Origin of the sequence: Micromonospora sp. NPDC005203 (genome assembly GCF_042872705.1) — a bacterium.
In the GTDB taxonomy this organism is placed as follows: Bacteria; Actinomycetota; Actinomycetes; order Mycobacteriales; family Micromonosporaceae; genus Micromonospora.
Genome location: NZ_JBIAKV010000012.1, coordinates 1 through 110,857 on the forward strand (window position 1 = coordinate 1; position 110,857 = coordinate 110,857).

Annotated in this window: 111 protein-coding genes, 1 tRNA gene, 1 other RNA gene, 6 pseudogenes and 1 riboswitch (1 of these 120 cut by a window edge); of the genes and pseudogenes, 55 read left to right on the forward strand and 64 right to left on the reverse strand. The window is 71.7% G+C overall.

Annotated elements, in window-relative coordinates; translation table 11 throughout:
• Positions 1–169: 169 nt before the first annotated feature.
• From npdG to ACFYPM_RS23770, 4 genes are all read right to left on the reverse strand, one after another.
• Positions 170–868: an NADPH-dependent F420 reductase gene (gene npdG, locus ACFYPM_RS23755; RefSeq protein WP_387200778.1), complete on the reverse strand. Its 699-nt coding sequence runs from the start codon at positions 866–868 to the stop codon at positions 170–172.
• Positions 869–955: 87 nt separating this feature from the next.
• Positions 956–2,386 carry an RNB domain-containing ribonuclease gene (locus ACFYPM_RS23760; protein ID WP_387200781.1) on the reverse strand — a complete coding sequence of 477 codons (1,431 nt, stop codon included), beginning with the start codon at positions 2,384–2,386 and terminating at the stop codon, positions 956–958.
• A gap of 83 nt (positions 2,387–2,469) precedes the next feature.
• Positions 2,470–3,336 (reverse strand): histone, encoded by an 867-nt coding sequence (locus ACFYPM_RS23765; protein WP_387200784.1) that lies wholly within the window; start codon positions 3,334–3,336, stop codon positions 2,470–2,472.
• Positions 3,337–3,418: 82 nt separating this feature from the next.
• The gene (locus ACFYPM_RS23770) at positions 3,419–3,622 is read right to left on the reverse strand and encodes a hypothetical protein (RefSeq protein WP_357244995.1); all 204 of its coding nucleotides are present in this window, start codon (positions 3,620–3,622) and stop codon (positions 3,419–3,421) included.
• 176 nt (positions 3,623–3,798) lie between these two features.
• On the opposite strand from ACFYPM_RS23770, the gene ACFYPM_RS23775 reads away from it, so the two are divergent.
• The gene (locus ACFYPM_RS23775) at positions 3,799–4,296 is read left to right on the forward strand and encodes an NUDIX domain-containing protein (RefSeq protein ID WP_387200786.1); all 498 of its coding nucleotides are present in this window, start codon (positions 3,799–3,801) and stop codon (positions 4,294–4,296) included.
• Between the two features lie 3 nt (positions 4,297–4,299).
• Here ACFYPM_RS23775 and ACFYPM_RS23780 read toward each other — a convergent pair whose 3' ends face one another.
• Together ACFYPM_RS23780 and ACFYPM_RS23785 are read right to left on the reverse strand one after the other, a co-directional pair.
• Positions 4,300–5,250: a hypothetical protein gene (locus ACFYPM_RS23780; RefSeq protein ID WP_387200789.1), complete on the reverse strand. Its 951-nt coding sequence runs from the start codon at positions 5,248–5,250 to the stop codon at positions 4,300–4,302.
• Positions 5,244–5,576 (reverse strand): PadR family transcriptional regulator, encoded by a 333-nt coding sequence (locus ACFYPM_RS23785; protein WP_387200792.1) that lies wholly within the window; start codon positions 5,574–5,576, stop codon positions 5,244–5,246. Before ACFYPM_RS23785 ends, ACFYPM_RS23780 begins: the two co-directional genes overlap by 7 nt.
• 74 nt (positions 5,577–5,650) lie before the next feature.
• Here ACFYPM_RS23785 and ACFYPM_RS23790 point away from each other — a divergent pair, with 74 nt between their 5' ends.
• On the forward strand, positions 5,651–6,295 hold the full coding sequence (locus ACFYPM_RS23790; RefSeq protein WP_387200795.1) for a GrpB family protein: 645 nt from the start codon (positions 5,651–5,653) through the stop codon (positions 6,293–6,295).
• A 392-nt stretch (positions 6,296–6,687) separates the two neighbouring features.
• Positions 6,688–6,900 (forward strand): hypothetical protein, encoded by a 213-nt coding sequence (locus tag ACFYPM_RS23795; RefSeq protein WP_387200798.1) that lies wholly within the window; start codon positions 6,688–6,690, stop codon positions 6,898–6,900.
• On the opposite strand, the gene ACFYPM_RS23800 is transcribed toward ACFYPM_RS23795, so the two are convergent.
• The 3 genes from ACFYPM_RS23800 to ACFYPM_RS23810 form a co-directional block, all read right to left on the reverse strand.
• The gene (locus ACFYPM_RS23800; RefSeq protein WP_387200800.1) at positions 6,887–7,828 is read right to left on the reverse strand and encodes a redoxin family protein; all 942 of its coding nucleotides are present in this window, start codon (positions 7,826–7,828) and stop codon (positions 6,887–6,889) included. The genes ACFYPM_RS23795 and ACFYPM_RS23800 overlap by 14 nt on opposite strands.
• Positions 7,829–9,055, reverse strand: a complete 1,227-nt coding sequence (locus ACFYPM_RS23805) for an epoxide hydrolase family protein (protein WP_387200803.1) — start codon at positions 9,053–9,055, stop codon at positions 7,829–7,831.
• A gap of 155 nt (positions 9,056–9,210) precedes the next feature.
• Positions 9,211–10,047: an SDR family oxidoreductase gene (locus ACFYPM_RS23810; protein WP_387200806.1), complete on the reverse strand. Its 837-nt coding sequence runs from the start codon at positions 10,045–10,047 to the stop codon at positions 9,211–9,213.
• A gap of 120 nt (positions 10,048–10,167) precedes the next feature.
• On the opposite strand from ACFYPM_RS23810, the gene ACFYPM_RS23815 reads away from it, so the two are divergent.
• The gene (locus ACFYPM_RS23815; RefSeq protein ID WP_387200811.1) at positions 10,168–10,761 is read left to right on the forward strand and encodes a TetR/AcrR family transcriptional regulator; all 594 of its coding nucleotides are present in this window, start codon (positions 10,168–10,170) and stop codon (positions 10,759–10,761) included.
• A 186-nt stretch (positions 10,762–10,947) separates the two neighbouring features.
• On the forward strand, positions 10,948–11,874 hold the full coding sequence (locus ACFYPM_RS23820; protein ID WP_387200814.1) for an expansin EXLX1 family cellulose-binding protein: 927 nt from the start codon (positions 10,948–10,950) through the stop codon (positions 11,872–11,874).
• A 444-nt stretch (positions 11,875–12,318) separates the two neighbouring features.
• Here ACFYPM_RS23820 and ACFYPM_RS23825 read toward each other — a convergent pair whose 3' ends face one another.
• Genes ACFYPM_RS23825 through ACFYPM_RS23840 form a run of 4 tightly spaced genes read right to left on the reverse strand, consistent with a single transcriptional unit; the run spans position 12,319 to position 13,695 of the window.
• A complete protein-coding gene (locus ACFYPM_RS23825; RefSeq protein WP_387200817.1) occupies positions 12,319–12,726 on the reverse strand; it encodes a MerR family transcriptional regulator in 408 nt (135 codons plus the stop codon).
• The gene (locus ACFYPM_RS23830) at positions 12,723–13,079 is read right to left on the reverse strand and encodes a hypothetical protein (RefSeq protein WP_387200820.1); all 357 of its coding nucleotides are present in this window, start codon (positions 13,077–13,079) and stop codon (positions 12,723–12,725) included. Before ACFYPM_RS23830 ends, ACFYPM_RS23825 begins: the two co-directional genes overlap by 4 nt.
• Before the next feature lie 56 nt (positions 13,080–13,135).
• Complete coding sequence (locus tag ACFYPM_RS23835; RefSeq protein WP_387200823.1) at positions 13,136–13,411, reverse strand: hypothetical protein; 276 nt, start codon at positions 13,409–13,411, stop codon at positions 13,136–13,138.
• Entirely contained in the window at positions 13,408–13,695 is a 288-nt protein-coding gene (locus ACFYPM_RS23840; protein ID WP_387200826.1) for a hypothetical protein, read from the reverse strand. Before ACFYPM_RS23840 ends, ACFYPM_RS23835 begins: the two co-directional genes overlap by 4 nt.
• A 387-nt stretch (positions 13,696–14,082) precedes the next feature.
• On the opposite strand from ACFYPM_RS23840, the gene ACFYPM_RS23845 reads away from it, so the two are divergent.
• The 4 genes from ACFYPM_RS23845 (at position 14,083) to ACFYPM_RS23860 (ending at position 15,953) form a co-directional block, all read left to right on the forward strand.
• Complete coding sequence (locus tag ACFYPM_RS23845; protein ID WP_387200829.1) at positions 14,083–14,889, forward strand: helix-turn-helix transcriptional regulator; 807 nt, start codon at positions 14,083–14,085, stop codon at positions 14,887–14,889.
• Positions 14,876–15,067, forward strand: coding sequence for a DUF397 domain-containing protein (locus ACFYPM_RS23850; protein WP_387200832.1), 192 nt, complete (start codon positions 14,876–14,878; stop codon positions 15,065–15,067). Before ACFYPM_RS23845 ends, ACFYPM_RS23850 begins: the two co-directional genes overlap by 14 nt.
• Before the next feature lie 40 nt (positions 15,068–15,107).
• Positions 15,108–15,548: a glyoxalase superfamily protein gene (locus tag ACFYPM_RS23855; RefSeq protein ID WP_387200835.1), complete on the forward strand. Its 441-nt coding sequence runs from the start codon at positions 15,108–15,110 to the stop codon at positions 15,546–15,548.
• Positions 15,549–15,641: 93 nt separating this feature from the next.
• Positions 15,642–15,953, forward strand: coding sequence for a hypothetical protein (locus ACFYPM_RS23860; RefSeq protein ID WP_387200838.1), 312 nt, complete (start codon positions 15,642–15,644; stop codon positions 15,951–15,953).
• Positions 15,954–15,977: 24 nt separating this feature from the next.
• On the opposite strand, the gene ACFYPM_RS23865 is transcribed toward ACFYPM_RS23860, so the two are convergent.
• Entirely contained in the window at positions 15,978–16,616 is a 639-nt protein-coding gene (locus ACFYPM_RS23865) for a class I SAM-dependent methyltransferase family protein (RefSeq protein ID WP_387200840.1), read from the reverse strand.
• A gap of 134 nt (positions 16,617–16,750) precedes the next feature.
• On the opposite strand from ACFYPM_RS23865, the gene ACFYPM_RS23870 reads away from it, so the two are divergent.
• Positions 16,751–17,185 carry a hypothetical protein gene (locus ACFYPM_RS23870; protein WP_387200843.1) on the forward strand — a complete coding sequence of 145 codons (435 nt, stop codon included), beginning with the start codon at positions 16,751–16,753 and terminating at the stop codon, positions 17,183–17,185.
• A 30-nt stretch (positions 17,186–17,215) separates the two neighbouring features.
• Here the strand turns inward: ACFYPM_RS23870 and ACFYPM_RS23875 are convergent, their stop codons facing one another.
• The 4 genes and pseudogenes from ACFYPM_RS23875 to ACFYPM_RS23890 all read right to left on the reverse strand — a co-directional run bounded on the left by ACFYPM_RS23875 (position 17,216) and on the right by ACFYPM_RS23890 (position 21,042).
• Entirely contained in the window at positions 17,216–18,172 is a 957-nt protein-coding gene (locus tag ACFYPM_RS23875; protein ID WP_387200846.1) for a threonine/serine dehydratase, read from the reverse strand.
• Positions 18,173–18,240: 68 nt separating this feature from the next.
• Positions 18,241–18,774: a hypothetical protein gene (locus tag ACFYPM_RS23880; protein ID WP_387200849.1), complete on the reverse strand. Its 534-nt coding sequence runs from the start codon at positions 18,772–18,774 to the stop codon at positions 18,241–18,243.
• A 282-nt stretch (positions 18,775–19,056) separates the two neighbouring features.
• Positions 19,057–20,061, reverse strand: a pseudogene (locus ACFYPM_RS23885) (IS256 family transposase); the annotation flags it as partial.
• Between the two features lie 357 nt (positions 20,062–20,418).
• Positions 20,419–21,042 (reverse strand): hypothetical protein, encoded by a 624-nt coding sequence (locus ACFYPM_RS23890; protein WP_387200852.1) that lies wholly within the window; start codon positions 21,040–21,042, stop codon positions 20,419–20,421.
• Between the two features lie 254 nt (positions 21,043–21,296).
• Between ACFYPM_RS23890 and ACFYPM_RS23895 the strand changes: the two genes are divergently transcribed.
• The gene (locus tag ACFYPM_RS23895) at positions 21,297–22,661 is read left to right on the forward strand and encodes a DNA sulfur modification protein DndB (protein WP_387200855.1); all 1,365 of its coding nucleotides are present in this window, start codon (positions 21,297–21,299) and stop codon (positions 22,659–22,661) included.
• Positions 22,662–23,393: 732 nt separating this feature from the next.
• Here the strand turns inward: ACFYPM_RS23895 and rnpB are convergent.
• Positions 23,394–23,808: RNase P RNA component class A (rnpB, locus tag ACFYPM_RS23900), an RNA gene on the reverse strand.
• A 129-nt stretch (positions 23,809–23,937) separates the two neighbouring features.
• Here rnpB and ACFYPM_RS23905 point away from each other — a divergent pair.
• The gene (locus ACFYPM_RS23905) at positions 23,938–24,699 is read left to right on the forward strand and encodes a sulfite exporter TauE/SafE family protein (RefSeq protein ID WP_387200858.1); all 762 of its coding nucleotides are present in this window, start codon (positions 23,938–23,940) and stop codon (positions 24,697–24,699) included.
• A 29-nt stretch (positions 24,700–24,728) separates the two neighbouring features.
• Here ACFYPM_RS23905 and ACFYPM_RS23910 read toward each other — a convergent pair whose 3' ends face one another.
• On the reverse strand, positions 24,729–25,961 hold the full coding sequence (locus ACFYPM_RS23910; RefSeq protein WP_387200861.1) for an MFS transporter: 1,233 nt from the start codon (positions 25,959–25,961) through the stop codon (positions 24,729–24,731).
• A gap of 54 nt (positions 25,962–26,015) precedes the next feature.
• On the opposite strand from ACFYPM_RS23910, the gene ACFYPM_RS23915 reads away from it, so the two are divergent.
• Positions 26,016–26,483 (forward strand): MarR family winged helix-turn-helix transcriptional regulator, encoded by a 468-nt coding sequence (locus ACFYPM_RS23915; RefSeq protein WP_387200864.1) that lies wholly within the window; start codon positions 26,016–26,018, stop codon positions 26,481–26,483.
• Positions 26,484–26,735: 252 nt separating this feature from the next.
• On the opposite strand, the gene mctP is transcribed toward ACFYPM_RS23915, so the two are convergent.
• From mctP to ACFYPM_RS23950, 7 genes are all read right to left on the reverse strand, one after another.
• Positions 26,736–28,385: a monocarboxylate uptake permease MctP gene (gene mctP, locus ACFYPM_RS23920; protein ID WP_387200867.1), complete on the reverse strand. Its 1,650-nt coding sequence runs from the start codon at positions 28,383–28,385 to the stop codon at positions 26,736–26,738.
• Entirely contained in the window at positions 28,385–28,627 is a 243-nt protein-coding gene (locus tag ACFYPM_RS23925; RefSeq protein ID WP_387200870.1) for a DUF3311 domain-containing protein, read from the reverse strand. Before ACFYPM_RS23925 ends, mctP begins: the two co-directional genes overlap by 1 nt.
• A 171-nt stretch (positions 28,628–28,798) precedes the next feature.
• Positions 28,799–29,941, reverse strand: a complete 1,143-nt coding sequence (locus ACFYPM_RS23930; RefSeq protein ID WP_387200873.1) for a bifunctional RNase H/acid phosphatase — start codon at positions 29,939–29,941, stop codon at positions 28,799–28,801.
• Between the two features lie 3 nt (positions 29,942–29,944).
• Positions 29,945–30,682 carry a zinc ribbon domain-containing protein gene (locus ACFYPM_RS23935; protein ID WP_387200875.1) on the reverse strand — a complete coding sequence of 246 codons (738 nt, stop codon included), beginning with the start codon at positions 30,680–30,682 and terminating at the stop codon, positions 29,945–29,947.
• The gene (locus tag ACFYPM_RS23940) at positions 30,672–31,508 is read right to left on the reverse strand and encodes a Nif3-like dinuclear metal center hexameric protein (protein WP_387201307.1); all 837 of its coding nucleotides are present in this window, start codon (positions 31,506–31,508) and stop codon (positions 30,672–30,674) included. The genes ACFYPM_RS23935 and ACFYPM_RS23940 overlap by 11 nt, the downstream gene beginning before the upstream one ends.
• 119 nt (positions 31,509–31,627) lie before the next feature.
• Positions 31,628–32,200: a flavoprotein gene (locus ACFYPM_RS23945; RefSeq protein WP_387200878.1), complete on the reverse strand. Its 573-nt coding sequence runs from the start codon at positions 32,198–32,200 to the stop codon at positions 31,628–31,630.
• A 16-nt stretch (positions 32,201–32,216) separates the two neighbouring features.
• Positions 32,217–33,446, reverse strand: a complete 1,230-nt coding sequence (locus ACFYPM_RS23950) for a helix-turn-helix domain-containing protein (protein ID WP_387200881.1) — start codon at positions 33,444–33,446, stop codon at positions 32,217–32,219.
• A gap of 248 nt (positions 33,447–33,694) precedes the next feature.
• On the opposite strand from ACFYPM_RS23950, the gene ACFYPM_RS23955 reads away from it, so the two are divergent.
• Positions 33,695–34,366, forward strand: a complete 672-nt coding sequence (locus ACFYPM_RS23955) for a bifunctional DNA primase/polymerase (RefSeq protein ID WP_365068688.1) — start codon at positions 33,695–33,697, stop codon at positions 34,364–34,366.
• 503 nt (positions 34,367–34,869) lie between these two features.
• Here the strand turns inward: ACFYPM_RS23955 and ACFYPM_RS23960 are convergent.
• From ACFYPM_RS23960 to ACFYPM_RS23980, 5 genes are all read right to left on the reverse strand, one after another.
• Positions 34,870–35,592 (reverse strand): FAD:protein FMN transferase, encoded by a 723-nt coding sequence (locus tag ACFYPM_RS23960; RefSeq protein ID WP_387201310.1) that lies wholly within the window; start codon positions 35,590–35,592, stop codon positions 34,870–34,872.
• A 49-nt stretch (positions 35,593–35,641) separates the two neighbouring features.
• Positions 35,642–36,103 (reverse strand): FMN-binding protein, encoded by a 462-nt coding sequence (locus ACFYPM_RS23965; RefSeq protein WP_387200884.1) that lies wholly within the window; start codon positions 36,101–36,103, stop codon positions 35,642–35,644.
• 157 nt (positions 36,104–36,260) lie between these two features.
• The gene (locus tag ACFYPM_RS23970) at positions 36,261–37,679 is read right to left on the reverse strand and encodes a ferric reductase-like transmembrane domain-containing protein (RefSeq protein WP_387200887.1); all 1,419 of its coding nucleotides are present in this window, start codon (positions 37,677–37,679) and stop codon (positions 36,261–36,263) included.
• Positions 37,676–39,058, reverse strand: a complete 1,383-nt coding sequence (locus ACFYPM_RS23975; RefSeq protein ID WP_387200890.1) for a DUF1501 domain-containing protein — start codon at positions 39,056–39,058, stop codon at positions 37,676–37,678. Before ACFYPM_RS23975 ends, ACFYPM_RS23970 begins: the two co-directional genes overlap by 4 nt.
• Before the next feature lie 8 nt (positions 39,059–39,066).
• A complete protein-coding gene (locus ACFYPM_RS23980) occupies positions 39,067–41,178 on the reverse strand; it encodes a DUF1800 family protein (RefSeq protein ID WP_387200893.1) in 2,112 nt (703 codons plus the stop codon).
• 431 nt (positions 41,179–41,609) lie between these two features.
• Between ACFYPM_RS23980 and ACFYPM_RS23985 the strand changes: the two genes are divergently transcribed.
• Complete coding sequence (locus tag ACFYPM_RS23985) at positions 41,610–41,867, forward strand: DUF3040 domain-containing protein (protein WP_091409372.1); 258 nt, start codon at positions 41,610–41,612, stop codon at positions 41,865–41,867.
• A gap of 4 nt (positions 41,868–41,871) precedes the next feature.
• Here ACFYPM_RS23985 and ACFYPM_RS23990 read toward each other — a convergent pair whose 3' ends face one another.
• The 4 genes and pseudogenes from ACFYPM_RS23990 to ACFYPM_RS24005 all read right to left on the reverse strand — a co-directional run bounded on the left by ACFYPM_RS23990 (position 41,872) and on the right by ACFYPM_RS24005 (position 46,803).
• A complete protein-coding gene (locus ACFYPM_RS23990) occupies positions 41,872–42,789 on the reverse strand; it encodes an SWIM zinc finger family protein (protein ID WP_387200896.1) in 918 nt (305 codons plus the stop codon).
• A 73-nt stretch (positions 42,790–42,862) separates the two neighbouring features.
• Positions 42,863–45,028 (reverse strand): annotated as a pseudogene (locus tag ACFYPM_RS23995) (DEAD/DEAH box helicase); the annotation flags it as partial.
• A 71-nt stretch (positions 45,029–45,099) separates the two neighbouring features.
• Positions 45,100–46,057 (reverse strand): annotated as a pseudogene (locus ACFYPM_RS24000) (ATP-dependent helicase); the annotation flags it as partial.
• A 227-nt stretch (positions 46,058–46,284) separates the two neighbouring features.
• Entirely contained in the window at positions 46,285–46,803 is a 519-nt protein-coding gene (locus ACFYPM_RS24005; protein WP_387200899.1) for a DinB family protein, read from the reverse strand.
• An 82-nt stretch (positions 46,804–46,885) separates the two neighbouring features.
• Between ACFYPM_RS24005 and ACFYPM_RS24010 the strand changes: the two genes are divergently transcribed.
• Positions 46,886–47,092, forward strand: coding sequence for a hypothetical protein (locus tag ACFYPM_RS24010; RefSeq protein WP_387200902.1), 207 nt, complete (start codon positions 46,886–46,888; stop codon positions 47,090–47,092).
• 8 nt (positions 47,093–47,100) lie between these two features.
• On the opposite strand, the gene ACFYPM_RS24015 is transcribed toward ACFYPM_RS24010, so the two are convergent.
• A complete protein-coding gene (locus ACFYPM_RS24015) occupies positions 47,101–48,243 on the reverse strand; it encodes a polysaccharide pyruvyl transferase family protein (protein WP_387200904.1) in 1,143 nt (380 codons plus the stop codon).
• Positions 48,244–48,346: 103 nt separating this feature from the next.
• Positions 48,347–49,552, reverse strand: coding sequence for an HAD-IA family hydrolase (locus tag ACFYPM_RS24020; RefSeq protein WP_387200907.1), 1,206 nt, complete (start codon positions 49,550–49,552; stop codon positions 48,347–48,349).
• A 191-nt stretch (positions 49,553–49,743) separates the two neighbouring features.
• On the opposite strand from ACFYPM_RS24020, the gene ACFYPM_RS24025 reads away from it, so the two are divergent.
• A complete protein-coding gene (locus ACFYPM_RS24025; protein ID WP_387200910.1) occupies positions 49,744–50,484 on the forward strand; it encodes an SDR family NAD(P)-dependent oxidoreductase in 741 nt (246 codons plus the stop codon).
• A gap of 98 nt (positions 50,485–50,582) precedes the next feature.
• A complete protein-coding gene (locus ACFYPM_RS24030) occupies positions 50,583–51,335 on the forward strand; it encodes a hypothetical protein (protein WP_387200913.1) in 753 nt (250 codons plus the stop codon).
• 4 nt (positions 51,336–51,339) lie between these two features.
• Here the strand turns inward: ACFYPM_RS24030 and ACFYPM_RS24035 are convergent, their stop codons facing one another.
• Positions 51,340–51,891: a DinB family protein gene (locus tag ACFYPM_RS24035; protein WP_387200916.1), complete on the reverse strand. Its 552-nt coding sequence runs from the start codon at positions 51,889–51,891 to the stop codon at positions 51,340–51,342.
• A gap of 135 nt (positions 51,892–52,026) precedes the next feature.
• Here ACFYPM_RS24035 and ACFYPM_RS24040 point away from each other — a divergent pair, with 135 nt between their 5' ends.
• On the forward strand, positions 52,027–52,440 hold the full coding sequence (locus tag ACFYPM_RS24040; protein ID WP_387200919.1) for a hypothetical protein: 414 nt from the start codon (positions 52,027–52,029) through the stop codon (positions 52,438–52,440).
• Between the two features lie 29 nt (positions 52,441–52,469).
• Here the strand turns inward: ACFYPM_RS24040 and ACFYPM_RS24045 are convergent, their stop codons facing one another.
• Positions 52,470–52,673 (reverse strand): heavy-metal-associated domain-containing protein, encoded by a 204-nt coding sequence (locus ACFYPM_RS24045; protein WP_387200922.1) that lies wholly within the window; start codon positions 52,671–52,673, stop codon positions 52,470–52,472.
• Complete coding sequence (locus tag ACFYPM_RS24050; RefSeq protein ID WP_387200924.1) at positions 52,670–53,086, reverse strand: nuclear transport factor 2 family protein; 417 nt, start codon at positions 53,084–53,086, stop codon at positions 52,670–52,672. Before ACFYPM_RS24050 ends, ACFYPM_RS24045 begins: the two co-directional genes overlap by 4 nt.
• An 81-nt stretch (positions 53,087–53,167) precedes the next feature.
• Here ACFYPM_RS24050 and ACFYPM_RS24055 point away from each other — a divergent pair, with 81 nt between their 5' ends.
• On the forward strand, positions 53,168–53,755 hold the full coding sequence (locus tag ACFYPM_RS24055) for a TetR/AcrR family transcriptional regulator (RefSeq protein WP_387200927.1): 588 nt from the start codon (positions 53,168–53,170) through the stop codon (positions 53,753–53,755).
• 382 nt (positions 53,756–54,137) lie between these two features.
• Here ACFYPM_RS24055 and ACFYPM_RS24060 read toward each other — a convergent pair.
• The 8 genes and pseudogenes from ACFYPM_RS24060 to ACFYPM_RS24095 form a co-directional block, all read right to left on the reverse strand.
• Positions 54,138–54,209 (reverse strand) — tRNA-Val (locus tag ACFYPM_RS24060).
• A gap of 76 nt (positions 54,210–54,285) precedes the next feature.
• A complete protein-coding gene (locus tag ACFYPM_RS24065; protein ID WP_357244880.1) occupies positions 54,286–54,750 on the reverse strand; it encodes a peroxiredoxin in 465 nt (154 codons plus the stop codon).
• An 86-nt stretch (positions 54,751–54,836) separates the two neighbouring features.
• Positions 54,837–55,274: a DUF3052 domain-containing protein gene (locus ACFYPM_RS24070; protein ID WP_387200930.1), complete on the reverse strand. Its 438-nt coding sequence runs from the start codon at positions 55,272–55,274 to the stop codon at positions 54,837–54,839.
• A 113-nt stretch (positions 55,275–55,387) separates the two neighbouring features.
• A pseudogene (locus ACFYPM_RS24075) lies at positions 55,388–57,349 on the reverse strand (thiamine pyrophosphate-dependent enzyme); the annotation flags it as partial.
• A 317-nt stretch (positions 57,350–57,666) separates the two neighbouring features.
• A pseudogene (locus ACFYPM_RS24080) lies at positions 57,667–58,015 on the reverse strand (transketolase); the annotation flags it as partial.
• A gap of 51 nt (positions 58,016–58,066) precedes the next feature.
• Positions 58,067–58,471, reverse strand: a complete 405-nt coding sequence (locus ACFYPM_RS24085) for a MarR family winged helix-turn-helix transcriptional regulator (RefSeq protein ID WP_357378832.1) — start codon at positions 58,469–58,471, stop codon at positions 58,067–58,069.
• A gap of 874 nt (positions 58,472–59,345) precedes the next feature.
• Positions 59,346–59,750 (reverse strand): YjbQ family protein, encoded by a 405-nt coding sequence (locus tag ACFYPM_RS24090; protein WP_387200933.1) that lies wholly within the window; start codon positions 59,748–59,750, stop codon positions 59,346–59,348.
• A gap of 26 nt (positions 59,751–59,776) precedes the next feature.
• Positions 59,777–60,331, reverse strand: a complete 555-nt coding sequence (locus tag ACFYPM_RS24095) for a hypothetical protein (RefSeq protein ID WP_387200936.1) — start codon at positions 60,329–60,331, stop codon at positions 59,777–59,779.
• Positions 60,332–60,503: 172 nt separating this feature from the next.
• On the opposite strand from ACFYPM_RS24095, the gene aceE reads away from it, so the two are divergent.
• A complete protein-coding gene (aceE, locus tag ACFYPM_RS24100; protein WP_387200939.1) occupies positions 60,504–63,242 on the forward strand; it encodes a pyruvate dehydrogenase (acetyl-transferring), homodimeric type in 2,739 nt (912 codons plus the stop codon).
• Between the two features lie 196 nt (positions 63,243–63,438).
• On the opposite strand, the gene ACFYPM_RS24105 is transcribed toward aceE, so the two are convergent.
• Entirely contained in the window at positions 63,439–63,885 is a 447-nt protein-coding gene (locus ACFYPM_RS24105) for an SRPBCC domain-containing protein (protein ID WP_088988232.1), read from the reverse strand.
• 188 nt (positions 63,886–64,073) lie between these two features.
• Between ACFYPM_RS24105 and ACFYPM_RS24110 the strand changes: the two genes are divergently transcribed.
• From ACFYPM_RS24110 to gltX, 3 genes are read left to right on the forward strand one after another with little or no spacing between them, the layout of a single operon-like run.
• Positions 64,074–65,423, forward strand: a complete 1,350-nt coding sequence (locus ACFYPM_RS24110; RefSeq protein ID WP_387200942.1) for a GH1 family beta-glucosidase — start codon at positions 64,074–64,076, stop codon at positions 65,421–65,423.
• Entirely contained in the window at positions 65,420–66,697 is a 1,278-nt protein-coding gene (locus tag ACFYPM_RS24115) for an MFS transporter (RefSeq protein WP_387200945.1), read from the forward strand. Before ACFYPM_RS24110 ends, ACFYPM_RS24115 begins: the two co-directional genes overlap by 4 nt.
• A 50-nt stretch (positions 66,698–66,747) precedes the next feature.
• Positions 66,748–68,157 (forward strand): glutamate--tRNA ligase, encoded by a 1,410-nt coding sequence (gene gltX / locus ACFYPM_RS24120; protein WP_387200948.1) that lies wholly within the window; start codon positions 66,748–66,750, stop codon positions 68,155–68,157.
• A 167-nt stretch (positions 68,158–68,324) separates the two neighbouring features.
• Here the strand turns inward: gltX and ACFYPM_RS24125 are convergent, their stop codons facing one another.
• Complete coding sequence (locus tag ACFYPM_RS24125; RefSeq protein WP_387200951.1) at positions 68,325–68,939, reverse strand: copper resistance protein CopC; 615 nt, start codon at positions 68,937–68,939, stop codon at positions 68,325–68,327.
• Positions 68,940–69,179: 240 nt separating this feature from the next.
• On the opposite strand from ACFYPM_RS24125, the gene ACFYPM_RS24130 reads away from it, so the two are divergent.
• Positions 69,180–69,830: a hypothetical protein gene (locus ACFYPM_RS24130; protein WP_387200954.1), complete on the forward strand. Its 651-nt coding sequence runs from the start codon at positions 69,180–69,182 to the stop codon at positions 69,828–69,830.
• A 32-nt stretch (positions 69,831–69,862) separates the two neighbouring features.
• On the opposite strand, the gene ACFYPM_RS24135 is transcribed toward ACFYPM_RS24130, so the two are convergent.
• Together ACFYPM_RS24135 and ACFYPM_RS24140 are read right to left on the reverse strand one after the other, a co-directional pair.
• Positions 69,863–70,183: a hypothetical protein gene (locus ACFYPM_RS24135; protein WP_387200957.1), complete on the reverse strand. Its 321-nt coding sequence runs from the start codon at positions 70,181–70,183 to the stop codon at positions 69,863–69,865.
• Between the two features lie 156 nt (positions 70,184–70,339).
• Positions 70,340–70,486, reverse strand: coding sequence for a hypothetical protein (locus ACFYPM_RS24140; protein WP_387200960.1), 147 nt, complete (start codon positions 70,484–70,486; stop codon positions 70,340–70,342).
• Between ACFYPM_RS24140 and ACFYPM_RS24145 the strand changes: the two genes are divergently transcribed.
• The 7 genes and pseudogenes from ACFYPM_RS24145 to fabF all read left to right on the forward strand — a co-directional run bounded on the left by ACFYPM_RS24145 (position 70,485) and on the right by fabF (position 77,196).
• A complete protein-coding gene (locus ACFYPM_RS24145; RefSeq protein ID WP_387200963.1) occupies positions 70,485–71,690 on the forward strand; it encodes a sensor histidine kinase in 1,206 nt (401 codons plus the stop codon). The genes ACFYPM_RS24140 and ACFYPM_RS24145 overlap by 2 nt on opposite strands.
• Positions 71,687–72,361, forward strand: a complete 675-nt coding sequence (locus ACFYPM_RS24150; RefSeq protein ID WP_387200966.1) for a response regulator — start codon at positions 71,687–71,689, stop codon at positions 72,359–72,361. The genes ACFYPM_RS24145 and ACFYPM_RS24150 overlap by 4 nt, the downstream gene beginning before the upstream one ends.
• A gap of 18 nt (positions 72,362–72,379) precedes the next feature.
• A complete protein-coding gene (locus tag ACFYPM_RS24155; protein WP_387201314.1) occupies positions 72,380–73,696 on the forward strand; it encodes a PucR family transcriptional regulator in 1,317 nt (438 codons plus the stop codon).
• 78 nt (positions 73,697–73,774) lie between these two features.
• Positions 73,775–74,692 (forward strand): annotated as a pseudogene (locus tag ACFYPM_RS24160) (ACP S-malonyltransferase); the annotation flags it as partial.
• Positions 74,693–74,697: 5 nt separating this feature from the next.
• Positions 74,698–75,642: a beta-ketoacyl-ACP synthase III gene (locus ACFYPM_RS24165; protein WP_357244847.1), complete on the forward strand. Its 945-nt coding sequence runs from the start codon at positions 74,698–74,700 to the stop codon at positions 75,640–75,642.
• Positions 75,643–75,727: 85 nt separating this feature from the next.
• Positions 75,728–75,967: an acyl carrier protein gene (locus ACFYPM_RS24170; RefSeq protein WP_030330276.1), complete on the forward strand. Its 240-nt coding sequence runs from the start codon at positions 75,728–75,730 to the stop codon at positions 75,965–75,967.
• A gap of 2 nt (positions 75,968–75,969) precedes the next feature.
• Positions 75,970–77,196, forward strand: coding sequence for a beta-ketoacyl-ACP synthase II (gene fabF / locus ACFYPM_RS24175; RefSeq protein WP_387200971.1), 1,227 nt, complete (start codon positions 75,970–75,972; stop codon positions 77,194–77,196).
• Positions 77,197–77,244: 48 nt separating this feature from the next.
• On the opposite strand, the gene ACFYPM_RS24180 is transcribed toward fabF, so the two are convergent.
• Positions 77,245–77,463, reverse strand: a complete 219-nt coding sequence (locus ACFYPM_RS24180; RefSeq protein ID WP_357244843.1) for a hypothetical protein — start codon at positions 77,461–77,463, stop codon at positions 77,245–77,247.
• A 135-nt stretch (positions 77,464–77,598) separates the two neighbouring features.
• Between ACFYPM_RS24180 and ACFYPM_RS24185 the strand changes: the two genes are divergently transcribed.
• The gene (locus tag ACFYPM_RS24185) at positions 77,599–78,264 is read left to right on the forward strand and encodes a lipoprotein (protein ID WP_387200975.1); all 666 of its coding nucleotides are present in this window, start codon (positions 77,599–77,601) and stop codon (positions 78,262–78,264) included.
• Between the two features lie 16 nt (positions 78,265–78,280).
• Here the strand turns inward: ACFYPM_RS24185 and ACFYPM_RS24190 are convergent, their stop codons facing one another.
• A complete protein-coding gene (locus ACFYPM_RS24190) occupies positions 78,281–80,014 on the reverse strand; it encodes a glycoside hydrolase family 3 protein (RefSeq protein ID WP_387200978.1) in 1,734 nt (577 codons plus the stop codon).
• Between the two features lie 86 nt (positions 80,015–80,100).
• Positions 80,101–80,592 (reverse strand): DUF3145 domain-containing protein, encoded by a 492-nt coding sequence (locus ACFYPM_RS24195; RefSeq protein ID WP_357244838.1) that lies wholly within the window; start codon positions 80,590–80,592, stop codon positions 80,101–80,103.
• Positions 80,593–80,901: 309 nt separating this feature from the next.
• Here ACFYPM_RS24195 and ACFYPM_RS24200 point away from each other — a divergent pair, with 309 nt between their 5' ends.
• Complete coding sequence (locus ACFYPM_RS24200) at positions 80,902–81,231, forward strand: hypothetical protein (RefSeq protein ID WP_387200981.1); 330 nt, start codon at positions 80,902–80,904, stop codon at positions 81,229–81,231.
• Between the two features lie 190 nt (positions 81,232–81,421).
• Here the strand turns inward: ACFYPM_RS24200 and ACFYPM_RS24205 are convergent, their stop codons facing one another.
• Positions 81,422–82,048 (reverse strand): carbonic anhydrase, encoded by a 627-nt coding sequence (locus ACFYPM_RS24205; protein ID WP_387200984.1) that lies wholly within the window; start codon positions 82,046–82,048, stop codon positions 81,422–81,424.
• 159 nt (positions 82,049–82,207) lie between these two features.
• On the opposite strand from ACFYPM_RS24205, the gene ACFYPM_RS24210 reads away from it, so the two are divergent.
• The 9 genes from ACFYPM_RS24210 (at position 82,208) to ACFYPM_RS24250 (ending at position 92,674) form a co-directional block, all read left to right on the forward strand.
• Positions 82,208–83,155: an alpha/beta fold hydrolase gene (locus tag ACFYPM_RS24210; RefSeq protein ID WP_387200988.1), complete on the forward strand. Its 948-nt coding sequence runs from the start codon at positions 82,208–82,210 to the stop codon at positions 83,153–83,155.
• A gap of 108 nt (positions 83,156–83,263) precedes the next feature.
• On the forward strand, positions 83,264–85,378 hold the full coding sequence (locus ACFYPM_RS24215) for a HelD family protein (protein ID WP_387200991.1): 2,115 nt from the start codon (positions 83,264–83,266) through the stop codon (positions 85,376–85,378).
• Between the two features lie 107 nt (positions 85,379–85,485).
• Positions 85,486–86,403 (forward strand): cation diffusion facilitator family transporter, encoded by a 918-nt coding sequence (locus ACFYPM_RS24220; protein ID WP_387200995.1) that lies wholly within the window; start codon positions 85,486–85,488, stop codon positions 86,401–86,403.
• Between the two features lie 111 nt (positions 86,404–86,514).
• A riboswitch (cyclic di-AMP (ydaO/yuaA leader) is annotated at positions 86,515–86,646 on the forward strand.
• A gap of 5 nt (positions 86,647–86,651) precedes the next feature.
• Positions 86,652–87,719 carry a coiled-coil domain-containing protein gene (locus ACFYPM_RS24225; protein WP_387200998.1) on the forward strand — a complete coding sequence of 356 codons (1,068 nt, stop codon included), beginning with the start codon at positions 86,652–86,654 and terminating at the stop codon, positions 87,717–87,719.
• A 309-nt stretch (positions 87,720–88,028) separates the two neighbouring features.
• Positions 88,029–88,865, forward strand: coding sequence for an alpha/beta fold hydrolase (locus tag ACFYPM_RS24230; RefSeq protein ID WP_387201001.1), 837 nt, complete (start codon positions 88,029–88,031; stop codon positions 88,863–88,865).
• Entirely contained in the window at positions 88,858–89,448 is a 591-nt protein-coding gene (locus ACFYPM_RS24235) for a TetR/AcrR family transcriptional regulator (RefSeq protein ID WP_387201004.1), read from the forward strand. Before ACFYPM_RS24230 ends, ACFYPM_RS24235 begins: the two co-directional genes overlap by 8 nt.
• 103 nt (positions 89,449–89,551) lie before the next feature.
• Positions 89,552–90,820 (forward strand): low temperature requirement protein A, encoded by a 1,269-nt coding sequence (locus ACFYPM_RS24240; protein WP_387201007.1) that lies wholly within the window; start codon positions 89,552–89,554, stop codon positions 90,818–90,820.
• A gap of 205 nt (positions 90,821–91,025) precedes the next feature.
• A complete protein-coding gene (locus tag ACFYPM_RS24245) occupies positions 91,026–91,715 on the forward strand; it encodes a DUF998 domain-containing protein (RefSeq protein WP_387201010.1) in 690 nt (229 codons plus the stop codon).
• A 458-nt stretch (positions 91,716–92,173) separates the two neighbouring features.
• A complete protein-coding gene (locus ACFYPM_RS24250; RefSeq protein ID WP_387201012.1) occupies positions 92,174–92,674 on the forward strand; it encodes a hypothetical protein in 501 nt (166 codons plus the stop codon).
• A 131-nt stretch (positions 92,675–92,805) separates the two neighbouring features.
• Here ACFYPM_RS24250 and ACFYPM_RS24255 read toward each other — a convergent pair whose 3' ends face one another.
• Complete coding sequence (locus ACFYPM_RS24255) at positions 92,806–93,273, reverse strand: SRPBCC family protein (protein WP_387201015.1); 468 nt, start codon at positions 93,271–93,273, stop codon at positions 92,806–92,808.
• Positions 93,274–93,460: 187 nt separating this feature from the next.
• On the opposite strand from ACFYPM_RS24255, the gene ACFYPM_RS24260 reads away from it, so the two are divergent.
• A complete protein-coding gene (locus ACFYPM_RS24260; RefSeq protein ID WP_387201018.1) occupies positions 93,461–94,438 on the forward strand; it encodes a 1-phosphofructokinase family hexose kinase in 978 nt (325 codons plus the stop codon).
• Positions 94,435–95,262, forward strand: coding sequence for a 5'/3'-nucleotidase SurE (gene surE, locus ACFYPM_RS24265; RefSeq protein WP_387201021.1), 828 nt, complete (start codon positions 94,435–94,437; stop codon positions 95,260–95,262). The genes ACFYPM_RS24260 and surE overlap by 4 nt, the downstream gene beginning before the upstream one ends.
• 19 nt (positions 95,263–95,281) lie before the next feature.
• Here surE and ACFYPM_RS24270 read toward each other — a convergent pair whose 3' ends face one another.
• On the reverse strand, positions 95,282–95,644 hold the full coding sequence (locus ACFYPM_RS24270) for an STAS domain-containing protein (protein WP_387201024.1): 363 nt from the start codon (positions 95,642–95,644) through the stop codon (positions 95,282–95,284).
• Between the two features lie 385 nt (positions 95,645–96,029).
• Here ACFYPM_RS24270 and ACFYPM_RS24275 point away from each other — a divergent pair, with 385 nt between their 5' ends.
• The 5 genes from ACFYPM_RS24275 (at position 96,030) to ACFYPM_RS24295 (ending at position 99,181) form a co-directional block, all read left to right on the forward strand.
• A complete protein-coding gene (locus ACFYPM_RS24275) occupies positions 96,030–96,170 on the forward strand; it encodes a hypothetical protein (protein WP_387201027.1) in 141 nt (46 codons plus the stop codon).
• A gap of 140 nt (positions 96,171–96,310) precedes the next feature.
• Complete coding sequence (locus tag ACFYPM_RS24280; protein WP_387201030.1) at positions 96,311–96,709, forward strand: hypothetical protein; 399 nt, start codon at positions 96,311–96,313, stop codon at positions 96,707–96,709.
• A gap of 582 nt (positions 96,710–97,291) precedes the next feature.
• A complete protein-coding gene (locus tag ACFYPM_RS24285) occupies positions 97,292–97,978 on the forward strand; it encodes a BON domain-containing protein (protein WP_387201033.1) in 687 nt (228 codons plus the stop codon).
• A 160-nt stretch (positions 97,979–98,138) separates the two neighbouring features.
• The gene (locus ACFYPM_RS24290; protein WP_387201036.1) at positions 98,139–98,636 is read left to right on the forward strand and encodes a redoxin domain-containing protein; all 498 of its coding nucleotides are present in this window, start codon (positions 98,139–98,141) and stop codon (positions 98,634–98,636) included.
• Positions 98,633–99,181: a DsbA family protein gene (locus tag ACFYPM_RS24295; RefSeq protein WP_387201039.1), complete on the forward strand. Its 549-nt coding sequence runs from the start codon at positions 98,633–98,635 to the stop codon at positions 99,179–99,181. The genes ACFYPM_RS24290 and ACFYPM_RS24295 overlap by 4 nt, the downstream gene beginning before the upstream one ends.
• Before the next feature lie 13 nt (positions 99,182–99,194).
• Here ACFYPM_RS24295 and ACFYPM_RS24300 read toward each other — a convergent pair whose 3' ends face one another.
• Positions 99,195–102,191, reverse strand: a complete 2,997-nt coding sequence (locus tag ACFYPM_RS24300; RefSeq protein ID WP_387201042.1) for a LuxR C-terminal-related transcriptional regulator — start codon at positions 102,189–102,191, stop codon at positions 99,195–99,197.
• A gap of 151 nt (positions 102,192–102,342) precedes the next feature.
• Between ACFYPM_RS24300 and ACFYPM_RS24305 the strand changes: the two genes are divergently transcribed.
• From ACFYPM_RS24305 to serS, 5 genes are all read left to right on the forward strand, one after another.
• Positions 102,343–102,765 (forward strand): hypothetical protein, encoded by a 423-nt coding sequence (locus tag ACFYPM_RS24305; protein WP_387201317.1) that lies wholly within the window; start codon positions 102,343–102,345, stop codon positions 102,763–102,765.
• The gene (locus tag ACFYPM_RS24310) at positions 102,762–103,895 is read left to right on the forward strand and encodes an alcohol dehydrogenase catalytic domain-containing protein (protein ID WP_387201045.1); all 1,134 of its coding nucleotides are present in this window, start codon (positions 102,762–102,764) and stop codon (positions 103,893–103,895) included. Before ACFYPM_RS24305 ends, ACFYPM_RS24310 begins: the two co-directional genes overlap by 4 nt.
• 50 nt (positions 103,896–103,945) lie before the next feature.
• Entirely contained in the window at positions 103,946–105,127 is a 1,182-nt protein-coding gene (locus ACFYPM_RS24315; protein ID WP_387201048.1) for a saccharopine dehydrogenase family protein, read from the forward strand.
• A 43-nt stretch (positions 105,128–105,170) separates the two neighbouring features.
• Positions 105,171–106,235 (forward strand): MerR family transcriptional regulator, encoded by a 1,065-nt coding sequence (locus tag ACFYPM_RS24320; RefSeq protein WP_387201320.1) that lies wholly within the window; start codon positions 105,171–105,173, stop codon positions 106,233–106,235.
• Positions 106,236–106,332: 97 nt separating this feature from the next.
• Positions 106,333–107,616 (forward strand): serine--tRNA ligase, encoded by a 1,284-nt coding sequence (serS, locus tag ACFYPM_RS24325; protein ID WP_387201051.1) that lies wholly within the window; start codon positions 106,333–106,335, stop codon positions 107,614–107,616.
• A gap of 30 nt (positions 107,617–107,646) precedes the next feature.
• Here serS and ACFYPM_RS24330 read toward each other — a convergent pair whose 3' ends face one another.
• The 4 genes in view from ACFYPM_RS24330 to ACFYPM_RS24345 are tightly spaced (at most 40 nt apart) and all read right to left on the reverse strand, a layout consistent with a single transcriptional unit that may run on beyond the window.
• Positions 107,647–108,591 (reverse strand): cytochrome c biogenesis CcdA family protein, encoded by a 945-nt coding sequence (locus ACFYPM_RS24330; RefSeq protein ID WP_387201054.1) that lies wholly within the window; start codon positions 108,589–108,591, stop codon positions 107,647–107,649.
• Positions 108,588–109,244 carry a redoxin domain-containing protein gene (locus tag ACFYPM_RS24335; protein ID WP_387201057.1) on the reverse strand — a complete coding sequence of 219 codons (657 nt, stop codon included), beginning with the start codon at positions 109,242–109,244 and terminating at the stop codon, positions 108,588–108,590. Before ACFYPM_RS24335 ends, ACFYPM_RS24330 begins: the two co-directional genes overlap by 4 nt.
• Positions 109,245–109,284: 40 nt before the next feature.
• A complete protein-coding gene (locus tag ACFYPM_RS24340; RefSeq protein ID WP_387201060.1) occupies positions 109,285–110,748 on the reverse strand; it encodes an NADH-ubiquinone oxidoreductase-F iron-sulfur binding region domain-containing protein in 1,464 nt (487 codons plus the stop codon).
• On the reverse strand, positions 110,748–110,857 hold the end of the coding sequence (locus tag ACFYPM_RS24345) for a hypothetical protein (protein ID WP_387201063.1). The gene runs 1,540 nt beyond the window's last position; 110 of the gene's 1,650 nt are visible here — the last part of the coding sequence; its start codon lies off the right edge, out of view — the gene reads right to left on this strand; it ends in the stop codon at positions 110,748–110,750. The genes ACFYPM_RS24340 and ACFYPM_RS24345 overlap by 1 nt, the downstream gene beginning before the upstream one ends.

Genomic DNA, 110,857 nt, shown 5'->3' on the forward strand with positions numbered 1-110,857 from the left:
CGGCCCCCCGGGCGCGGCCCCGCGGGCGGGGCCCCCCCCGGGGCGCCCGCCGGCGGGGCCCCCCCGGGCGGGGTTTAACCCCCGGGTTTTTTTGGGGGGGGGGGGGCCGGGGCCCCCCCCCCCCCCCCACTTCCCGGAAGCCGAGTGGATCACGCCGCGCTGAAGCCGATCAGAGGTCGGTGACGCGGATGCCGGCGTGTGCCTTGTAGCGCTTGTTGATCGCGATCAGGTTGGCGGTGAACGCCTCGATCTGGTGGGCGTTACGCAACCGGCCGGCGTAGATGCCCCGCATCCCCGGGATCCGGGCGGCGAGCGCGCCGACCACGTCGACCAACTCGCGGTCCTCGGTGCAGATCAGCACGTCCAGGTCGATCCGGTCGATCTCCGGATCGGCCAACAGCGGGGCACTGACGTGATTGAACGCCGCGCAGACCCGGGAGTCGGGCAGCAACGCGGCGGCCTGCTGCACGGCGCTGCCCTCGGCCACGGTCAGCGCGTACGGACCCTGCTTGTCGAAGCCGAGCGGGTTGACGCAGTCGACGACGATCCGGCCGGCGAGTGGCTCGGCGAGGGCGGCGACGGTGGCGGCGTGCCCATCCCACGGCACCGCGATGATCACCACGTCACTGCGGCGGGCCACCTCGTCGTTGGCCGCGCCCGTGACACTGCCGGTGGCCGCCACACCGGGCAGGGCGGCGATCTCGGCTGCGGACTCTGCGGCCCGCTCAGCGTTGCGGGAGCCGATCAGCACCGTCTGCCCGCCCCGCGCGAACCGGTAGGCGAGCCCTCGCCCCTGGTCGCCGGTCCCACCGATGATGCCGACCGTCAGCCCGGACACGTCGGGCAGCGTGCTCGCGTCGTATGCCATGGGTTCATCCTCGCAAACCGGCCGAGCCGGCAGCGGCGCGGAGCACTGTGACGATCCCCGCTGAGCCGGGCCGCCGCGCCGGCGGGGTCAGGCCAGCTCGAACATCACCGTGCGGGCCGTCGGGTCGGCGGTGACCAGTCGGACGCGGACCCGTTCGCCGAGCGGCAGTTGGCCGAGGCAGCGGGCGCGTACCGGCGGGGCGTCCAGCGCGACGGTGCCGCCCGGTGGTCGCGGGCGGGACTTGCCGTTGGGCGGGGCGTCCACGTCCAACACGGCCGCGTCGAAGGTCTCGCCCACCCGGTGCTCCAGCACCGCCGCCTCGGCCAAGTCGACGGCTCCCCGGGCTGCCGCCGAGGCGACCCGGTCGGTGCTGGCCATCACCTCGGGCAGCCGGGGCAGCGCGGCGCGGGCCCAGTCGGGCACCGGAAGGCCCGCGTGCAGGGCCAGGCAGACCTCGGTGGCGTACCGGTCGGCCAGACGCCGCAACGGCGCCGTGACGTGGGCGTACGTGGCTGCCACGCCACCGTGTTCCGGGTGCTCCGGCAACTCCCCGTCGAAGGCGGTGTACGCGGCCCCACGCATCAACTCGGCCGCCTGGTCGATGAACGCGGCGGCGCGCGGCTGGGAGGCGTCCAGACCGGCGATCACCTGACCCGGGGCCACGCCGTCCGGCCACTGCACACCCAGCGGCGCGGCGGCGGCCCGCAGCCGCTGCACCGCCTCTGGTTTCGGCGCCGGCATCGTCCGCAGCAACCCAACCCGGCCGGCCAGCATGATGTCGGCGGCGGCCATCCCGGTCAGCAGGGAGATCTGCGCGTTGTGCTCCTCCATCGGCACCGTCGGACGCAGCACCAGCCGCCAGCCGTCGCCGTCGGGTTCCAGATCCTGCTCGGGCAGCGGCAGGTTGATGGCGCCCCGGCGCAGCCCTCGGGCCGTCAGCCGGTCGCCGATCTCGGGCAGCAGTGCGATCGGCTCGGGCAGCCGCCCTGCGTCGGCCGCCGCCTGCACCCCGGTGTAGTCGAGTTTGGCCCGGCTGCGGACCAGGGCACGTTCCAGCTCGACGGCCACGGTGCCGCCGTCGGCGTCCAGGTCGATGGTCCAGACCACCGCGGCCCGGTCGTCGTCGGGAAGCAGGCTGGCCGCGCCCTCGCTGAGCGTGCGGGGGTGCAGCGGCACGTTGCCGTCGGGCAGGTAGATGGTCTGCCCGCGCCGCCACGTCTCCGCCTCCAGCGCGCCGCCCGGGGCGACGTGGGCAGCGACGTCGGCGATCGCGTACCGCACCCGGTAGCCACCACCTGTCCGCCGGGCGAGGTGCATCGCCTGGTCCAGGTCGCGGGAGGTGGCCGGATCGACCGTGACGAACGGTATGTCGGTGCGGTCGACGGGCGGCCGAGGCGGCGCTCCGGCCGCCTCGTCGGCCTCCCGTTGGGCGTCGGCCGGGAACTCCTCCGACAGGCCGAGTTCGCGGCGCAGCGCGCCGAAGTCGATGCGGGGCGCGAGTACGCGTCGAATGACCACGGGTCAATCCTGACAGCGCCGCCGGTGATCCGCTTCCCGTGACCGGCCGAGATGTGTCCCCGGCGAGCCGGGGCGACAGGTGCTCAGCCGGTTGCCTTCCGGGCGGTGCTGCGCGTACTCCGGGGGGCGGTGGCGCGGGCGGCGGCAGGGCGGGCCGGTGACGTGCGGGCGGTGACCTTGCGGGCCGGGGCCTTGGCCGCGACGGTCTTCTTCGCCGGGGCCTTCTTCGCCGCCGCCTTGCGCGCGGTGGCCGACGACGTGCCCGTCGCCTTCGCGGCCGGGGCCTTCTTCGCCGGGGCCTTGCGGGCGCCGCCGCTGGGACCGGTCGACGCGGTCTTCTTCGCGGGCGCCCTCTTGGCGGCCGTCTTCGTCGCCGCCGTCCTCTTCGCCGCTGTCTTCTTCGCGGCGGAGGCCTTGGTCGCGGTCTTCCGCGCCGGCGCCTTGGCCGCGGCGGTGGTCCTCTTCGCCGCCGCGGCGGTGGTCTTCTTCGCGGCGCTGGTGGTCTTCTTCGCGGCGCTGGTGGTCTTCTTCGCCGCCGCGGCGGTGGTCTTCTTCGCGGCGCTGGTGGTCTTCTTCGCCGTGCCCGTGGTCTTGTTGGCGGCGACGGTGGTCTTACGCGTCGCCGACGCCGGTGCCCGCTTCGCCGCAACGGTCGTCGCGCGGGTGGTGGTCTTCTTCGCGGGGGCCTTCTTCGCCGCCGTACTCGTGGCCTTGGTCGTGGCCTTCTTCGCCGGGGCCTTCTTCGCCGCCGTGGTGGTCTTCTTCGCCGGGGCGCGCCCCGCGCCGCTGGCGGCCTTCCGGGCCGGAGCCTTCGCCGCCGCCGCACCCGCGGTGGACTTGCGTACGGGGGTGGTCCGGCTCGCCGCCGTGTTCCGCTCGGCCGCGGCGGTCTTCTTCGCGGTGGTGCGTCGGACGGTCGGGCGGGTGGTGGCCTGCTGTGCTTCGGCCATCGTGGTTCCCTCCTTGGGGACGTGCTCTCGCGTGCGTCCTCGCGGAGCACGAAATACCTCGGCGCGGGACGTCCCGCACCGTCTACTTGTCCTCCCCGGCCCAACGAGCGTCCTCGGCATCCCACGCCTCGTTGCGCTCCTGCACTCGTTGCAGGGCGTTCTCCGCGTCGGCCGCCGAGTTGTACGGGCCGAGAACGTGCTTCGCCGGACACACGTTGGCGTCCGTCTCGACCCGGTGATGCCGGGTGCACCAGTAGAACTGCCCACCACGTTCGCTGTCGCTCATGGGAATCACTGTGCACCGCGAACCGGCAGGCCGCCACCGGATCGCACAAGTCGCCGACCCTCTCCACAGTAGATATGCATGGCGTTCGTCGGGCCGAAACGACGAAACGCGTGGGACTGAAACACCAGAAGATGCGCAGGTGAGCCCCGCTGTGGGCGCACATCTATGATCGTCGGATGGCGACACCGGACTACATCGTGGGGTTGCGCAAGCACGTCGGTCACGACCTGCTCTGGCTGCCGAGCGTCAGCGCCGTCATCCGCAACGACGCCGGTGAGCTGCTGCTCGGCCAGCGCGCCGACGACGGGCACTGGTCGGTGATCAGTGGCTTCGTCGAGCCGGGCGAGCAGCCGGCCACCGCGCTGGTCCGCGAGGTACGCGAGGAGACGGGCCTGGACGTCGCCCCGGTGCGGATGTCGAGCGCCGTGTCACACCCGCACACGTATCCGAACGGGGACCGCTGCGAATACCTCAACCTGGGGTTCCTGTGCCGGCTGGTCGCCGGCACCGCCCGGGTCAACGACGACGAGTCGCTGGCCGTGCGGTGGTTTCCGCTGGACCGGCTGCCCGAGCTGGACAAGCACGCCCTGCTGGTCATCGCGTACGCGCTGCGCGAGAACCAGCTGGCCGGTTACCTGGAGCCGGGTACGACGTGGGACGACGTACCCGACTGAGGTTCACACCGGGGTCGGCGCGAGGGCGACCGGCGCGACGGGCGCCGACCGGGCCGCCCGGATGGTGTACGCCAGCGCGTACGGCGTGCAGGCCAGGTAGAGCATGGGCTCCACCAGCACCCGGTTGGTGATCAGGAAGATCTCCCAGTCGATGGGCCGGGGCAGGCCGAAGTTCCAGTCCGTCCAACAGGCGAAGAGCCACAGCGGCGCGGAGATCGGGTCGATGTGCTCCCGCGCGTGGATCGTCGGCCCCGCGCCGATCGCGGTGGGGTACGTGTCGAGGACGACGAGGATCACCGCGAGGTCCGCGGCGACGAGTGCGCCGAGGACGCCCACCCACCAGGCGGCGCGGAGGCGACCCCGGGCGGCGAGGCTCGCCGCGGCCCAGAGCGCGAGGGTCAGGCCGGCCAACCAGAGCAGCAGACCGGGTACGGCGGCCAGGTCCTCGGGGCCAATGGCGTGCATGAGCAGGATGACGGTCGCACCGACCGGGAGCACCACGCCGAGCGCGATGCGCAGCGGGCCGTCGAGTGCGGTGTGCCGGGCCCAGCGCGCGGCGAACACCGCCAGCAGGACCGCCAGCCCGACGGTCAACGCCGCCCAGAGCGGTTTCTGCGCCCGCTCCAACCAGTCCGGCCCCGTCAGCCAGATCTGGGCCCGGTACATGACGGTCCCGCCGCCGAGCACGATCGCGACGCAGGCGAGCGGGGACAGCAGTAGTGCGGCGGCGCTGCGGCCGGCCCGACCACGCAGCAGACTGCGGTCGACGAGTGGGGCACCGGCACGGCTGACGGCCAGGCTCGCCGCGAAGCCGAGCATCGTCGTCCAGCGGCCGCTCTCGGCGAGGACCTGCAGCTCGGCGACCCACTCGCGCCGCAGGTCGTCGCGAACGTCGGCCGGCCAGCGGCGCGCGGCCAACGCCAGCAGCAGCTCGGCGGCCCGTCGGGTCACCACGCCGGTGCCCCGGTGGGCTCGGTGCCGCCCCAGGAGCGGCGACCGTCGGGGATCGCGGCACGCAGGTCGGCAAGCGCCTGGCGGGCCTGCGCCACCCCTTCGGCGGTGAGGCGGTAGTAGCGGCGGGCCGGTCGGCCCGCCGCGACGGGGTCGATGGCCTCCCAGTCGGCGGCCAGCCAGCCGGCCCCCTGCAACCGGTGCAGCACCGGATAGAGGGTGCCGCTGGGCAGGCCGGTCAGTCGCATCAGGTCCAGCCCGTAGCGCTGTTCGTCGGGCTCGGCGAGCAGCGCCGCGAGCACCTTCGCGACCGGAATGGTGATCCGCATCCGACCACTGTATCGGGACTCTACATAGGGTGGAAGTCGTATCCTGGCGGACTTTACGTCGTCGGGAGGTTGGCGTGGCCGAGCATCCGCAGGACGTCGTGCACCGCTTCCACGGCACCCCCGAACAGGTCGACGCCGGCCTGGTGGGCGAGCTGCCACGGACGTGGGAGTCCATCGTCGTCGAGGAGTACGACCCGGCCTGGGCGCAGCGGTTCCTCGCCGTCCGGTCGTCGCTCACCGAGGCGCTGGGTGGGCTGATCATCAGCCTGGAACACGTCGGGTCCACGGCGGTGCCGCGGCTCGCCGCCAAGCCCGTTGTCGACGTCGACCTCGTCATCGAGGACACCGGCGAGGAGTCCGGCTACCTTCCCGCCCTGGAACGGCTCGGCTACCGGCTCGTCCTGCGGGAGCCCTGGTGGCACGGGCACCGGATGCTGCTCAGCCCCGCCGAGGACGTCAACCTGCACGTCTGGCCGCAGGGTGCGCCGGAACCGGTCCGGCACCGGCTCTTCCGCAACTGGCTGCGCGCGCACCCACACGACCGGGAGTGGTACGCCGCGACCAAGCGCCGCATCGCACGGGACACCGCGCACCGGCCCCGCGACTACAGCCTGGCGAAGAACGACGTCATCGACGAGATCTACGCGCGCATCTTCGCCGCCTCGGACGCAGCAGCCGAGGTCGGGCAGCGGGGCGGAACGACCCGGGCCGACGGTTGATAATCCTGGCGGTCGCTCTGCCAGAAAGAGGGGCCTTCGATGCACAGCACCACAACGGCGGCGGCGAGGTGTGCAACCTCATGGGCTCGCCGCGTACCGCGGCCCTCAATTTGGCCGAACTGCTGGGCAAGCGGGTGGTCCTCGACGTACGCCAAGGGCAACCGGTCCCGCTCACCCTCAGGTGAGCGCATCGGCTGATCATCCTGGAGTCATCAGGAACAGTCGAAGCGGTAGTCGAACGGCCTGGTGGGGCAGGCGGTGCAGACGAAGAGGTAGATCCCGCCGACGTCGCCCAGCATGAGCCGCTCGGGTTCTGCATCTACGACTACGGTCCTGCACGAGCTGGCCCATCGACAGAAGGACGAGTTGCTGCTGTGGGACAGCTCGGTGCGATGACCGACGACCTCACGCTCGCCGACCTCACGCTCGCCGACGAGATCGCCGCCCTGCTGCTCGAAGCCGACGGCGGCGACGAGGCCGCGGAGAAGGCGCTTGTCGACCGGTACGCGACCGACAACCGACTAGGTCCCGGCGCTCGGATAAGCACCCCCTCACCGGTCTTCGGCGCGGTGGGCGCTGTCGATCTGCCCGTCAGCCGAAGGTGAAGGCGTACGCCTCGGCGCCGGGCTCGTCGAACGTGATCTCCAGGGTCCGCTCCCGGACCGCGCCGTTCTGGCGGATGAGCTGGTGGAGCCGGCCGTCCGTCAGCACGCCGTTGCCGGCCTCGTCAACGTCGACGCCGTGGGACGCGCCGGGAGGCGTCCCGTCGAGCAGCACCCGGAACGGGATCGGCTGTCCCGCCCCGGGGGCCAGCACGAGATGCGCGTCGCGGGCGTGGAACCGGAAGGCGATGCCGCCGCCGGCCCGGTCGAGCACGACGTTGTCCGACCCGATCGTCCACTCCCCCGCCAGTGCCCACTGGTTGAGGCCGAGGCTCTCCGGCACCTGGTAGGCGCGGCGCTCGTCGAGCGCCGGACCGTTGGGCGACGCGAAGTGTTCGCCGCGACTGAAACCGAGGTACGTCTCGGGCGTGCGCAGACTGCCCCAGTCGGCCTCCGCCTCCGGGCCGAGACCCGTCACGGGTACGGGCTCGCGCTCGATGCCGAGCAGTTGCTGGAGCACCCGTTCGGACTGCTCGTAACGCCCCTCGCCGAAGTGCTCGTCGCGGATCACCCCGTCGGTGTCGACGAAGTACAGCGCCGGCCAGTACTGGTTGGCGAAGGCGCGCCAGATCGCGTAGTCGTTGTCGACCGCGACCGGGTAGTCGATCGATCGGGCCGTCACCGCCCGCCGCACCCAGTCGATCTCGTGCTCGAAGCCGAACTCGGGGGTGTGCACCCCGATGACGACCAGTCCGTCGTCGCGGTAGGCCTGCGACCAGGCCCGCACGTACGGCTCCTGGCGCAGCCAGTTGATGCAGGTAAGCGTCCAGAAGTTGACCAGGACGACGCGCCCTGCCAGGTCGGCGGGGCCGAGTGGCTCGGAGTTGAGCCACTCGGCCGCCCCGTTCAGCGGGGGCAGGTGCACGGCCATCTAGCGCAGTGACCGGAAGGCGGTGCGAAGCTCCTCGGAGAAGATTTTCGGCTGTTCCCAGGCCGCGAAGTGCCCGCCCTTGTCGAGCTTGTTGAAGTAGATGAGGTTGGGGTAAGCCTGCTCCGCCCAGCTCTGCGGCGCCTCGTACAGCTCGTCGGGAAAGACACTCACGGCGACCGGGATGGTCACACCCTTGGCGGCGAAGAACGAGAGCTTGTTCTCCGCGTACAGCCGTGCTGCGGAGACCGCGGTGTTCGTCAACCAGTAGAGCGAGATGTTGTCCAGGATGTCGTCGCGGGTGAGACCCGCCGTGGCCCCGTCGAAGACCTGCGCGATCAGGGCCAGGCTCTTCGCGTCGTGGTCGAGCAGGAAGGACGCCAGACCGACCGGGGAGTCCGCCAACCCGGTCAGCGTCTGCGGACGCGTCGCCATCATGAGGGCGTACGCGACGTGCTTCCAGACGTAGTTGACCTCCTCGGCAGCGCGCATCTCGTCGGCGGACAGGCCGGACGGCAGCGAGCCCATGGCGTTGTTCGCGCCGGTGGTGTCGCCCTGGAACAACAGGTCGATCTCGGGTGGGACCGCACCGGGCATGTTGGTGTGGATGCCGAGCAGTTCCGGCGGCGCCTGCTTACCCATCTGGTCCACGATGACCGCGCCCCAGTCGCCGCCCTGGGCGACGAACCGCGAGTAGCCGAGACGCTTCATCAGCTCGGTCCAGGCGGTCGCGATCTTCTCCGGGTTCCAGCCCGACTCGGTCGGCTTGCCGGAGAAACCGTGGCCCGGCAACGACGGGATCACCAGGTGGAAGGCGTCCGACGCACTGCCACCGTGGGCGGTGGGGTCGGTCAGCGGTTCGATGATCTTCATCTGCTCGATCACCGATCCGGGCCACCCGTGGCTGACGATGAGCGGCAGCGCGTCCTCGTGCTTCGAGCGCACGTGGATGAAGTGAATGTCGACGCCGTCGATGGTGGTCATGAACTGCGGTACGGCGTTCATTCGCGCTTCGACCTTGCGCCAGTCGTACTCCTTCTCCCAATAGCGGGCGACGGCCTGAATGGTGGCTAGTGGCACACCCTGCGACTGGTCGTTCACTGTTTCCTTGTCCGGCCAGCGGGTGGCCGCGATGCGCCGTTTCAGGTCGTCCAGGTCCGCCTGGGGAATGTCGACCGAGAACGGCCGAATCTCCGTGGTGCCGGGGCGAGTCTTGGTCTTGACAGCCATGCGCGTTCCTCTCCGTATAGGTTTGCGCCTCGTGAGGGGAATCATGGGGTGAAGGCACTGCCCGGACCTGTGTGCCAATTCGAGATGGGCACGCCGGCGCCATACCTCGGAGCCTAGAACGCCGCGCCCCGGGCTCGTGGCGATACGAGAGTCCCTCAGTTGTCGGGTCCGGGGGCGGGCACCGCGTGCTCGGCGGCCCGGCTGACCTGTTCCCAGCCCGCCCAGGTGTCCATCCGCCGGCGGGCGATGTCGAACGCCAGGTCGTACACCATGCTCCCGAGCAGGAGCCGCAGCGGCGGGTCGTCGCTGTCGACCAGGCGCAGCAACGCCTCGGCAGCCAGCCGGGGCTCGCTGTCGATCGATCCCTCCGCCCACTGTCGTTCCAGTTCGGCGCGCAGCGGCGCGTAGTCCTCCATCGGAGTGGTGGCGTTCAAACTGGTGTAGAGGTCGGTCCAGTAACCGCCCGGCTGCACGATGCTGAGTGTGATGTCGAAGGCGGCCGCCTCCATTGCCAACGCCTCGCTCATGCCCTCCAGGGCGAATTTGCTCGCGCTGTACATGCCGGTGCTCGGAAAACCGCCGAGCGCGGCGATGCTGGACACCTGCACGATGTGGCCGGACCGTTGGGCGCGCAGGTGCGGCAGCACTGCCTGACTGACCCACAGCGCCCCGAAGAGGTTGACCTCGAACTGGGCTCGCGCCTGCGCCTCGGTGAACTCTTCGACCATTCCCATGGACAGGGTCCCGGCGTTGTTGACGACGATGTCGAGCCGTCCGAAGTGCTCGACGGCGGCGGTCACGGCGGCGAAGACCGCCGCCCGGTCGGTCACGTCGAGGGTCAGGGCCAGCAGTCGGTCGCCGTACCGCTCGTCGAAGTCGTCCCGGGCGATGGTCCGAGCGGCGGCGACCACCCGGTCCCCACGGTCGAGCGCCGCGTCGGCGAAGGCGCGGCCCAGGCCGCGGCTGGCACCGGTGATGAACCAGGTACGCATGCGTGTCTCCACTTCTCAAGCGAGACGAGACGGTCCGTCTCGTTCTGAAGGAGATTAGGCCGCACTGCTCCGGCCGTCAAGACGAGACGGTTCGTCTCGTCGCTGATATCGTGGTGTCCCATGACGCCCAACACGGCCCGCCGGAGAGAGACCTCCCGACGCGCCATCCTCACCGCGGCCTTCGACCTGCTCCAGGAGATCGGGTACGCGAAGGTCAGCATCGAGGGCATCGCCGCGCGCGCCGGCGTCGGCAAACAGACCATCTACCGCTGGTGGCCGTCCAAGGGCGCGGTCGTCTTCGACGCCTTCCTCATGCTCAGCGAGGCCACCGATGGTGGGCCGCCGACGTTGCCGGACACCGGCGACCTGACCGCCGACCTGACCCTGGTGCTCCGCGCCACGGTCGAGGAGATGAACGATCCCCGCTACGAGCAACCAATGCGCGCCCTGGCCACCGAGATCGCGCTCGACCCCGAGCTGGCGTCCGCCTACGCCGAACGCCTGGACGGGCCGTTGAAACAGGCCAAACGGCAGCGCCTGCGCAGCGCCCAACAGGCCGGTGAACTCGCCGAGGACATCGACCTGGACGTGGCGGTCGACCTGATCTGGGGACCGTTGTTCAGCCGATGGCTGCACCGCAGCGGCCCGCTCACCGCCGAGTACGCCGACCTCGTCGTCACCACCGCCCTGAGCGGACTGCGACCCCGCCCATGACAATCGCTTGATCCACTCGGCTTCCTTGAAACCGGCCCATCCCAGGCCGCAGGAGACCCCGCGTTCCTTGAAACCGAGTGGACCAAGGCAGGGGCGTACGCGGATTGCGACCCCGCCGGCGCGACGAGTGACGGATCGCCCGACAGTTTTGCGCTGCCCCGCCATGCTGCGGCAACATCAGGCGCCGTGACGGCACCAGACGCGGTTCCCGAGAACAACCCCCCGGTCGGCACCAACGGCACGCCCCGGTCGCGTCGGCGGGTCAGACACCTGTTGGCCGGTGCCGGGGTCACCGCCCTGGCCGCCGTCCTCGGCATCACCCTCGCCGTCCGCGGCGGCGCCACCCCGGCCTGCGCCGCGCCACCGACGGGAAACACCGTCCACAAGGCAAAGGCCAGCTTCTACGACGCCGGCCGCTCGGGCGGCAACTGCTCCTTCCCGGGTCCACCGGCAGACCGGCTCTACGTGGCCGTCGGCTCGTCGGCGTACTCCGGGTCCGCGGCCTGCGGCAGCTACCTGGACGTCACCGGCCCGAAGGGGACCGTCCGGGTCATGGTCATGGACCAGTGCGGCGGGTGCGGGACCGGCAAGATCGACCTCTCCGACGAGGCGTTCGCCAAGATTGCCGACCGGGCGCAGGGCATCGCGCAGGTGACGTACCGGGCGGTGGTGAACCCACCGCTCGACGGCGGCCTCACCTTTCGGATGAAGGGCGGCACCTCGCGGTACTGGTTCGCGGTGCAGGTCGGCAACCACGGCAACCCGCTCCGGTCGGTGGAGGCGAAGGGAGCCGGCGGCGGCTTCCGCAAGGCGGCCCGCCAGAGTGACAACTACTGGGCCGTCGAGGGCGGCCTCGGCCCCGGGCCGTACCGCATCAGGGTCACCGACGTGTACGGGCGCCAGGCGACCGCCACCACCATCCGGATGGTCACGAAGCAGGTCCAACGCAGCACGGCCACGCTCGCCGCCCCCACGCCCACGCCCAGCAGTTCGCCCGCTGCCCCACCGTCCCCCAGCGTCGCGCCCTCGCCGACCCCGTCCGAATCGGTCGCGCCAACGGCCTCCGTCGAAGCGCTCGCCGGTGCCGCCCCGCTCAACGCCCCCCGCTGCTGACCCACCCACCCTTACCTGCCTCGGTCACGGCATCGGGGCGAGCCGGGGTCTGCGGACCGGTACGTGCCTCTTCCCCGCCACGCTGTTTCGCCAGGGCAAGGGCCAGGGCTGTGTCCACGACGGTGAGTGACGCCATGGCAATCGCGCCCGACCGGGCCCGACGGTTACCGTCCGGGCGGTTGGCCTCCACTGCGTAGCAGCCGGTCAGCACAAGATTCAAGGCGGCCCACGCCGCCATCCACGGCCAGCGAGGACGCCCGAGCAAAACACCAGAACCAACAACGAGATCAGTCAGACCGACCGCTGTGGCCAGCACGGGGCGGTCGGCCAACCCGAGGGCTGCGGGGCTGCGTCGTGGCATGGCCGTCAGCACCACACCGAAGCCAAGGGTCACTACACCTACTGCGTTGCCTCGGCTTCCCGTCCCGACGTTGATCCATCCGATCACCGCACAGGCAGGGGGCAGCAGGAGCTTTCGGCGCAGGCGACCAGGTCGTCACAACCGGCCGAGATGGCGTCCCGAAGGGTGTCGCGGATGACGGTCAGGTCCGCCAGCCGCTGCTCGACCTCGATGAGCTTCTCCCTGGCACGCGCCTGAAGGCCGGTGTCGGACCGGCCCCGGTGCCGGCTGGCGTCGAGCAGGTCGGCAACCTCGTTCAGGGTGAAGCCCAGGCGTTGCGCGGTCTTGATGACCCGCAGCAGGGTGACCGTCTCGGCCGGGTACAGCCGGTGCCCGCCCGGCGACCGCTGCGGCGAGTCGAGCAGGCCCCGGCGCTCGTAGTAGCGCAACGTCTGCTGGTTGACCCCTGCCGCCTCGGCCAGTTGACCGCTGCGCAGGCTCGACCCGGTCACCGCTGATTCCGCAGAGACACGGCCCGTGCGGCGAGGGCGTCGAGCACGTCGACGTGGGCCGCCGGCACCCGGACGTCCAACGAGAGCGAGTCGGGACCCGACCGGGAGAGGCCGAACGTGAAGAACGAGCAGCAGGACGACTCACGGGCCGTCAGGTCCCGCGCCATCTCCTCGACCCGCGCACCACCGTCGAGCCACAACCGCAGATGCCGCGCCGTCAGCCGGTCGAGGCCCCGCAGCGCATCGGTGCAGAACTGATCGAACTCGGCGAGCCGCAGCGGCCGTTCAGCCGTCGGGAGGGTGCAGGCCTCCGGCAACCAGGCGTCGTCAGTCGTGAGGTGGCGATCACTCATACCGTCGACGGTAAGCCTGTACCCAGGTATCAGATGCAAGCCCGAAGCGTCGGACCTCAGCCTCGACCGGACCGGCGAGGCCGTCGGGCCAGGGACAACCATCCGAGGAACCGGGCGTGCATCGCCGGCAGGTTCGGGCGCAGACCCAGACCGTGTACGTCGTCGATCGCCTCGTGCATCGACGCGGCCAGGTAGAACGCCAGGGCGATCGAATGACCGTAGAACTCGGCCGCGAGATCCAGTTGAGCCGGGCCACACGGCCAGGGTGCGGCGCAGTTGCGGCACAGCCACGCCGGGCGCATCGGCAGATGTGGGCGAGGGCGGGCAGTCATCCGACCCGCACCGCACCTCGGCGGACCGGCCGATGCCTGGTGGGCTTGGCCGGTGCGGCGGGCTGGGCCTGGAACCGTACGCCCGCACGCAGCACGTACAACTCTCGCCGCGCCACCGCGTCGCCGGCGGCGTTCAGCTCGTACCCCTCGATCCACACCCAACCGTCGTACGTGTGCCGCTCGGGCAGTTCCCGGATCACGCGCACGAAGATCGGGCGCAGGAACTGCACGCTCGCCGCCGTGCTCAGGAGGACCACGTCGCCGGCCTTCATCGTCGCGATCACCACAACCCCCAGGGGTAGCGGCGCACGCCCGAACGCCGGACGTGGAGAGTCATCGACTCGGGCGACCAGGAGGCTTTTGGCGCGGCCGGGTTCGTGGGCTTGGGCATCTCGGGTTTGGGCTTGTCGGGTTTGGGCTTGTCGGGCACGGTCTCCCCCTGGTGTCTGCTGGGAAAGGGGCCGCTCCCGTGAGTGCTCGCCCGCCGGGAGCGGCCCCGCTACAAACGCGACCGCCGGACCTCGTGATCGCCCGGTCGCGCCGCCTGGTGACACTCTGCTGTGGAGGCGACTACGCTCGATAGGTGTCTCCGGCGTCCGGGTTGACCTGGCAGAACACGCTCGCCCGATGGGGAATCCCAGGAAGCCGATCTCCGATCTGAGGAGCGTTGCATGGCCGATGTGCCAAGTCCCCTAGCGGACTTCATCGTGAGTGAGATCCGCCGCGCTCGTGGAGCGTCCGGGATGACCCAAGAGGCGTTCGGCCGGGCAGCGGGCTTCAGCGCGTCGCATGTCAGCGCCGTGGAGAGCGGCACCCGGGCGCTGACGATCGACTTCATCCGAGGAGCGGACCGCGCCTTCAGTAACGGCGGACTGTTCGGACGATTGGTGGTGAAACTCGGCGCACCGTCGTGGTTCCTGCCGTGGCTGGACGCCGAGCGCGGCGCGCGACAACTTCGCCTCTTCGAGCCACTACTGATCCCGGGGCTGCTCCAGACCGAGAACTACGCCCGCGTGGTGATGCGCCTCAACGACCTCATGTCAGCGACCGAGGTAGACCAGCAGGTAAGCGCTCGGATGAGCCGACACAAGATCCTGACCGGTGACACGCCGCCGCAGGTGGTAGCCGTGCTGGACGAATCCACGCTTCGTCGCGCCGGCGAGGAGCACGCCGGCATCATGGCGGAGCAGGTCGCGCACCTCATCACCGTCGCCGAGCTGCCGCACGTTCACGTGCACGTGATCCCGGCGGGAGCCGGCCTCCACATCGGGCTGTCCGGCCCGTTCGCGCTGGCGCGGGCCAACGACGGAACCTGGGTCGGGCACCTCGAAAATCAGCTCGGCGGGATCGTGGTCGACAGCGAAGATGGGCTACATACTCTTCAGACGAGGTGGGAGAACGTGCGAAACGAAGCACTCCCGCGCCGACAGTCCAACGAGCTGATGAAGGAAGTGCACAGCGATCATGGACCTCACTAACGCCACCTGGCGCAAGTCCCGGCGCAGCGGATCGTCGGGGGGCAACTGCGTCGAAGTCGCCGACAACCTGCCCGGCGTCATCGGCGTTCGGGACAGCAAGGACCCTGCCGGCCCGGCACTGACCTTCGGTGCGGCGGCTTGGCGGGTGTTCGTCGCTCAGGTGGCCGAGCGGCGGTAACGGGCGCCCTCTCGTCGCACCTCGGTGCCAGACTGCCGGGATGACCGAACGCCTTGCGCCCGTCCTCCGCACCACGGACGCCATCGCCGCCGCGATGTGGTATTCCCGCCTTGGTTTCGTGCGGCGGTGGGAGCACCGGTTCGCCGCTGACCTACCGCTCTACGTGAGCATCGCCCGCGGCGGGGTGGAGATCCATCTGTCGGAGCACACCGGGGACGCGCGGCCAGACACCCTGTTGTACCTGTACGTCGACGACATCGATGCTGCGGCGGCTGCCTGCGGCGTGGGTGCCGTCGGACAGCAGGACTGGGGACGTGAGTTCGAGGTGGTCGACCCGTACGCGACCTGCTTGAGGTGGCCCTGGCCACGATCGAGGGCATCACCTACACCGACCAGGTCGCCGAGGGCCGTACCGTGGCGCTGTTCCACGAAGCCCGGATCGGCGACCGGCGCCTGTACGAAGCACAGCGCCTTCGCCTAGCCGCCGACGGCCTGATCAGCGAGATCACGCTCTTCATCCACCCTCTGCCGGCGCTGACCCGGCTGATGACCAGGCTCGGCCCCGAACTGGCTGATGCGGCAGTACGCCTCAGCCGAGGTGGTCGACGGGCTGTCGGCTCCGCCGCCCGGTGCGGGATGGCTGTACACGTGGGCGTGGCAGGACCGCACCGCCGGTCGGGTGCGTACCAGGGGATTTCCCCGCCGGGGCGACGGCATCATCGAAGATGGGGCCACCGGCGCGTCCGCGATCGTGCCCACCGCCGAACTGCGCCGCGCGCTGGACATCGGGCAGGGCAAGGGGTCGCAGATCCTGACCCGACCAGGCCCGAACGACCCCGTCGAGGTGGGCGGGCGAGTCGTCCCCGAGGAAATCCGTTCCCTCTAAATGAGCTACGCGGCTACGTAGGCCTCACCCGGCGAACGTGAAGATCCTGCCGCTCGGTGGCGCCTGCCGCGGTGCTCCGTGGAACCGATGGACGCCGACCGAGAACAGCACGTCGGACGGCGCGTGAAAGGCCTCCTCGGCGAAGCCTGCGGCGGCGAACCAGCCGCGGATGGCCGGGGTGAGATCGGGAGCGCGGCGGGTCCTGGTCCAGATCACCGTGGCGTCGGATGCGCACAACCGAGGCAGCGCGTCGACAGTTGCCCGCACGTCTTCGTCGCTGATATTGCCCAGCACCCCGGCGAGAACGACCAGGTCGGCAGGGACAGCCGTCCGGTACGCGGCGAAGTCGCCCGCATCGGCTTCGGTGACGGTGAATCCGGTGAGCTTGGCGGCGGCGACGCCCACCCGGGCGGCGGCCACGTTGCGAGGGTCGTACTCGATCAGCTCCGCGCCTACCCGATCAGCGTCCGACCGGGACGCGAGGGCGCCGATGAGGTCACGCCCCTGTCCCGCGCACACGCTGACCACCCGGAGCGAGGCGTCCGACCGTTGGTCAAGCCAGTCGTCGATGTGCTGCTGCACGAGCCGAAGCCTCCGCGACAACGGTGACGTGTCGTCGTCGTAGGGCAGGTGCCAGTCATGCCAGTCGATAGCGGCGGTCACCGACGCCATGCTGCCACCGCGTGCCTATCTGTTCCACTGCGACGACACCGGCGAGGAGGACCGACGGGATGAGCGGGGCGGCTACGCACGAGGTTGCTACGAGTAGCAGGATCCCCAGTGGGTAGGGGAATGTCGTGAATGGCGAGGATTCGACCGATGAACGGCACTCCCGGCCACCAGGGCTGGACGACACCACAGTCGAAGCGCTGGGTGAACTCAGCAAGGCGCTGGAGACGATCCATCGGGTACGCGGCCACCTGTATTCGGCGCACCAACTCGTGGGCGGGGCCGACCTCACCCTCGATCGGGTGGTGAAGCTGCTGCGCGACGCGGGTCACGACGACGTCGCCAACCGGGTGGAGAAAGAGCTACTGGGCCGGAACCTCCTGCCCGGCCGCTGGACCTTCCAGATCGTGGAGGAGTTCGATGACGGCTACTACGCCACGTTCCAGGAGATCGAGCGGGACGCGCGAGAGAAGCTGGCCGGCGGACGGCGGCACATCTACGAAGCGGAGATGAAGGAGCGGCGGCGTACCCACGGGATGCCGGGGCACGAGGCTACGCCGTAGGGACGTGCCGTAGGGATCACCCGAGGGCGCTCAGGCCCCCAGGCGCGCCGTCCACGACGCCACGTCGGCGACCGTGGAGTTGCCGCCACAGAGCACGAGGCCCAACCGGGCATCGTCACCCACCTGCTCACGTACCCGGCGGGCAGCCGGCAGCAGGCATCCGGCGGCCGGCTCGGCCCAGACCTTCGCATGCTCGGCCAACTCCACCGTCCCCCGCACCGCCTCGGCGTCGGAGACCACGAGCACGTCGCTGACCAGGGCAGTCACGTGGTCGTAGGTGAGCTGCGAGACGGTCGGCGCGCTGAGCGTGGTGACGATCGACGACAGCGGCACCTCGACCGGCCCACCCTTGGCCAGCGCCTGCGACATCGCCTGCGCGCCCTCGGTCTCCACGCCCCAGACCCGTACCCCCGGCCGGCGTGCTCGCAGCGCCGCGGCCACCCCGGAGATCAGCGCCCCGCCGCCGACGCTGACCAGCACGTCGGTCACCTCATCGGCGTCGTCGGCGAACTCCAATCCGACCGTGCCCTGCCCGGCGAGCACCACCGGGTCGTCGAACGGGTGCAGCAGGGTCAGGCCGTCCTCCCGCAACCGGGACATGAGCGCGAACGCGGCGGACATGCCGTCGGTCAGATGGACGTCGGCACCGGCCGCGCGGGCCACCTCGACGGCACGCGCCGGCGCCGTCCGGGGCATCACCACGGTCGCCGCCACGCCCAGGGCGCCGGCCATCACCGCGACCGCGATGCCGTGGTTGCCGCCACTGACCGCCACCACGCCCGCCGCCCGCTCGGCGTCGTCCAGGACGAGCAGCTTCGCTGCCGCGCCACGCGCCTTGAACGACCCGGTACGTTGCAGCAGCTCCAGCTTGGCGCTGACGGGCACGCCGAGCAGCTCGGACAGGCCAGGGCTGGGCACGGTGGGCGTGTGGACCACATGGCCGGCGATCCGGTCGGCGGCCGCCTCGATGTCCGCGAGCTCGATCATCACCGAAGCGTGCCACAGCAACGGCACGGGCCAGCCCGCGGCTCAGGAGCAGACGACGTGATGCCCCATCAGCGGTACCGGGTCAGCTGCTCCGCCCGAAGGTCGACGCCGGTGGTGGTGGACACCGCAGAGACGTCCCCGAGGCGCAGCGCGGGGAGGTCTTCCAGCTGGTATTCGGAGATCAACCAGAACATGACCTTGCCATCCGGTATCCAATAATGTTCGAGGGACGCCATATGCACCCGGCTGACGTGATAGATCTCCACGCCCGCGCTGACGAGCCGGTCGGCCACCTCCTCGAACGGCACCCGGGGTGGGAAGCTCCCGTACCGGCTGCCGATCGCCTCGGGGACCATGTCGTCGAACTTATGCAACTTCCATGGTTTGACGCCGATGGAATCACAGACCCACTCGCCCGACCCGTCATGGAAGTTGGCGTCGACGAACCCGAACTGCCGCACCAGATGACGGTCGTTCCACGATGTCTCAAAGAAGTCGGACCCCAGTACGCCCGGCCAGTCGTCCGGACGGGAGCCGAGACCGACACCAAGGACCATGCCGCTGATCGCGAAGTCAGCGAAGAAATCCAGATGCGAGGACATCCGCCTAGTCCACACCCCGCTACCGGAGCACGCCACCATAAAACCTGGCGCAGCCATCAAGGTCCACCGCTCCCCCGCGCAGGCCGTGGCCAAGCCGTCGAACGCAGCGACCACACCCCAATTCCACCCGGACGAGTCTGGCCGTCAGGTACAGCGCTGTCACGGGCGCGGTCCCGGCGCCCCAGTCGCAGGCCCGAACAGGCTATCGATCGCGTTGCGAGTGCGATCCTCGTGCGACATGTGCCAGGGAACAAGGCATCAGGCCGTCGGCGCCGCACGGATCTACCGATGGGCGGATGTCCGTTGGCGCGTCCACTGCGCCAAGCTGGGCGGATGAACATGAACATCCATGAGCTCGTTTGGTACCTCCGCCGTTGCACCGAAGCGGACAACCACGCGTATGCCCTTATCGCCCAGCGTTTCGGCGAGGACGCGCTGATGGACAGCCACCTGCCGCTGCTGGATCTGGTTGACAGGCTCGCGCGGGACTGGCAGGCCATGGACCCCGCCGACGATCGCTACGCCGGTCTCACGTACGCGCTGCGAACGATGGTGGAGGCCTACCTGCATCACCCCGACGACAACTGATTCAGCGGTCGTGAGCAGGTCGTCGCGGGTGGCGTCGAGGTGCTCGGCTGCGGCCGGGAACTTTGCCTCGATCGTGGCGACGACCCGGTCGAACTGGGCTCGGACAGCATCGGTGTCGGGCTGGTCAAAGATCGTCCGGACAAGGGTGGCGATCCATGGCTGGGCCGACTTCGGGACCTTCGTGAGCAGGTTGCGTAGGTGGTGGGTGCGGCAGCGTTGCCAGACGGCGCCGGGCAGGGCGGCGCCGAGCGCACCAACATGACCGCGGTGGGCATCGGAGATGACCAGCTGAACGCCGGACAGGCCGCGGGCGGTCAACGACCGTAGGAACGCCAACCAACCGGCGCCGTCCTCATCCGAGGCAACATCCACGCCGAGGACCTCGTGTTAGCCGTCGGCGTTGACCCCGACCACGACGAGCGCGTGGACATTGACCGTCCGCCCATGCTCGCGGACCTTCATCGTCAACGCGTCCATCCACACGAACGGGTAATGCGCGGCGTCCAGCGGCCGGTTACGAAACGCCTCGACCTGGGCGTCCAGGTCAGCGGCCATCTCCGACACCTGCGACTTCGACAACTGCCTGACGCCGAGTTGCTCCACCAACTTCTCCACCCGGCGGGTCGACACCCCGAGCAGGTAACTCGTGGCCACCACTGAGACCAAGGCCTGTTCGGCCCGACGACGGTGCGTCAGCATCACATGCCCGACGGAACGACCAGAGTAGGTGGCGCGGTGTCAGCTTCGGTGTCCTCCCGAACTGACAGTGCTTGGGCGGGCCTGCTGGGTGGCCCGTGAAAAGTGCTGGACGGTCCATGATTCCGGCTCGGACGACATGGCGGCAGTCTGCCAGGGTTCGGACGGCGGCTTGCTCCCGGCGGCGTAGGGCACAAACGGGGCACGAGACACCGTGCAATGCCGTCAACCACTGAGGATCCATGACAGCCTGAGATGCCGTATGAAAAGGCATCCGACGGAGTCCCCCTGGTGGCGGGACAGGGGCTATCAGTTCCGCTTCAACTGACCGTCATCGCCTCGGCACTGACGAGCCAAGAGTTAGTCCTCAACGACGTCGTCTTCGTAACCCTCTTCCATGCGCGCGTAGTCGAACTCAGTCGGCTCCCAGAGCAGGTCCTCACGCATCTCGTCAACCCACGTCAGCCTTCCGGCGCGCTCATCAAGCTTCTCGACTGAGATCAGCCCGAACACATGCTCCCCGTAACTTGGGGCCCAACCCAAGAGCAACCGCTCGCCCGGCAGGGCATCGATGGCTCTCTGTCGGGTGTCGCCACCCTTCTTCCGGGCAAACCCCCAGTCAAACTCTGCCTCGTCTAAATGCACCAATGTGTTACGGACAGTTCGCAAGGCTTGGCTCATCGCCAACTCCTTGCCCCGCAGGTCGCGATGCACCTTGTGCCACTTCTCCATGTGAAAACCCGAGGTGACGAGCCGATACCCGGCTACCCAAAGGGCTTCGTAGGCTCGACGCCAGCCCCGGTCATCGATACCGTAGCCACCCTTCTCGTGCGCCAAGTCGACCTCACGCATTTTCTGCGCGGTCTGGCGGTATGCGGCCGCGTCTTGCCGGGTCGTCCGCGCCCAGAGCCCCAGCATCTCGGTGACTGCACGGAGATGCTCGTCGGTCTCCTCAGTTAGCCCCTCCCAACCCTCCTCATCCATGCCGGCATCGTACGGAATCCTGCCGGCTCGGCCCGCCGCACTTAAGGGGGAAGCAGCGTACGGGTCTGGCTGCCTCAGACATCACGCCAACCGGGTGACGGCACCCACCGCTCAGCTCTCGCGCCGGCTACCGAATCCTGGGTGGAGAGCCGGGCGCCCGTCTGTCTTACGTGGACTTGCGCACGTAATACGTGGCGTGGCAGGATCTCCGCCGGATGAGACAGTCGTACATCGGAGCAAGGAGACCCAACACAATGACCATGACAAGCGCAGCCGAGAGCGCCACTCCTACTCCGGCGGAACCGGTGTACGAGTCGTTTACCTACAGTCCGATCGAGCACCCAGACCTGCCTACCGCCCGGGGGGCAGCGCGCGACGAGGCCGATAGCTCCTTCGGGCAGGTGTTCCCCGTCATCGTGTTCAAACAGGGCCGCCGTACGATGCTTTCGACCAGCTTCCCGATGCGACTGCTGGCGCGTTACATCACCCTCGACCCTGCCGTGAAGGGCGAGAGCCCGCGCGAAAAGTACAACCGGCCGCTGATGAGCGATCACGCCCGCTCGATCCGGGAGTACCTGATGGACAATCCGGATGACTACCTGCTGCCGTCGGTCACTCTCAACGTCACCAGCCGTCCGTCGCTGCACGTGCAGGCCGGGGGCGACGGTATTGCCCGACTCGGCTACCTAGTTGTTACCGAGGCGACCGAATTCCACGTGACCGATGGGCAGCACCGCATTGCCGGGTTGATCGGCTACGCGACCGGCCGTTCCAACGGTAGGGCACCTGGCGCCTTGGACGAGGTCGATTCGTTGCGCGGCGACGCCATCAGCGTACTCATCGTGCTGGAGCCCAATCGCTCCCGGACTCAGCAAGACTTTGCCGATGCCGCTCAGACTAAGCAGATCCCGGCCAGCCTCCTGGCCGTCTACAACACCCGCGAGCCGATCAATCAGGTGCTCGCCCGCATCACTGAGGGAAGCGACCTGCTGCGGGGCCGCATCGACGAGATGAGCAAGACGCTGCCCAAGATGAGCCAGCACGTCTTCCTGCTCAACCAGGTGCGTGGCATGGTCAAGGGCCTTCTCGTCGGCGACTATGCGATGAGCGAGGACTCACTGAGCCGCAACGCGGCCACCCGCCTGGGAACCCGTCAGCAGCGGGACGTGTTCGTAGAGGAGACCCTCACGCTGCTAAACGTCCTCACAGCAAGCATGGAGCCTTGGATTGCCGTCGCGGAAATGCCCAAGAGCGGCGGGCAGAACGGCCAGATTCCCGCGTTGCGCAACGAGTGGATCAACATGACCGCTACGGGTCTCAACGTCATTGGCCACGTGGCGTTTCAGATCAACAAGACCCCGGATCTCGCAGGTCGCGTCGCGCTGTACAAGCGCCTGGCAACCGACATCCCGTGGCGCCGCTCGGACGCTTTCTGGACCGGCAACATCATCACCCGAGAAGCCCGAACCAGCGCCAGCGTCGACAAGATCAACACTACTCGGGGTCCCGTGAATCTTGCCGTGAACAAGGTACTGGTGGTGCTTGGCCTAAGGGCACCAGAGCAGGATGAGAACGGACAACGCGCTGTCGCGGACACAGGCGACGGCATGATCGCCTAGATCACCTGAAGGCAACACCGCAACAGACACACCTGCTCGGTCGCCAGCCACACGACGCAAGTGGCCCCATCCGTTTGGATGGGGCCACTTGCTGCCCAAGCAGCCAGCCGCCGCTGGATAGCGGAAAAACGGCAACGAACCGAACCGCAGAAACCTCAGCGGTTTCGTAGGTTCAGTGAGCAGTGTTGTTACTGCTGAATCCCTCTGTTCTGGATCAAGGCACCGCGCTCCGCTCGGTGCGGGGCGGCAAGCCGGGCCGGCGGCAAGCCGGGCCGGTCGCCTTCGGCACCGGGGCGGTGAGCCACCGACAGCCGCCGGGACACCGCCCTGCCAATCGGAAGGGGACCAGCTCCAGCGAGCCTGTGACGGAAGCCGATGGGTCGGCCTGATCGCCTGGACGGGGCTTCCGGCTGCCGCGCCAGTCCAACCCCGGGACTGGCTTGCCACCGCGTCTCCGAGCCTCGCCAGGAGCACCACCGCCAAGGACGTGCCCGGCATTCACGACAGCCGGCGGCACCGCGCAGAAGCCCCGACAAGCCACCGAACGGCCCTCAGAACGAGACAATGCGCCGTGCCGATTTGAGGTCTACTGACCCAAGACTCAGGCGTCTCCAGGGCGTCAGGGCGTCGCCAGGGCGTCAAACGCCGACCAAAGTTGACCATGAAAGACCATCGACGCCCAAATACAGAACCAGCTCAGAGCCATGATCGAGGCTCTGAACTGGTGGGCGACGGACGAGTCGACCTGTACGCCGGATTCTGTGCGCGGCGCGTACCCCGAAGGGTCTGCGCCGGCGGCGGCCATCCATCTCGGCCTGCCGTTGCCGGCAGGCTCCAGCGGCCTACCCGCAGACATCGGGCGGGCAGCCCTCAAGCGTCTGCGCCGGGTCGTCATCTTGCGGTGACGGCCCTTGCTTGGCCTTGCTCCGGGTGGGGTTTACCGAGCCACCCCGGTCACCCGGGGTGCTGGTGGGCTCTTACCCCACCGTTTCACCCTTACCGTCCCCGAGGGGTCGGCGGTCTGTTTTCTGTGGCACTGTCCCGCGGGTCGCCCCGGGTTGCCGTTAACAACCACCCTGCCCTGTGGAGTCCGGACGTTCCTCGGCGGCGGGCCTGAGCCCGCCGACGCGACCGCCCGGTCGACTCGTCCGTCGCGCTCTCATCCTAACGATGGACGCTCTGCCGGTATTGCCGCCCCGCCTGCGCAAGATCGCGCAGCTCAAGGGCGTGGTCCGGCGGATCCGCGTCATCGCCCAGAGGCTAGCCTCGTGGGGCTATGGATCTCTCCCACGCCGCGCTGCTGCTCGCCGCCGGACTCGCTGCTGGCACGGTCAACGCGGTGGCCGGCGGTGGTTCGCTGATCACCTTTCCGGCGATGATCGCGGTCGGGTTGCCCCCGGTCGCGGCGAATGTCAGCAACTCCATCGCGGTGTTCCCCGGTTACCTGGCCAGCGTGGCCGGCAGCCGGATGGACCTGCCGCGCCCCCGCGCCCTGGCCACGCTGTTGCCCACCACGATCGTCGGCACGATTCTCGGCGCGCTGCTGCTTCTGGCCACCCCGGCCCGCGCGTTCGAGCTGGTCGTACCCTTTTTGGTCCTCGGCGCGACCGCGGTCCTGGCCTTCCAGGACCCGCTGCGCCGGCTGGTCGGTCACCCCCGGGATCTGTCGCCACGCCGGCGGACGGTCGCGGTGCAGACGATGGTCGCGCTGGGTGCGGTGTACGGCGGGTACTTCGGGGCGGCCCTCGGGGTGATGCTGGTCGCCGGGTTGGCCCTGGTGCTGGATGCGACCCTGGCGAGGGTCAGCGCGATCAAGAATCTGCTCTCCGCGCTTGTCGGGTTGACCACGCTCGTGGTGTTCGCCGTGTTCGGCCCGGTGAACTGGACGGCCGTCGCGGTGGTCGCGCCGGCCACGCTGATCGGGGGGTACGCGGGCGCCCGGCTGGTGCGCCGGCTGCCGCCGGTGCTGCTCAAGACGCTGATCGTGGTGTTCGGCACGACGATCGGCCTGTACCTGCTCTGGCGCGCCCTGAGCTGAGCCTCCCGCCGGGCGCGACGGATGCCCGCTCAGTACGCCTCGCCCACCGGCTCCTCGGCGGTGTTTTCGGTGCTCGCGGCGGCGCGGTTCCAGCGGGACCAGAGCACCCGTTCGCCGTAGCCGGCGGCCATCAGGTGCGCGAAGGCCAGGTAGACCAGCACGCCGACGGCGAGGACCCCGGAGCCGACCCAGAACGGCAACGACAGCGAGTGTTCGGCGAGCTTGCCGGAGATGATCGGTGCTGGCGCGGCGGCACCCCAGCGGACCAGGTTGAACGCTCCGGTGGCGACGCGCCGGTCGCTGGAGCCGAGGCCGAGGGCCAGGTCGGTGAGGTTGGCGTTGGCCAGGCCCATGCAGAGTCCGGCGAGCACCAGCACCACGAGCGCCTCGGCGGTGCTGCTGGAGGTGGCGAAGAGGACCATGCAGACGAGCAGCCCGACGATGGCCACGCCGACGGTCTGCACCGCGCCGATGCGGTGGGCCAGCCGGTGGCCGATCACCATGATGCCGGCGGCCAGGCCGAGCCCCCAGCCGGTGAAGGCGAGCCCCAGCGGGATGACGTCCAGGCCGAGGAAGAGCGGCGTGTAGCCGAGCACCACGAAGAACACGAAGTTGTACGCGGCGGTCACCACGCAGAGGGCGATGAACGCCGGCCGGCGGTAGGTGGCGAAGATCTGGCCGACGCGTACCGGGGCCTGCCGGTTGGTGGGCTCGCGCAGTTTGCGGGAGGCCACGCCGAGGGCGAGGACCATGAAGACACCGCAGACGAAGAACGGCAGCCGCCAGCTGACCTCGCCGAGCAGACCACCGATCAGCGGCCCGACGGCGAAGCCGAGACCCAGGGCGGTCTCGAAGAGGCCGACCACCCATTCCCGGTCGACGGCCAGGTTGACGAGCACCACCATGGCGGTGGCGAAGAACATCGCGTTGCCCAGGCCCCAGACACCGCGCAGCACGGAGAGCTGCACGATGTTGTCGCTGAACGAGGCGAGGATCGCGGCGAGGCCAACCACGGAGACGCCGGTGATGAGCACCGGCTTGAAGCCGAACCGGCCGCTGGCCAGCGTCGCCGGGATCATGCCAAGGGCCATGACCGCGATGTACGCGGTGAAGAGCAACTCGACCTGCCAGGCGCTGACTCCGATCGCGTCGCCGATGGCCGGCAGGATCGGGTCGACGACGGCGATGCCGGCGATGGCGAGGAAGGCCACCAGTGTGGTGGCGTAGATGGCACTGCGGTTCGGTTCGGTACGCCGATCCACTCCGACTCCCCAACTAGCTGTATCGTACAGGTACTTATTCTGTATCATACAGCTATGAGCGACGACCACGACGAGACCACCCTCGGCCAGATCGAGACCGAGGTGGCCCTGCTGATGCGCTTCGGCGAGGCCACCCGGCGGGCTACCGGCACCGCCGAGCACCGGGTGCTGGACCGCGCGGCGTACGTCATCCTGCGTCACCTGGCCGACGCCGGCCCGCAGAACGTCTCCGCGCTCGCCGCCCGCCTCAACCTGGACGGCTCCACCGTGACCCGGCAGGTCTCCGCGCTTCAGCGCGACGGCCTGATCACGCGCACCCCGGATCCGTCCGACGGCCGCGGCACGGTCATCTCCCCCACCCCGGCCGGCCTCCAGCGGATGGCCGCCGTGCAGGCCGCCCGCACCCGGCTCTACGGCGACATGCTGGCCGACTGGAGCACCGCGGACCGGGCCACCCTGGCGAGTCTGCTGAGCCGCCTCAACCAGGCGCTGATCAACCGCAACCGCCCCCGCCCCCGCTAACCCCCCGACCCGCCCCGGACCCGCCCCGGACCCGCCCCCAGACCCGCCCTCAGATTCGTCGATCTTGCAGTTACTGTCCGGATCTATGCCGCAAAACCTGACTTTTCGGCGACACAAAGTGCAAGATCGGCGGCGCGGGGGGCGCGGGGGGCGGGGCAGCGCGGGGGGCGTGCGGCAGCGCGGGGGGCGTGCGGCAGCGCGGGAGTGCCCGGGCACCGACCGAGGTCGGTGCCCGGGCGTACGTGCCTGGGGTCAGGCGACCGGCTCGCGGGCCGAGTCGGCGTCGCGATCGGTGCCGGGGGTGGTACGCGGGTCGCCCTCGTCGGCGAAGTAGTCGTCCGGCTCGGTGCCGTCGACCCCTTCCTCGACCTTCGCGGCCCGCAGCGCGAGCGTCACCAGTGCCGCCACGGCCAGGTTGACCGCCACCGCCACGATGCCGACGTAGATCGTCTTGTCGGTGACGAAACCGAACTCCGACAGCTTGAACGCCGAGCCACCGAAGTGCTTCCGGGTCGGGCTGGCCACCTGGTAGAGCATCCACATGCCCAGCCCCATGCCGGCAACCCAGCCGACGATCAGGCCGGTGCGGTGGAACCAGCGGGTGTAGAGACCCAGCGCCACCGCCGGCAGCGTCTGCAGGATGATCACGCCACCGATCAGCTGGAGGTCGATGGAGAACTGCGGGTCGAGGAAGACGATGCAGGCCACCGCACCGACCTTCACCACCAGTGAGGTGATCTTCGAGACGTTGGCCTCCTGGGCCGGGGAGGCGTCCCGCTTCAGGTACTCCTTGTAGATGTTGCGGGTGAACAGGTTCGCCGCCGCGATCGACATGATCGCCGCCGGCACCAGCGCGCCGATGCCGATGGCCGCGTACGCGACACCGGCGAACCAGTCCGGGAACTGCTGGTCGAACAGCAGCGGCACGACGGTGTTGTTGTCCACACTGCCGGCCGAAGCGCCGGGCAGCGGCTTCACGCCGGCCGCGATGGCCATGTAGCCGAGCAGCGCGATCAGCCCGAGCAACAGGCTGTACGCGGGCAGCGCCGACATGTTCCGCTTGATCACGTCGCGGTTCCTGCTGGCCAGCACACCGGTGATGCTGTGCGGGTAGAGGAAGAGCGCCAACGCCGAGCCGAGCGCCAACGTCACGTACTGAAGCTGGTTGTTGCCGTTGAGCAGGATGCCGTCGTTCGGGTTGGGCGAGGCGTCGAACTTCGCGTCGGCGGCGGCGAAGATGTCACCCCAACCGCCCAGCTTGTACGGCAGGTAGATGACCGCCACCAGGATCACGATGTAGATCAGGATGTCCTTGACGAACGCGATGAGCGCCGGCGCGCGCAGACCCGACTGGTAGGTGTACGCGGCCAGGATCGCGAACGCGATGATGATCGGCAGGTGCCGGGCCAGCGCGTTGTCGCCGGTGACCCCCATCGTCTTGAGCACGGCCTCGATGCCGATCAACTGCAACGCGATGTACGGCATGGTGGCCACGATGCCGGTGATCGCGATCAGCAGGGCCAGCACCGGCGAGTCGAACCGGTTGCGGACGAAGTCGGCCGGGGTGACGAACCCGTGCCGGTGCGACACCGACCAGAGCCGCACCAGCACCAGGAACACCAGCGGATAGATCACGATGGTGTACGGCACGGCGAAGAACCCGGCCGCTCCGGCACCGAACATCAAAGCCGGCACCGCCACGAAGGTGTACGCGGTGTAGAGGTCACCACCGACCAGGAACCAGGTGATCCAGCCGCCGAAGCTGCGCCCACCCAGCCCCCACTCGTCCAGGTGCGCCATGTCCTTCGGCGCCCGCCACCGGGCGGCCACGAAGCCCATCACGCTCACCAGCAGGAAGAGGAACGAGAAGACGATGATCTCGGTGAGATGGTCACGCCACATCAGGAACCACCCCGCTTCTTCGTCATCTGGTAGACCAGCGTCGTGGTGCCGACGCCAAGCAGGATGAACGCCAGTTGCAGCCAGTAGAAGCGCGGGAAGCCGAAGACCCGGGGCGAGTCGCCATTGAAGAAGACCGGGATCAGCGGCACCACGATGGGGATGAAGAGCAACCAGTTCCAGGGGCTGTGGTCCTTCGCCCTGGTTGGCGCCGGGGTCGGCGCCTCCGGTTCCGGTGCAGCCATCTGACACACCTCCGGGGAGTCGAGGCTCTCGATGTGACGGCCGGAGGCTACGACTCTGTGACGGCGGTCACGCGTCCCGGGAGGCGAATCGTGCGCCGAGCGGCGAGTGCGGTGCGCCGAATGACTGCCGCCCACCCGGGGCAGCGGGGGCCAGCCACCGCCAGCGCCGGCTCAGAGCGCGGCGAGGTGGGCGGTGTCGTTGACCGTGCGGACCGCGATGCCGCCGTCGGGCCACATGTCGAGCACCGAGATGCCGGCCGCGTCCAGGAAGAGCCGATGCAGGAACCCGTCGCCGGCGGCGAGGGCGTCGCGCAGCACCAGCTTGATCGGCGAGACGTGCGAGACGACCACCACGGTCTCCCCGGGGTACGCGGTGACCAGCCCGGTGACGACGCGCTGCGCGCGTTCGGCGACGTGGGTGAACGACTCCCCGTCCGGCGGGGCGATCCGGGGTGAGGCGAGCCAGGCGTCCATCTCCCCCGGCCACTGCTCGCGCACCTCGGTGAAGGTGCGACCCTCCCACTGGCCGAAATCGCACTCGATCAGGTCGTCCTCGGTGCGGACCGGCACGTCACCGTCGAGCGCTTCGGTGATCGCCGCCGCGGTGGCCGTACACCTGGACAACGGTGAGCTGAGCACGGCCGCGACGGACGGGGCCAGCGCGGCCACCCGGGCGCCGGTGGCCAGGGCCTGGGCCCGGCCCTTCGCGGAGAGTGGCACGTCGCCGCGGCCGGAGTAGCGCCGCTGCTCGGTGTACTCGGTCTCGCCGTGCCGGACCAGGATCAGCCGGGTGGCGGTGAACGACGGCCGCGGCTCCCACGAGGCCGGGGCGGTGGCCGGGTCGCTGCCCGTCGCGGGCGTCGCCGGGGGTTGGCCCGTCGTCGGGGTCCGCGCGGGTCGGCCGGCGGCGGCGTCCATGGCGGCGTTGGCGAGCGCGTCGGCGTGCCGGTTCTGCTCGCGGGGGATCCACGCGAACCGGACCGCCGTGAACCGGCCCACCAAACCGGCCGCCTCGGCGGCGAGGGGTCGCAGGCCGGGGTGCTTGATCTGCCACCGGCCGCACATCTGCTCGACCACCAGCTTGGAGTCCATCCGGACGTCGACCTCGGCGGCGCCCAGCTCGGCGGCGGCGGTCAGCCCGGCGATCAGTCCCTGGTACTCGGCGACGTTGTTCGTCGCCGTGCCGAGCGACTCGGAGCGCTCGGCGAGCACCTCGCCGGTCTCCGCGTCCCGCACCACCGCGCCGTAGCCGGCGGGGCCGGGGTTGCCCCGGGAACCGCCGTCGGCCTCGATGCTGACCACCCGCGGGGCCACGACCTACAGACCCGACTCGTTGGTGCGGACCATGATCCGCCGGCAGTCCTCGCAGCGGACCACGTCGTCCGGGGCGGCCTTGCGGATCCGGGCCAGGTCGGCGCCGGACAGGTCCAGCCGGCAGCCGCCGCAGCGGCTCATGGTGAGCAGCGCGGCTCCCAGCCCGGTGTCCGCGCGGATCTTGTCGTAGAGGGTGACCAGGTCGGCCGGGAGGTCGGCGGCGAGCGGCTGACGGGCCCCCCGCTTGAACTCCTCCTCCTTGGCGATCTCGGCCATCGCGTCGTCGCGGCGCTGCTCGGTCACGGCCCGCTTGTCCCGGGTCTCGGCCAGTCGCTGCTCCACGCCGTCCAGGACGCCCTGCGCGGTCTCGCGCTGCTCCATCAGCTCCAGCTCGGCGTCCTCCAGGTCGCCCTGGCGCCGGTTCAGCGAGACCAGCTCGTGCTGGAGCGCCTCCAACTCGCGGGCCGGGCCGGTGCCGGCGGCGAGCCGGTTCTCGTCCTTCTCCTTGCGGGCGCGGACCTGCTCGACGTCCTTTTCCAGCCGGGCGATGTCCCGGTCCAGGTCGTCGACCGCCACCTGGGCGCGGACCCGCTCATCCTCCAACGACGACAACTCCCGGGCCAGCGACTCCAGTTCGGCCCGCTCCGCAAGCGTTCGCCTCCGGTGCGCGAGCTGGGCGAGGTTGGTGTCGATCGCCTGGAGGTCGAGCAGGCGGCGCTGCACCTGAGGGTCAGCCTTCACGGTCGGGCTCCTTGTCGTCCACAGCGGGTGCGGCGGCGTGCACGGTCCACGGGTCGGTGTCCAGGTCGGACACCAGCGTCTCGACGCCCAGCGCCTCCCGCAGGAGGGCGGCCAGGTCGTCCAGCCACGGTCGTTCGGTCGCCCAGTGGGCGGCGTCGATCAGGGCGGGACCATCGGCAGCGAGGTGCTCGCCGGCCGGGTGGTGCCGCAGGTCGGCGGTGAGGAACGCGTCCACCCCGGCGGCGGTCGCGGCGCCGAGGAAGCTGTCCCCCGACCCGCCGCTGACGGCGAGGGTACGAACCATACGCCCGGGATCCCCCGCCGCGCGAACTCCCCAGGACGTGACGGGGAGCACCGCGGCCGCGTGCCGGGTCAGCTCGGCGAGAGTCATCGGCTGGGGCAGCTCCCCGATCCGGCCGAAGCCCCGGTCGTCGCCGTGGGCGGCCGAGCCGGGCGCGGGCCGTTGCAGCGGGCGCAGCCCGGTCAGCCCGAATCGGGCGGCGAGGGCGTCGGAGACGCCCGGGGCGGCCACGTCGGCGTTAGTGTGCGCCGCGTAGAGCGCCACCCCGGCCCGGATCAGCTGGTGGATGATCCGGCCCTTGAAGGTCGTCGGAGCCACCGAGGAGACCCCGCGCAGCAGCAGGGGGTGATGCGCGACGATCATGTCCACGTCGGCGGCGAGCGCCTCGGCGACCGTCTCGGGCACCACGTCGACGACGCAGAGCACCCGGCGGACCGGGGCGGCCGGCTCGCCGAGCACCAGGCCCACCCGGTCCCACTCCTCGGCCCAGGCCGGTGGATAGCGCCGTTCCAGCTCGGCCACCACCTCGGTCACCGTGGGGGCGGATCTGCTAGTGCTCACGGCGGGCCAGCTTACCGGCGCGGGGGCGGTCCAGCGGTGACACCCGGCCCGGCCGCGTCGCGGGCAGGCCGTACGGGTGAGCGTCAGGCAGCGCTCACGGAGACGGCGTCCAGGGCGGCGAGCGGCATCCTCCACGGGAAGGTGTGTAGGTACTGCTCCCCCGTGCCCGGCGGATGCAGGGCGATCACGTGGTCACCGAAGAGCACCGCGACGCCCCACTCGGCCAGCCGGGCCACCCCGGCGCGGAACGCGGGGTGGGCAGCCATCGCGGCGTTGGTGTACGGCACCGCGACGATGGGGACGCCCTTGCCCTGCGCCTCGACCAGCAGCCCGAGCGCCAGGGTGTCGGTGATCCCGGCCGCCCACTTGTTGACCGTGTTGACGGTGGCCGGGCAGACGATCATGGCGTCGGCGGGCGGCAACACGTCCGGGTCACCGGGATTCTTGTAGTGCGTCCGCACCGGGTGGCCGGTCTGCCGAGCCAGTGCGGCCTGGTCGACGAACTTCGCCCCGTCCGGGGTGACGACCACGCAGACGTCCCAACCATCCTGCTGCGCAAGGTCGACCAGGCGACCGATGTGCCGGGCCAGCGGTGAACCGCAGGCGATGACGTAGAGCACCTGGCGGTGCCCGCTGTGGCGTGCTGAACCGGCCATCAGACCGGCTCCGCGCTCATACCCCTACTCCCATGTGCTCAGCCAACTCCGCTACCGGAGAAGGCGGCGCACCACGTGTGCGACGAAGGATGTCCGACATCACCTCGTGGGCGATCGGCCGGCAGCGGACCTCCGACGGAGCGAGTCGGTCACCGAGCAGCAGCATCTCGCCGGCGTTCGCCACGTCGCCCAGTTGGGCGTACCCGCGGGCGATGTCGAGCAGGTGGTGGGCGCGACGTTCGGGCAGCAGCGCGTTGAAGGCGGGCTCCGCGATGCGCATCTGGTGCACCTCCACGGCCCGACCCCCGTCACCCAGCTCCACCGCGGCGGCGGCCCGGTGCAGTTCGACGTTCGTCGGGCCGAACGACGTCCAGTAGTGGTTGTGGTCGCCGCCGAGCAGCGTGGCGGCCTCCTGCGCGCAGTTGATGAGGTCGTCAACGCTCGCCGTGTCACCGATGCGCGACGCGGCCATCGCACCCTGGAGCAGCAGCATCCCGTAGACGGAGAGGCGGGCCGGGGTGACGTCGTTGCTCCCGCCCGGGGCCAGCCGGTTGGCGATCTGGACGTTCAGCTCCAGCGCGGGGCGGGCCCGGCCCATCGCGACGAGCGCGTTGCAGACCCGGGTGGTCGCGATGCCGGCCAGCAGAGGGTCGTCGGCCCGCTGGGCCACCGCCATCGACCGGTCGGCGGCCAACCAGGCGAGGTCGCACTCGCCGAGCTTGCGCAGCACCGACGAGGCGATCTGGTAGACCTGCCCGAGCAGGTGGGCCGCCTCGGGTGCCCGGTCACCGCCGTAGGCGGCGTCGGCGGCCTGCGCGTCGCGCAGCAGCTTGGGCAGCGCCCGGGTGAGCATGCCGTAGCGGCCGTACTGGTAGGTCAGCCAGGCGTGGTTGACGGCCTTGCGCAGGTCGTCCAGCGGCGGCGGACACGGCACCGCGTCGAAGTACGCGCTCATCGAGTCGTAGCGTTCCAGCGCCGCCCGGATCTCCTGCACCTCGACCTGGTCGATGCAGTTCAGCGCGTCGGTGCGGCGCTCCGGGTCCTTGCCCAGCAGGAGCTGCACGTCGACCTGGAGGATGTCGGCGATCTCGTAGAGGACGGAGAACTTGTCCAACCGGCGGACGCCGCGTTCGACCTTGTCCACCCAGCTCTTGGACTTTCCCAGCCGGTCGGCGAAGACCTGCTGCGACATCTTGCGGCGCCCCCGCCAGTACGCAACTCGCCGTCCTATGGGTAGCTCGTCCATCTGCCCATCCTCCCCTGCCGCCGCCGACCGATCGAGCCGGGGCGATGTCCGCGGGTGCGACGACTCTCGTTCGTCTTCAGGTTTTCGCTGGTCGCACACGATGTACGTCAGCCGTACAGCCAGTCCTCGTACTTTTCGTGCAAGTTGCACGAGCCGTTCGTCAACCTCAACGATCGTGGGTTACGGCAGTGACGGTGCTCGACATGCGACCTGGCGAACGCCGGGCCCGACGAGGGGAGATGGCACACATGTGGGGGAACGTCGGACCGCGCGTCGCCGAACTGTCGCCGCTGGAACGAGTCCGGCTGCGCCGGGTCGCCATGCGGTACGCCACACACGGGTGGGAGGTCACGCCGGGGGCCTGTCTGGCCCGCAGCCGTTTCGTCTGCGGCCGGGCCGGCTGTCCCACGGTGGGTTGCCATCCCGCCCTGGAGAACTGGGAGTTGGCCGCCAGCGCCGACCCGGCCCGGGTGGCCACCTGGTGGCGGAACCGTCCACACGGGGTGCTGCTGCCGACCGGCCGGGCCTTCGACGTGCTGGAGGTGCCCGCCCACCTGGGTCGGCACGTGCTCGACGCGGTGCAGATCCACCCGGCCGGCACCGGCGTACGCGGGCCGGTGCTGGTCACCCCCACCGGGCGGTGGATGTTCCTGGTCCGCCCCGGCGACCCGCTCCGGCCGGAGTTGGAGCACTGCTTCCACGTGGTCCGGCACGGGCCGGGCTCGTGGGTCCCCGCGCCGCCCACCCGGCTGCCGGAGGGCACGGTCCGCTGGGCGGTCGCCCCCGAGCAGGCCCGCTGGCAGCTGCCGGATTCGTACCTCGTGCAGAACACGTTGATCGGAGCGCTGCGCGCCGCCGGGGTGACGCTCGCCCCCGACCTGCTCCCCGGCCACCTGCCACTGCCCCGACGAGGCATGTGAGACGTGCCGGGCCGACGATTCCATCAGGTGCCCGACAGCGTCGCCGGGGCGCCGGTCCTCGTTGACAGGGAGACGGCGCGAACGCGCGCCACGAACGGGGGAACGATGTCCACGAACGACAGAGCGCCTCATCCCGGCGGCACCGAACCGCCCCGCCGCAGCCACCCACGCCACCGGTGGGCCGGCACCCGGCCGTCCGGCTCGCGTCCCGGCCGCCCACGCCCCACCGGCTCCCGACCGGCCGGCACCCACCGACCGGTCCGCTAAACCCACCCCCCACCCCTCAGCCCTCAGCCCTCAGCCCTCAGCCCTAGCCCCCGCGATCTTGCACTTACTGCCCCGACAATTCCCGCAAAACAGGACGAATGAAAGACAGGAACTGCAAGATCGCGGGGGCAGGGGCAGGGTAGGGCTGGGGCGGGGTAGGGGCGGGGTAGGGCAGGGGTGGGGCAGGGCGGGTAGGGGCGGGGTAGGGCTGGGCAGGGGCTGGGTAGGGGCGGGGGTTAGGCGGTCAGCGGCAGGCCGACGGAATGGTACTGGCGGGCATCGTCGGTCACCACCGCGTGGGTGTGGTCGTCGAGGCCGTTCAGCCAGCCGAGGCCGGGTGTCCCCATGGCGAGGGCTGCGGTGGCGTACGCGTCGGCCACACCGAGGTCCGTGCCGACCACTGTCACCGAGCGCAACCCGCTGGCCGGGGCGCCCCGGCGCGGGTCCAGCACGTGCCGGCCGCGCTCGTAGACGCCGGACGTGGCCACCGCCAGGTCGGTGCCGGTGAGCACCAGGCAGGTCGCCATGGCGTCCCAGGGGTGCCGGATGCCGACGCGCCACGGCGCCCCCGCCGGGGAGGAGCCGCGCACCCGCACGTCACCGCCGGCGTTCACGCAGTGGTTGGCGGCACCGGCGGCGAGCAGGCGGTCCGAGGCGACCTGAGCGGCCCACCCCTTGACGAAGCCGGACGGGTCGAGCCGCCCGGTCGCGTACGCGTCGAAGAACCCGTCGGTGGCACCCCACAGGTCGGCGCAGGCCTCCAGCACGAACCGCAGATCCGCGGACGCCTCGGAGAGCAGCACCTCGCCCCGGTCGAAGCGGCACACCTCGCTGTCCGGCCGGTACGTGCTGAACCGGGCGTCCACCTCGCGCATCCAGGCGAAGACCTCGTCGGCCAACTCGTGCAGGGCCGCCGGCGGCAGGTCGTCGGCCAGGTCCAGGGTGATCGCCGTACCCATGATCTGCTCGACCCGGCACAGCCCGGGTCGGATCATCGCGGCCGGCACGTCAGAACGCCTGCTCGATCGCGCCCCGCAGGGACTGCTTGTAGGAGTTGCTGGTCTCGGTGGCGCCGGAGACGGTGTTGACGTTGGCGCTCTGCTTCTGCACCACCTCGCCGCCGGTGCCGTCGTACCTGCTGCTGACGTCGTCGCTGTGGATGTCGGACTCGCCGCCGCTGGGCAGCGACAGCGAGACGGCCTCGACGATCCGGGTGCCGGAGACGACGATCTGCACCTGGACGAAGCCGTACTCGTTGTCCACGCCCGGCCCGGTGACCCGCCGCGTGGTCGACTGCGGTGCCTTGGTGGTGGTCCGCGGCGCGGTGGGAGCCTTCGTGGTGGTGCGAGGGCTGCTGCTGGGCGGCCGGGCGGTGCTCTTGCCGGGTTTGGGCGTCGACGGCGCGCTGGGCGCCACCGACGGCGTCGGTGCCCCGGCCACCCTGCTGGGGGCCGGTTCGACGGCCGGCACGCACGCCATCCTGCGGGGTGGGGTTGACCGGCTGGGCGGTCGGCAGGCTCTGGGCGACCTGGGTGGCGGCCGGCGAGCCCTTGAACACCACGAGCGCGGTGGTGCTGGCGGCCAGGCCGGTGATCGCGAGCAACGCGCGACGCATGGGGATGCCTTCCTACAACTCGAACGTGGCCAGGTGGATCTGCCGTCGGGGCACGCCGGCGCCGCGCAGCGCGCGGACCGACTGCTCCACCAGGCCGGGTGGCCCACACAGGTAGACGTCGCGCCGGGCCACGTCGGGCACCAGTTGCCGCAACCCGTCCGGGCTCATCAGCTGACGGGGACCGGGGTCGTCGCGGGAGCCGATGACGTACCAGACCGAGGTGTGCCGCTCCTGCGCCAGCCAGTCCAGCTCACGGCTGAGCAGCACGTCGGCGGGCGTACTGGCCCGGTAGATCAGGGCCGCGCCCGGCGGCAACTCCTCCAGCATCGCCCGGATCGGCGTGATGCCGCTGCCGCCCGCGATCAGCAGGGCCCGCTCGCGGACCCGGTGCGCGGCCGTGAAGGTGCCCGACGGGCCTTCCGCCCAGACCCGGCTGCCCGGGGTCAGGTCGCGCAGGTCCGCGGTGTGCGTGCCGACGACCTTGACGGTGAGCCGCAGCCAGCGGCCGTTGGCGGCGGCGGAGACGGAGAACGGGTGCGACTGCCACCAGCAGCCCCGGGTGAGGAAACGCCAGCGGAAGTACTGGCCGCCGAGCATCGTCAGTCGGCCGAGCCGCTCGCCGGTGAGATAGATGGAGATGGTGTCGGGGCTTTCGGCGACCACGTCGGCGACCCGCAGCCGGTAGCGCAAATTGAACGCCAGCGGCGCGAGCACCCGACCCCAGAGCAGGGCGGCGACCACCAGCACGTACAGCGCGATCCAACCGGTGCGCACCGGACCGGGCTTGTAGAGCTGCGCGCCGTGGGTGAACTGGTGGCCGAAGCCGAGCAGCAGGATCAGGTAGCTGGACAGGTGCAGCAGGTGCCACAGCTCGTAGGGCAGCGCCCGGCGGATCGCCCGGATGCTGCTGAACCCCACCAGCATCATGATGCCGGCGGCGACGAACGCCGAGACCATGTCCTCGTAGTCGCCGAGCAGCGTGCCGACCTCGGCGAGGATCGACTGGTTCCGCAGGTCCGAGTAGCCGACGAGGATCAGCGACAGGTGCGCCAGCACGGCGACCAGCAGGGTGGCGCCGACGTCGCGGTGCCAACGGGCCATCTGCTCACCGCCGATCCACCGCTCCAGCACCGGCAGCCGGCTCATCATCAGCACCTGCACCAGCAGCAGGTAACCGGCGATCAGGCCGCTGATCCGACCCGCCGCGGTGACGGTGGCCGCGGTGCTGCGCAGCGAACCGGCGGGGGTGCCCAGCCACCAGGGCAGCACGCTGGCGAGCAGGCCGACCAGGAGCAGCAGGCCCAGCAGCCGCCGGCCGCCGGGTCCGCGCCGGTCCGGGACCTGCGGGGGTACGGGAGCAGCCGACCGGCCGCCGTGCCGGGACGAGGTCCCGGTACGACGGCCGGCGGCGTGGGTGTGCGGGTACGTCACGCGTACAGCTTCATCGGGGCGTACTTCTGGCGGGGGAAGACCTTCTCGACCTCCGCGTTGGTGAGCCCGAACCGGCCCTGGGCCACCGCGCCGTACACGTTGAACATGTTGTTGTACTCCGGCACGTCACCGGAGTCCGGCTTGTCCAGACCGTTCCAGTCGCCGAGCAGCGAACCGGCCAGCTTCTTGCCGGAGAGGATCGTGACCACCCCACCGTGCCCGTGGTCGGTGCCGCCGGTGTTGGAGCGGATCCGACGACCGAACTCGCTGGACACCATGATCGTCACGTCGGCGGCCTGCGGACCGAGGTCGGTGAAGAAGGCCGCCATCGCGGTGGCCAGCTCGTTCAACTTGCGGTGCAGTTGGCCGCCCGCGGCGGTGCCCTGGTTCTCGTGGGTGTCGTAACCGCCCATCCCGACGGTGGCGACCCGGACGTTCGCGCCGCCCTTGATCAGCTGGGCGAGCTGCTTGAACGAGTTGCCGACGCCCTCGTACTTGACGCCCTCGGCGGGCTCGTACGGCTTGGCCGCCAACTGCTGGGCGGTGGCCAGCGCGCCCATGCCCTCCTGCACGGCCTCCTCCACCGGGTGGTTGATCCCGGTGAAGAGCCCCCGGATGGCCGCCTCGGTGGCGGCCCGGTACTTCTGGTCGCCGTTGAGCCGCAGCGATCCCACGTTGTTCAGCGACAGGGCGCCGTTGGTGCCCACCAGCGAGCGGGGCAGCGTGCTGCCGATGCCGACGCTGCGGAACGCGGTGCCCTTGCCCAGGTGGTCGACGAGGCCGTCGAGCCAGCCCCGGCCTCCGGTCTCGTTCGGCAGGCCACCCAGGTTGCAGGCGTCCGCGGCCTGGAAGTGGCTGCGCGACAGCCGCGGGTCCGAGGTCCCCGGGACGAAGCCCAGCTGACCGGCCGCCAGCCACTTCTCCAACGGCTTGAACGCGCTGGTCATCTTGAACCCGCGGGCCAGGGCCAGCGAGTCGTTGCCGAGCAGCAGGTCGGGACGGTCCTTGGCGAGCACGGGGTCGTTGTCCGGCGCGACCAGGCTCAGCCCGTCCAGGCCGCCGTAGAGGAAAACGTGGATCAGGGTGCCGGTCGGGGTCGCCGCGAACGACGCCGACGTGGTGACGAACTGGGCGGTGGCCAGGGCGGTGGCGGTGGCCGCGGCACCCACGACGAAGGTCCGGCGGGTGACGCCACGACCGTCCTGCTGGGCCTCCTCCAGATTCTCCAGGGTGCGGTAGCGGTCCCGCTCGGCGGCGCTCTCGGCGGCGACGATGTCCGCCTCCGCGCGCAGCAACGCCTCGGCCGGGTTGTCGGCCAGCCGTCGCACGTCGGGGCATTCGGGGTGCAGGGGGAAAGAGTTGTACACAGTCTTCTCCATCGGGTGCCTCACCGGAGGTGGTGCTGGGGGGAAGCGAGGATCGCCCGCGCGACGGCGGTGATGGCCCCGTTGAACGTGGCGTCGACCTTGGCAGTCGGCGGGACACCGGCCACATTGAGGATCAGGTCCTTCTCCCGCGTGCTCAGCTTCTGACCCACCAGCCGCTGGGAGAGCGCGTCCACGTACGCCCCGGCGGTGGCCGGCGGCGCGGCGACCAACTTCTCCGGGGCGGTATACGTGAAGGTGGTGCGGTAACCGCCGATGATCTCGCCCGCCTCGTTCCAGCCGTTGACCATGGTGCCGGCCGACGTCCAGGCGACGTAGACATCCGGGTAACCGTCCGGGGTGGGCTGACCCATCGGGAAGTGGCCCAGCTCGCGCAGCTTGTCGTGGATCTGCCGCAGGCCCCGGGCGTACGGGGTGCGCTTGTTGTCGCCGTTGTTGTGCTTCGGCGACGCCTCCGGCGAGACACCCAGGGTGCGGTACGTGGCGACCAGGTACTCCATCGGCCGGCGCACCTTCTGGCCCACACCGGCCCAGAACTCCGAGGAGGAGAACAGCGCCATCAACACCGGCTTGATCAGACCGTTGTTCGTGGTGTACGTCTTCGCGAGCCGGTCCACCAGGGACTTCGGCGGGGTGTCCGAGACGAACCGGGTCGCCAGGCTCTGCGCGACGTACTTCGCCGTCGACGGGTGCAGCGCGATGTAGGCGATGTACGCGTCGATCGCCGCGTCCGCCTTCTTCGGGTCCAGCGAGTCGTTGGCGTGGGTGAAACCGAGGATCTTCACCTTGCCGACGTAGTGCTGCTCGGGCTTGAAGACGTACTTGCCCTCGCGGTCGATGCCGCGGCCGGTCTGCAGCATCGCCGCCTGCCGGACGTCCTGCTCCTCGTAACCACCGTCGACGCCGACCGAGTAGAGCTCCAGGTTCTCCCGGGCGAGGTTCTCGTTGATCGCGTCCTTGCGGGAGTCCTTCTGGTTCAGGTAGATCAGCAGCGCGGGGTGCTTGTTCGCGGCGACAAGCATCTCCGGGTAGCTGCCCAGCGCGTGCTTGCGCACGACGTCCTGGTCGAACGAGTTGCGGTAGGCCTCGCCGCCGTCGAAGTCGGCGGCGACGTGCAGGAAGTCGTTCCAGAAGTCGACCATCACCTCGAACAGCTGGCGCTTGGACCAGATCTGCCGGGCGATCGTGGCGTCGACCGTCTCCCGCTCCGGCTGGGCGCCCTGGTCGTTGAGCTGGTCGCGCTGGGCGCGCAACTGCTGTGGGTCGAGCTTCAGGGTCGGCAACTCGGCGAGCTTCAGCTCGGCCTTGCTCGGCTCGATCTTGTCCGGCTCCAACTGGGCGCGGATCCAGGCGTCGATGCCCTTGCTCTTGATGTCGGCGATCACCTCGGGCGTCGGTCCGAAGGTGGCGCGCCGGGCCAGGTGCAGAATCGGGTCCTTGGCCAGCACCGTCTTGACGGTCACCTTGGTCGACGTGGCGGCGGCGGCCGGACCGGACAGGGTCCGCCCGGTCGTTGGCGCGTTCTTCTTCAACGCCTCGCCGGCCCGGGAGCCCATGTAGCTCTCGTTCTGCTCGGTGTACGTCCGCACCGTGCTGGGCTGCTGGCCGCTGGGCCGCGCCGCGGTGCCGTCGGTCACCGTGCTGCCGGTCGCGTCGCCAGCCTTCGCCGCCGCGGTCGTGTCGTCGCCGAAGAGGCCACGGATCTGCGGGGTCATGGCGAGTGCCGCGCCACCGGCGACGACGGCAGCGGTGCCGCCGAGGGCGAACACGGCCTTGCGCCGGCCGACCTTGCGACCCGAGTCGTCGTCATCGTCCAGAGCGGGCAGTCCGGCACCCGCCGGTCGCGCCGGCGCCGGCCGGCCGAGACCCTCCGGGCCGACCCACTGCGGTCCACGCGGGCCGGGGGCGGGGTGTCCGGCGTGGGCGTAACCGTCGCCGTACTGCTCGCGCGGGTCGGCCTGCGCGGGGTAGCCGCCCTGGTAGGGGTGGGGCGAGTCGTACCCGTAGGGCGCGGACGTGCTGGGGTCGCCGTAGCCGTCCGCGTTGTGGTGCTGGCGTCCGTCCCAACCGCGGTCGTCCCGCGGTCGGCGTGGTGGCACATTCTGGTCGGCCATGTACCAATCCCGATTTCTGATGAGCGCCGGAAGCTGCGACCGGGCAGGTGCGGCAGGTGCGGCGACTGTTGCCTGAGGGGGTTGCTACGGCAAGGTAACCAAGCACTCAGGTGCCTTCAAGGTGGGCTGGACACACTCGCGAGGGCACTTAAGACAGCGCTCAGTGCGGCATCGCGGTCAGGCGCCGGGCGCCGGGCGGGCGCGGAGCTTCCCAGCAGGGCGGACGCGCGGCAGCCGGGCACAGACCGGACCGCGCCGCCACACGCGACACGTTCCGCGTCGTTCACCACCACAGGCAAACTTAAGGTTTGGGTAAGCCGGACATGAGGTGACCTCACGTGGCGGAAAAGTAGCAGCAGCGGGTGAGCGTGAGCCGCCGCAGCAGCGGGTATGCCGCCGAACCGCTGAACGCGTGAGGGGAAGGCAGCGCCATGCTCAGCAAAGAGGATCAGCGCAGATTCGACCAGATCACCCGTCAGCTCCGGGAGAGTGACCCGGCCTTCTTCAACCGGCTGGACCACCGGGCCCGGGCCCGCAGGGGCCGCTACCTGATGTTGTTGACCATCGTGCTGTGGGCGTCGCTGCCGGCGATAGCCGTCTTCGCCGGTCGGTTGACCGGCGCGATCTGCGCGGTGGTGCTGGTGGCCAATGCCGCGATCATGTGGCGGTTCCGCCGCCGGTGGACGTGACGGATCACCGGTCGGCCGGGTTGAACGCCCGGTACGCGCGGCGCAACCGTTCGAGCAGTCCCGGCCCGCCGATGGCCGGCGCTGGCGCTCCGAGCTGGCGCAGCAGCAGGTCGGGGCCGGTCGCCAGCCGGGGTGGCCGATCGGGCAGCGGCACCGGCGGCATCCAGAACCGGTCCGCGGCATCGGCCAGCGGAGTTGCCGGCAGACCGGCCAGCGCACGGGCCGCACCGACGGGTGCCACGACGTCCACAGTCGAATCCTCGTCGTCCGCTTCGGACGGTGGATCGGCCGGGGCGGGTGGCAGAGCCGTTCCGGTGGCCTCGACCCGCCGGGCGCGCAACTCGTCGAGCAACTCGGCACGGGATCGACCGCGCCAGTGCAGCAGCTCGAACGGGTCCGCGTCGAACGCCTCGGCCAGCAGGTAGAACGTCGCCGCGAGGTGCTTGCACGGCACGGCGAAGTCGGGGCAGTCGCACCGCTGGGTCAGCTCGTCCACGCCGGTCGGGAAGAGCGGCGCGCCGGCGGCGACGAACAGCTCCTCCAGCTCGTCGGGGAGGTCCCCGGCAAGCAGCCGGGCGCTGAAGAACGCCTGGCCGGCCAGCTCCGCCTCGATCCGGGACCAGAGCGCGGACGGAAACGGCTTCAGCGCGATGGATGCCTGGTACGGCTGCGGCCGGGAGCCCTGCACCACCGCGCTGACCCGTCCGGGCGCGATGTCGAGCGTGAGCACCTGGCCGGCCCGCGCGTACGACCGGCCACGGGTCAGCCGGGTGCCGAGCGCGAACGACTCCAGCACCTCCAGGAACCGCCGCGACCACCAGGAGCGACCGATCGCCCCTCGGGCGCTGCGTGCCCGCAGTCCCCCGTCGACCCGGCGGGGGCGCCCGTAGTCGGCGAACCGGTCGGTACTCGGCTGGCTCACGCCAGCGCTCCGCTGCGCTCCGCGCCGGCGTGAGGCACCACGTTGCGCCTGATGGTGCGCGTGCTCCGCTCGCTCACTCCACCACCGCCCCGGCCTCCAGGGCGAACAGGTCCCGCAACTGACCGGTGGACAGCTCGGTGATCCACTGCTCGCCGGTGCCGACCACCCGCTCGGCGAGGCTGCGCTTGTCCGCGATCATCGCGGCCACCTTCTCCTCGACCGTGCCGGCGCAGACGAACTTGCGGACCTGCACCCGTCGACGCTGCCCGATCCGGAACGCCCGGTCGGTGGCCTGGTCCTCCACCGCCGGGTTCCACCAGCGGTCCACGTGCACCACGTGGTTGGCGGCGGTCAGGGTGAGCCCGGTGCCACCGGCCTTGAGGGAGAGGACGAACAGCGGCGGACCGTCCGCCGACTGGAAGCGCTGCACCATGGCGTCCCGTTCGGCCTTACCGAGGCCGCCGTGCAGGAACAGCACCTCCCGGCCGAACCGCGCCGACAGGTGACCCCGCAGCATCGCGCCGAACTCGGCGTACTGGGTGAACAGCAGTGCCCGCTCCCCCGCCGCCAGCACCTCCTCCATGATCTCGGTGAGCCGGGCCAGCTTGCCGGAGCGGCCCTCCAGCGGCGAGCCGTCACGCAGCAGTTGGGCCGGGTGGTTGCAGACCTGCTTGAGGCGGGTCATGGTGGCCAGCACCAGGCCGCGTCGCTCGATGCCGTCGCTTGTCTCGATCCGGGCGAGCATGTCGTCCACCACCACCCGGTACAGGGCGGCCTGCTCGGCGGTGAGGTTGCAGAGCACCTCCATCTCCAGCTTCTCCGGCAGATCCGAGATGATCGACGAGTCGGTCTTGAGCCGGCGCAACACGAACGGCCCGGTGATCCGGCGGAGCCGTTCGGCGGCCTCGGCGTCGCCGTGCCGTTCGATCGGCTCGGCGAACTGTTTGCGGAACGTCACCGCCGGACCCAACAACCCCGGATTCGCGAACTGCATGATCGACCACAGGTCGGCGAGCCGGTTCTCCACCGGCGTACCGGTCACCGCCACCCGCTGCCGGGCGGGCAGCGCGCGGACCGCCTCGGCCTGCCGGGTCGACGCGTTCTTGATCGCCTGCGCCTCGTCCACCACCACCCGGTGCCAGTCGATGCCGGCCAGGTCGGCGGCGTCGCGGGCGGCCACCGAGTAGGTGGTGACGACCAGGTCCGCGCCGTGCGCGGCCGCGGTGAACTCCGCCCCCCGCGCCCGCTCCGCCCCATGGTGTACGTGAACCCGCAGCTCCGGGGTGAACCGGGCCGCCTCCCGCTGCCAGTTGCCGACCAACGACATCGGACAGACGAGCAACGTCGGTCCGGCCTCCGGTGGGTCCCCGGCGAGCAGCGCGAGCAGTTGCACCGTCTTGCCCAGCCCCATGTCGTCGGCGAGCACACCGCCCAAGCCAAGTGAGCGCAGGAATGCCAGCCAGGCCAGCCCGCGCTGCTGGTACGGCCGCAACGTCCCCTGGAAGCCCGGTGGTGGGTCCAGCGGGGTGAGCCGACGCTCGACCGCACCGGCGAGCAGGTCGCCCAGCGCCCCGTCGGCGGTCACCTCCAGCACCGGCAGCGCCCCGGTGGCCTCGCCGTCGGCCAGCCCGAGGCGGAGCAGGTCGGCGACGGTCAGCTCGCCCGCCGAGCGGAGCAGCCGCAGACCGGCGGCGAGCCGCCCCGGGTCCAGCTCGACCCACCGGCCGCGCAGCCGTACCAGCGGGGTCTTCATCTCCGCCAACGCGGCCAGCTCCTCGGCGGACAGCGGCTGGTCACCGAGGGCGATCTCCCAGCGGTAGTCGACCAGGGCAGCCAGACCGACACCGGCCTCCATGCCACCGACCGTGCCGGGCGCGGTGCGGCTGCGGGCCCGCAGCCGGGCGCCGAGCCGCGCCGACGAGCGCTGCCACCAGGACGGCAGCAGCACCCCGAAACCGGCCGCGTGCAGCACCGGAGCGCCCTCGCTGAGGAACCGGTGCGCCCCCTCGACGTCGAGGTCCATCGCCTCGGGGGCGGCGGTGCGCAGCGCGGCGTCCAGGTCCGGCCAGAGCCGGCTGGCCCGGCCCAGCTCGGCGAGCAGCGTCTCCTGCGGGCTGGTCGTCCGGCCGGCCAGGCCGCCGAGCGTCTGCGGCGCCCGCCAGACCTGCCCGGCGTCGACGTGCAGACCGGGCTCGTCCGCGGCCTGCAACCCGAACTCCAGCCGCCAACGCCCACCGCCCACCGACTCGACCGGCACCGGCACGATGTCGTTCGGTGCCGGTCGGGTGGCCAGGATCGGTTCGGTGACCTCGTCCGGAGCCGGCTCCACCAGCCGGAAACTGGCCCGCACCGGGCCGCCGGCGGCGTCCCGCTGCCAGGCGTCCAGCTCCTCGCGCAGCGTGGTCAACGCCGTGGGATCGACGGTGAAGTCACGCTGCGGGCCGGCGAGCGCCGCCAACCAGGCCGGTGCCGGGCCACCCGGGCGCAGTCCCCGGGCCAGGGTGGTGGTCGCCAGGGCGGCCCGCGCGGCGGCGTCGGTGAGCGCGTCGAGCGCATCCGCGACGACCTCGGCCGCAGTCAACTCGCTCCCACCCGGACCACCGGCCAAGGCCGCGATGCCGGCCGGGTTGAGGCCGGCGGAGTCCACGGCGGCTCGGGCGGCTGGCGGCAGGGCCAGCGCCAGCGAGCGCGCCCAGGCGGCGTCGGTGCCGGTCAGCAGCGGACGCCAGACCGCCTGGGCCGGCACCTGCGCGGAACCGCCCGACGAAGCCCCTGCGGCCGTGCCACCGGCCGTCGCGGCGACGCCGGGCAGGACTCGGCCACGGGTCACCAGGTCGGCGGCGAAGTCGGCCAGTTCGGCGAGGTGGCGCAGGGTTGACCCGGGCACCGCCGGGAGGTCGTCCAGGGCGCGGAGCAGCGAGAGCGCGTCGTCTGGGGCGTACACCAGCACGGGGACGCGCCACCCGGCCAGGGTGAGCCGGCCGCGGGCCGGGGGTGCGACGGCGGTCCGGATCAGCTCGGGCGAGTCGACCGGCGCGCCCGCCCGGGTGGGCAGGGTGAGCAGCGCGGTGCCGGGGTGGGCCGGTTCGGCGGCCTCGGCGAGGACGGCGACCAGGTCGGCGTGCCCGGCGGCGAAAGGGTGCGGGCGTTCCCGGGGCGGCCGGCCGGACCGGGTCGGCGCCTGTGGCGCGGCGCTGTCCTCGGCCCAGACGACGAGGCCGCCGGTCGAGTCGTCGCCGGGCAGCCACAGCCCGTGGATGACCAGCACCTGCTCCTCCTCGTCGCCGCCCGCGCCCAGGATAGGCGGCCCCGGCGCGACCCTCGCGCACCCCGGCGCACTCCTCGCGCGATCTCGCACACTCCTCGCGCGATCTTGCAGTTTCTGTCGGCGATCCGTGCCGTATGCCCGTTATGCCGCGACAGAAAGTGCAAGATCGCGGGGTTCGGGGTTCGGGGTTCGGGGTTCGGGGTTCGGGGTTCGGGGTTCCCGGGTGATCAGAGCGCGCCGGACTCGCCGTCGGTCAGCTCGCGCAGGATGTCGGCGTGACCCGCGTGCCGGGCCGTCTCCTCGATCAGGTGCACCAGGATCCAGCGCAGCGACACCTCGCCGAGCTGTGGGTGCGGCACCACGTGGTCGAGGTCGAAGCGGGCGGCGACCGCCCGCGATCGGGCGCAGGCCCGCTCGTACGCCTCGGTGAGCTCGACAACGGTGTCCTGGTCACCGCGCGTGAAGCTCGCCACCGCATCCTCCTCCGAGGTCAGGTAGACGTCGCCCGGTTCGGGGGCCAGCAGGGTCGGGAACCAGTTCCGCTCGACCAGGGTCAGATGCTTGACCAGCCCGGCGAGCGTGGTCGCCGAGGGCACCAGCCGTCGGCCCGCGTCGGCGTCGGAGAGACCGCGCAGTTTGCGCAGCAGCACGGCCCGGTGGAAGTCGAGGAACGAGTCCAGTACGGCGCGCTCCTCGCCGGTACGGGCGAGCACCGGGCCGAGCGTCGGATCGATCGTCTGCTCCATCCGCCGACCCTAGCCACGGGTCGGGTCGCCCGCTGCCCCGCTATCCGCTGCGGGCGGGCGGCACGACGGGCAGGATGGGCGCATGGCTTCATCCGTGCGGATCCTTCTCGTCGGCGGCACGGCGGACGGGCAGACCATCACCGTCGAACTGGACAGCAACGGCCGTCCACCGCTGACCCACCACCACCTCGGCTCGGGTGGGCTGGCGCAGGCGCAGATCTACGAGCTGGAGACCGCCCAGGAGGAGGCCCGCGAGTGGCGCTACCGGTGGACGGGTCCCGCCGTGTGACCGCCCACTCAGACCCGGGTGAGGGCCTGGCTGCGCAGGCCCTCCAGCACCCCGCGGGTGACCTCCGAGGTGCCCCGCGCCTGCTCGCACACCTCGGCCACCCGTCGGGCGGTGGCCTCCGCGCGTTGCTCCCGCTCGTCCCACAGCCGGTCGACCTCGGCCAGCAGCGGCCCCTCGACCTCCCGCTCCACGCCGCGCAGCGCCGGCACGCCGAGCCGCTGGGCCAGGTCGAAGACCTTGCCGGCGTACGGCAGGGGCAGGAACGGTGTGCCGACCATCGCCGCGAAGATCAGGAAGTGCAGGCGCATGCCGACGGCCAGGTCGAAGTGGCGCATCAGTCCGAGCACCTGCTGCGGCGAGTAGGTGCCGTGCAGGATCCGACCGTGATCGGCGGCGACCATGTGGGAGAGCACCCCGTGGGCGTGCCGGATGTCGTCGCGTTCCATCGGCACGAACAGCACGTACGCGTCGATCCGGTGCACCAGGAAGTCACCGATCTGGGCCAGCAGCCGGTGGTAGCCGTCCACGTCGAGCCGCTCGGCGGCCCGCCCCGGCTCCCGCACGCTGATCCCGACCAGCCGCTTACCGACCGGCACGCCCTCCTCGGCGAGCAGGTGGGCCGGGAAGTCCTCGGGTTGCAGGAGGAACGCCGGGTCGGCGGTGACCGTGATCGGATTGAGCAGACCCGCCTCCTCCAGCACCATTCGGGACTCCTGGTCACGGACCGTCACCTGGGTCGCGCCGGAGAGCGTCTCCCGGACCATGCCGGTGTCCACCGCGTCGCTGAGCGGCCCGACCCCCACCGCGTACGTGATCAGGGGCAGGCCGCGTTCTTGGGCGACCCGGACCACCCGCAGGTAGCGGCGGGCCTCCCGGTCGTAGAGGATGCCGCCGCCACCCAGGATCAGCAGGTCGAGTTGGGCCAGAACGAGGGCGGAGTCGGTGCGGCTGACGCCTTCCCAGGGCACCGCCTCGACGTCCGGGTGGGCGGCCCGCGTGTGCTCCGGGTTACGGGAGAAGACGATGATCCGGGCGTTTGGTTCCTGCGTCCGCAGATCGGTGAGCAGGCCGGTGAGGATCGCCTCGTCGCCGAGGTTTCGCCCACCGTACGAGCCGAGCACACCGATCGTCAGTCCGGCACCGTGCGTCATCCGTCGCTCCTCCCCAGGTGCGGTCCGCGCCGGTTTCCCGCTGGGCAGGTGAACAGTCCTGCCGAGGGGACCAGCCTGGTTCGCCCCGGGCCGCGCCGGCGGCTCAGCCTGCCCCGGCGATCCGCTTCGACATCTGTTGCGAGGTGACCTCGAAGCCGAGACTGCGGTAGAGCCCGATCGCGACGGTGTTCGTACCGAAGACGTTCAGACCCAGCTCGGGCACCTCAAGCTGGGCGAGTTCGGCCTCGATGAGCTGGATCATCCGGCGTGCGTACCCGCGTCCCCGGTGCGCGGGATGCACCTCGATGTTGTCGATCCGGGCCTGGCTCGGGGCGGCCGACGTCGGCAGTCTCACCCAGATCCAACCGACCTCGGTGTCGCCGACCCGGCCCAACCGCAGCAGCGCCCCCTCGCTCGCCGCGCCCGCCGGCAGCGACTCCCGGATCTGGGTGACCGACCGCTCGTGAGCCGCCTCCGGCGTCAACCCCGAGTGCGCCACTAGGTCCTCGGCGTACCCCTGCTCCAGCGCCCCGAGCAACCGGACCAGGTCCTGCTCGGTCATCGGTGTCAGCGTCAACTCCACCGGATCCCCCTTCGTCGTCGCCGGGGAAGAGTGCAGCAGATCCGACCCGGGTACGCCAGCGGGTTCGCCGGTTGGCGACGGGTCCAGGTGGTGCGCCAACTGCGTCAGGTCGTCGAGGCGCAGGTCGCCGTCGAGCCCTTTCAGCGCGGCGGTCATCGCCCCGGCGGCCCGCCCGGCCCGCAGGCCCACCTCGGCGTCCTCGACGACCAGACACCGTGTCACGGGTACGCCCAACAGGGCGGCGGCATGCCGGTAACCCTCCGGATCCGGCTTGCCGACACGCACGTCCTCCACAGTGACGAGCACGGGAGCGCTGATGCCGGCGGCACCGAGCCGAGCCTCGGCCAGCCGCCGGTCGGCGCTTGTCACCACCGCCCAGGGCAGCTCCAGCCGGGCCAGCGCCCTCAGCAGGTCGCGCGTCCCGGGGGTGGCCACCACGTCGGCCAGGTCGTCGTACTGCAACGCGAGTTGCCGTGCCGCCGCCGCGACGACCGTGGTGTCGTCGAGCGCGGGCAGCAGGCGGCGGATGGTCCGGTCCGCGGGGCTGCCATGGGCGATCGTCAACGCGGCCGCCGGGTCGACCCCGTACTCGGCGGCCCAGCGCTCCCAGGCCCGCTCGACGGCGGCGTCGGAGTCGACGAGGGTGCCGTCCATGTCGAACAGCACCGCGCCAATGCCACCCAGCCCCACGATCACCTTCCCCGTCGCCCGGTCCCCCCAGACCACCCTCCCCCGCCCTCCACGATCTGCGCAACTTCGGTGATCCTGCTGTCTCGTCGGCCGTTGCGGCAGCAGGATCCCTGAAGTTGCGCAGCTCGGTGGGCTGGGTGCGGTCGCGGGTATCGGACCTGGGGGTCGGAACGAGGGGTCCGATCGCCGCCAGACGGGGAGGTCGGCACGGCCACATGATCGTTTGCATGACGACACTCAACGACAAGGTCGCCCTGGTGACCGGTGGCTCCCGCGGCATCGGGGCCGGCATCGCCCTGCGCCTGGCTCAGGACGGGGCCGACGTGGCGTTCACCTACCGACAGGACGCGGAGCGGGCCGCGACAGTGGTGCGGCAGATCGAGGCGCTCGGCCGGCGAGCGCTGGCCGTCCAGGCCGACGGCGCCGACCCGAGCGCCGTGCGGGACGCGGTCGACCGGACGGTCGCCGACCTGGGTCGGCTGGACATCCTGGTGAACAACGCGGCGGTCTTCCTGGTCGGCGCCGTGGACGAACTGGGCATGGCAGAGGTGGAGCGGACGATCGCGGTGAACATCCGGGCGCCGTACGTCGCCGTGCAGGCGGCGCTGCGGCACCTGGGCGAAGGCGGACGGATCATCAGCATCGGCAGCAACGTCGGAGAGCGGGCCGTCTTCCCCGGGCTGACGCTCTACTCGATGAGCAAGACCGCTCTGGTCGGCCTGACCCGGGGCCTGGCCCGCGAGCTGGGACCACGGGACATCACCGTCAACCTGGTCAACCCCGGGCCGACGGACACGGACGCCAACCCGGCGGACGGACCGAACGCGGCGGCCATCAGCGGATTCACCGCCGTCGGCCGCTACGCTCGCCCCGCCGACATCGCCGCCACCGTCGCGCACCTGGCCAGCCCCGAGGCCGGCTACGTGACCGGCGCGGTGGTCAATGTGGACGGCGGCTTCACCAGCTGAGGACCCGGGCGGCGTCGCCAGAGGGCGCGGCGACGCCGCCCGGGTCCTCAGGTTTCGACCCTCCGGACGGCTTGACCGGACGGCATAGGGTGCCGGCCATGCCCCTGCGCGCGGCACGCCTGCTGGTCTGGCCCTTCGCCGTGGCCGCGTTCGCCCTGCGGGTGTGCGCCGAACTGTGGTTCAAGCCGGTGACCTGGCGGATCGACCCGAGTGGCGTCGCCTTCCTGGCGTGGATGGCTGTCCTCTCCGGCACGCTCCTGGTGCCGTGGGTCGGCTACGCCCTCTTGACCAGACGCAACCGGCGGCCCGCGACCTGGCTGGTGGACCCGCAGCGGCACCGCTTCGTCGCGCCGGCGAGCCCCACGTGGATGGGCTCCTGGTCGATGGTTCTCGGCTGGATCGCGGCGGCCTTCGTGCAGACCGAACGGATCGCTGGCGGGGACCGCGCGCAACTCGTCCAGATACCGGGCGCGCTGGCGCTGGCCACCGCTGTCGCGGCCGTCGTCCTGGGCGGTATCGCGCTCACCCTGCTGCTGAACCGGCCACTGCTCACTCTGGACCGACATGGCATCACTGATCAGGGCCTCGTCAGGCGGACCTTCCTGTCCTGGGATCGCCTACTGCCGGGCGGTCCGCCTCCTCCGCCCCGCTGGGCCGCGAGCATCCCCCTGATGCGGTTGGCCCCGGCGCCGGAAAAGCCGCCCCACCCGTATCCGCTGCCGGCCGGACGGCTGCACGTCGACCCGGCGTTCCTCGCGAACACGGTTCGGCAGTACGTGGAGCACCCCGAGCACCGGACGGCCATCGGCACCCAACGCGAACTGGATCGGCTGCACGTGACCCTGACGTGAACCGTCAGCGGGGCGGGTCCTCGCCGGTGAGCCCGTCGACCGACTCCCGGATCAGGTCGGCGTGACCGACGTGCCGGGCGTACTCCTCGATGAGGTCGACGAGGACCCGGCGCAGGCTCGGCACCCGGCCGTCCGGCCACGCGCCGCGGGCCAACTGCTCCGGCCCGGCGTCGGCCAGCAGCTCGGCGACGGTGGCACGGGAACGGGCCACCGCCTCCCGCCAGAGCGTGTAGAGCTGCTCCGGGGTGTCCTCGGCGGCGGAGCGCCAGTCCCAGCCGGGGTTCGCGGCCCAGTCGACCGTCTCCCACGGTGCTCCCGGTGAGCGCCCGGCCAGCTTCAGCGAGAAATAGAGATCCTCGACGAAGGCCAGATGCTTGAGCAGCCCGCCCAGGGTGATCGACGACGGGCCGAGCGTCGCCCGCAGACCGTCGGCGTCGAGCCCACCGGTCTTCCACGCGAAAGTCGCGCGCTGGCGGTCCAGGGAACCCAACAGGGTGGCGGTCTCGTCGCCCGCGACGGGTGGCTCGGGGTGACCGTGCTCGTCCGCGTTGGTCATGGTGGACGAGGCTAACGGGCCGATCGGGGCCGGTCCATCCCGCGTGGACCGAATAGAATTCCGTGGGTGAAGCCACATGTCGTTCGAGGTGGTGGCGATGCACGCCCTACGGCTCAACCTGGGCAGCAACTCCTGATGCCTGACGAAATCCTCGTCGGGCTGTGGGACAGCGGCCCGTACGACTACGGGGCATTGGAGTCCAGTTGGGTGTGCCTTCGTAGTGACGGCACCGGCTGGAGCGCGTGGGCCAACGCCGCTGGTGGCGCTTCGGTGAGCCAGTTGAGCTGGAATTGCCCCGAGGACGGCGTGTTGGAGCTGCGGTACCACTGGACCGCCTCGGGCAGCGGTCGTCCGGGCACGCCGCCCGACCTGGTGGACATCGACGAGGAGGGCCCGGACGACTCGCTGGTGCGGACCCGCTTCGTGGTTCGCCGCGACACCCCACCGCTGCTGGATTCGCCCGTCACCGGCCTCCACCTCGACGCAGCCGTCGAGTTCTCGCATCGCTTCGCGATCGTCACCCGGGACCTGGCGGATCCCGCACACTGACGCGCATGGTCCGTCCCCGGGGGCAGACGTCAGGGCAGTTCGTAGCCGGCTTCCTCGACGGCGGCACGCACCTCGGCGATGTCGAGAGGTCGGTCGCTCGTCACCGTGGCGGTGTCGCCTTCGACGTCCACTGCCACGTCGGTGACACCGGGAATCTGTTCGATCTGCTCGGTGACAAAGCCCGCGCAGTGCCCGCAGGCCATACCGATCACGTGATAGCTGCTGACGGTCATGCCGACGGCTGTCCCTCGTCGGTGGCTCGGACGGGCACGGGACGGGTGAGCATGTGCGCCTGGCGCATCCGCCCGTCGGCGGCGAACTGCCCGAAGAAGTACACGTCCACGCTGCCCTCCCGTTTGGAGGTCTGGAAGTGCAGGGTGTAGCGGGCGGCGATCCGGCCCCCGTCGGCGATCGCCTCGTGCACCTCCCACCGCGCGCCGGTCTGGTGCCTGCGGGCCGGGCGGGTGTGCGCGACGAGCTTTGCGCGGTCCATCAGGTGGCCGTCGGCGACCTGCACAATGTCGGGCGTGTGATAGCGGTCCACGACCGTCGCCGGATCCTCGTCGCCACAGGCCAGATCGTGCATGAAAGAGGTGAAGAAGTTGGCGATGAACTCCTTCGGACTGATGCCATCGAGACCACCCATGTCACCACCATCGCTCGCGATCCGGCGAATCTTTACGGCTTGTAAAATATCGATCCTCAAAACTTTGGCAAGGTGTAAGAGATGAGTGGTTCAGCGGACCAGAAGCAACGTGCCGACGCCCGCCGCAACAGCAGTGCGATCCTCGACGCGGCGGTCCGACTGCTCGACGCGCAGCCCGACGCCAGCCTCGATGCCATCGCCGGCGCCGCCGGCGTCACCCGGCAGACCGTCTACGCCCACTTCCCGTCTCGCGAGCACCTGATGGTGGCCGTCGTCCGACGGGTCACCGACGAGGCCGTCGCCGCGATGGACGCCGCCGAGCCGGACCGCGGATCCGCCACGGACGCGCTACTCCGCGTCCTCGAAGCCGGCGCACAGACCGCCGGACGCTATCCGGTCCTGATCCAGCAGATGGCGTCACTGCCGGCCAGCCCGCAGGTCGACGAGGAACGCCACGCGCCGGTCGCCGATCGGATCAACCGGGTGATCCGGCGCGGACAGGCGAGCGGCGAGTTCGACAGTGGACTCCCGGCCGGGTGGCTCACCGCGATCACCATCAAGATCGGCCACGCCCTGGGCGAGGAGGTCGACGCCGGCCGGATGTCCCGGGCCGAGGCCGCCGACGCGCTGCGTACCGTCCTGATCAGGCTGCTACGACCCAGCGGGTGATCATCTGTGTGGGCGCGGATCTGGAACCTTCCGTGGCCAGTCCGCTGCCGAGCGTTGGTCGGCAACGATGGGCGACATGGCCCGGCTGAGGAAACCGAAGACGTGCGACGACCGCCCTGGGGAGGCGCGGTGACGCAGCGCTCGCGGCACCAGCGGGGCCGGTGCCCCGTCTGTAAACGCGTCGTACCCCTCACCGCTGAGGGGGACGTCGCCCGGCACAACGGCACCATTCGTGCCTACGCCCCGCCGCAGGAGTGCCCCGGGGGTGGACAGCGAGCGGGAGCCACGGGGCCATGAGCAGAGGCGCGCGTAGTGGGCCGGGTCATCAGACGACGAGGGCCACCGGCGATCCGGCGGCCCTCGTCACGTGCCTGTCGAAGTGTGGGCGCGGCAGGTTTCGAACCTGCGACCCCCCGCTTGTAAGGCGGGTGCTCTCCCACTGAGCTACGCGCCCGGATCGCCCGTGCGGCGGGCCGGTGGCTGGCAAGCTTACCTGCTCGCCGCCGGCCCCGGCGCACGGCGTACTCCGGTCAGCCGGTCACTTCGGCCAGGGCCTTGCGCCAGCCCTGCTGGTCGCGGGCCTCGCCCGGGCCGTTCATCTCCGCGAAGCGGACCACGCCGGCCTTGTCGATGACGAAGGTGCCCCGGTTGGCGATGCCGGCGACGTCGTTGAAGACCCCGTACGCCTGGGCGACGGCGCCGTGCGGCCAGAAGTCGGCAAGCATGGGGAACTGGTAGCCCTCACGGTCGGCCCAGATCTTGTGGCTGTAGACCGAGTCGACACTGACCGTCAACACCTGGACGTCGTCGTTCGCGTACGCGTCGAGGTTGTCCCGCACCTCGCACAACTCACCCTGGCAGGTGCCCGTGAAGGCGAGCGGGTAGAAGACCAGCAGGACCGAGCGCCTGCCCCGGAAGTCCGACAGTCGGACCTCCTGGTTGTTCTGGTCCTTCAGGACGAAGTCCGGCGCCTCGGCACCAACCTCGATGGGCATGCGTACTCTCCTCGGGGGTCGAGTCGGGTTATGGCGCCAGCCGGCCACCCGACGGTGTGGACCGCCGGGCTGCGAAGCGACGCGGGCTACTTCTTGGCCTTGGCCCCTCGGCGCAGCACGAGACGTGCGCCGCTCCAGTCCCGGCCGGCGTTGACGGTCGAGGTCTGCTGCAGGCCGGCGGTGGGCGCGGACTCCGCGACCTCGCTCGGCTCGACGTGCCCGTCACGCCCCGCCTTCGGGGTGAGGAGCCACACGACCCCGTTGTCGGCCAGCGGGCCGAGGGCGTCGACGAGAAGCTCGAAGAGGTCACCGTCACCGTCGCGGTACCACACCAGCACGGCGTCGACCACCTCGTCGGTGTCCTCGTCGACCAGATCTCCAGTGCGGTCGGTCAGGGCGTCTCGGAGATCCTGGTCGACGTCGTCGTCGTACCCCATCTCCATGACGACCATCCCCGGTTCGATTCCGAACCGGTCCGCCAGGCTGCGTACCCCGTCGGCGGCCTGACCAGCGGTCGCGCTCACTGTCGCGTGCCTCCTCATCTCGTCCCTGCTCGCGGCGTCGGTGCGACGGCCGTCAGGCAAAGTCCACACAGTTGTCGGTCCGCGCGCAAGTGGCGCACCGGGTGGAACGGAATTTACCGTGCCAGCAGCGTACGGGCACCGTCGGTAATGGCTTCCGCGGAGACCAGTACGTGACGCGCTGCCGGACCTAATGGTACAAACGAGTCAACTCCCGCCACTCGACGTGCGGCACCGACATATCCGGCGTCGACCAGGGCGGCGATGACCCCCTCGCCCACCCCGCCGGATCGGCGCGTCTCGTCCACCACCAGCACCCGGCCGGTCGCCGACGACTCCCGGATGATGTCGGCCACCGGCAGCGGCGCCAGCCAGCGCAGATCCACCACCCGGGTGCCCACCCCCTCCTCGGCGAGGACCGCCGCGGCCCGCAGCGACATCCGCACCCCGTTACCGAAGGTGATGATGGTCAGGTCGTCGGCCGAGCCGACCCGGTAGACCCGGGCCCGGCCGATCGGCACGTGCCCGGACACCCACGCGCCCGGCTCCGGATAGCCGGCCAGCCACTCCCCGTCGCCCTCGGCGTACAGATCGCGCGTGTGGTAGAGCGCGATCGGCTCCACGAACACGCAGACACTGCCGTCCACCGCCGCGCTGGCCAGGCAGGTCCGCAGCATCGGTGCCGCGTCGTCCGGCCGCGCCGGCACCGCGACCACCAGACCGGGCACATCCCGGAGTACGGCCACCGAATTGTCGTTGTGGAAGTGCCCGCCGAACCCCTCCTGGTACGCCAGCCCGGCCACCCGGACCACCATCGGGTTGCGGAACGCCCCCCGCGAGAAGAACTGCATGGTGGCCGCCTCGCCGCGCAGTTGGTCCTCCGCGTTGTGCAGGTACGCCAGGTACTGGATCTCCGGCACCGGCAGCATCCCGGCCAACCCGGCGCCGAGGCCCAACCCGAGGACCGACGTCTCGTCGAGCAACGTGTCGAAGACCCGGGCCGCCCCGAAACGGTCACGCAGCCCCTTCGTCACCCCGTACACGCCGCCCTTGGCGGCCACGTCCTCGCCGAAGATCGCCATCTGCGGGTGGTCGAGCATCCCGTCCGCGAGCGCCGCGTTGATGCTCTGCGCCAGGGTCATCGGGCCGGCCAGCTCCGGTGGCTTGCCCCCGAACGCCTCCGCCCGAGCGCCGGCGCCCGGCCCACTGGCCCGCGCCGCGGCGTCGCCCACCGTTCGCGCGACCCGCACCGGACGGCGGGGCGCCAACGCCGACACCACGTCGGCCGCGGAGGCCAGCTTCGGCTCGCCCAGCACCTCCTCGGCCAGCCGGCGCACCTGCCAGCCGGTCTCGTCGTACCGGGCCAGCAACTCCTCGCCGCTGGCCACGCCGGCGTCGACGAGCAGCCGCGCGGTGGCGACCACCGGGTCCCGGTCCAGGTCCTCGGCCAGCTCGGCCGCGCTCCGGTACGCCGACTCCGCGTCCGCCCCGGCGTGCCCCATCAGCCGTACCGTTCGCAGGTGCAGCACGGCCGGCCGCCGGGTACGGCGTACCCAGGCCGCGGCCTCCGCCGCCACCGCGTACGTCTGCACCGGGTCCGCCCCGTCCGCGCTGAAGTAACGGATGCCCGGCCTGGCCCGCAGGGTGGCCTCGACCCAGCCCTCCGGTGACCGGACGCTGATGCCCAGCCCGTTGTCCTCGCAGACGAAGAGCACCGGGATGCGCAGCTTGGCGTGGTCGTACCACCCGGCGGTGTTGAACGCCGCGGTGGCACTGGCGTGGTTGACCGAGGCGTCGCCGAAGGAACACACCACGATCGCGTCCGGGGGCCACGGTGCGGCCGCCGGGGCCGCGCCACTGCCGACCCCGGTACGTCGCCCGGCGTTGTCCAGCCGGCGCAGCCGCTGCACGGCCAGCCCCATCCCGACCGCGCGGGGCAGGTGCGAGGCGATGGTGGAGGTGGTCGGCACGATGGCCAGATCGGCCCGGCCGAACACCTTGTGCCGGCCGCCGGCGACCGGTTCCTGGCTGGAGGCGACCATCCCGCGCAGCACGTCCCGGGCCGCGTCCACGTACGGCGCGAACCCGCCGGTGGGCGAGTCGGACCCGATGGGCTGGGCCTCGGTCGGCTCGGAGTGGGTCAGCTGCTCGGGATCGATCAGCGGTTCAGGGTCGGTCGACTGCTCGGTCAGGCGCTCGGTCGGGCGCTCGGTCGGGCGCTCGGTCGGGCGCTCGGTGTCGGCCAACCGCTCAGCTCCGGGCGGCACGGACCCGGGCGGCACGGACCCGGGCGGCACGGACCCGGGCGGCACGGACCCGGGCGGCACGGACCCGGGCGGCACGGACCCGGGCGGCACGGACCCGGACGGCTTCGGGTCGGCGGTCGATGCTGAGTCGGCGGCGACCTGCGCGGCGCGGACGCAGTAAAAGGCGCCGGAGCGGTAGTGCAGCAGCGCCGGATCGGTGGGGCGCAGCGCGGCGGCGACCGCGGCGTTGCCCTCGTGCCCGGCCGAGCCGATGGTGTAGAAACCCTCCCCGAAGCTTCGCAGCCAACGGCCGGCCAGGTCGAGCTGCCGGCTGGTCACCTGCGCGTCGAACAGGTCCAGCACCTGCGCGCCGGTCAGTGGGGCATCCTCGCTGAGCGGGTCGGCGGGATCACGCCGCCGCCCCGCGGCGGGCAGAGCCGCCAGGGTCTCCCGGAACCGGTCGTCGAGATCTTGCGGGGTTGTCACGTGGGACAGCATTACCGACGAGGGCCCTGGTCGCCCAGTGGGACACGGCCGGCGCGTGTCGACTCACTCCGGCCCGCAGGGCTCCAGACGGTCACCGGAGGACACCTTCCGGACCAGGTCACGAAGGGTGCTCAGCTCCCGGTCGGTCAGCCCGGACAGGAGTCGGGAGTCGGACATCACCTCGGTCACCCGGTCCCGTTCGACGCGTCCCCTCTCGGTCACCACCAACGTCTTCTGCCGACGGTCCGCGGGGTCGGTGCGGCGCTCGACCAACCCGGCCTGCTCCAGCTTGTCGACCAGCATCGTCACGTTCGACCTGTCGCAGCCCAGTCGACCGGCAAGGTCACGGGCGGGCAGCGGGTGGTCCGGGTCCAGTTCACGCAACGCCCGGGCCGCCGCCGGCGTGAGCCCCAACTCGGCGAACGCGGAGCCCTGCCGGTGACGCAGAGCGTCACTCACGTGGGCCATCCGGCGCAGCACGTCGGCCGCGAGATCAGCCCGATCCACCGGTCCACCTGCTGCGGAACCCACCTCCTGCGTCACGGCCACATCGTACGCACGCACGACGCCCGATCCCGGAGGTCAGCGATCAGGCCCGCGCACGCCGCCCACGGCGGCGACGGCCCACCTGACCCGCACGCCGCCCGCCGCTTCGACCACCCACCCGGCGAACTACGCCGACTACTCGGCGACGGCTGAACCCGGGTGGAGACTGCCGCCCGGCACGGACCGACCCCGGCAGGCACCGAACCCCGACGAGCAGCGGCCCGCGGCGGGCACCGCACCCCCGGCGGGCACCGCACCCCCGGCGGGCACCGCACCCCCGGGCGGGCACCGCACCCCCGGGCGGGCACCGCACCCCCGGGCGGGCACCGCACCCCCGGGCGGGCACCGCACCCCCGGGCGGGCACCGCACTCCCGGCGGGGATGCGGGCGGAACGGACTGGCCCGGCCTGGCCGACCATGCAGGCGAACCCTTCGCCGACAACCCGACCGGAGCCTCAAGATCTGTGCAACATCAGGGTTAGTGCTGCTTCAGCCAGCGTCGAGGCAGCACTATCGGGGAAGTTGCGCGGATCTTGAGAGCGCCCGGCGGCGATCAGCCGGCAGAGGGGCCGAATTCCCCTCTGCTCTGCGCACAATCATGGATTTAGTGGCCTCCCGCCCGCCCGAGACCACTACATCCAGGATCGAGCACGATCTTGACCCGACGCCCGACGCCCGACGCGCGAGACCCGGCGCGCGAGACCCGAGGCCCGGCGCGCGACCAGCGAGACCCGAGACCCGGCGCGCGAGACCCGGCGCGCGAGACCCGAGACCGGGGCCCCAGGCCTAGGGCAGATCAGCCGGGGAGGAACGAGAAGCGGACCTGGCGGGTCGGGTTGTCGCCGTTGGTGTCGACGAGACAGATCGACTGCCAGGTGCCGAGCGCGAGCCGGCCGCCGAGCACCGGCAGCGTGGCGTACGGGGGGACGAGCGCCGGCAGCACGTGGTCACGGCCGTGGCCGGGCGATCCGTGCCGGTGCCGCCAACGATCCGTGGTGGGCAGCAGGTCGTCCAGCGCGCTCAGCAGGTCGTCGTCGGAGCCCGACCCGGTCTCGATGATCGCCACACCGGCGGTGGCGTGCGGCACGAAGACGTGCAACAGGCCGTCGTCCTCGCCGGAGACGAACTGCTGGGCCTCGGCGGTGATATCGCGGACGGTCGGGCGTGACCCGGTCTGGACGGTGATGACGTCGCTGCGCATACGTCGCATTCTGCCGCAGGCACGAGTCAGGATCCGCCGCCACCGCCACCCGAGTCGCCGCCACCGCCACCACCGGAACCGCCTCCGGACCAGCCACCACCGTCCGACCCGCCACCGCCACCGGACCAGCCACCACCGTCCGACCCGCCACCGCCACCGGACCAGCCACCACCGTCCGACCCGCCACCGCCGTCCGACCCGCCACCGCCACCGGACCAGCCACCACCGTCCGACCAGCCACCACCGTCCGACCCGCCACCACCGTCGGACCCGCCACCGCCGTCGGACCAGCCCTCGACGCCGGTGCCGCTCCCGTAGTCGCTCGTGCCGCTCCCGTAATAGGTATATGGGGTGTAGGTGTCGTCGTGCCTGCGGCGCTGAGCCGGCACCGGCAGCGCCCTCGCGGGGGCACCCAGGCCGCTGCGCGCCTGGACCGCGCCGAACACCACGGCGGCCAGACCGAAGATCACGACCGGGAGTACGGCGGGGTCACCCGACAGCAGCACCAACGTTCCGGGAATCGCCGCGAGGGTCCCGACCGCCAGAAGCGCACCGCCCGCAGCCACTCGTCGTCCGTTCATGGCGTCACGATAAAAGGCCCAGACAAGGGGTCGAGGGCATTCCGTAGCACTAAGTTACCGGTGGGTACCTGTGTTCAGCATCGCGTCCGGGGGACCTAGACGTGACGAGGGGTGCCACCAGAGGGCAGGATGGCGCTAGAGACCTATCCCACACACAACCGAGGGAACGCCTGTGGCTACGGAACGCAAGCGCCCGGTGATCAGCGACGGCCTACCGAGCCAGCTTCCGGACATCGACCCTGAAGAGACAAGCGAATGGGTCGAGTCGCTTGACGGTGTCATCGACGAACGCGGTGCCAAACGCGCCCGCTACGTCATGCTGCGCTTGCTGGAGCGGGCCCGTGAGCGCCAGGTCGGGGTTCCGCCCCTGACCACCACCGACTACATCAACACCATCCCGTCGGAACGCGAACCGTGGTTCCCGGGTGACGAGCACGTCGAGCGGCGGATCCGGGCGTACGTCCGGTGGAACGCCGCGATGCTGGTGCACCGGGCGCAGCGCCCGGAGATCGGCGTCGGCGGGCACATCTCGACCTTCGCCAGTTCGGCGTCGCTCTACGAGGTGGGCTTCAACCACTTCTTCCGGGGCAAGAACCACCCGGGCGGCGGCGACCACATCTTCTACCAGGGCCATGCCTCCCCCGGCATGTACGCGCGGGCGTTCCTGGAGGGGCGGCTCAGCGAGCACCAGCTCGACGGGTTCCGCCAGGAGTTGTCGCACCCCGGCGGTGGGCTGCCGTCGTACCCGCACCCGCGGCTGATGCCGGACTTCTGGGAGTTCCCCACCGTCTCGATGGGTCTCGGCGGCCTGAACGCGATCTACCAGGCCCGGTTCAACCGCTACCTGCAGCACCGCGGCATCAAGGACACCTCGCAGCAGCACGTCTGGGCGTTCCTCGGCGACGGTGAGATGGACGAGCCGGAGACGCTGGGCGCCATCGGCGTGGCCGCCCGCGAGGAGCTGGACAACCTCACCTTCGTGATCAACTGCAACCTCCAGCGGCTGGACGGCCCGGTCCGCGGCAACGGCAAGGTCATGCAGGAGCTGGAGTCGTTCTTCCGGGGTGCCGGCTGGAACGTCATCAAGGTCGTCTGGGGCCGGGAGTGGGACCCGTTGCTCGCCGCGGACACCGACGGCGCGCTTGTCAACCTCATGAACACCACGACCGACGGCGACTACCAGACCTACAAGGCGGAGTCGGGCGCGTACGTGCGGGAGCACTTCTTCGGCCGCGACGCGCGGACCCGCAAGATGGTCGACCCGCTCAGCGACGACGAGATCTGGAACCTCAAGCGGGGTGGGCACGACTACCGCAAGCTCTACGCGGCGTACAAGGCGGCCACCGAGCACACCGGTCAGCCCACCGTGATCCTGGCGAAGACGATCAAGGGCTGGACGCTCGGCTCGCACTTCGAGGGCCGCAACGCGACCCACCAGATGAAGAAGCTGACGCTGGAGGACCTGAAGACCTTCCGCGACCGGCTCTACCTGGACATCCCGGACAAGGCGCTGGAGGACAACCCCTACCTGCCGCCGTACTACAACCCGGGTGAGAAGTCCGAGGAGATCCAGTACCTGAAGGAGCGGCGCGAGCAGCTCGGCGGGTACCTGCCGTCCCGGCGGACCAGCACCAAGCGGCTGACCATCCCCGGTCCGGAGCGGTTCGCCGACGTCAAGCGCGGCTCGGGCAAGCAGAAGGTGGCCACGACGATGGCCTTCGTCCGCCTGCTCAAGGACATCATGAAGGACAAGGAGTTCGGCAAGCGCTGGGTGCCGATCATCCCGGACGAGGCCCGTACCTTCGGTCTCGACTCGATTTTCCCCACCGCGAAGATCTACTCGCCGCACGGCCAGCGCTACACCTCTGTCGACAGGGAGCTGTTCCTGTCGTACAAGGAGTCGACCACCGGGCAGATCCTGCACGAGGGGATCAACGAGGCCGGCTCGGTCGCCTCGTTCACCGCCGCGGGTTCGGCGTACGCCACGCACGACGAGCCGATGATCCCGATGTACATCTTCTACTCGATGTTCGGGTTCCAGCGGACCGCCGACGGACTCTGGGCGGCAGCCGACCAGATGGCGCGAGGCTTCCTGCTCGGCGCCACCGCCGGTCGGACCACGCTCAACGGTGAGGGCCTCCAGCACGAGGACGGGCACTCGCTGCTGATCGCGGCCACCAACCCGGCCGTGGTCGCGTACGACCCGGCGTTCTCGTTCGAGATCGCGCACATCATGGAGCACGGCCTGCACCGGATGTACGGGGACGCGCAGGAGAACGTCTTCTTCTACCTGACGGTCTACAACGAGCCGATCCTGCAGCCGGCCGAGCCGGCCGGGGTGGACGTGGAGGGCCTGCTCAAGGGCATCTACCGCTACTCCCCGGCGCCGGCGGTCGACGGCCCGAAGGCCAACGTGCTCGCCTCCGGCACCGGCATGCAGTGGGCGCTCAAGGCCCAGCAGTTGCTCGCCCAGGACTGGGGGGTGGCCGCCGATGTCTGGTCGGTGACCTCCTGGACCGAGCTGCGTCGCGACGCGGTGGAGACCGAGGAGTACAACCTCCTCAACCCGGGCGCCGAGGCGAAGGTGCCGTACATCCAGCAGAAGCTCGCCGACGCGGACGGGCCGAAGGTCGCGGTCAGCGACTGGATGCGGGCGGTGCCGGATCTGATCGCCCGCTGGGTGCCCGGCGACTACACGTCGCTCGGCACCGACGGCTTCGGCATGTCGGACACCCGGCACGCGCTGCGCCGGCACTTCCACGTCGACGCGGAGTCCATCGTGGTGGCCACGCTGCGGCAGCTTGCCCGCAGCGGTGCGGTGGCGGCCAGCGTGCCGGCCGAGGCCGCCAAGAAGTACGCGATCGACGACGTCAACGCCGCCCCGGTCGGCGAGACCGGCGGCGACAGCTGATCCAGCACCATCGAGGAAGGGCCCGGCGCACACGCGCCGGGTCCTTTTCGGTACGACCCCACTGGCGTCGACCAGCGAGGTGCGGTGGGGGCCGAAGCCCGTGCGGTCCGGGAGCCGGAAGCGGCGGCGGTCCGGGGTCCCTGGCGGGGATCCGGACCACCGCCGTCGCGGGTGACGCCGGGAGGATGGGCGCTCGTCAGCCGACGGCGGCCAGGTCGGTGAGCCGGGCCAGCGAGTCCTCCAGGTCGGCGCCGACCCGACGCAGTCCGAGGCGCAGCAGGGCAGCCTTGACCGGGCCGGCCGGCCAGCGGACCACGATGAGCCGCACGATGGTCCCGCCCTCCTCCTCGTCGGTGGTGAGCTGGACGTAGATCTCGGTGCGCGCCTCCGCCCGAGAGCCCGCGCCCTTGGCCCGTTCCCGCCAGCCGATCAGCGTCGGTTCCTGGTAGGCGATCACCTCGGCCTCGTGCGCCGAGCCGCGCCCTGCCTGGACCAGTTGTCGCCGGCCGAAGCCCTCTCCCGAGAGCACCTCGGCCGCGCGGACGCCCGCCAGCCAGGCCGGCAACTGCTCGGCCCGCTGGACGACATCCCAGACCACTTCAATTGGCGCCGCCACGTGCGCACTGCGTTCAACGAGGATCATTTCCGTCTTTCCTCCGGTGAGGACATCCCACGATATCGGCACTCTATGCGCTAAATCGGACTTACCTGGACGGGTTCGGAAAAAGACACGCCGATCAACCATTGCGGATTGCGCCAGGCCGGCCTATGGCGCATTGATGGAGAGCGCCCTAAAGTCCCGAGCACGTTTCACGTTGACCGGGAGGGCGCATGTCGACCGCACCGATGCCGGGGTTCCCCGCCGGCTTCCGTTGGGGCGTATCCACCTCGGCCCACCAGATCGAGGGCGCCGCCACGGCCGGCGGTCGCGGACCGTCCATCTGGGACACGTTCGCCCACTCCCCCGGACGGATCAGCGACCGCAGCAGCGGCGAGGTCGCCTGCGACCACTACCACCGGTACGCCGAGGACGTCGCGCTGATGTCCGGCCTCGGCGTCGGCGCGTACCGGTTCTCCATCGCCTGGCCCCGGGTGCGGCCCACCGGCACCGGCCCGACCAACCCGGGCGGCCTGGACTTCTACGACCGCCTGGTGGACGAGTTGCTGACCGCCGGCGTCGACCCGGTGGCGACCCTCTACCACTGGGACCTGCCGCAACCACTCGAGGACGCCGGCGGCTGGCTGCACCGCGACACCGCCGCCAGGTTCGCCGAGTACGCCGAGGAGACCGCCGCCCGGCTCGGCGACCGGGTCCGGCTCTGGATCACCCTGAACGAGCCGTTCATCCACATGAGCCTCGGGTACGGCATGGGCGAGCACGCCCCCGGCCGGGCGCTGCTCTTCGACGCCTTCCCGGCCGCCCACCACCAACTGCTCGGACACGGGCTCGCGGTCGCCGCGCTGCGTGCCCACACCAGCAGCCCGGTGGCGATCGCCAACAACTACTCGCCGGTGCGGGTGCTCGGCGACAGCGACGTCGACCGGGCCGCCGGGGCGGCGTACGAGGCGCTGCACAACCGGCTCTTCACCGACCCGCTGCTCGGCCGCGGCTACCCGGAGCTGCCCGGCCTCGACCCGAGCGTCATCCACCCCGGCGACCTCGACACCATCGCCGCGCCGATCGACGTGCTGGGGGTCAACTACTACAACCCCACCGGCGTACGGGCCGCCGAGCAGGGTTCGCCACTGCCGTTCGACCTGGTGCCGCTGGACGGCTACCCACGCACCGCCTTCGGCTGGCCGGTGGCCCCCGACGGGCTGCGCGAGCTGCTCGGCTGGCTCCGCGACACCTACGGCGACGCCCTGCCGCCCATCGAGATCACCGAGAGCGGCTGCGCGTACGACGACGCACCGGACGCCGACGGGCAGGTGGCCGACCCGGAGCGGATCGCGTACCTGGACGGGCACCTGCGGGCGGTCCGGGCCGCCATCGACGACGGGGTGGACGTCCGCGGGTACTTCGTCTGGTCGCTGCTGGACAACTGGGAGTGGGCCGAGGGGTTCACCAAGCGCTTCGGTCTGGTGCACGTCGACTACGCCACCCAGACACGTACGCCGAAGTCGTCGTACACCTGGTTGCGGGACGTGATCGCGGCCTCCCGGGACGGGTCGGCGCGGTGACCACCCTCGACCCGACGCCGGCGTCGCTGCCGGCCGCACTCGCCGAGCCGAGCGTGCCGGTGCGGCGCGGCTGGATCGGTCTGATCTTCGCGGCCAACCTCGGGGTGTGGATGGCGTTCTTCACGCCCATCCAGGTGCTGCTACCGCAACAGATCGAGCAGATCGCGCCCGGCGACAAGGAGAACATGCTGGCGGTGGTCACCGGTCTCGGCGCCCTGGCCGCGGTGCTCGCCAACCCTCTCGCGGGGGCGTACTCCGACCGGACCTGCCTGCGGATCGCCGGCCGGGAGTTCGGCCGCCGGCACGTCTGGACCGCGGGCGGGGCGCTGCTCGGCGCGGTGGCCCTGGTGCTGCTGGCCCAGCAGCGGACCATCCTCGGGGTGGCCCTCGGCTGGGTGGCGGCGCAGGTCTGCTTCAACGCGATGCTGGCCAGCCTCAGCGCGGCCATCCCGGACCGGGTGCCGGTCACCCAACGCGGCGGCGTCTCGGGGTGGGTGGGCATCCCGCAGGCGCTCGGGCTGGTGCTCGGCGCGGTGCTGGTCACGGCCGTGGTCACCGGCAACGCGGCCGGCTACCTGGCCATCGCGGTGGCCATGCTGGTGCTGTCGCTGCCGTTCGCGCTGTTCACTCCCGACGAACCGCTGCCGCGTACGCATCGGCCCGTGGTACGCACGCGGGCGCTGCTGGCCTCGATGTGGATCAGCCCGCGTCGACACCCGGACTTCGCCTGGGCCTGGATCACGCGGTTCCTGGTCCAGCTCGGCAACGCGTTGGGCACCCTCTACCTGCTGTACTTCCTCACCGACGGGGTGCGCCACCCCGATCCCGAGGGTGGGCTGCTGGTGCTGATCCTGCTCTACACGCTCGGCATGATGCTGACCGCGGTGGTCGCCGGCCGGCTCTCGGACCGCTCCGGGCGCCGCAAGATCTACGTCATCGTGTCCGGGCTGATCATGGCGGTGGCGGCGCTGCTGCTCGCGGTCGCGCCGGTCTGGCCGATGGCGATCGTCGCCGCGCTGCTGCTCGGCGCCGGCTACGGCGTCTACCTCGCGGTGGACGCCGCGTTGATCACCCAGGTGCTGCCCCGGGCCACCGACCGGGCCAAGGACCTGGGCGTGATCAACATCGCGAACTCGGCGCCGCAGGTGCTCGGCCCAGCCCTGTCCGCCCCGCTCGTGGTGTACCTGGGCGGTTACCCCACGCTCTACGCGGTCACCGCCGTGGTCACTCTGGTCGGCAGCGCCCTGGTGGTGAAGATCCGCTCGGTGCCGTGAGTCGAGGCCCCTGGCGGAATGCGGTCGCGGGCCGCCGTAGGCTGGGGGACGTGACGGTACGTGTGCGCTTCGCCCCCTCCCCGACCGGTATGTTCCACGTCGGCGGTGCCCGCTCGGCGCTGCAGAACTGGATCTACGCCAAGCAGCAGGGCGGGGTGTTCGTGCTGCGCGTCGAGGACACCGACGCGGCGCGCAACAAGCCCGAGTGGACCGAGGGCATCCTCTCCGCGCTGGACTGGATCGGCATCTCCCGGGGCAGCTACGAGGGTCCGTACTTCCAGTCGGAGAACGCCGGCGAGCACCGGGCCGCCGCCGCTCGCCTCTACGACTCGGGCCGCGCCTACTACTGCGACTGCACCCGCGAGGACGTGCAGGCCCGCACCGGCTCCCAGTACCAGGGCTACGACGGCTACCACCGCGACCGTGGCCTCGGCCCGGGTCCGGGGCACGCACTGCGCTTCCGGACCCCCGACGAGGGCACGACAGTGGTGGTCGACCTGATCCGCGGTGAGCCCACCTTCGAGAACAAGCTCATCGAGGACTTCGTCATCGCCCGCGGCGACGGCTCGCCGGTCTTCCTGCTGGCCAACGTCGTCGACGACATGAGCATGGGCATCACCCACGTGATCCGGGCCGAGGAGCACCTGCCCAACACGCCCAAGCAGCAGTTGCTCTGGGACGCCCTCGGGGTCAAGCCGCCGATCTGGGCGCACGTGCCGGTGGTGGTCAACGAGAAGCGGCAGAAACTCTCCAAGCGCCGGGACAAGGTCGCCCTGGAGGCGTACCGCGACGAGGGCTACCTCGCCGGCGCGATGCGCAACTACCTGATGCTGCTCGGCTGGGCACCCTCCGGCGACCGGGAGATCGTCCCCTGGTCGGTCATCGAGGACGAGTTCCGGCTGGAGGAGGTCAACCCCTCCCCCGCGTTCTTCGACGAGAAAAAGCTGCGCGCGTTCAACGGCGAGTACATTCGCGCGCTGCCCGTGTCCGACTTCATCGATGCCTGCCAGCCGTGGCTGACCGGCACCGGGACCATCGCGCCGCCGCCGTGGCGGCCGGAGGAGTACGACGCCGACGCGTTCGCCGCGGTCGCTCCGCTGGCCCAGACCCGGCTCGCGGTGCTCAGCGAGATCGTGCCGAACGTCGACTTCCTGTTCCTCGCCTCCCCGCTGATCGACGAGGCCGCCTGGGCCAAGACGATGAAGGACGGCTCGGCGGAACTGCTGGACGAGGCCATCGCGGCGTTCGAGGCGTTGGAGTCGTGGGACGCCGACGCGCTGAAGTCGACGCTGGAGGCGGTCGGCGCCGAGCGTGGCCTCAAGCTCGGCAAGACACAGGCGCCGGTACGCGTCGCGGTCACCGGCCGCACCGTGGGCCTGCCGCTGTTCGAGTCGCTGGAGGTGCTCGGTCGCGAGCGCACCCTGACCCGGATGCGCGCCGCCCGACTCCGCCTGGTCTGACAGCCGCAATCACGCCCGGTGCGCCGGGGTAGCCGGCCCTACCTGCCTCGTCGCCTTTGCTCTGCTCCAACCGGCGCACCAGAAACCTGCGCCGAGTGTCGCGTGTGTTGAAGCAGAGCAAAGGTGACAACCGGGTGTCCGAGGGTGGCGCAGTCCTTGGGTCGGGCTCAGCCGCGGGAGGCCCGCCGGCGAATCAGCAGGCCGCCCACCAGGGCCGCGAGCAGCACCAGCGTGCCGAGCGCCCAGAGCCACAGACGCTGGGCGGAATCGGCGCGCTCCTGCGCCCGTGGCACGACCGCCGTCGGGGTGACGTCCGGTGCTGCCGACGCCGGCCCGGCCGACGGCGAGCCGACCACAGCACCAGGCGTCACGGCAGTGCCATCACCCGTCGGCGGCAGGGCGGACGGGCTCGCGGCCGTCCCGGTGGTGAGGGTGAAGCGCACCTCGCCCTTCACCGGGTGCCCGTCGCTGGACGCGAGCTGGTAGCCGACGATGTAGAGCCCCGCGGCCGCCGGCGTGAACGGCACTCGCACCCGCTTGCCGGCGAAGACGGGCGGGCCGCCAGCGACCACATTGTCCGGTCCCGTTATTGTGATCTTCGTCGTAGCCGGTGCGGGCGTGGCGAGGAACCGCAGCTCGATCCGGGCGGGCGCCGTCGCCACTCGGGCACCATCGCGCGGGTCGCTGCCGGTCAGCGAGTTGTGCGCGGCGGCCGGAGTGGCCGGCACCAGAAACGACACACCGAACGCCACGCCGAGCACCACTGGCACGACCCGCGCCATACGTGTAACCCTGCCCCCCATGAACCCCTCCGTAAGGGTACGATCCGCCCGCTGATCAAACGGCTCCTCATTAGTCGAGCAGAGATCGCAGATAGTTCCAATTACTGTTCCACAAGCTGCAACGCATCGACGTTCTGCGGAGTCTGTAGGTGTAGGACCGACCCTCTGGTCGGCGTCGCATCGGCAGACCGCTCCAGGCGTCACACCGAAGCCATCCATCGAACGGGGCGAGGAGGCGGGATGGTCCGACACATGAGGCGGTTGGCCACCGTGGTGGTGGGCGCGCTGGCGACGGCGCTGCTGTCGTTCGGCACCCCCGGCCCGGCCTCGGCGGCGCCGAACCCGGCACCAGCCGGGGTGGACATCACCGGTGTGGGCCTCGACGCGCCGCTGCGCTTGCGCGCGGACACGCAGCCCGCCCATGTCGGCGCGGTCATCGACCAGGTCAACTTCCTCGGGCAGACCGGCATGCGGACCGGGCCGAAGCCGGCCGACCTCGGTCCGAAGTACACGGTCGTGGTGTTCGCCGGTGAGACGGCGCAGCAGACGTACGATCTCTATCCCAAGGCGGTCGGTGGCCCGCGGGTCTACCGACCGGCGAAGCAGCCGGACGCACGCAAGATCAGTGCTGGCTGGTTCCTGGGTCGGCTCAGCATGTCCGAGACCCTGCGCACCGCCGGCGTGCCGCTGGAGCGGCAGTTCGACACGGTCAGTGGCGGCGCGGGCGGTGGCGAGCGGGTGCTCCCGGAGGACACGCTCGACCCGGCGAAGGACCTCGACGACGCGCTCGGCGATCTGCAGCGCCTGCTGCTGCTCAACGTCGGAGTGATGCTGACGATCACAGTCGGCCTCGCCGGGATCGCCCTGCTGATCCGCCGTCGTACCCGTTAGCTCCGGGCCGCCGTCGCCGAGGCGCCGGGGGCTCAGCACCAGCGGCGCGGTGGCCGCTCCCGGCGGGTGGCGCGTCGGCGCGGCCGGACCGGACCGTGCCGATGGGCCCCGGCCCAGCCGGCAAGGTCGCTGAGGCAACCAGCGGGGACGTCCGCGTCGGGCTCGCTCCGAGCGGGCGGCTCGGCGGAGCGCTGACGCGGGAGGGTGGACTCGTCGTCGCCGAACGGCTCGACCGGGTGCGACGGCGCGCCGGCGGTCGGCCGACGGTGCTTGCCACTCACCAGCGGGTCGTGGTGCCCAGGCCGGCAGGACTCGCCCTGGGCGCAGCCGTGCTCGGCCTCCCCGTGCGCCATTCCCGGTCTCCTCACGCTCGCCTCACCCGCGGGTGCTCCCCCGACGTGCCCCTGTCACCGTACTGGCCGGGACCGACGGGCCGCGCGCAGCGTACCCGGGGTCGGCATCGGCCAGCTCACGCAGCCGACGGCGAGCGCGGAACCCGGTCGCGCAGTTCACACCTTCTTTTCGTGCCGTTCACGCGGCGGCCGCAACCCGGTCGGGCCGTGCTCGGCGTACGCCTTTCGGCGCATGTCGGTGCCGTCGGGCTCCTTCTCCGGGCGGTGTCGAAGCGTCGGGGGCTGTGGTGGGATCGGGGGCATGCGACCGCCACCGTGGCTCGGCTCCGGCACCCTCGGCCGCGACCTCGCGCTCGCCGCCGCGTCGCTGGCCGGCGGCCTGGTCCTCTACGCCCTGGGTTGGCAGCCGCAGGTCCGTCCGCACACGGGCGTGCCGTCGGCGCTGTTCCTGCCGCCGCTGCTGGTGATGTGCGCCGCCGTGGGCATGCGTCGGGTGGCCCCACGCGCCAGCCTGGCCGTGGGCACCGGGGCGTTGGTGGTGGACACCGCGCTCGGCAACTCGCTGGGCGCGGTCCTGGTCTACACGCAGGTGCTCTACGACGCCTGCGTGTACGGCCCGCCCCGGCTGTGGCGTTGGCTGCTGCGGGTGACCATCGGACTGAGCCTGTTCGGTGCCGTCGTCGGCGTAATCTCCCTCGACAACTGGCGCGGCGTCACCATCGGGGTGCTGGTGGTGCTCGCTGGGCTGCTGCCGGTCCTGACCGGGATCAGCGTGCGTCAGTACCGCGACCAGGCCGCCGCCGAACGGGCGCGGGCCGAGCAGACCGCCCGGCTGGCCGAACTGGACCGCCAGCAGGCGGTCAGCGCCGAACGGGCCCGGATGGCCCGGGAGCTGCACGACGTCGTCGCCAACCACCTCAGCGCGGTCGCCATCCACGCCACCGCCGTGCTGTCCGTACCCGGCCTGGATCGCGGTCAGATCTCCTCGGCGTTACGGGTGATCCGGGAGAGCAGCGTGCAGGGCCTGGCCGAGATGCGTCAGATGATCGAGGTGCTGCGGGAGCCGACCACCGGCGACGGGACGGATTCCGCGGGCGACGGCCCGGCGCTGCCGGAGGTGGTCACCGCGCGGCTCGCCGAGACGGACGGGTTGGTCGAGCGGATCCGGGCCGCCGGCCTCGCCGTGCGGGTGCGCACCGCCGGCACCCCCGGCCCGCTGCCGGTGGGGGTGGACCTCGCCGCGTACCGGATCGTGCAGGAGTCGCTGACCAACGCGCTCAAGCACGGCACGGGTGAGGCGGAGCTGACCATCGCGTACCAGCCGTCGGAGGTGGTGGTGACGGTCGAGAATCCGGTGCGTTCGCCCGGTGCCGGGTTGCCGGGCGCCGGAGCCGGGCTGATCGGGATGCGGGAGCGGGCCACGCTGCTGGCCGGGCGGTTCACCGCCGGGCCGCAGGACGGGCGCTGGCAGGTCCGGGCCGCCCTGCCCACCGGGGAGGTCGGGTGACCGGGCCGGCGGCCGACGCGACTGTGCGGGTGGTGCTTGCCGACGACCAGCCGGCGGTACGCGCCGGCCTGGCCCTGATCCTGGGCGCCGCCCCCGGCCTGACGGTGGTCGGCGAGGCGGCCGACGGCGACGAGGCGGTCCGGCTGTGCCGGGAGTTGCGCCCGGACGTGGCCGTGCTGGACGTTCGCATGCCCCGCCGGGACGGGATCTCCGCGACCCGGGCGATCGTCGCCGAACTGCTCGCCGACGTGCTGGTGCTCACCACCTTCGACCTCGACGAGTACGTCTTCGGCGCGCTGCGCGCCGGCGCGGCCGGGTTCCTGCTCAAGGACACCGACGCCGAGGGCCTGGTGGCCGCGGTGCGGACGGTGGCGAGCGGCGACGGATTCATCGCCCCTGCGGTGACCCGCCGGTTGATCGCCGCCTTCGCGGCCACCGCACCGGGCGCGTCGGCGGACACCCGGGCCGCCCTGGGCACCCTCACCCCGCGGGAACGTGACGTGTTGGCCTGCCTCGGCCTGGGCCTGTCCAACCAGCAGATCGCCGACCGGCTGGCGACGGCGGAGAGCACCACCAAGACGCACGTGAGCCGGATCCTGACGAAGCTGGGGCTGCGCAGCCGGGTGCAGGCCGCGATCCTGGCCCAGGAGCTGGGCCTGCCGCCACCGTGACCCACCCGTGGCGGCCCGCTGACCGGTGCCGACGTGGTTGGCCTGGTCACGACATGTCAGGCTAGGGCGGTGAGTACGCCCGGGGGTGGAGAGCTGGCGGCCACGCTGCGCCGGATCGAGCGTTCGGCGGGGGCGTTGGCCACCTCCAGCGTGGCCCGGATGGAAGAGACGCTGCCGTGGTTCCGGGCGCTTCCGGCCGACCAGCGTTCCTGGGTGATGCTGGTGGCCCAGGCGGGCGCCCGGTCGCTGGTGCAGTGGTTGAGCGAGGGTGGCGGCACCGCGGACAGCACCCAGGAGGTCTCGGACGAGGTCTTCGCCGCCGCCCCGCAGGCGCTGGCCCGGTCGATCACCCTCCAGCAGACCGTCGCGTTGATCAAGGTGACCATCGACGTGGTCGAGGAGCAGGTGTCGCACCTGGCCGCCGAGGGTGAGGAGCAGCAGCTACGCGAAGCGGTGCTGCGCTTCTCCCGGGAGATCGCGTTCGCCGCCGCCCGGGTGTACGCGCGGGCGGCCGAGTCGCGCGGCGCGTGGGACGCCCGGTTGCAGGCCCTGCTCGTCGACGCGCTGTTGCGCGGTGACTCACCCGATGTGCTGGCCAGTCGGGCCGCCGCGCTCGGCTGGGCGGACGCGCCGCCGGTGGCGGTGGCGGTCGGTCGCTCCCCCGGCGGGGAGGTCTCCGCGGTGCTGCACGTGGTCTATCGGCAGGCCCGCCGGATCGGTGTGGAGGTGATCGGCGGGGTGCACGGCGACCGGTTGGTCATCGTGTTGGGCGGGGCGGCGGACCCGTTGACCGCCACCGCCAAGCTGCTCAGCGCGTTCGGTGACGGGCCGGTGGTGGTCGGTCCGGCCGTACCCAGTCTGGACGAGGCCACCGAGTCGGCGCGGGCCGCGTTGTCCGGCTTCCGGGCCGCGCCGGCCTGGCCCGGTGCTCCCCGCCCGGTGCCGGCCGCGGATCTGCTGCCGGAGCGGGCCCTGGCCGGCGACGCGGAGGCTCGTCGACGGTTGCGCCACGACGTGTACGCGACGCTGGTGCGCGCCGGCGGCGAGTTGCTGGCGACGCTCGACGCCTTCCTGGCCGCCGGTGGCACGCTGGAGAGCGCCGCCCGCGCGTTGTTCGTCCATCCGAACACGGTGCGTTACCGGCTGCGGCGGATCGCCGAGGTGACCGGCTTCTCGCCGCTGTCGCCCCGGGACGCGTTCGCGCTTCAGGTCGCGCTGACCGTGGGGCGGTTGGATCCGGTCGTCCCGCTCTCCTCCACCGTACCGACCCAGACAATGACCCCGGCTAACCGAAAAACGGCACAGAACGAGGATGATCCTCGCCGATTTTTGTAGGAAACCTCCAAAGGTTCTAGTGCGGTTTGGTCGAAGGCGGCACAGCGATACCCGCCCGAATCCGGGAGAGTCTTAGGCGTGCTCGCCGTACTTAGTCCCGGCCAGGGTTCTCAGAAACCCGGCTTCCTGACCCCCTGGCTCGACCTGACCGGCACCGAGGCGCGCCTGCGCGAGTGGTCGGCGTTGGCCGGGGTCGACCTGGTGCACCTGGGCACCACCGCCGACGCGGACGAGATCATGGACACCGCCCGCACCCAGCCGCTGCTGGTCGCCGCGGCGTTGCTCGCGGCCGAACACCTGCCCCTGGACGGCGTCGGACTCACCGCCGGGCACAGCGTCGGCGAGTTGGGTGCCGCCGCCGTCGCCGGCGTGCTGACCCCGGAAGCCGCGATCACCCTCGCCGGCGTACGGGGCCGGGAGATGGCCGCCGCCTGCGCGCTGGAGCCGACCGGAATGGCCGCCGTGCTGGGCGGCGACCCGGACGAGGTGCTCACCGCGATCACGACGCACGGGCTGTACCCGGCCAACCGCAACGGCGCCGGGCAGACCGTCGCCGCGGGCGCGCTGGACGGCCTCGACAAGCTCGCCGCCGAGCCGCCCGCCCGTACCCGGGTCATCCGACTCAAGGTGGCCGGCGCGTTCCACACCCCGTACATGGCCCCGGCCGAGACCGCGCTCGCCGCCGTCGCCGCCGAGATCACCCCCGCCGACCCGGTCCGGATCCTGCTGTCGAACCTCGACGGCACCGCCGTCGACAACGGGCCCGAGCTGGTGCGGCGCCTGGTCCGCCAGGTCACCGCGCCGGTGCGCTGGGATCTGTGCATGCGTACGCTGGCCGACCTCGGGGTCACCGGCGTGATCGAACTACCACCGGCCGGCACTCTCGCCGGGCTGGTCAAGCGAGACCTCAAGGGCGAGTGCGCGCCGGAGATCGTCACCCTGAACACCCCGGACGACCTGCCGGCCGCACGGGACCTGATCGCCCGCATCGGAGGTCGTTCATGACTGGCAGTCGCATCGTCTCGATGGGGCACTACCAGCCGTCCCGGGTGGTGACCAACGACGACATCGCCCAGCTCGTCGACACCAACGACGAGTGGATCCGCGACCGCGTCGGCATCGTCAGCCGGCGGATCGCCGACACCGAGACGGTGGCCGACATGGCCGCCGCCGCCGCCGGCAAGGCGCTGGCCAACTCGGGTCTGAGCGCCGCCGACATCGACCTGGTCGTGGTCGCCACCTGCACGTCGATCGACCGCAGCCCCAACGTGGCCTGCCGGGTCGCCGCCAAGCTGGGCATCACCGCCCCGGGCGCGTACGACCTGAACACCGCCTGCTCGGGCTTCGCGTACGCGCTGGGCACCGTCGACCACGCCATCCGGGCCGGCGCGTCGCGCAACGCGATCGTCATCGGGGCGGAGAAGCTGTCCGACTTCACCGACTGGACCGACCGCTCCACCTGCATCATCTTCGCCGACGGCGCCGGTGCGGCGGTGGTCACGGCCACCGCCGACGACGAGCCGTCCGGGATCGGGCCGGTGGTCTGGGGTTCGGTGCCGGAGAAGAGCGACGCGGTCCGCATCGAGGGCTGGCGCCCGTACGTCCAGCAGGAGGGGCAGGCGGTGTTCCGCTGGGCCACCACCGAGCTGGCGCCGCTCGCCCTGCAGGCCTGCGAGCGGGCCGGGGTCGACCCGTCGGAGCTGGCCGCGTTCGTGCCGCACCAGGCCAACTCCCGGATCATCGACGGCATCGCCAAGCGGCTCAACATCCCCAACGCGATCATCGCGAAGGACATCGTCGAGTCCGGCAACACCTCCGCCGCGAGCGTGCCGCTGGCCCTGTCCAAGCTGGTCGAGCGCCGGGAGGTGCCCTCGGGCGCACCGGTGCTGCTGTTCGGCTTCGGCGGCGGCCTGACCTACGCCGGTCAGGTCGTCCGCTGCCCCTGAAGACCCCCTTCGACGCGTACGCGTCGAGGAGTGGCGGTCGGCGACGCCGTCCGTCGGACAACCCCGATGAAAGGAACCAACCGCAATGACCCGTGACGAGATCACCACCGGCCTCGCCGAGATCCTCGAAGAGGTTGCCGGAGTGAACCCGGACGACGTGGCCGAGGGGAAGTCCTTCACCGACGACCTCGACGTCGACTCGCTCTCCATGGTCGAGGTCGTGGTGGCCGCCGAGGAGAAGTTCGGCGTCAAGATCCCGGACAACGAGGTGCAGAACCTCAAGACCGTCGGTGACGCCGTCAGCTACATCGCGGCCCAGTCCTGATCATGAGTCGTCCTGACGTCGTCGTCACCGGGCTCGGCGCGACGACCCCGCTCGGCGGGGACGTCGCGTCGACCTGGGACGCCATGCTCGCCGGCCGCTCCGGGGTGAGTGCCCTCACCCAGGAGTGGGCCGCGCAACTGCCGGTCCGGATCGCCGCCCAGTTGGCCGTGGACCCGTCCGAGGTGCTGGACCGGGTCCGACTGCGCCGACTGGACCGCTCCGAGGCGATCGCGATCATCGCGGCGCAACAGGCCTGGGCGGACGCCGGACTCGCCGGGTCCGACCTCGACGGGGAGCGGTTGGCCGTCAGCGTCGGCTCCGGCATCGGCGGTGCCACCACCCTGCTCGCCCAGGACGACATCCTCGAAGCGTCCGGGCCGCGGCGGGTGTCCCCGCACACCATCCCGATGCTGATGCCGAACGGTCCGGCCGCCTGGGTCGGGCTGGAGTTGGGCGCCAAGGCCGGTGTGCACGCGGTGGCCAGCGCCTGCGCCACCGGCGCCGAGGCGATCGCGCTCGGCCTGGACATCATCCGTTCCGGCCGGGCCGACGTGGTGGTGGCCGGCGGTACCGAGGCGGTCATCCACCCGCTGCCGATCGCCGGTTTCAGCTCGATGCGGGCCATGTCGACCCGCAACGACGACCCGGAGCGCGCCTCCCGCCCGTGGGACCGGGGCCGCGACGGCTTCGTCCTCGGTGAGGGTGCCGGCATCCTGGTGCTGGAGCGGGCCGAGCACGCCGCGGCCCGGGGCGCCCGGGTGTACGCGCGCCTCGCCGGGGCCGGCATCACCTCCGACGCGTACGACATCGTGCAGCCACACGCCGAGGGCGAGGGCGCCATCCGGGCCATCGCCAAGGCGATCGCGGACGCGGACGTGGCCAAGCGGGACATCGTGCACGTCAACGCGCACGCCACCTCGACGCCGATCGGTGACATGCTGGAGATCGGCGGGCTGCACAAGGCGCTCGGCGACCACCCGGTGCTGTCCGCGACGAAGTCGATGACCGGTCACCTGCTCGGTGCGGCCGGCGCGCTGGAGTCGATCGCCACCATCCTGGCGATCCGTGACAGCGTCGTGCCTCCGACGATCAATCTCGACGACCCGGAGCCCGGTCTCACGCTTGATGTCGCGGCGCACAAGGCCCGCCACATGGAGATCCCGGCCGCGTTGAACAACGCGTTCGGCTTCGGCGGCCACAACGTGGCGCTCGTCTTCGCCCGTCCCTGAGACGCTGCGCGCAGGGCCTCTCCTCGTCGAGGAGGGGCCCTGTGTCGTTCAGCCGCGGTTGCGGGGGTGCTGTTTCGCGGTGCGCTCGTTGCCGTGGCGGTAGTTGCCGGTCCAGCGGGCCATCACCAGCTGCGGGTCGTCGTCGACCTCGGCGAGGAACTCCGCGGCCCGAGCGCCGCGCAATGTGCCGGCGACCCGTCCGTGGTGGGTGATCACCACAGTGCCGTCCGCCCGTTGCGTGTGCCGGAATCCCGCTGCCTCTCCCATGCGGTGAGGTTGTCAGACCGAGCGGGGCGGCGGCGACCCGATTTCCGTCGCGCGGGCACATGATCCCCTGTTGACATGGAAACACCGCACGGATTGGATGGGCCGACTGTAGATCGATTGACGGGGATCACCACCATGCACACTCGTACCCGCGTCGCCGTGTCGGCGGCGCTCGCCCTCGGCCTGCTGGCCGGTTGCGGCGACGACGCCGCCACTCCCGCCCGGCCCGCGGCCGGCGGCCCGGCCCCGCAGGCCACGGGCGAGCCCTGGTACGACGAGGTGGCTCCGGCAGCGCCCAGCGGCACCGCCGGCGGCCAGGGTTCCCCCTGCCCGGTACCTGTGTCGTTTCCGCTGGCTGACGGGTGGACGGCCACGGCGATCGAGCCGCCCAAGGGTGAGCTGGCCGAACTGGTCGGCGAGGCGCTCACCAAGCGCGGCGGCACCACCGTGCGCTGCGAGGTGGACGGCCGGAAGGCCGGTGACGGGTTCCTGCGGATCTGGGCGGCGGACTCACCGACGGTCACCCCGCGCGCCGCGCTGGAGAGTTACGCCACCGGGGGCGGCGAGAAAGTTGCCGGCCAGCAGTTCCGCGACCTGCGCGCCGGCGGCTTCGACGGCACCGAGATGACCTGGCTCGCCACCGACGCGCTGGCCGAGGAGGAGTCGCGGAACTGGGCGCTGGCCGTCCAGTCGGCGGGTCAGACGCTGGTCTTCGAGGTCAGCGAGGGGCTGATCGCCGAACGGACCGACGTGCTGCCGGCGTACCGGCTCGCGGTGCGAGGGCTCGCGAAGAGCGAGTGAGGTGGGCGCCGAACGGTCAGGTGCGACAGGTCGTGGCAGGCAGTCCGGGGACGGTCACCGGGGACCGTCCGCCCGGCCGGGCCTTGCCGGCCAGCACGGCGGCCAGCCCGGTCATGGACGCCCGGCTGGAGGAGTAGGTGGCCAGCAGCGTCGGTGACGTCGCACCACTGAGCACGTACGGGGTGTCCATGGCGACCGTGACCGCCGCATCGGCGCGCAGGTCCTTGGCGCCGTCCCCGTAGCCCACCAGGTGCACGATCGTGCCGCCGCTGGGCTTGACCTGCACCCCGGCGGCGGTCAGCGCGGCGGTGAGCGCGGCGCGGGTGCCGTCCCGACCGCCGGAGGAGGTGACGGTGACCGGCCCGCGTACCGGGGCGCCGCAGGTGCCGCGCAGCACGGTGACGGCGGCGGCGGCCAGCGCGTCGGCCGCGGCGCGGTGAGCCGGGGCGTTGAGCGTGGACATCTGCGCGGCGGGGGTTTCCGCAAGCCGGAACTTCATGGTCAGCACCCGGGTGACCGCCTCGACCAGCCGGGTCCGGGGCAGCGACCCGCCGCGCAGGGCGGCGAGCAGCCCGTCGTACGCCTGAGGAACGTTCGGGGTCATCAGGATGAGGTCGTTGCCGGCGTTGAGCGCCCGGACCGCCGCCTCGCCGGGAGCCCAGCGCTTCGCGGGCGGCATGTTCATCCCGTCGGTGATCACCACGCCCTTGAAGCCGAGCTGACCGCGCAACACGTCGGTGAGCAGCTTGTGGGAGAACGTCGCCGGGGTCCCCGGGTCGATCGCGCGCGCGTCCAGGTGCCCGGACATCACCGCCATCGCCCCGGCGTCGATGCCGGCGGTGAACGGCGGCCAGGCGCCGCTCTGCAACGCCGCGGCCGACTGGGTGAGCACCGGCAGATCCTGGTGCGAGTCGTCGGCGCTGTGGCCGTGCCCGGGGAAGTGCTTCAGGGTGGCCGCGACACCTTCCGCCTGGAGGCCGCGGACGGCGCCACCCACCTGCGCCGCGGCCTGCTTCGGGTCGGCGCCGAAGGAACGGGAGCCGATCACGGTGCTGCGGGTGGCCAGCACGTCGGCCACCGGGGCGAAGTCGACGTTGATCCCCATCGCCGCCAGCTCGGCACCGGCGGCCCGCCAGGCGGCCTCGGTCAGTTTCGGGTCGCCAGCCGCGCCCGCCGCGAGGGCGCTGGGCAGCACGGTGACCCCTTCGGTCACCCGGGTGACGACGCCGTACTCCTGGTCGGTGCCGACCAGGAGTGGCGCGGGGCCGGCGGCGAGCCGACCGGCGGCGGCACGCAGCCCGCTGGTGAGTTCGTGCACCTGCTTCGGGTTGTCGACGTTCGTGGTCTCCTGGTTGCCCTTGGTCGGGTCGTCGGCGCTGAAGCCGACCAGGATCAGGCCGCCCAGCCGGTACTTGGTGATCATGTCGGCGGGGGTGTCGACCCCGGCGAGGGCCTGGTTGCCGGCGGCCGAGCCGGCGGAGACCTTCGTGGCCGAGTTGCCGTAGGCGTACGGCATCAGCACCTGACCGACAAGATCTTCGTCGGACAGCGTGGCGACAAGTGCCGCGGCACGGGCGGCGGGGTCGCTGGCCGGCGTCGCTGCGGGGGCGCTCGGGGCGGCGGACGCGCCGACCGGGCTGGCCGTCGGCGTGGGGCGCTCGGCGCTGCCCGAGCAGCCGGAGACGAGCAGGGCGGTCAGGGCGGCGACTGCGACGGTGGCGCGCCAGGGGCGATTCGACACGCCGCCCATCCCACCAGCTTCTCCCTTATCGGGGCAACTTGACCTTACCGGTCGCGGCCGGCCCGACGCCTACGGCCAGCGGACGGGCGACCGGGTCAGCCCACGCGGGTGAGCAAGGTCACCGGGGCGCCGTCGCCGGCGTACCGGTAGGGCTCCAGGTCGGCGTCCCACGCGGTGCCGAGCGCCTTGTCCAGAGCGTGTGCCAGCGCCTCGGGCGCCCGGGAGGCGACCATCAGGGCGCGGAGCCGGTCCTCGCCGAGCTGGATGTCTCCGGCCACGCCGACGGTGGCCCGGAACAGACCCCGCGCGGGCACGTACATGAACCGCTCGCCGTCGACACCGGGACTCGGCTCCTCGGTGACCTCGAAACGGATCATGGGCCACTGCCGGAGGGCAACAGCCAGCTCGGCGCCCGTCCCCGGACGACCGGTCCACCCGCACTCGGCCCGGCGTGCGCCGGGGTCGACGGGCTGAGCCGTCCACTGCAGGTTGACCGGCGCGGCTAGGACGCGCGCGATCGCCCACTCGACGTGTGAGCACACGGCGAGCGGGGTCGAGTGGACGTATACGACGCCACGCGTTGGCACGGTGACCTCCCGGGAGAGCGAGGTGCGTCTTCCCCTACGACCTCGTCCACCCAGGTGGCTGCTGCAACACATGATGACTCCTGTGACGCGTGGTGCGCCAGGGAATCGGAAAAAACGCCGGCTGGAATAGCCGGACGGGTGGCTGCGGTTACCTCTCAGGACACCGCGACGACCAGCATGATGTCGTGGTCCTGTACAGTTCCACCGGCGGCTTATGCCGCGTTCCATCTTCGCGGGCCGAGCGCAGTGTGGCCCGCACACAGCCCCCGGACGTCCAGTCCTCCCGTACGTCTTGCAAGGAGTACCTCCGTGGCGAGCAACACCTCTAAGACCGCGCGCGCGTCCGTCCGGGCCGGCCAGGCTGGCCAGGGTGGCGCCCTCAGCGTGCTGGGCGAGTTCAAGTACCTCATCCCGCTCAACGGCGGCAAGCACGCCTACGTGCGGAACCTGACCAACGGCAAGACCGCGCACCTGCGCACGGACTCCGACGCCTTCGTCGAGGAGATCCGCGTGCTGGCCGCCGCCGGCCACGCCACCAAGATCCGGGCCGAGATCAACAACCTGGCTGTCACCCACCCGGGTGACGGCTGGGAGGCCACCGAGAAGCGCCTGGTCGCGGCCGGTGTCTTCGAGGGCTGAGCCCTCCCCCACCGCATCATCGAAACCGCCCGTCGGGAGTTCCCGGCGGGCGGTTTCGCGTGTCCGGGGCGAGATCCACCCCGGCTTCCTGAAACCGGAGTGTCCCGGCAGGCCGGACACCCCGACCTCACGAAACCCGAGTCGATCACGCGCTCAGCGCGGGGGTCGGTCCGGCGGCGTCGGGGCGGGTTCAGCCCGGATCGAGCAGGGCGACCTCGCCGGTGGCCAGGTCGTAGAGGCCGCCGACCACGGCCACCCGACCGGCGGCGACCGGCCCGGCCAGCAGGTCGTCCTCGCGCAGGGTGCGCACCGTCCGGCGGACGTGCCGGCGGATCGCGAGCGGCAGCACCGCCGGGTCGCCCATCCCCACCCCGGTCACCGCCGGGGCGATCTCGTCCACCAGGTACGCCAGCGAGCCACCGGGGCGCTCACCAGCGCGCACCGCCGCCACCGTGGCCTCCACCGCGCCGCACCGCTCGTGCCCGAGGACCAGCACCAGCGGTACGCCGAGCTGACCGACCACGTACTCGATCGACCCGCACACCGCCCGGTCGAGGACGTGCCCACCGGTGCGGATCACGCAGATCGCGCCGAAGGTCTGGTCGAAGATCGCCTCCAGTGGCACCCGCGAGTCGATGCAGCCGAGCACCACGGCGTACGGCTGCTGGTCGCCCGAGGCGGCGGCCGCAGCGGCCGTGACGTCGTGCCCGTGGATCGGCTGCCCGCTGACGAACCGCCGGTTACCGGCGAGCAGGTCGGCCAGCGCGGCGCGAGGAGTGCCGCCGGCCTGCCGCCGCTGCCCCGACGCCTCGCCCATGGGCGCTCCCGACGACCCCATGTCGTCCAGCTTGGCCCGCCGTCGGGCCCCACGGGCGGGGTCGGGGAATGTCAGCCGCAGCGCGATTGGCGCGGTGTCCTGGCGGGTAGCCGGATACTGGCGGGACTGGTGGTGCCGGGTGGCCCTGGGGAGGTGACGATGCCGGAGCGCTTAGAGGTCGCAATGCCCGACGGTGTACGGCTCAACGTCGAGGCGACGGGGCCGACGGACGCCCAGGTCACCGCCGTCCTGTTGCACGGCTGGACGTTGGACGGGCGCGCCTGGCACCGGCAGGTAGACGCGCTCACCGCGGCGTCGGTCGGCGGGTCGGTGCGGGTGGTCACCTACGACGCGCGGGGCCACGGCCGGTCCAGCTGCATGGCGTTGCCCTCGGCCACCCTGGCCCAACTCGGCGACGACCTGGCCGCGGTGCTCGACACGGTGGCGCCGAGCGGCCGGGTGGTGCTGGTCGGGCACTCGATGGGCGGCATGACGATCATGGAGTACGCCCACCGCCACCCCACGCACTTCGCCGCCCGCACCGCCGGTCTGGTCTTCGTGTCCACCACCGCCGAGGGGCACACCCACACCGTCTACGGGCTCTCGCCGCGGATCGCCCGACTGATCCGGCTGGCCGAGACGACAGGCGCCGGCGTGCTGGCCCGGTGTGGCTCGTGGCGAGCGCCCCGGGCACTGCTGAACGCGCTGCAACCGAGCATCAGGTGGATGCTGTTCGGGGACCGCTGCGAGCCGGCCGACATCCGGCTGGTGACGTCGGCGGTGGCTCGTGCCTCGCTGCGCTCGATCGGCGGGTTCCGTGCCTCCATCGGCACCCAGCACCGACTGGACACCCTCGGCGCGTTGGCGCACCTGCCGGCCGCCGCCCTGGTCGGCGACCGGGACCGGCTGACCCCGCCGCCCTGCGCCGAGTCGATCGCGGCGGCCCTACCGGCCACCGAGCTGACCGTCTGCCCGGGCGCCGGGCACATGTTGATGATGGAGCGCCCGGACGAGGTCAACGCCGCGCTCACCGGCGTCCTGCGTCGGGTGTTCGCCGGGCCGACGCCCCCGATCGCCGCCGCGACCGCCGCCGGGACGGGCGTCTGAACGCGTTCCCGCACCTCGGGCGCGGCGGGCACGGCACGGGGCCGTACCCTTCTGCGGTTGGCTTGCGCGGTTTCCGCCGCCTGCCGGCGACCTTCGAAGGAGCGTGCGTTGACCGACCAGACCGGCCTGGAGCAGGAGATCGCCGTCGAGCAACGACACCTCGACCGGGTGTACGCCCGACTGGCCGAACTGCGGCGCTCGGCGGTCCGCGCCGAACGTGACGGCTACCGGATCGCCCGGGTGGGCACGTTCGGCGCGTTGGTGGAGCGCGACGCGATGGTCTTCCACGCGGCGCAGCGACGGCATGTCCTGGACGCCGAGTACGAGGGGTTGGTCTTCGGCCGGCTGGACCTGCGGGACCGGCAGGTGCTGCACGTGGGGCGACTCGGCATCCGCGACGAGGACACCACCACGCTCGTCGTCGACTGGCGGGCACCCGCCGCCGCCGCCTTCTACCAGGCCACGCCGGCGCAGCCGCTGGACGTGGTGCGTCGCCGCACGATCCAGTCCCGTGCCGAACGGGTCACCCGGATCGAGGACGACCTGCTGGACCCGACCGCCGCCCCGGAGGGGATGACTGTCGTCGGCGACGGCGCCCTGCTGGCCACCCTGACCAAGGCGACCGGCCGGGGCATGCGGGACATCGTGGCGACAATCCAGCGGGAGCAGGACGAGGCGATCCGCTCGCCCGGCTCCGGGGTGACGATCGTCGCGGGCGGCCCGGGCACCGGTAAGACCGCGGTCGCCCTGCACCGGGCGGCGTTCCTGCTCTATTCCGAGCGCAGCCGCTACGCCGGGGGCGGAATCCTGGTGGTCGGCCCGTCGGGGGTCTTCGTCGAGTACATCGCCTCGGTGCTGCCCTCGCTCGGTGAGGACACCGCCACCCTGCACTCGCTGGGCACGCTGTTTCCGGGGATGACCGCCACCCGCACCGACCCGCCCGAGGTGGCGGCGGTGAAGGGCTCGCTGCGGATGCGCCGGGTGCTGGAACGCGCGGTCCGGGACGCGGTGCCGGGCGGCCCGGGTGAGCTGCGGCTGCTCTACCGGGGCACGCTGCTGCGGCTGGATCGGGCCGAGCTGGACCGGATCCGGGACCGCGCGCTGCACCGTGGCGCCCGCCGCAACGAGGTGCGCCGGGCCGGCTTCGACGGGGTGTTCGCCGCGCTCTGGGCACAGGCCCGCGAGGTGGGCGTCCGCCTGCCGGACCAGCGGACCTTCGAGGCGGAGATCGCCGACCGGGCCGAGTTCCGCGAGTTTCTCAAGGCGTGGTGGCCCCGGCTGCACCCGCGGCACGTGCTCGGCTGGCTGGCCCGGCCGGAGCGGCTGCGCCGGTACGCGGGCGGGATCCTCTCCTCCGCGGAGGTCCGGCTGCTCGGCGCGGCGTACCGGAGCCTGGAATCCGACGGGTTGACCATCGCCGACATCGCGCTGCTCGACGAGTTGGACGCCCTGCTCGGCAAGCCGGCGCAGCCGGCCAAGGCCCGCCGCGACCCGTTCCAGCTCGCTGGCGGCGTACGCGAGCTGACCACCGCGAGCGAGCGGCAGCGGGCGGCCCGCGCGGCGGCCCGGGAGCGTCCGGAGGACTACCGGGACTACGCGCACGTGGTGGTGGACGAGGCACAGGACGTCTCGCCGATGCAGTGGCGGATGGTCGGACGGCGCGGCAGCCTGGCCTCCTGGACGGTGGTGGGTGACCCCGCGCAGACCGCCTGGACCGGCGATCCGGAGGAGCTGACCCGAGCCCGGGACCAGGCGCTGGGCCGGCGTAAGCGGCACGATTTCACGCTCACCACCAACTACCGCAACTCCTCGGAGATCTTCGCGGTGGCGGCGGCGGAGATCCGCCGGCTCTACCCCGACCTACCGCTGCCGACCGCCGTGCGCTCCACCGGGGTCGATCCGGTCGAGTTGGTGGTGCCCGCAAGCGGGTTGGAGACCGCCGTCGTGAAGGCGGCCGCCGGGCTGCTGGCCGAGGTGGAGGGCACGGTCGGGGTGATCACGCCGGTCCCCCGCCGCGACGAGGTCGCCGGTTGGCTCGCCGCGCTCGACGCGCCGCGCCTACAGGTGGTGACGAGCCTGGAGGCCAAGGGCATGGAGTACGACGGGGTCGTGCTCGTCGCTCCGAGCGAGATCCGGGCGGATCCGGGTGCGGGGGTACGCACCCTGTACGTGGCCCTTTCCCGGGCCACGCAACGGCTCACCACGATCGATCCAACCGGCTGATTCGGCGCGCCTCGCGGGGCGGACCAGCGGTCCGCGTCACACTTGCATACATAGCGATGTGAGCATACATTTGACCGGGCCCCAACCGGCGGCGGAAGGTGGATCTCGTGGGCGCAGGTCATGACCACCACCATGGGTCGGTCGCCAATGCCGCACACCAGCACAGGGGCCGACTCTGGGCGGCGTTCGGGCTGCTCGCCACCCTGATGGTGGTCGAGGCGGTGGCCGCCCTGCACACCGGCTCACTCGCCCTGCTCTCCGACGCCGGGCACATGTTCACCGACGTGCTCGGCATCGGGATGGCGCTCGCCGCGATCACCGCGACCCGGCGGGCCACCGCCGACCCGCAGCGCACCTTCGGCCTCTACCGACTCGAGGTCCTCGCCGCACTGGCCAACGCCGTTCTGCTCTCCGGCGTCGCGATCTACGTGGTGATCACCGCGATCCGCCGCTTCGGCGACCCGCACGAGGTCGTCGCCGGCCCGATGCTCGTGGTGGCCGTGCTCGGCCTGCTTGCCAACATCGCCGCCTTCGCCCTGCTCCGCGCCGGAGCCCGGGAGAGCATCAACATCCAGGGCGCCTACCTGGAGGTGCTCGGCGACCTGCTGGGCTCACTCGGCGTGATCGGCGCGGCGCTCCTCATCTCCGTCACCGACTGGTGGTGGGCCGACCCACTGGTCGCCGTCGCCATCGGCGTGTTCATCCTGCCGCGCACCTGGCGGCTGGCACGGGCGGCCGTCCGCATCCTCGTGCAGGCCGCCCCGGAACACCTCCAGGTGACCGCCGTGCACGACCGGCTGGCTGCGGTCCCCGGGGTGGTCGAGGTGCACGACCTGCACGTCTGGACGCTCACCTCCGGCATGGACGTGGCCTCCGCGCACCTGACCATGGCACCCGGCGCGGAGGTCGGCGCGGTGCTCACCGCAGCGCGTACCGCCCTGCACGACGACTTCCGGATCGAACACGCGACGTTGCAGATCGAGCCCGGCGCCACCTCCGGAGCCTGCGGCTCGATCGAGTGGTGACACTTTTCTCGTGACGGCGTGCGCACCGTCCGTCACATCAGCTGCAGCGGCCCCACCCGCACCGGTAGGCTCGGTCCCGGCCTCCACCAGGCGGCGCCCTCCAGGCGCCGGTGGCGGTCGCCGCCTAATCGCCCATCCGGGCGAACCGGGGAACCATGTTCCTGGGGTGTATCCGCGTCAGCGGTAGGGATCTTCCGTCCCGAACCCGTCAGCTAACCCGGTCGGCGGCTGACGGAAGGACATGCGCAGTGGCACCAGCACGACCACCCGCCGCCCGACTGGCGGCCCTGATCGTCGCGATGTTCGCCCTCGGCGTCGCGATCCCGGCCGGCACCGCCTCGGCCGCTCCCCCGACAAGCCAGCGGGCCGCCGCCGCACCCGACTCCGACGAGGAGGGCGGCACCCCAACGCTGCGCGCCCAACTCGAGGCCGCCAGCAAGGGCTACCTGGACGCGAAGCGCGCTCTGGACACCTCCGTGCAGCGGCAACAGCAACTCGCCACCCAACTGAAGACCATTGAGGTCGAGCTGGCCCAGCGCGACGGCAAGGTCGGTCAGATCGTCGGCGTGGCGTACCGCACCGGCCGGCTCGGCGCGGTGTCGGCGCTGCTCGACAGCAGCAGCCCGGAGGGCTTCATGGACCGGGCCGCCGCCCTGGAGGCGGTGGCTGCCAACGAGGACCGGGTGCTGCGCGATCTGCTCGCCACCAAGGACCAGGCCAACCGCACCCGGGCCGCCCTGAACGGCGAGATCACCGAACAGCGCAAGCAGGTCGCGGTGATGGCCAAGCGCAAGGACCAGGCCGAACGGGCCCTGACCGTGGCCAACACCCCCAAGCCGCAGCCCACCGCCGACAGCGGCTCCAACCGGGGCACCTCCACCGCCAACGCGAAGGCGGCACCCCGCAACTCCGACGGCTCCTGGCCGTCCGAGTCGTGCAGCGTCAACGACCCCACCCCCGCCACCGGCTGCATCACCCCGCGCACCCTGCACGCGCTCAACCAGGCCAAGGCCGCCGGCTTCACCCGGTACGTCTCCTGTCACCGCCCCAGCGGCTCCGGTGAACACCCGAAGGGCCGGGCCTGCGACTTCGCCGCCCAGGCGAGCGGCTTCGGCGGCAACGCCACCGGCGGCGACAAGACGTACGGCAACAACCTGGCCGCGTACTTCATCCGCAACGCCGACCGGCTCGCCGTGCTGTACGTGATCTGGTATCGGCAGATCTGGCTGCCCAGCAGCGGGTGGAAGTCGTACAGCGGCGCGAGCGGGACCCCGTCCACCGACCACACCAACCACGTACACCTGTCGGTCTACTGACCCCACCGGGACGGTCCTGGTCGGTGGCTCACCTGAGTCTCCACTCAGTATGCCCCGATCAGAGGAATGCATCGCTCTCTTGATGAAGGGTGTCGTCGCGGCCCCTCGGCTGGTCGATGTTGCAGGTGCTACACATCTCGTGCTTCCGGATCGGGATGTGGTTCGGCACGTCGATCCGGTCGAGGGGCACGTTCGCGAGTGCCGTGCCGGTCGGCCGGGGGAGGAACCGTCGGGGAAGATCGCTTGACGCATTAAGTTAACGTCATTAACCTCCAGGAAGCGCCGTTAACCAGCCCTGTGGAGGTCGTCATGACCGAGTACTTGAGCATCGCCGGCAACACCCTCGGCTATGAGGTGTCCGGGCGAGGCCCCCTCGTCGTCCTGGCGCACGGTATCGGCGACAGTCGGCACTCCTACCGTTTCCTCGCTCCGGCCCTGGCCGACGCCGGGTACCGGGTCGCCAACGTCGACATCCGCGGCTGCGGCGACTCCAGCCTGGGCTGGGACGGCTACAGCCGCACCGACATCGCGGGTGACCTCGTCGCCGTCGTGCGCCACCTCGGCGGCCCAGCCGTGATCATCGGCCAGTCGATCAGCGGCGGTGCGGCGACCATCGCGGCAGCTACCGCGCCTGGTCTGATCAACGGCGTCATCGAGCTGGCGCCGTTCACCCGGGTACAACCCTTCGATCTCGGCGGGCTGATGCGGGTGAAGCGCTTCCGGACCGGTTACCGCCAGATGGCGCAGGTCATGGTCCTGGGCAGTCTGGCGAGCTGGAAGAAATACCTCGACGCGGCGTACCCGGTCAAGCCCACCGACTGGGCCGCCGAACTGAAGCGGATCGAGGCGAAGCTGACCGAACCCGGCCGGATGAAGGTCCTGCAGGCCATGTGCAAGACCAGCCCGACCGACGCCGGCGCGCAGTTGGCCAATGTCACCTGCCCGGTCCTGGTCATCGAGGGCAGCCTCGACCCCGACTGGGCTGACCCCCGCGCCGAGGGCGAGAGAATCATCGCTGATCTGCCCAGGGGCCTCGGCGAACTCGCCATCATTGAGGGTGCCGGTCACTACCCGCACGTGCAGACACCGGATCAGGTCCTCGCGCTGGCCCGGCCTTTCCTCGACAAGACGCTGGCGAATGCCTAAGGCCCGGCTCAACCCGCAGTCGGTCACTGAGGCCGGCGCCGCCCTGGTCGACGAGATCGGCTTCGAGAACCTCAGCATGGGCCTGCTCGCGGAACGGCTCGGAGTCAAGACCCCCGCGCTCTACAAACACGTCACCAGCCAGGCCGATCTGGCCCACCGCATCGCCATCGTGGCCATGGCCGAGTTCGCTGACGCCATTCGCGACGCCATCCAGGGCCGGGCCGGCAGCGACGCCCTCGCCGCTGGCGCCCAGGCGATGCGGACCTACGTGCGGGAACACCCCGGCCGGTACGCGGCCGGCGATGCTGCTTCCCGCCGGACCGGGCCCGACGACCCGATCATCCCCGCCGTCGAGCGGGTCGTCGCCTCCTGGGCGGCCATGCTGCGCGGCTACCACCTGGACTCCAGCCAGGAGATTCACGCCCTGCGGATGCTCCGCAGCGCCCTGCACGGGTTCTCGACCCTGGAAGCAGCCGGCGGGTTCCAGATCGACGCATCTGTCGACGACAGCTTCACCTGGATGATCGATTTTCTCGACCGCGGTCTGCGCGACATCACTACGAGCAGCGCCCCTGCCAGCTGACGGATCGTCGACGACCCGATCCGACCACCTCATCCCGGAGGACCGACATCAGCATCACCCGGGCATCCACGATCTCCGCGACCCCACCACGCGGTGGCCACTGATGGTGAACATCGACGCAGAGCCCAAAGACACCAGGATCGAGCGGCACGCGAGCTGGGCCGAGCTGTTCTTCGACCTCGTGGCGGTGGCCGGTGTGGCCGCGCTGGCACACGTGCTCGGGCCTGAACTGGACGCCGCGGCGCTCGGTCTCTACGCCCTGCTGTTCCTGGCGCTGTGGCTGGCCTGGACGACGTTCATGCTGTACGGCAACGTCGCCGCCGGCCAGACTCGCGTGCTGCGGCTGATGGTCGGCATGTTCGGCCTCGGGACCATGGCCGCGTCCGTGCCAGGCGTGGCGCACACTGTGCTCGGGCACGGGGGCGACCTCCGTCCGCTCAACGTCTTCGCGGTCGCATACATCGCCACGCGTGTCTACGGGTCCAAGTCGTGGCAACGCGGCGCAGTACTGCTGGACTTCCCGGTGGTGCAGTATTCGGCAGGACTGCTGCCCTGGTTCGCGTCGCTCTGGGTCGACGAACCTTGGAAGCTCGTGCTCTGGGCCGCCGGAGTCGGCCTCGACCTGCTGTTGATCGTGGTCCTGTCCGGCAGCAGGATCCTTCAGCGGGTCCAGTCGTACCTCACCGCGCCAGAACGTACTCGGCGTCGGCCACGATCAGGAGTCCGCCCCGACGGCACGGGATCGGCCATCCACGGGGTGTCGGTCGATCCGGCCCACCTCGCCGAGCGGCTGGGCCTCTTCGTGATCATCGTGCTGGGCGAATCGGTGGTGCAGGTCGTCGCCGCCGCAAGCGAGACGAGGTACGACCTCGGCCTGCTGGCCACCGCAATCGCGTCCTTCACTCTGCTGGCCGGCATGTTCGGCCTGTCCGTCGTCTTCGGATACGCCGGCCTGCCGCACCTACGCGCCGGCCGGATCCCCACCCGGGCCGCCCTCGGCCTGCACTGCCTGGTCACCGGCGTCGTCGCCACCATCGCCGTACCGCTCTCTCTGGTAGTCAGGCACGGCTCCGACCCGCTGCCTGACCAAGGTCGCTGGCTGCTGTGCGGCGCGGTTGCGGCCTACTTCACCCTCGGCGTGGTCACCGGCGTCGCCAGCCACAGCTCCGACCTGCCGAGGACGATCTCACGGGTCACCACAGGCATCGCGGCACCGCTCCTGCTTGGCCTGCTCGCCACCGCCGTCAGTGGCCGAGTGCTCGTGGTCTACCTGGCTTTGATAGTGCTCGCCCACCTCTGGTTTGAACGACGACTGACGCCGATCCAGACCTCTCCCACCGATGAAGCGCCCGACCGCGCGGGCGGCTCATGAACCCTTCCAATGAACCAGCCGTCACGCCTGAACTGCCCGTACCGGCGCAACCCGATCATGGGCGGGTCGGCTCGTCGGGTCGTGGGCACACGCCCTCACCCGCGGCATCCGCCACCGCCAAAACCGCCGTTACTCGCCCTCCGAACACACCCCTCCCTTCAGAGGTGACCGCCAATCGGTCGCCGAGACGGACATGGAGCATTTCATGAACAAGATCCGCCCCTTCGCCGCTGCCACCTTCCTCCTGGGCCCGGCGATCTATCTCGCCGCCGAAGCAATCGCGGCCGCGGCATGGGAATCGCCTAGCTACAGCTACGCCGACAACTGGATCAGCGACCTCGGATCCGCAACGGCCGGGGTGTTCCAAGGCCGCGAACTCAACTCGCCGCTGCACGTCGTCATGAACACCGGATTCATCGTCCAGGGCCTCCTCTTCGGGATCGCCACGGTGCTGCTCTCCCGGACGATCAGCGGGCGGTCCCGTTTCACCGCCGTGACGGGGGTCGTGACCATGATCGGCTACATCCTTGTCGGAACCTTCCACGGTTCCCTGCAGGCGCAGCAGAACGGCACGCTTCCCCTGCACTTCACCGGAGCAACGCTGGCGATCGTCGGCGGGAACGTGCTTGCCCTCGTCCTGGGCATCCACTGGCGAAAGGCCCCCGAGACGCGGCTGATCGGCCTCGTCAGCGTCGTCCTCGGAGCATTCGGCCTGGTCTCCGTAGTCGCTCTCTTCCTCACCTTCGATGCCGGCCTGCCCTCGGGTGCGATCGAACGCGGCTCCGTCTACACCATCGTCATCTGGCAATTCGCCGTGGCCATCGCTCTCCTGCGCGGCCGGGCCAACTCTGGCGCACCCCGCGTCGCCGCTACCGGCACATCCAGCAGCAACTGACCTGCCGGCCCACAAACCCCGATCAACGACCAGAAACGAGCCCCAGGTCCGAAACCCCAACCCCTCCGGTGAATCGACTCCGGTGTCCCGACGCGTAGTCCTACCGGCAGGGTCGTTGTTGTGGTTGTCCGGACCGACGCCTCGTACCGCCCTGGTCCGGGACGCGCAGGAATACCGCCTCGCCCGAACCACACCGGTTCCGGCCGCGACGCAGCAGGTGTCGCCTCGTCGGTGTGGAGCAGGTTCGCGGGCAGTGACCGCAGTCATGCCTCGACTACAGAGAGAGTCTGTTTGCGACTACGGAGAAGTCCGGCCCGAGGAGTGATCGACCACCCGGCCCGACTCCGTCAAATGATCGTGGGTGATGGTGTCGCCGGCCCGGGGTACGTCGCCGGGCGTACCCCGGATGTCGTCGGCGGTCGGACGACCCGGCGCGGGTCGGCGGGCAGCATCGCGGTATGCGTCGGATCCCACCCACCGCCCGGAAAGGGCTCCTCACCCTGCACCTGGTCACCTCGCTCGGCTGGCTCGGCGCCGACCTGGTGCTCCTCACCCTCGGCATCGCCGTGCAGCGGGGCGCCGACCCGGCGATGGTCTACCCGGTCACGGCGCTGGTCGGCACGGCGCTGTTCGCGCCGCTGAGCGTCCTGGTCTGGCTGATCGGGGTCGCCAGCGCGCTACTCACCCCGTGGGGGCTGTGGCGTTATCGCTGGGTGCTGGCCAAGCTCGTGCTCACCACGGTGATGGTCGGGCTGGTGTTGTTCCTGCTCACGCCGAATCTGCGGCATGCCGGTGCGGTGGGCGCCGCCCTCCCCGCCCGCGACCGCGTCGACCTGGTCATCGCGCCGGCGGTGTCGACGACCTTGATGATCATCGCGACGGTGCTGTCCACGTACAAGCCGTGGGGCCGACGTCCCGCCGCCCGACCCGCCCTGGCAGGCCACGGTCGCAACCCGTGACCGCGCCACCACGAGCAGGAAAATCGCGCCGATCTTGTACATTCTGTCGCCGATTTAGGCGGTAATGCCCTCTAATGTCGAGGCAGGAAATGCAAGATCGCGTGCACGATCATGAGGCGGAGCGTGGGGGGTCAGGGTGGGGGTGGTGGGTCACCGGCGCGGTCGAGGGCCGGGCCGAGGCGGGCGGCGAGGGCGAGGTGAGCGGCGCGCGCCTGCCGGAACGCGTACCGGAACAGCGGCGTCGGCGCGGTCAGGGTGATCTCGACGTCGATCCGGACCAGACCCTCCGGCTCGGCGTGCAGTCGAGTGTGGTTACGCACCGTGGTGGCGGGCCACTGCCGGGCCACCATGACGATCTCGTCGTGCTCGCTGATCAGCACGTCCGCGTGGTACGTCGTGCGGAAGCGTAGTGGGCCAGCCACCAGCCTGTCGTTGATCGTGTAGCTGGCCTGGGCGCCGGGTCGGGGCGGCAGTTGGCGGACCTGGACGATCAGCGGATGCAGCTCGCCCTGTCGGGTCAGGTCGCTGAGCATCGCCGCCGCGTCGGCCAGTGCGCACCGGGCCTGGACGGTGTAGCTGAAGGTATCGCTGCTGAGCACTCGTCTCCCACCGTCGTGTGTCGCACGATCGTCCCGTACCGATGTCTGCCTGGCAACGCCCGCCGGCCGCCGGTGCCCGGACGAACCGCGCCGATGGGACGCCCCGCCGCCAGGTGTCGCATTAGGGTCGGTTGATGAGGAATCACCCAACCGTGCAGGAGGGCGGCATCATGAGTGGCGACGACGGATGAGCGGGCACGTGATGGTCTTCGCGCCCACCCCGCAGCTCACGGTCACCGTGGACCAGCCGAACGACCACCCCGAGCTGCATCTGCACCCCGGCGGGCAGGGCGTCTGGCAGGCGCGGATGGCCATGTCGCTCGGTGTCGACGTGGTGCTCTGCGCCGCCCTCGGCGGCGAGATCGGTCAGGTGCTGGAGCCGCTCCTGGTCAGTGAGGGCGTGGACCTGAAGGTGGTGGTCCGTGACTCCGGCAGCGGCGGGTACGTGCACGACCGCCGGGACGGCTCGCGGCAGGAGATCGCCGACATACCGGGGCAGCCGTTGAGCCGACACGAGTTGGACGAGCTGTACAACCTGGCCCTCGGCGAGGGCCTGCGGGCCGCGGTGAGCGTCCTCAGCGGGCCGAACGAGCCGTGGCTGGTCCCGGCCGATCTGTACCGGCGCTTCGCCGCCGACCTCGCCGCCAACGGCGGCCGGGTGGTGGTCGACCTCTCCGGCGACCACCTCGGCGCGGTGTTGGAGAGCGGCGTGTTCTTCCTGAAGGTGAGTCACGAGGAGTTGATCCGCGACGGCCGCGCCCGCAGCGACGACAGCCTGGAGCTGACCCGGGCCATCTACGAACTGCACGCCGCCGGCGCCGAGACGGTGGTGGTGAGCCGGGCCGACCAGCCGGCGTTGGCGCTCATCGACGGGGAGTTGTTCGAGGTCGAGATGCCCCGGTTGGAGGCCGCCGATCCGCGCGGTGCGGGCGACTCGATGACCGCCGGGGTGGCCGCCGTCGTGGCCCGGGGAGGGGACATCCGGACCGCCATCCGCACCGGCGCCGCCGCCGGCGCGATGAACGTGACCCGGCACGGTCTGGGCACCGGACGACTGGACTCGATCACCGGCCTGGTCGACCGGGTCCGGCTGGTGCCGGCGGACAGCCGACCCCAGGAGCGGACCACCCCGGACGAGTTTGCCGGCCGGGTGGTCGAACGATGACGCTGCGGGTGCTGATCACCAACGACGACGGAATTGCCGCGCCCGGCATTCAGGCACTGGCCTGGGCGGCGGCACAGCGGGGCCTGGACGTGGTGGTCGCCGCGCCGTTGGAGGAGGCGAGCGGGACCAGCGCCGCGATGAGCGCCGTGGAGCGCGACGGGAGGGTCGTCGTGAACGACCATCCGCTGCCGGACCTGGCCAGCGTGCCGGCGTACGGGGTGGGTGGCTCCCCCGGCTTCATCACCCTGATCGCGCTGCACGGCGCATTCGGCCCACCGCCGTCGGTGGTGCTCTCCGGGATCAACCGGGGTGCCAACGCGGGGCGGGCGGTGCTGCACTCCGGAACGGTGGGAGCCGCCTTCACCGCCGCCACGAACGGTTGCCGGGCGATGGCGGTCTCCCTCGACGTGCTGTCCGCGGGCGAGGCGACGGCAGCCAGCGGTGGTGCCGCGGTGGACGCCGCCGCCCGGGTACGCGACGCCGAGCGGCACTGGAGCACCGCCGCGCGGGTCGCCCTGGACCTGCTCCCCCGGTTGACCTCCGGGCCGATGGAGAGCGTGCTGAACGTGAACGCCCCGGATCTGCCGCACGGGCGGCTGCGCGGGGTGCGACGCGGCACGCTGGCCAGCTTCGGTCAGGTGCAGATGACAGTGGCCGAATCCGGCCACGGCTTCGTGCGTACCTCACTGGAGGAGCCGGGGCAGGCCGCGCAGCCCGGCACTGATGTGGCGTTGCTGGCCGCCGGGTACGCGTCGGTGACGGCCATCCGAGCAGTCACCGAGGCGACTGACATCGACCTGACCGGACTGGACGACCACCCCTGACTGTGCTGTCTGGTGGCGCTCAGGCGCCGGGCAGCACCTCGCGGGTGGCGGCACCGGCGAAGTAGGGCTCTGGGGCACCGAACAGGCCGAGCAGACCGGTCACCCAGAGCTGCCGGTGCACGAACCGGCTCGGCTCGGTGACCACCAGCTTGACGTTGCTGACCTCGGCCGTCTGGAAGCCGGCAACCATGGCGCTGATGCCGACGGAGTCGATGAAGGTGACAAGCCTCATGTTCAGCTCAATGCGGAGCGGCCGACCCTTGGCCAGCACCTCCGCGATCGCCTCGCGCACCTCGTACGCTGTGTCGACGTCGATCTCACCCCGCGGGGCGATCTCCACGACTCCACCGGACAGAACCGACTTCACGATCGACAGGCTCACGCGAGCACCTCCACCCGCCCGTCCCCCGGGCGCCTCATCAGTACGCGGGCCGCGACCGAGAGTATTCCTCTGACAGCCTCGGTCGCCACCCCTCGGGATGAGCAATTCACGGATCCGGCCCCACAAAGGCACCCATATCCGCACTTTTGAGTATCTGATTGCTCAAGACTTTTGGTTATTTGACCTCCGACGACCGGTCGCGACCGATGCGCCGCGGACCACGGTAGCCGGCCGGACCCGACGCGCCCGACAACCGACCCCCGACCGACGGCCCGCCCCGTGCCACCGGCGTGTCGCGCGCGGACACCCGCCCGACCCGGGTCCACCAGTTGCCGACGCCACCTAGCATCGGGCCGGGACACCCCCCATACGGAGAGGACCTTCGATGATCAAACGACTTGCCGGTCTGGCCGGCGTCGGCGTTCTGCTCGCTCTCGTACTGGCCTGCGGTTTCGGCGGTGGAGGCGACGATGACGACGATGACGACGACTTCGCCCGTGGCGTCGCCGTGGTGGTGGTGCGCTGAGTCGCGGCGGCGGGCCGGAGCCGGCCGGGTTTGCGCTCGGGCGACCCTGGGCACTGGCGGGGTAGGCGAACCGTGACGCGCTGAACAGACGCCGAAGTCCGAAGTGGCCGGCGGCTTCGGCACCCGAGGAGGTAACCACGATGTTCGGAACCAACGTGCTGGACCGCCGCAGCAAGCCGGAGCGGATTGCGGACCATGCCTGGGAGCAGCTGCTTTCCGCCGTGAATTCGGCCGGAGACAGCGTGCGGGACAGCGCCCGCTCGGCCCGTCGCAACAGCGGCGACATCGCCGACGGTGCGGGTGACCTGGTGGGCTCCGCCGCCGAGGAGGCGCGACGCCGGGCCTCGCTGGCCTTCGACGCGCTCGCCGGTCGACAGCCGGCTCTGCCGTGGACGTTGCTGATCGGCGCCGCGCTTGTCGGCGCCGCCGTCGGCTGGGCCGTCGGCTCCGCCGCGCGGGCCGCCGGCAGCCGGGACGCCCACGCGGTGGACGACGTGGAGTTCGTCGACGTGGACCGACCCAACTCACCGGCGGTCTGACCGACAGGTCCAGCAGCACCAGCACGGACCCCGCTCACCCCTGGTCGGGCGGGGTCCGTCGTCGTGCCGCCGGCCGGTGCCGTACCCGATCTGAAGTTGTGGGCCGGCCCGCCGGGCGCCGGACCCCTCAGGCAGCCCGGCGGACCGGTGTTCGGGCGCGGGCCGGCGGGTGCGGACCCACCACGACGGCGGTGGCCAGCACGGAGCGGACCAGGCCCGCGAGACGTGCGGGTATCGGTGGCTTGCTCGCGGATCGAGACCGGGGGACGGAGTCGATCCGCTGGGGACGTCGTGGCCCGGGGGACGAGCACGACGACGGGGACGAGGTGGAGTTGCCCTGACTTCCACCACCCGACGCGACGGCTCCCGCGATCGAGGACTGCGATTACGGTAACCGAAAGGCGCTCGCTTTGGAAGCGCTCCCAAACATCTGCCTTTGAACGCCCGGTGGCACCCGGAGCTGCGACTCCTCACCCACCCTGGGTGAGGACGGTTCACCCGGGCCGGCGGCAGGCTCGGACCCAGGCGGACCTCCGGCCGCAGCCGCCACCGGTCCGCCACCCACGCAGGGAGGAGGCCCAGATGGCGATCGCGGAGATCGACCGCACCGACCAGGACATCCAGTCCGCCGTACTCGACGAGCTGACCTGGGAACCAAGGGTGCAGCCGCACGAGATCGGTGTGACCGTCGCCGAGGGCGTCGTCACGCTGACCGGCCGGGTGGACAGCTACGCCAAGAAGTGGGCCGCCGAACGGGCCACCCACCGGGTCGCCCGGGTCCGGGCGGTCGCCAACGACCTGGCCGTGCAGCTGGCCGACGCCGCCGAACGCACCGACCCCGACCTGGCCGCCGCGGCCAGCCACGCGCTGGAATGGGACGCGTTCGTACCCGTCGAGAAGCTCCAGGTCACCGTCTCGGCCGGCTGGGTGACGCTGCACGGCGACGTCGAGTGGGAATACCAGCGCCGCGCCGCAGAGCGGGCGGTGGGACGCCTCACCGGCGTACGAGGGCTGAGCAACGGCATCACCGTACGGCCCGCCGCCGCACCGGACGGCCGACAGCTCGCCGATCGGATCGTCGACGCCCTCGCCCGAGCCGGAGCGACCGAGGCCGAACGGATCAGCGTACGGGTGCACGGCGACACCGCGGTGCTCGCCGGGTTGGTGCACTCCATGCCCGAACGGGCCGAGGTCGAGCAGGTGGCCTGGTCCGCCCCGGGCATCCGGGAGGTGCAGAACCACATCGCGGTCGCCCCGGTGCTGCACTGAGCGAGCGCGGGCGAGCGCCCGGCTGGCACTGAGCGAGCGCGGGCGAGCGCCCGGCTGGCACTGAGCGAGCGCGGGCGAGCGCCCGGCTGGCACTGAGCGAGCGCGAAACCACCCGGGGTGGGTGAGCCGGACTCACCCACCCCGGGAGCAGGCTGGGGGCATGAGTGATCCGAACGGGCTGATCCAGCCGGGGCGTTCCGCGCCCGGTTTCACCCTGCCGGCCACCCCGGACGGTGCCCTGACCGGGCCCGAGCAGTTCCGCGGACGACCGGTCGTGCTCGCCTTCTATCCGGCCGACTGGAGCCCGGTGTGCGGCGACCAGATGTCGCTCTACCAGTCGGCGGCACCCGTCTTCGCGCAGTACCGGGCGGTGGTGCTCGGCATCTCGGTCGACAGCATCTGGTCACACCGGGCGTTCGCCGAGAGCCGGGGCATCGAGTTCCCGCTGCTTGCCGACTTCGAGCCGAAGGGCGAGGTGGCCGGCCGCTACGGCGCGTACAACTCGCAGGGTGAGGCGGACCGCGCACTCGTGGTGCTCGACCCGGCCGGGCAGGTGACCTGGAGCTTCGTCTCGCCGCCCGACGTCAACCCGGGCGCCGACGGCATCTTCGACGCGCTCGACCAACTCGCCGCCGATCGGAAGGTGACGACCGGATGACCACGCCACTTCAGGTGACCGCCCGACTCCGGGACCCGGTCACCACCGAGGACCACATCCGGGGGCCGGCCGACGCGGCGGTGACCATCGTCGAGTACGGCGACTTCCAGTGCCAGTTCTGCGGTGCGGCCTACCCGAACCTGCACGAGTTGCTGCGGCAGCGGGCCGACACCGTCCGGCTGGTCTACCGCTACTTCCCCATCGCCAACGTGCACCCGTACGCCGAACGCGCCGCCGAGACGGCCGAGGCCGCCGCGGTCCGGGGCCGGTTCTGGGAGATGCACGACTGGCTCTACGAGCACCAGGACCAACTCGACCCGGTGCACCTCTCGCTCGGTGTGGAGCAGGTCGGACTGCCGCCGGACGAGCTGAACGCCGAGGTGGAGAACCGGGCGCACGCGGACCGGGTGCGCCGGGACTTCGTGGGCGGCATCCGCAGCGGGGTGAACGGCACCCCCACCCTGTTCGTCAACGGCGTCCGCCACGAGGGCGGGTACGACCTGCCCGATCTGCTGGCGGCCGTGGACGCGGCGGGCGACGCCTGACCTGTCGGCCCGCTCAGATCAGCCGCAACTCGCGCGCCCGCCGGACCGCCTCGCGCCGGCGGGTCGCGTCGAGTTTGCGGTAGATGTTGCGAACGTGGGTCTTCACCGTGTTGACCGACAGGGACAACTCGCTGGCGATCTCCACGTTGGACAGGATGCTCTGCAGGTAGCGCAGGATGGTCAGCTCCCGCTCGGTGAGCGGCTCGTCGAGCGTGCCCCTCGGCTCGGCGGCCGGCCGGGCGGCGCTCGGCCCGGCCCCGCGTACCAGGTCACCGACCAGGGTGAAGTGGGCGGTCCCCGCGTCCAGGTGCGCGGCCAGCAGGTCGCGCACCGGCGGTCCGGCCTGAGTGAAGACGCGGCGACAACCCTGCGGCCCGGCCAGGTCGAGCACCTGCTCCAGGAGCCGACCGGCCCGACGCCCGTCCCCGGCGCGACCGGCCAGCACCGCGTCCAGCAGGCCCGCGTCCAGGCGTACCGGCAGAGGCCAGGCGGTGGCCGCCGGCGCCTGCCAGGCCGGCAGCCCGCGGCCGGCGGCAGCGGCGTCGCCGGCCAGCAGTTCCACCTTCGCCGACGCCACCGCGAGCACCGGGTCGGTGTCCGCGCCGACCAGCAGGTCGCGGGCGGCGTCCAGGTCGCCCCGCTCGGCGCGCAGTTCGGCCTCGGCGGCCCGCAGCAGGCTGGTCAACTCGGCCGCGGACGGCTGGTCGACGAGCGCCTCCCGGGCCTGGACGAGCAGTCGCTGGCCGGCCGCCGGGTCGCCGGAGTCGCGGCGCAGGTGCGCCCGGCACAGCGCGGCCACCGCCGTGGCCACGGGCTCGCCACGGACGGCGGCGAGCCGGCCGCCGCCCGCGTCCCCCGCGCAGCCGTCGACCAGGCCGCCGGCGACGCCGAGCGCCGGGCCGGCGAGATTGAGGTTCGCGGTGGCCTCGTCGGGCTGGTCGCGCAGCAGCGCCACCTGGGCCAACGCCAGATACGCGTAGGCGCAGTCGAGTCGACAGGACCAGCCCCGACAGGGCGGCATGCCCAGCGCTTCCCGGGCCGCCCGCTCGGCCGCCCGCAGTTCACCGCGTACGGCGAGCAGCAGCGCGGCACGACTGGCACCGACCAGCTCGGTGCGTGGCCGTCCCGCCTCCCGAGCGGCCGCCCGGGCCCGGACGAACCGGGCGGTCGGCAGCCCACCGCCGGCCAGCTCGACCAGCCCCAGGGCAGTGCCGGTGAACGCCCGCAGGTCGGCGTCGTCGGCGGCGCCGCTTCCGCCGGCCGTCAACGTCGCGCCGCCCGCCAACCCGGAACCGCCTGGCGACCCGGCGTCGCCCGCCAACCCGGAACCGCCTGGCGACCCGGCACCGCCCGTCGGCGCGGCACCGCCCGTCGGCGCGGCACCGCCCGTCGGCGCGGCACCGCCCGTCGGCGCGGCACCGCCCGTCGGCGCGGGGTCCGGCAGGCGGGTCGGTGTGGCGCCCGGCGGGCGGGTCCGCAGCAGCCGGGCGGCGGCGGCCCGCACCTCCACCGGGTCGTCGGCGAGCCGGGCCACCGTCAACTCCAGCGCGGTGACCAGCCGCAGGAACCGTTGCCGGCGAGGCACCGGCAGGTCCGGGGCGTGCCCGGCGGCGGCACGCAGGTGACCGGTGGCGGCCGGGAGGTCGCCGGCGTACGCGCGTTCGGCGGCGTAGGCGAGGGCCACCTCCGGGTCGGCCCGGATCACCTCCACCGGCGGGGCGCCCGGCGCCGGAGCGTGCACCGGTTCACTGTCGTACCGGGTCAGCTCCGGCCAGTGCGCGACGAACAGGTCGCCGGCCAGGTCCCACCGGCCGGCCGTCAGCGCGTGCCGCAGCGCGTCGGCTGGCCGCCCGTCGCCCGCATACCAGTCGGCCGCCCGCACGTGCAGATCGCGCAACTCCGGGCCGGGCAGCCGGGCCAGATCGGCGCGGAGCAGGTCGGCGAGCAGCGGATCGCAGCGGTACCAGGGCGGTCGGGTGTCCTCCCGGTGCAGCAGGCCACCCGTCCCGGCCAGGTCGGCAAGCGCCTGCCCGGCGTCGGCGCGGCCGGTCAGCGCCGCGGCCAGGTCGGCGCAGACGCTCTCGACGACGGCGGTCCGGCGCAGCAGATCCTCCTCGGCCGCGTCGAGCGTCGCCAGCACCTCCTCACGCAGGTAGCCGGCGATCTCCGTTTGGTCGCCCCCGAACTGCCCCACCCAGCGCCCCGGGTCGGGCTGCCCGCGTACCGCCAGGGCGGCGATGCGCAGCGCGGCCGGCCAGCCCCCGGTGCGTTCGCGCAACTGGCGCACGTCGGCCGCCGGCAGGGTCGCGCCGTGCGCGGTGAGCAGGTCGGCCACCTCGTCGTCGGTGAACGCCAGCTCGTCCGGGCCGATCTCGGTCAGCTCGCCCGCGAGGCGGAGCCGGTGCAGGGGCAGGTGCAGCCCGGCCCGTGCCCCGATCACCAGGCGCAGCCGCTGCCCGGCGTGCCGCAGCAGGAACTCCACGCCGCGCAGCGCTGCCGGGTCGGCGACCCGGTGCAGGTCGTCCAGGATCAGCAGCACCGGCCGGTCCGCGGCGGCGAGGGTGGCGGCCAACAGTTCCAGTTGGTCGGGGCGGGGCGGCCGGTCGGGCACCGGACCGTCCTCCGCCGAGCCGGTCGCGGTCCGCAACGCCGCCGCGAGGTACGCCCAGAGCCGATCGGCGTCGTCGCCGACCTCCACCGACACCCAGGCCGAGACCGGGCTGTCCTCGGGCGACAGCGAGAGGTCACCAGAGTCGGGTACGACCGCGCCCGGCTCGACGTCGGGCATCCCACCGTCGAGCCGCGCCCAGGTGGCGAGCAGTGTGGTCTTGCCCCAGCCGGCGGGTGCGGCGACGACGGTGACGGGTCCGGCAGCGCCCTCGTCCAGCCGGCGCAGCAGCCGAGGCCGGGCCAGCACCGGCTCCGGTGGCACGGCCGGGGTCAGCCGGGAGGCCAACAGCGGTGGCTCCGCGGCGGTGTCGATGCGTAAGCGACTCTGCTGTTCTGGCACCCTGCTCCACCCCCACCACGCGCTCCGCCCCCGGTCGGCGAGCGGTTACCCGGCGCGGGGCGGTTCACCCCTTCCGGGCGAGCACGCTTCACCCGAGCGCGACCGACGATCGGGGGACGTGGACGGGGAGGACGTGGAACCGGTGGGAGCGATGGGACGGCTGGTGCGGGCGGGCCTCGGTGGCGTGGCGCTGCGCCGGCTGCGCGTACCCCGGTGGGGCCGCCGGATCGGCGCGGACCGCGACCCGGTCACCTCGCTCCGGTGGGAGGTGGTGACCGTCGACCGGCCGCCCGAGCAGGTGCTTCCGGCCGGTCGGTGGCCGGAGCCCTTGCGCCGCCTGGACGGCGCGGTCGAGGTGCGGGTGCGCCCCGCGCCCGGCGATCGGGGCACCGAGCTGGCCGCCCGACCGGTGGCCGGTGCCAGCCCGCCGGTCGGGCTGGCCGCGCACCTGGTCGGCGACGACCCACATCTGCTGGTCCGCCGGGTCCTTCGCCAGATCAAGCAGCGGGTGGAGACCGGCGAGGTGCTGCGCGCCGACCGGTCCGCGCTCGACCGCCCCGAGGTCCGCGGGTGAGGGCGCTGTGCTGGGTGGGCACCGGTGAGGTGGCGGTACGCGAGGTGCCCGACCCGGAGCTGCGCAACGAGCGGGACGTCATCGTCCGGGTCCGCCGCAGCGCCACCTCCGGCGGGGACCTGCCGCTGCTGGCCGGCCGGAACCCGCTGCTGCGGCCCGGTGACGTGCTCGGGGCGGAGTTCCTGGGCGAGGTGGTCGAGGTCGGTCCCGGCGTGCGCCGGCACCGCAGCGGCGATCGGGTGGTCGTCGGCGCGAGCGTCGCCTGCGGCGGCTGCTGGTACTGCCGCCACGGCCTGCACTCCTGCTGCGACAACGCCCATGCCGACCCGGCGAGCGCCGACCCCGGCTGGGAACGCGCGGACGCCGGCTGCTTCGGCCGTCCCCGGGCGGCGGGCGGATTCGCGGGCGGTCACGCCGAGTACGTGCGGGTGCCGTACGCCGACGTGGGCGCCTTCCGGGTGCCGGACGCGGTCGACGACGACCGGGCGGTGTTCGCCGCCGACGCGGCGCCGACCGGGTGGCTGGCCGCCGAGTTGGGCGCCGTGCGTCCCGGTGACGTGGTGGCGATCTGGGGTGCCGGAGCGGTGGGCCAGTTGACCGCTCGGGCGGCGGTGCTGCGCGGGGCCGCCCGGGTGCTGGTCGTCGACCGGCACGAGGAGCGGTTACGGATGGCCGAGCGGCACGTCGGCGCGGAGCCGCTTGACTACCGTCGCACCGACGTCGCGGCGGAGTTGCGCGAGCGCAGCGGTGGGCGGGGGCCGGACGTCTGCGTGGTGGCCGTCGGCACGCCGCCGCCCGGGCGGCTCGGTGGCCATGCCGACCGGCCGGACGCGACACGCGAGGCCGTGCGCGCGTGCCGCAAGGGCGGTGTGGTGGTGCTGCTGGGCGGGACGGACGGGTTCCTCGACGCGTTCGGCCTGGGCGCGGTGACCGAGCGACGGCTGACGCTGCGCGGGGCCGGTCGGCCGGACCTGCGGGACGTGCCGATGCTGCTGGACCGGATGGCCCGCGGCGAGCTGCGCACCGAACACCTGGCCACCCACCGGTTGCCGTTGGCGCACGGCCCCGAGGGGTACGCGCTGTTCCGGGACCGGGCCGACGGCTGTGTACGAGCCGTGTTCACACCCTGACGCCCTCCTCGTGCGCTGCCGTCGGGGACGGCGAATGGCACACTCTGGGCATGGCTGGGGAGCGGACGTACGACGTGGTGTTGTTCGGGGCGACCGGGTTCACCGGTGGCCTGACCGCCGACTACCTGGCCCGACACGCCCCGGCCGGACTGCGCTGGGCGCTGGCCGGCCGCAACCCGGACCGCCTCGCCGCCGTGCGGGACCGGCTCGCCGCGGTCGACCCGAACCTGGCCGACCTGCCGCTGCTCACGGCCGACGTGACCGACGCCGACTCGCTGCGGGCCGTGGCGGAGAGTGCCCGGGTGGTGGCCAGCACGGTCGGCCCGTACGTCCACCACGGCGAGCCGCTGGTCGCGGCGTGCGCGGCGGCCGGCACCGACTACCTGGACATCACCGGCGAGTCGGAGTTCGTCGACCTGATGTACGTGCGCCACCACGCCGAGGCGACCCGCACCGGCGCGCGGTTGGTGCACGCCTGCGGGTTCGACTCCATCCCGCACGACCTGGGCGTCTGGTTCACGCTCAAGCAACTGCCCGCCGACGCTCCCATCACCGTGGACGGTTACGTCCGCGCCGGTGGCCGGTTCTCCGCCGGCACCTACCATTCGGCGCTCACCGCGTTCTCCCGTACCGGGCAGGCCGGCCAGGCCGCCCGGGAGCGCCGGGCGGTCGAGCCGCACCCCACCGACCGCCGGGTCCGCGCGGTGCCCGGCCGGCTGGCCCGCTCCGCCGAGCTGGGCATCTGGACCGTGCCGCTGCCGACCATCGACCCGCAGGTGGTCCGCCGGTCGGCGGCGGCCCGACCGGAATACGGCCCGGACTTCCGGTACCGGCACTTCGCCGCCGTGAAGCGGCTGCCCACCGTGCTGGCCGGCGCGGTCGGGCTCGGCGCCCTGGTCGGGCTGGTGAAGCTGCCGCCCAGCCGACGGTGGCTGCTCGGCCGGCTCGCCTCCGGGCAGGGACCCACGCCCGAGCAACGGGCGGCGTCCTGGTTCCGGGTCCGGTTCGTCGGCACCGGCGGCGGGCAGCGGGTGGTCACCGAGGTGGCCGGCGGCGACCCGGGATACGACGAGACGGCGAAGATGCTCGCCGAGTCGGCGCTCTGCCTGGCGCTCGACGAGCTGCCGCCGACCGCCGGCCAGCTCACCCCGGTCGCCGCGATGGGTGACGCGCTGCTGGAGCGGCTGATCCGGGCCGGGCTCACCTTCCGGGTGCTGAAGCCCTCGGCTTGACCCTCGACCGGGTCGAGGGGGCAGGATGCCCGACGTGAGTGACCTGCACAGCATCGGCGAGCTGGCCCGGGCCAGCGGCCTGACCGTCAGCGCGCTGCGCTTCTACGACTCGGCGGGGGTGCTGGAGCCGGCTCTGGTGGACCCGGTGACCGGCTACCGCTGGTACACCGACGAGCAGATCAGGCCGGCCCGGTTGGTGGCCGGGCTGCGCCGGATCGGCATGCCGGTCCCGGAGATCGCCGCCGCGGTCCGCGCCGAGCCGGCGGCCGTGCACCAGCTGCTCGACACGCACCTGCGCCGGCTGGCCGACGGGCTCACCGACGCCCGCCGTGAGGCCGCCCGACTCCGCGCGCTTGTCGACCCGGCCCAGCCGGCCACCACCACGCTGCTGCTCTCTCCCACCGACCTGGCCGCCGCGCTCGACGCGGTGCGCTTCGCCGTCGGCGTCGACCCGGAGCTGCCGATGCTCTCCGGCGTCCTGCTGGACGTGGAGCCCGACGGCGTCCGGCTCGTCGCCACCGACCGGTACCGGCTCGCGCTCGCCCGCGCCACGGCCGACGTCGACGGCCCCCCGGCGCGGGTGTTCGTCCCGGTGGCCCTCGTCGATGAGCTCCGGCCGCTGCTCGACGCCACCGGCGGCGGACCGGTGTGGCTGACCGTGGCCAGCGCGGAGCTGCGGGTGCTGGTGGCCGGACGGACGTTGACCGGCACCGCCCTGCCGTACGACTTCCCGGACTACCGCAGGCTGCTGCGCAAGGCCGTCGGCGACCGGCCCACCGCGCGCCGGGTCCCGGTGGACGTGGCGGCGTTGCGCGCCGCGCTGGCCGACCCGGCGGCCCCCACGGTCGCCCGCGACCACGACGGCACGACCCGGGCGGTCACCGTGCTCGGCGTCGACGACCAGGGCGCGCTGCGGCTGCTGCCCGCGGCCGAGCTGGGCACCGACGCGCTGCGGGTGGGGGTGGACGGCGGCTACCTGCTGGACGCGTTGACCGCGGCCGGAGCGGCGCAACTCGTGCTGGAGCTGGACGGACCGATCGCCCCGCTGGCCGTGCGCCGCACGGACGACGCGGACACCTATTCGGTGTTGATGCCGATCCGGCTCTGAGTCGGTGGCCCGCACTCCCCGTTCCGGGAGGAAAAGCCCGCGACGGTAGCATCTGGTGGTTCACCTGTGAACCCCGGACGGAGGCGTACGGAGCAGCATGCTCGACATGGAGTTGATCCGGAAGGATCGCGAGGCGGTGGCGACCGCGCTGGCGAAGCGTCTGGATCCCGCCGAGGTCACTCGGGCGCTGGACGAGATCCAGCGGCTCGACCAGGAACGCCGCGCTCTGATCACGGAGATCGATGCCGAGCGGCAACGCCGCAAGGCGGAGGCCCGGGCGTACGCGCAGGCGAAGCGGGCCGGCGAGGAGCCGCAGGCCGCCGCGCCGGAGGCCGAGCGTCGACAGCTCTCCGAGCTGGAGTCCCAGCTGGACGAGGTGCAGTCGCGGCTGCGTACGACGATGAGTGAGCTGCCCAACCTGCCGGCCGACGACGTGGTGGCCGGTGGCAAGGAAGCCAACCAGGTCGTGAAGACCTTCGGCGAGCCGCCGGTGATCGACAAGGTCCGCGACCACGTCGAGTTGAGCCGCGCGCTGGGCCTGGTCGACTACGAGCGTGGGGTCAAGCTCGGCGGCTCCGGCTTCTGGATCTACACGGGCATCGGCGCCCGGCTGGAGTGGGCGCTGCTCAACTACTTCATCGACCAGCACGTCCGGGCCGGCTACGAGTTCCTACTCCCGCCGCACCTGCTGCTCGACTCGGCCGGCTTCGCCGCCGGGCAGTTCCCGAAGTTCTACGACGACGTCTACCACCTCGACGCCGAGTCCGCCCCGCGCGGGCAGTTCCTGCTGCCCACCTCGGAGACGGCGATCCTCGGCGCGTACCAGGACGAGATCCTGGAGACCCCGAAGCTGCCGCTGAAGGCCTTCGCGTACACCCCGTGCTACCGGCGGGAGTCGGCCGGCTCGCACTCCGACGAGCGCGGCACGGTGCGCGGGCACCAGTTCAACAAGGTGGAGATCTTCCAGTTCACCCTGCCGGAGCAGGCCGACGCGGCCCTGGAGGAGATGCTCGCCCACGCGGAGAGCCTGGTCGAGGGCTTGGGCCTGCACTACCAGCGCACGCTGCTCTCGGCCGGCGACGCCAGCGCGTCGATGAAGAAGACCCTCGACATCGAGGTGTGGATGCCGAGCACCGGCAAGTACAAGGAGGTGTCGTCGGTCTCCTGGGCCGGTGACTACCAGGCTCGGCGGGCGGCCATCCGCTACCGCGAGCCGGGCGGCAAGCAGACGCGCTTCGTGCACACCCTCAACGGCTCGGCCCTGGCCACGAGCCGGCTCTTCCCGGCCATCCTGGAGCAGAACCAGCAGCCCGACGGCAGCGTCCTGATCCCCAAGGTCCTCCAAGACCGCCTGGGCACCGACCGCCTAACCCCGAGCTAACCCCAACCCCACCCCCCGCCCGGACCCCGCTCACCTCGCCGATCTTGCAGTTTCTGTCGCCGAAACGTGGTGTTCCGCGGTTTTTGTCGCGACAGAAACCGCAAGATCGCGGGGGTGGGGGCGGCGGGGGCGGGGGTGGGGGCGGCGGGGGTGGGGGCGGCGGGCCAGGGTGGCCAGCAGCAGGAGCGTGGCCAGGGTGGCCAGCAGCGGCGCTGGGCCGACGGCGTCAAGTGCATCGGCCAGGGTGCGCTGGACCTCGGCGGCCACCCGGATCACCGGGTCCCGCAGGGCGTCGCGGCGGCCGGCGGACAGACGTAGCTCGTACCAGCCGTACCAGGCGACGTACCCGCCGGCGAGCAGCAGCACCAGCCCGCTGAGGCGGGGCACCAGCGCGCCGGCGACGCGCAGCCGGGCCACCAGCCCGTCGCGCAGCAGCGCCACAGCGAGCGCGGCGACCGCGACCACCAGGCCCATCCCGAGGGCGTACGCGCCGAACAGCGCCAACCCCTGACCGGTCGAGCCGGCCTGGAGGCTGGTCACCACGATGGCCAGGAACGGCGCGATGGCGCAGCCGAGCGACGCCAGCGCGTACGCCGCGCCGAACAGCGCCATCGACGGCCACGTGCGGGTGAGCCGGGGCGCCCGGGCCGACCAGCCGGGGGCGGGCAGCCGGCGGCCGGCGAGCAGCCAGCAGCCGGCCGTCACCAGCAGCACGCCGAGCACCACGGTCAGCCACGGCAGCCGGGGCCGCAGCCAGCCGGCCAGCGGCGCGAGCGCCAGGCCGAACGCCCCGAACACCAGCACGTACCCCAGGGTCAGCCCGGCCGCCGCGGTGAGCGCGCGGCCGACCGCGCCGCGGGCGTCCGACGCCCCGGCGACCAACAGCGAGAGGTACGCGGGCAGCAACGCGAAGCCGCACGGGTTGACCGCGCCGAGCATGCCGGCGGTCAGCGCGAGCAGCAGTGCCGCGGTCACGCCCCGGCCAGGGCCGCGACCCGGGCGGCGAGCGCCTCACCGTCCAGGAAGCCCTGGTGGACGACCCGGCCGTTCCGGTTGATGATCACGAAGATGCTCTGCTCGGTCACCCTGAACCGCTTCCAGAGCGCGCCCTTGCGGTCCTCGATCTGCGGCGTCCCGGCGAGGTCGAACTCGGTGACGAACTCCTTCATCGCGCGTTGCTCGCCGAGGCCGGCGACGCCGACGATCGGCACGGTTTCCCGGTAGCGGGGCGCGATCTCGGCGACCGTCCAGGCCTGGCTGGCGCAGGTGGCGCACCACGGCGCCCAGAACCACAACACCACGGGCCGACCGGCGAGCTGCGCCGCGTCGAACGCCGCGCCGGTGAGGGTGGTCCCGGTGAAGCGCAGGATGTCCGGGACCGCTGCCGGGGCCGTACTCGGCGATCCGCCGGGGGTGGCGGTGCCGGCGGCTCCCGGCGCGGTGGCTCCCGGCGTGGTGGCTCCCGGCGCGGTGGCGGTGGTGGCCGGCGCGGCGACCGCGGCGGGCGGGGCGGCCGTACCGGTGCAGGAGGCCACGCCGAGCAGTGCGGCGGCCAGCGCCACGGCGGCGCCGGCCCCCCGGGCCACACCAACCCGGCACCGTCGCCCCCGAGCGTGCCAGCTGCGCATCCGTGTCTCCGTTCGACAGTTGTCCGGGAGGTGCCCTCTCCTACTCGGCCTTGGCGAGGCGGAGAGCCAGCTCGGGGCACACCTTGACCGCCTTCAACGCGCCCTCCCGCAGCCAGGTCGGCACGGGGGTGGGCGGGAAGGCGGGATATCCGTTCGCGTCGAGCCGGATGAAGTCCGGTACGACGTGCGCGCACAGGCCGTGCCCGTCGCAGCGCGACCAGTCCAGGGTGAGCTTCTGCGGGTTCGCGTCGGGTGCGCCGGGCAGCCCCATGACACCCTTGACGCGCCGGCCACAGCCGTCACCGGTGCTGTGCAGCCGCAGGTCCTCGGCGAAGACCTCGATCGCGGAGAGCGCGAACCGGGCGGTGCCGTCCGGGTGACTGCACGCGCCCCGACCCTTCACCTCGCCGGCGGCGGCCCGCACCACCTCGGCCGGCTGACTGCCGGCCACCGCCAGGTCCACTGCGCGGGCCAGGTCCGGCAGGCCCATCCGGCACGGTCCGCACTGGCCGGCGGACTCCCCGGCGAGGTAGCGCACCACCTGGGCGGTCTCACCGAGTGGGCAGGTGTCGACGCCGAGCGGGATGATGATGCCCGCGCCGAGCGTGCCGCCGACCGCCGCCAGCCCCTTGCGGGACACCTCGGCCGTGTCCGCCGCCTCCGGCGTGATCCACTTGCCGTGGTAGCCGCCCATCAGGATGCCCTGAATCTCCGGCACCTCGCACAGGTCGAGAACGTCGCGCAGCGGCATGCCGGCGGTGCACTCCACCACGGCCGGTCGGCCCGCCGCGCCGGTCACGGTGAGCAGCACGGTCCCCGGCTCGTCGTCGGTGCCGAGGGCCGCGTACTCGTAGGGGCCGAGGCGGGCGCCGACGGCCAGCTGCGCGTACGTCTCGGCGTTGGACAGCAGGGTGGGCAGGCCGCTGACCCCGGAGTCGCTGGATCGCTTCTTGGTGCCGGGCGGGATGTGCGGCAGCCCGTTGATCCCGTTGACGAGCGCGCCGCCCTCGCCGGAGATGAACCGGTGCGGCACGGTGACGATCGTGGTCAGCACCGGCATCCGGCGCTCTTCGAGGGCCTCCATCAGCGAGTCCCGACCGACCCCGTCGTCGGCGACACCGATCACGATCTCGTCGGCGTCCAGCGCGTACGCGGCGAGCGCCGCGCCGTCCAGGATCAGGTGCGGGGCGCGGGTGAGCAGCACCTTGTCCTTCCAGCTGGCCGGCTCCCCCTCGCTGGCGTTGACGACCACGACGGCGGCGAGGTCCTGCCGTTCGCAGGACTCCAGGACGGCGCGCAGCTTGCGGGCGAACGGGAAACCGGCCCCGCCCTTGCCGTTGAGCTGCATGCCCTCGGCGAGCCGGAGCAGTTGCGCCGGTTCCATCGGGCCGACCGGCCCGTGCACCTCCTCGTGCGCGGCCAGGTCGAGCCGGCCGTACTCGGCGAAGCCGGCGGTGAGCCGGGGCTCGCCCACGCAGGCGACCGGTGGCACCGCGGTGCGCATCACTTCGCCTCACCCCGCAGCCCGGCCCAGTACGCCCCGTCCACCGCGTCCGCGCTGGCCTTGCGGCGCTTGGCGGACCGGCCCTCGCCGGCTGCCCGCCGAGCGCGCC

Bases quoted from the DNA above. Each gene is read 5' to 3' on its own strand.
- npdG (WP_387200778.1), bottom strand. From the start codon at position 868: ATGGCATACGACGCGAGCACGCTGCCCGACGTGTCCGGGCTGACGGTC.
- ACFYPM_RS23765 (WP_387200784.1), bottom strand. From the start codon at position 3,336: ATGGCCGAAGCACAGCAGGCCACCACCCGCCCGACCGTCCGACGCACC.
- ACFYPM_RS23770 (WP_357244995.1), bottom strand. From the start codon at position 3,622: ATGAGCGACAGCGAACGTGGTGGGCAGTTCTACTGGTGCACCCGGCAT.
- ACFYPM_RS23775 (WP_387200786.1), top strand. From the start codon at position 3,799: ATGGCGACACCGGACTACATCGTGGGGTTGCGCAAGCACGTCGGTCAC.
- ACFYPM_RS23785 (WP_387200792.1), bottom strand. From the start codon at position 5,576: ATGCGGATCACCATTCCGGTCGCGAAGGTGCTCGCGGCGCTGCTCGCC.
- ACFYPM_RS23795 (WP_387200798.1), top strand. From the start codon at position 6,688: ATGACCGACGACCTCACGCTCGCCGACCTCACGCTCGCCGACGAGATC.
- ACFYPM_RS23800 (WP_387200800.1), bottom strand. From the start codon at position 7,828: ATGGCCGTGCACCTGCCCCCGCTGAACGGGGCGGCCGAGTGGCTCAAC.
- ACFYPM_RS23805 (WP_387200803.1), bottom strand. From the start codon at position 9,055: ATGGCTGTCAAGACCAAGACTCGCCCCGGCACCACGGAGATTCGGCCG.
- ACFYPM_RS23810 (WP_387200806.1), bottom strand. From the start codon at position 10,047: ATGCGTACCTGGTTCATCACCGGTGCCAGCCGCGGCCTGGGCCGCGCC.
- ACFYPM_RS23815 (WP_387200811.1), top strand. From the start codon at position 10,168: ATGACGCCCAACACGGCCCGCCGGAGAGAGACCTCCCGACGCGCCATC.
- ACFYPM_RS23830 (WP_387200820.1), bottom strand. From the start codon at position 13,079: ATGAGTGATCGCCACCTCACGACTGACGACGCCTGGTTGCCGGAGGCC.
- ACFYPM_RS23835 (WP_387200823.1), bottom strand. From the start codon at position 13,411: ATGACTGCCCGCCCTCGCCCACATCTGCCGATGCGCCCGGCGTGGCTG.
- ACFYPM_RS23845 (WP_387200829.1), top strand. From the start codon at position 14,083: ATGGCCGATGTGCCAAGTCCCCTAGCGGACTTCATCGTGAGTGAGATC.
- ACFYPM_RS23850 (WP_387200832.1), top strand. From the start codon at position 14,876: ATGGACCTCACTAACGCCACCTGGCGCAAGTCCCGGCGCAGCGGATCG.
- ACFYPM_RS23855 (WP_387200835.1), top strand. From the start codon at position 15,108: ATGACCGAACGCCTTGCGCCCGTCCTCCGCACCACGGACGCCATCGCC.
- ACFYPM_RS23860 (WP_387200838.1), top strand. From the start codon at position 15,642: ATGCGGCAGTACGCCTCAGCCGAGGTGGTCGACGGGCTGTCGGCTCCG.
- ACFYPM_RS23875 (WP_387200846.1), bottom strand. From the start codon at position 18,172: ATGATCGAGCTCGCGGACATCGAGGCGGCCGCCGACCGGATCGCCGGC.
- ACFYPM_RS23880 (WP_387200849.1), bottom strand. From the start codon at position 18,774: ATGTCCTCGCATCTGGATTTCTTCGCTGACTTCGCGATCAGCGGCATG.
- ACFYPM_RS23890 (WP_387200852.1), bottom strand. From the start codon at position 21,042: ATGGATGAGGAGGGTTGGGAGGGGCTAACTGAGGAGACCGACGAGCAT.
- ACFYPM_RS23895 (WP_387200855.1), top strand. From the start codon at position 21,297: ATGACCATGACAAGCGCAGCCGAGAGCGCCACTCCTACTCCGGCGGAA.
- ACFYPM_RS23905 (WP_387200858.1), top strand. From the start codon at position 23,938: ATGGATCTCTCCCACGCCGCGCTGCTGCTCGCCGCCGGACTCGCTGCT.
- ACFYPM_RS23915 (WP_387200864.1), top strand. From the start codon at position 26,016: ATGAGCGACGACCACGACGAGACCACCCTCGGCCAGATCGAGACCGAG.
- mctP (WP_387200867.1), bottom strand. From the start codon at position 28,385: ATGTGGCGTGACCATCTCACCGAGATCATCGTCTTCTCGTTCCTCTTC.
- ACFYPM_RS23925 (WP_387200870.1), bottom strand. From the start codon at position 28,627: ATGGCTGCACCGGAACCGGAGGCGCCGACCCCGGCGCCAACCAGGGCG.
- ACFYPM_RS23945 (WP_387200878.1), bottom strand. From the start codon at position 32,200: ATGGCCGGTTCAGCACGCCACAGCGGGCACCGCCAGGTGCTCTACGTC.
- ACFYPM_RS23950 (WP_387200881.1), bottom strand. From the start codon at position 33,446: ATGGACGAGCTACCCATAGGACGGCGAGTTGCGTACTGGCGGGGGCGC.
- ACFYPM_RS23955 (WP_365068688.1), top strand. From the start codon at position 33,695: ATGTGGGGGAACGTCGGACCGCGCGTCGCCGAACTGTCGCCGCTGGAA.
- ACFYPM_RS23960 (WP_387201310.1), bottom strand. From the start codon at position 35,592: ATGGGTACGGCGATCACCCTGGACCTGGCCGACGACCTGCCGCCGGCG.
- ACFYPM_RS23975 (WP_387200890.1), bottom strand. From the start codon at position 39,058: ATGGAGAAGACTGTGTACAACTCTTTCCCCCTGCACCCCGAATGCCCC.
- ACFYPM_RS23980 (WP_387200893.1), bottom strand. From the start codon at position 41,178: ATGGCCGACCAGAATGTGCCACCACGCCGACCGCGGGACGACCGCGGT.
- ACFYPM_RS23985 (WP_091409372.1), top strand. From the start codon at position 41,610: ATGCTCAGCAAAGAGGATCAGCGCAGATTCGACCAGATCACCCGTCAG.
- ACFYPM_RS24005 (WP_387200899.1), bottom strand. From the start codon at position 46,803: ATGGAGCAGACGATCGATCCGACGCTCGGCCCGGTGCTCGCCCGTACC.
- ACFYPM_RS24010 (WP_387200902.1), top strand. From the start codon at position 46,886: ATGGCTTCATCCGTGCGGATCCTTCTCGTCGGCGGCACGGCGGACGGG.
- ACFYPM_RS24015 (WP_387200904.1), bottom strand. From the start codon at position 48,243: ATGACGCACGGTGCCGGACTGACGATCGGTGTGCTCGGCTCGTACGGT.
- ACFYPM_RS24025 (WP_387200910.1), top strand. From the start codon at position 49,744: ATGACGACACTCAACGACAAGGTCGCCCTGGTGACCGGTGGCTCCCGC.
- ACFYPM_RS24030 (WP_387200913.1), top strand. From the start codon at position 50,583: ATGCCCCTGCGCGCGGCACGCCTGCTGGTCTGGCCCTTCGCCGTGGCC.
- ACFYPM_RS24035 (WP_387200916.1), bottom strand. From the start codon at position 51,891: ATGACCAACGCGGACGAGCACGGTCACCCCGAGCCACCCGTCGCGGGC.
- ACFYPM_RS24040 (WP_387200919.1), top strand. From the start codon at position 52,027: ATGCCTGACGAAATCCTCGTCGGGCTGTGGGACAGCGGCCCGTACGAC.
- ACFYPM_RS24045 (WP_387200922.1), bottom strand. From the start codon at position 52,673: ATGACCGTCAGCAGCTATCACGTGATCGGTATGGCCTGCGGGCACTGC.
- ACFYPM_RS24050 (WP_387200924.1), bottom strand. From the start codon at position 53,086: ATGGGTGGTCTCGATGGCATCAGTCCGAAGGAGTTCATCGCCAACTTC.
- ACFYPM_RS24055 (WP_387200927.1), top strand. From the start codon at position 53,168: ATGAGTGGTTCAGCGGACCAGAAGCAACGTGCCGACGCCCGCCGCAAC.
- ACFYPM_RS24065 (WP_357244880.1), bottom strand. From the start codon at position 54,750: ATGCCCATCGAGGTTGGTGCCGAGGCGCCGGACTTCGTCCTGAAGGAC.
- ACFYPM_RS24085 (WP_357378832.1), bottom strand. From the start codon at position 58,471: ATGGCCCACGTGAGTGACGCTCTGCGTCACCGGCAGGGCTCCGCGTTC.
- ACFYPM_RS24090 (WP_387200933.1), bottom strand. From the start codon at position 59,750: ATGCGCAGCGACGTCATCACCGTCCAGACCGGGTCACGCCCGACCGTC.
- ACFYPM_RS24095 (WP_387200936.1), bottom strand. From the start codon at position 60,331: ATGAACGGACGACGAGTGGCTGCGGGCGGTGCGCTTCTGGCGGTCGGG.
- ACFYPM_RS24105 (WP_088988232.1), bottom strand. From the start codon at position 63,885: ATGATCCTCGTTGAACGCAGTGCGCACGTGGCGGCGCCAATTGAAGTG.
- ACFYPM_RS24110 (WP_387200942.1), top strand. From the start codon at position 64,074: ATGTCGACCGCACCGATGCCGGGGTTCCCCGCCGGCTTCCGTTGGGGC.
- ACFYPM_RS24125 (WP_387200951.1), bottom strand. From the start codon at position 68,939: ATGGCGCGGGTCGTGCCAGTGGTGCTCGGCGTGGCGTTCGGTGTGTCG.
- ACFYPM_RS24130 (WP_387200954.1), top strand. From the start codon at position 69,180: ATGGTCCGACACATGAGGCGGTTGGCCACCGTGGTGGTGGGCGCGCTG.
- ACFYPM_RS24135 (WP_387200957.1), bottom strand. From the start codon at position 70,183: ATGGCGCACGGGGAGGCCGAGCACGGCTGCGCCCAGGGCGAGTCCTGC.
- ACFYPM_RS24145 (WP_387200963.1), top strand. From the start codon at position 70,485: ATGCGACCGCCACCGTGGCTCGGCTCCGGCACCCTCGGCCGCGACCTC.
- ACFYPM_RS24140 (WP_387200960.1), bottom strand. From the start codon at position 70,486: ATGCCCCCGATCCCACCACAGCCCCCGACGCTTCGACACCGCCCGGAG.
- ACFYPM_RS24165 (WP_357244847.1), top strand. From the start codon at position 74,698: ATGACTGGCAGTCGCATCGTCTCGATGGGGCACTACCAGCCGTCCCGG.
- ACFYPM_RS24170 (WP_030330276.1), top strand. From the start codon at position 75,728: ATGACCCGTGACGAGATCACCACCGGCCTCGCCGAGATCCTCGAAGAG.
- fabF (WP_387200971.1), top strand. From the start codon at position 75,970: ATGAGTCGTCCTGACGTCGTCGTCACCGGGCTCGGCGCGACGACCCCG.
- ACFYPM_RS24180 (WP_357244843.1), bottom strand. From the start codon at position 77,463: ATGGGAGAGGCAGCGGGATTCCGGCACACGCAACGGGCGGACGGCACT.
- ACFYPM_RS24185 (WP_387200975.1), top strand. From the start codon at position 77,599: ATGCACACTCGTACCCGCGTCGCCGTGTCGGCGGCGCTCGCCCTCGGC.
- ACFYPM_RS24190 (WP_387200978.1), bottom strand. From the start codon at position 80,014: ATGGGCGGCGTGTCGAATCGCCCCTGGCGCGCCACCGTCGCAGTCGCC.
- ACFYPM_RS24205 (WP_387200984.1), bottom strand. From the start codon at position 82,048: ATGGGCGAGGCGTCGGGGCAGCGGCGGCAGGCCGGCGGCACTCCTCGC.
- ACFYPM_RS24210 (WP_387200988.1), top strand. From the start codon at position 82,208: ATGCCGGAGCGCTTAGAGGTCGCAATGCCCGACGGTGTACGGCTCAAC.
- ACFYPM_RS24230 (WP_387201001.1), top strand. From the start codon at position 88,029: ATGACCGAGTACTTGAGCATCGCCGGCAACACCCTCGGCTATGAGGTG.
- ACFYPM_RS24235 (WP_387201004.1), top strand. From the start codon at position 88,858: ATGCCTAAGGCCCGGCTCAACCCGCAGTCGGTCACTGAGGCCGGCGCC.
- ACFYPM_RS24240 (WP_387201007.1), top strand. From the start codon at position 89,552: ATGGTGAACATCGACGCAGAGCCCAAAGACACCAGGATCGAGCGGCAC.
- ACFYPM_RS24245 (WP_387201010.1), top strand. From the start codon at position 91,026: ATGAACAAGATCCGCCCCTTCGCCGCTGCCACCTTCCTCCTGGGCCCG.
- ACFYPM_RS24250 (WP_387201012.1), top strand. From the start codon at position 92,174: ATGCGTCGGATCCCACCCACCGCCCGGAAAGGGCTCCTCACCCTGCAC.
- ACFYPM_RS24260 (WP_387201018.1), top strand. From the start codon at position 93,461: ATGAGCGGGCACGTGATGGTCTTCGCGCCCACCCCGCAGCTCACGGTC.
- surE (WP_387201021.1), top strand. From the start codon at position 94,435: ATGACGCTGCGGGTGCTGATCACCAACGACGACGGAATTGCCGCGCCC.
- ACFYPM_RS24275 (WP_387201027.1), top strand. From the start codon at position 96,030: ATGATCAAACGACTTGCCGGTCTGGCCGGCGTCGGCGTTCTGCTCGCT.
- ACFYPM_RS24280 (WP_387201030.1), top strand. From the start codon at position 96,311: ATGTTCGGAACCAACGTGCTGGACCGCCGCAGCAAGCCGGAGCGGATT.
- ACFYPM_RS24285 (WP_387201033.1), top strand. From the start codon at position 97,292: ATGGCGATCGCGGAGATCGACCGCACCGACCAGGACATCCAGTCCGCC.
- ACFYPM_RS24290 (WP_387201036.1), top strand. From the start codon at position 98,139: ATGAGTGATCCGAACGGGCTGATCCAGCCGGGGCGTTCCGCGCCCGGT.
- ACFYPM_RS24295 (WP_387201039.1), top strand. From the start codon at position 98,633: ATGACCACGCCACTTCAGGTGACCGCCCGACTCCGGGACCCGGTCACC.
- ACFYPM_RS24305 (WP_387201317.1), top strand. From the start codon at position 102,343: ATGGGACGGCTGGTGCGGGCGGGCCTCGGTGGCGTGGCGCTGCGCCGG.
- ACFYPM_RS24315 (WP_387201048.1), top strand. From the start codon at position 103,946: ATGGCTGGGGAGCGGACGTACGACGTGGTGTTGTTCGGGGCGACCGGG.
- serS (WP_387201051.1), top strand. From the start codon at position 106,333: ATGCTCGACATGGAGTTGATCCGGAAGGATCGCGAGGCGGTGGCGACC.
- ACFYPM_RS24335 (WP_387201057.1), bottom strand. From the start codon at position 109,244: ATGCGCAGCTGGCACGCTCGGGGGCGACGGTGCCGGGTTGGTGTGGCC.
- ACFYPM_RS24340 (WP_387201060.1), bottom strand. From the start codon at position 110,748: ATGCGCACCGCGGTGCCACCGGTCGCCTGCGTGGGCGAGCCCCGGCTC.